Below are 115,343 nucleotides of genomic sequence, written 5' to 3'. Positions count from 1 at the left end.
TCGATCCGCAGGGCCGCGCTATCCGGCTGGTGGAAACCACCTACGGCAACATTGCCCGCAACCAGACCTACGGCGTGAACCTGTTCGGCTCGGTGAAGCCGGTGCCCAAGTGGGACATCAGCGGCAACGTGAACCTGTACTATGTGTACCTGCGCAGCGCCACGCTCAACACCTCCAACAGCGGCGTGGTGTACTCGGCCAACATCAACTCGGGCTACAAATTCGACAAGGGCTACAGCCTGCAGTTCTTCGGCATGCTCAACTCGCCCCGTATTCAGCTGCAAGGCAAGTCGTCGTCGTGGCAGATGTACTCCATTGGCCTGCGCAAAAACCTGTGGAAAGACAAAGGCGACCTGACGCTGAACGCCGACAACCTGTTCTCGCCCTACATCCGCCTCACCAACGACTTCCGCACCGCCACCTCCGACCAAACCAACTCGACCAAGGTCTACAACCGCGGCGTGCGCGTGGCCTTTAGCTACCGCTTCGGCAAGCTGGAGAATAAGCCCCAGCGCCCCAAGCGCAGCATCCGCAACGACGACCAAAAAGCCGGCGACGGCGGCAACGGCCAAGGCAACTAACTTATCCAACCGGCCCAGAGCGGCCTTGCCAGCACGCAAAACGGCCACGCTCCTTTCGGGGCGTGGCCGTTTTGCGTGCTGGCAAGGCCGCTCTGGGCTGGCGCGGTTGGGCTATTGGTCATGGCCCCGGCCGGGTGTTGTGTTCAGCGAGCATGGCCCTTCATTGGCATCGGAAAGCACCGTGTTGGTCTAAACTCCCAGCAAGGCAGCAGTGGGCCGCCGTTCCTTTGTAGTGTTAGCAGGGCATAACGCCCTCGGTTGCCCACCAACTCACGCCTCTTCCTATGAACGTTTCTGTACTCGCCCGCCTTGCCTCGCTCCTGCTCGTTGTTGCCCTGCTGCTGCCGGCCGCCGCTGCCGTGGCTTCGCCGTTTGGGCGCGTACAGAAAAGCCGCCTGCACCGCCCGGTGTACAAAAAATACCAGCCCGGCTGCCGCTGGATCTTCCAGAAATAATTCACGCCGCTGCAGCCTCGCGCTGCATTTTACCACACCTGCGTGTGAAGCCTCCGGCCATCGGCTGGGGGCTTCTTTGCGTTAGCAGGGCTGGTGTTGCGGTCCGAGTGCCGGATGCGCTACCCGCGGGCTACCCGTTCGTCAGGAATTCCAGATGCGCCAGGCGTCTTCGGCTTGGCGGCAGAGCATGTCGAAACCGTTTTGGGTGCTGGCGCCGGCTTCGCGGCCCCGGCGCAGGAATTCGGTTTCGCTGGGGTTGTAAATAAGGTCGAACAGGTGGTGCTGCGGGGTGAGGGCGTGGTAGGGCAACGGCGGGTACTCGTCGGTGCGCGGGTACATGCCCAGCGGCGTGGTGTTGATGACGAGCGGGTGTTCGTGCAGAAGCTGCGGGGTGAGGTCGGCGTAGGACAGGCCCCGGCCCAGCGCGTCGCGCGAGACGAGCCAGTGCCGGATGCCCAGCTCGCGCAGAGCGGCTTCCACGGCTTTGGCGCCGCCGCCGGTGCCCAGCACCAGCGCCGGCCCGGGCCCGCGGTACTGCCGCCGCAGCGAGTCGCGGAACCCGGTGTAGTCGGTGTTGTGGCCCACGAGGCGGCCGTTGGGGCCAATCTGGATAACGTTGACGGCCCCGACCCGCGCGGCCGAGGGGGCTATTTCATCGAGGTAGGGCAGCACCTGCTCCTTGTAGGGGATGGTCACGTTCAGCCCGGCCAGGTTGGGCCGGCGGGCCAGCAGCGCGGGCAGCTCGTCGATGGTGGCCAGCTCAAAGGCTTCGTAGGTGAAGTCGTCGAGGCCGAGGGTATCGAATTTCTGCTGGAAATACGTGGGCGAAAACGAGTGCGTGAGCACCCGGCCAATCAAACCAAATTCACAGGGCATAGGCAACGGGAAAGATGGTTGAAGAAACAAAAAAAGCCGCCCTGGCCAATGCACCGGGGCGGCTTTTAACCTTTCAGTAATACGGCGGTGGGTTAAGCCTCGGCCGGGCGGTTGCTGAGCTTGCCTTTCACGAACTGAAACAGCGGCGGCAGAATCGAGAGCAGAATGATGCCGTAGATGACCAGCGTGAAGTTGTCTTTCACAACCGGGATGTTGCCGAACAGGTAGCCGGCCATCGTGAGGGAAATAACCCAGAACAGAGCGCCGGCAATGCTGTAGCCGATGAAGTAACTGTACTTCATGGTGCCCACGCCGGCCACAAACGGCGCAAACGTGCGCACGATGGGCACGAAGCGCGCCATGATAATGGTTTTGCCGCCGTGCTTGGCGTAGAAGGCCTGCGTTTGCTCCAGGTACTTGCGCTTCAGAAAGCGGAAGTCTTCGCGGAACACCCGCGGCCCGAGGTAGTCGCCGATGAAGTAGTTCAGGTTGTCGCCGATGAAGGCGGCCACGAACAACAGCGGAATCAGGTACCAGATGTTGAGCAGCGTTTCGGGGGAACCGGGGTTGGCGGTTTGGGCGGCCAGCGTACCGGCCACAAACAGCAACGAGTCGCCGGGCAGGAAGGGCATAACCACCACGCCGGTTTCGGTGAAAATGATCAGAAACAGAATCAGGTAGGTCAGCGCCCCGTACTCGTGCACCACGTCGATAAGGGTTTTATCGAGGTGCATGACCAGGTGAAAAAACTGCTGAATGAGGTCCATGGAGTGCGCGGGGTATGGGATTGGCTTGCAAAGCTAACGCGTAGTGGCCAAAGGCCACCGCCCTGCGCGGTTTCTGCCCCCGGTACGCCTATCGATTCTGTGCCACCCGGCCGCCTGCGCTACTCTTGGCTTACTGCGCCGCCACCCGCCACAGAATGCCCGAGGCATCGTCGGCCACAAGCAGTGCACCGTCGGGCAGCGTGGTGACGCCCACGGGTCGGCCGTACACCTCCTTGCGGGCTTCATTACCAATGAATCCGGTCAGGAAATCCTCGGGCGGGCCACTGGGCTTGCCGTTGCGGAAGGGCACAAACACCACCTTGTAGCCCGAGAACTGGCTGCGGTTCCAGGAGCCATGCTGACCGATGAAGGCGCCGCCCTGGTATTTTTCGGGAAAGGCTTTCTGAGTATAGAAAGCCAGCCCGAGCGAGGCGGTGTGCGGCCCCAGCGGCACTTCCGGCACCAGGGTCTTCTGCACCAGGTCGGGCCGCTCGCCCTTGCGGCGCGGGTCTTCGTGCTGCCCGAAATACGCGTAGGGCCAGCCGTAGAAACCGCCGGGCTGCACGCTGGTGAGGTAGTCGGGCACGAGGTCGTCGCCCAGTTCGTCGCGCTCGTTCACGGCCGTCCACAGGGTTTGGGTACCGGGGGCCCAGCCCATGCCCACGGGGTTGCGTAGGCCGCTGGCATATACCCGCTCGCCCGAACCGTCGGGGTTGATTTCAAGGATGTTGGCCCGGCGCACCTCGTTGGCGGCGCCGTGTTCCATCACGTTTGAGCCCGAGCCCACGCTCACGTACACTTTCGAGCCATCGGGTGCGGCCAGCAGGTTGCGCGTCCAGTGGTTGTTGTAGCCTCCTTTGGGCAGCGCCAGCACGGACTGCCCCGCGCCGCTGATTTTCGTTTGGCCCGCCGTATAGGGGAAGCGCAGCACGCCGTCGGTGTTGGCCACGTAGAAGTATTTGTCGAGCACCAGCATTCCGAAAGGCTGGCTGAGGCCGGTCAGGAACGTGGTGCGCAGTTCGGGGCGACCGTCCTTGTCGGCGTCGCGCAGCAGGGTAATTCGGTTGGCGCTGGTTTCCTTGTTGGCCTGCGAGGGGCCGAGGTCGAGCTTGGCGGCTATTTTTTTGGTCGTCGTCGAAGGCACGGTGTTGGCCTCGGCTACCAGCACGTCGCCGTTGGGCAGTACGTAGGTCCAGCGTGGGCTGTCGAAATCCTTGGCGTAGGCCGTTACCACAAACCCGGCCGGTGCCGTCGGCGTTTTGCCCGCCGGCCAGCCAATGTGCTTGCTGAAGTTCTTGACTGATTTAGTAGCATAAGGCGCAGGCAACAGAATTTCTTCGCCTGTTTCTGCCTTCACGGTGCTGGGCAGTTCGTCTTGCGCGGCACGTTTCTCTTGCTTTTCCTGATTGCAAGCAACCAGCACTGCGGCCGAAACCAGCAGGCTTAGGGGGACATACTTCATGCGGCTAAACCAGTAAGGTGGGGCCTTATTTACTGCATTCAGCGCCACTGTGTTACTGCCAGCCTGCTCGGCGCCCAGCGGCGCGCACCATTTTACCGCGTCGGCGTGGCTGCCTCGCCCGCCCACGTCAGCTTAAAGCCGTAATCGGGCGCGTAGGGGGTTTTGCCCAGTTCGCGCGGCTGTAGCGTGGGAATGGCAATGGTGGCTTTGCCTTTGAGCACCGTTACCGACGCCTGAAACTCGGAGCCGGCAATGGGGCCGCCGTCTTCGGTGGTGGCGGGCACGCCGTCGGTATCGTAGTTGTAGTGGGTGCTGAACCACTGCAATCGGTACAGCCCGTCGCGCTCCAGCCCTTCCAAAGTCATGGTTTGCCCGCTTAGCGGACTTACGGCGGGCTGTCGGCCCTGCACCCGGGGGTTTTTCAGCCGTTCGTGCACTTCAGGGTGGGCATTGTGGGGCAGGTTGTACCAGTAATAGTCGGTGTCGTGCACCCAGCCAATCACCTTAGCCGCCGAACGCAGGGCAAACACCTCGATGCGCGGCGTAGATGGCACCACGTCGCGGGTCAGCACCCGGCGCCGTAGCCCCTCGCCACCAAAGAACCCGGCGGGCCCGAACCCGGCTTGGTCAAAATCGGGCACCTCGAGCAGGGTGCGGGGTTTCTCGAAGCCGCGGGCCCGGGTGGCGCGGTGCGCAGCCCGGGCGCTACCGATGGGCTGGTAGAGGTTGGTGGAATCGTTGAACGACTCGCCCCGCAGAAACACGGCCAACGGCAGGTAGAGCTTCACGCCTTCGCCGCCCCAGCACGCGTTGTTGTACTTGCCATCGGCCCCGTAGAAAAAAGCGGTGCTGAACGCCCCCGAAAAGGCCGACGCCCACGCCGCCTGCCGCACTTCCTCGTTGTTGTCCTCGGAAATCCAGTAGGGCGTGCCGAACTCGGTTTGCACGAACGGCTTGCCAAACCGCCGCACGTGGTGCCGGGCAATGTAGGCGCGCTGGTAGTTGCCCAGCTTGTCCCAGGTGTAGTGGTGGGTGTTGGTGAAGTCGATGGCCGGCGAGTCGTTGGCGCCGCCGCTGAACCCGAAACCGTAGTCGACGCTTACCAAGTGCGCGGGGTAACTGTCTTGCTTGAGAAACTGCGCCATGCGCACAAACCACGCGTCGATGTACTTGCCGTTGCGGTAGTAGGCGCCCTGGATTTCCTCGCCGGGCAGTTCAGGCTCGTTCATCAGCCCGTAGGAGGCAATGGCCGGCGAGTAGCCCCACCGGGCCTGGATGTAGCGCAGCCGGTGCTGGTAGGCCCGAATGGCGCGGCCGTCGATGTAGAATGCCCGCAACGAATCGAGCCCGAAGCGGCGGTTATAAGGGTTTTGCTGCCAGCCCGAGCCTTCGGTACGGGCGCCCTTACTTACAGCCAAGGCCCGCGAATTGTACAGCACCATGTGCAGGTATACCCCGCTGGCCCCGGCGGTAGCCACCAACGAGTCGAGGTCGGCCAAGCGGTTCTGGCGGGTGCCGTAGTCGCCGCCAATTTCCCACTCGGGCTCGTAGCTGAACGGCTCCAGCCACACCCGCGCCAGGTTGCCGCCGCTGCGGGCAAAGGATTTCACCCACCCCAGCTGCTGCAGCAAGGTGCTGAACAGGTAGCAGGCCGAGTCGCAGGCGGTGGGTTGGGCGTCGCAGTTTTTGCTGGTGTTAAACGAGGACCGAAGATCCTGCCCGATGCCAAAAAATGAGCTTCCGTTGCTGAATTGCAGGTACGAGCGGTCCGGCACCGCGCGCAGAAAGCCCGGTGCAGCCGAAGCCGCGCATTGAAAGCGGTAGGGCCCCGCTGTGCTGGTAGCTTGCCCTGTTCGTATCGTCACGGTGTACGTCCACTGTCCGGCTTCGTCAGGACTAAAGCGCACCCGCCACGGCTGGGCGGTGGGCCGCTGGCGCCAGGTACCGGTGGAGTCGTGGCGCTGGTAGGGCACCATGAAAAAGCCGTGCACGGTGCGGGCGCGCCGGCTCGGCGACGTAAAGACCACCGTTACATCCACCTCGTCGGGGTCGTAGGGGTTCGTAAACGAAGAGGTCAGGGCAAAGGCGGCCTCATACTTGGCGTACTGCGGCACGGCCGCCGGGGTAAGTGGCGTAAGGCTGGCTATGGTAGCAGTTCCCTGTTGGGCACGGACTATTGTTCCAACTGCGCTCAGCAGAATAAGCAGTGGGTATCGTAAGTAAGCAGGCATTGGGCGGCATTTAGTGGCGCTGGAACGCTCAACAGTCGCGTTTTAGCTTTCGAATGTCCGTGAGAATTACCAATTCACCGACTTTTCGATCCGAGAGTTACTCATCCAGCGTGTATTACTACCCGCACATTGTTGCGGGCCTTTTGCTTAAAAGCTTGTACCGCTGGCGACATGGCCAGGCAAAGCTTACACCCCTGTCTACACGGACTGTATTACCAAGTCATTCTATCTGCCAAGCATGGTGCTTAATTCTACCACTTCTACAAAGCCAAGCCAACGACCGGCAACTATCTGACAAGTATTTATACGTAAAGGGCATCGGTATAAATATCATATTATTCATTTTAGTAAAAATATAACCATCAAATTCCCAGACTGGGAAATCAGTTCAACTTTGGGAAAGTGGTTTTTACCGAGGGAAAAATACCGTTCAGCGAAATAGTCGCCTTTCCGGCCGCTCCTGGGCATCTTTTATGTGCCCAACTTTAGCACTATCAGCCCGTTTTACTGCTCCTACCGGCTTCTTGTCCTTTACCTCCACACCCCACCACAATCTTTTTTACATGAAACTAACCTCAACCCCTTTTCACCCCGCCACGGGTGAATTGCTTCCGGCCTACCGGGATGCATACCTGCGAGGCGACTTATCAAGTCGAAACACCGACTTGGTAGATGCATACCTGAAAAATAACAAAGAGCTGGCCGACGCTACTCTGCTGCGCTTCTACGAACTCAAAAACAACGGCCACGCCGTAAAGCCAGTGGGCTGGGTACAGCGTCAGTTCGACCTGATTCGCACCGAGCCGGAGCGGTTTCGTCGGCGCGCCGCCACGCTGGTTGTGGGCAGCGCACTGCTAGGCGGCGCCGTATTTGCCGGCACCAACACCCCTGTCGGCGGCGAAATCCCCGAAGGAGTTCCGGCCTTCGCGGAGTCGGCCGAGGCCAATGCCGAGTTGAACTCGGCCAGCCTCATGCGCACGGTTTCGGTACGCGGGCGCATTCTCGACGAAAACGGCCGGCCCCTGGTAGGTGCCACCGTTTGGCACAAAGGCACGCGCAACGGCGTGAGCACCGATGCCAACGGAGCCTACACCATGCGCATTCCGGCTAGCCAGAAAGCCACCCTGCAATACGGCTACGCCGGCTATGCCGAAGAAGAAGTTGAAGTAAAAGGCGGCCGGACGGAAAACATGACGCTGGTACCGCGCGACCAGCAGCAGAAGGCCAAAAAGCGCTGGATCCTCTTCTAGCGTAGTCACCGGAAGCAACTGCCACCTGCAAGAAGCCCGACAGTTGCTTCCGGTGCTTTGCAAAGCGCCCGGCCCCTGGCCTGCCTGTTTACCCACCCAGACCCACCCCCACTGGTGCGCCCCCCCGTTTACGGTACTGCGCCCGGCTTTCCTGCCCAAGACTTACTGCATGAGATTCCCTTTTCAGCACAAACCCGTGGTGAAAAAAATTGTGGGTGACGCTGTTGGCATGGACCGCTACAAAGCCGACTCTGTTATTAAAGGGCTGTTGGAAGAACTGCCCGAACTGATAGCGGCTTCCGTAGTGGATGTGAAATCCAACAAGACCCTGTCGGCTTATACCGCCCTTGTCAGCTTCGATCCATACAAACTGAGCACCCGCAACGCGGAGTTGATTCGCCGCACCCAGAAAAACCTGACCGCTCCGTGGTTGGCCGGGCAAGAGCTCGGCGACATGGTAGTGGTTCTTGACGAGCAACTGCACTGCCTGCGTACCACCGCCAACGGACGCTGGCTATGTTATGTGGCCGTACGCCTGGCCGATACCAACATGGCGTTGGTGCGTGACGTGATGCGTCGCTGCGCTAACTAACTCCCTTTTTTGCTTTCCACCTTCATTTTCCTTTTTCATGCCTACACTTACGCCCCAGCAAGTTGTTCAGAACGTCCTCAAAGAACTTCCTTCCCTCGTTGCAATTGCCGTGGTAGAAACGGAAACCGGCATGCCGCTGGCTCACCACTCCAACCTGGCCTCGTTCGACGCGGAAACTGCTGCTGCCTACAACACCGAGGTAATCAAGCAAAAACTGAAGGCCATTCAGGCCCTCAAGCTCAACCAGACGGTGCAGGATATTCTGCTGACGCTAACCGATCAGCTGCACCTACTGAAGTTGTCGCCCGACGGCGGCAAGTTCATTTACCTGGCCGTAAACTCTGCCGACACAAACCTGGCTATGGCCCGCCAGGTACTAAAAAGCCAGTCGGCAGTGCTGGACTAAGCCACCAAGCGCCCACAAAAAAGCCCGTTGGAGTATTTCCAACGGGCTTTTTTGTGGGCGCTTGGTTGAGGGCTTTACCCGCGGGGCATGGAGGTACCGGGCTTGCCGGGTGTCTTGGCTTCGGGCTTGAACATCTCGTGCACGTTGTCCATGTCGAGGAAGTGGGTGAACGTGTCGCCGCGCAGGCCCAGGCGAATGGTTTCGAGGCTGACGATTTCGTTGGGCGCGATGTTGCCCAGGTTCACGTTGGCACCCAGCAGCTTGATGAACCATACCTGCTGCGCTTTCTGCGGGGCCTCCCACAGAATCTTCTCGAACGGAATCTGGGTCAGGATTTCCTCCACCAGACCCGAGCGGACTTCGCCCGTACTACGGAACAAACCCACGTTGCCGGCTTCGCGGGCTTCGCCGATGACCTTCACGGCGCCAGCTTCCAGCTCGGTGCGCATCTGCTGAATCCACTTGTAGGGCGGTATGATTTTCTCCGCGTCCTTCGACCCCACTTCCGAAAGTACCTTCACCTGCTGCGAGAGTTGACGAATAAACTCCAGCTTCTCCTCGTGCACGAGGTCGATGGAGCCGTCCGATACCTCGGCGTATTCCATACCGAACTCGTCGAGCAGGCGGCGGTAGTCGTCGAACTGGTTGCGCACGATGAAGGCCTCGAACAGCGTGCCGCCGAAGTACACCGGCACCCCGGCCTCCTTGTACACCGCCAGTTTGCGCTTCAGGTTGCCCGTCACGTACGACGTGGCCCAGCCGAGCTTCACGATGTCGGTGTACGCGGCGCCAACTTCGAGGAAGTCTTCGGCTTCGCGCACGCTCAGGCCTTTGTCCATGACCATGGTAAAGCCTTGTTCACGGGGCTTGGCGGTGCGCTCGGGCAGTTGGGAGAGAGAGTAATTCATCAGAAAGGGTGGGCAAAGGGTGGGCTTGCCGAACCGTACGGACACAAAACAGCCGGACCCGAGGGCTCCGCGGAGGAAGCGCGCCGGTCCGGCTGATTCAATGCATTAACAGTGCAGCAAGGCAGTCAAATTATTTGCGGTATTGGTCGATCAGGCGGGTGAGGGCGCGCTGCTGCTCCAGCTCCGGGAAGTATTCGAAGAGCAGGCGGTGCTTGTCGAAGTCCAAAAGTAGGGCATTTTCCAATACGTCATAGGCCTGCTTGTAGCGGCCGGCGGCCAAAAGGTAGGCACACAGGCGGTACTGCAGGTCGGCATCGGCGGGCTGCAGGTCGGTGGCGGTGCGCATCAAATCAATGGCCGCGTCGAAATTCCCCTGCTCGTACAGAATGGCGCTCCAGTTGATCCACGCAGCGGGTTCGTCGGGCGCTACCTGGGTGGCGTGGTCGTAGGCATCCATGGCGCTGATGACGTTGCCCACTTGGTATTCGGCGCCGGCCAGGGCCAGCCAGTATTCCCCGCTTTCGTCGAACAACGTAACGGCCTTGCGGTAGAAATGCAGCGCCTCGAACCACTTTTCCTGCGCATCCAGAATCACGCCGATGCCAAACCACGCCTCGTCCATTTCGGGGTCGAGGTCGATGGCGCGCTGGTAGAACCGGCGGGCTTTGTCCCACTCGGCCAGCTTCTCGTGGCACTCGCCGATGTTGCACAGCGCCTCCGCCGTCGGCTCGCCCTCGGGGTAACTCAGTTCAAACTCCTCAATGGCGCGGCGGTACTGCTCGCGACTCACGTGGGTGCTGGCCAGGTACGAGTGCGCCTCGTAGAATTTTGCGTCGATGACAATGGCGTACTCAAAAGCATCGGCTGCGTCGTCGTAGCGGCCGGCTTTGTAGTAGGCTTGACCCAAGTTGTACCACGCAATGGCCGAATACGGGTCTTCGTCGGTAAAACGGCGGAAAAACTCCAGGTTCTTCTCCAGCCGCCCCGACACTTCGAGGCAGTAGAGCAGCTCCTGAATGGCCGCGTCGTTGTCGGGGTTGATGCGCAGGCTCTGCTTGTAGTTGCGGGCCGCGCTCTTGAACTTCTGCCACTGCTGGTAGGCCAGGCCGAGGTTGAAGTAAATGTCGTCGCGGTCGGGCGAGCGGGCCACGCCCTGCTCGAAGTAGCCCACGGCGGCGGCAATGTCGCCGCGCTGGGTAGCAATGATGCCGCGCGTCACGGCCACATCGGCGTTGTCGGGCTCCCGGGTGGCTACTTCGTCAATCTGCTCCAGGGCCGCGTCGTACTCGCCGCGCATGGCCAGCACCTGCGCCCGGTCGACGAGCAATTCGTTGGAGAACGGGTATTGCGCTACGGCCGCCTCGCACGCCTGCAGGGCACGGTCGTAGAGCGTATTGGTGGTGTAATGGTCAATGAGGGCTTCAAAATCACCCAAATCAAAAAAGACCGGTTCGCCCTCGTCCACCATGCGCTCAAACCGGCGCACGGTGGCCAGGATTTCGTCCCGTTCTTCGGAAGGTTCGTTCATTCTCATGCTGTCAGCGTCACTACGGGCAGCCGCGGGGCTGCTCGTTGATTCCCCATACAAGATATCGTACGGGGCTTAGGATACAACAACCGCGCCCGGCGCAACGGAGTTCGGTGCGGCTGCCAAACCGGCACAACACCAGCGGATGGTTTCGGCCACCGGGCGAAATTGCAGCCCGGTAGCAGCTTGCACCTTGGCGGCCCGGTACTCCACCGGGCGGCGGCTGGCGCGGGCGGTGTCTTTGGTAATGAGCGGCCTAGAGCCGGTAAGCATCCCACGCAGGTGCTCGACTCGCCAGATGATTTCCGCCGCCCAATCGGGCACGCCAACCGTGGGCGGCTTTTTGCCGAAGCACGCGGCGGCCTGGGCAAAAAAGTCGCGCAACGGCAAACTGTCGGCACTCAAGACGTACCGTTCGCCACTGGCCTGGCTGTCCAGCGTCAGGTGCAGCATCATGCTCACCACGTCGCGCACATCCACGAAGTTGACGCTGCCGGGCGTATAGAAGGCGTGCTCCTGGTGGGCGTAGCGAAACAGCCGGGTGCTGCTGCGCGTCCAGTCGGTAGCTCCCAGCACCACCGAGGGGTTTACGATGACGGCGTTCAGCCCTTCGGAAATGCCGCGCCACACTTCCAGCTCGCCTAGGTATTTCGAGGTGGCGTAGGCCGAATGCTCGGCGTTCAAATCCCACTTCGCGCTTTCGTCGAGCACACTGCTGGTGGCGTTTTCGGGTAAGCCGCCCAGCGCCGCCACCGACGAAACATGACACAACCGCACGCCCGGCTGGTTGAGGCAGGCATCGACCACGGCGGCCGTGCCTTCGATGTTGACTTGCTTGAGCAACTCACGGTCCTGCGGGGCATAAGACACCACGCCGGCGCAATGAAACACGTGGGTCACACCAGCCAGTGCCTCGCGCAGCAAACCGGAGTCGCGCACGTCGCCTTCCAGCCACGTTACGCGGTCGGCACCGGGCACGTAGGCAGGTATCTTTTCCCGGTACAGTGCCCGCACGGCTAGCCCACGCTCCAGCAGCGCCGGAATCAGGTACGAGCCAATCAGGCCACTGCCACCGGTAACGAAGATCATGGCTTGCTTGGTAAGTGCTGATTACGGCGTGTGGCTTGACCGAAAACAATGATCAAGCATCAACCCATTATTGGCTATAAACTGCTGTTCAACAATGGCAGGGCCAACAGTTTGGGCAAGTACTCGGAGTGCAACACGCGTTGCAGGGCATCGTGATGCTTGAGGTGGTGCATGTCGGTGCCCACCATATCCACCAGGCCCGCGTCGATAAGCTTTTCGGCCGTGCGCTTGGCGGCGGGTGAATAGTAGCCCACTAGCGAGTTGAGGTTGAGCTGTAGCAGCACGCCCTGCTCCCGAATGCGCGGCAGCTCGTCGAACTTGCCGTAGAGGTAGGTGTAGCGCTCGGGGTGGGCCAGCACCGGCTGGTAGCCCGCCGATTTTAGCGCAAACACAATGTCGGTGAGGTTGAAGGGCTCGTTGATGTACGAGGTTTCGAAGAGCACGTACCGGCTTGCGCCACCGAAGCTGAGCAATTCCTCGCCTTGCTCCAGCTTGCGCACCAAGCTCTCGTCGAGGTAATACTCGGCGGCGCAGTCGAGCTCGAGGTCAATGCCGTTTTCGGCGGCGGCCGTGCGTACCAAGGCCAGCTTTTCGCGGATGCCGACGGGCGTGTTGCGGTAGAAGTCGCCCATAATGTGGGGCGTCATCACCAGCTTGCGGTAGCCCAGCGCGTGCAGGTTGCGCATCAGCTCCACCGACTGCTCCACGGTTTCGGCGCCGTCGTCGAGGCCGGGCAGCAGGTGGGAATGCATGTCGGTACCCAGCGCACTCAACGACGTTACCGCCGGAGCGGCCGACGCGCCCCCGAACAGCTTTTGGAAAAAGGAAGCCATAGTGGCGGCAACTTACGAAAAGCGCCGCCGCAGTCGGTTCAGCAGGCCGGTGGGGGCTTTGGTTTCCTCGTAGTAGCCGTAGCCAGCGCCGTAGCCGTAGCCATAACCGTAGCCGTAGCCGTAGCCATAGCCGTACATGCCGCCGGCACGGGCATCGTTGAGGATGGTCGTGAGCTTGTTGAAGCCGCTGCCGCGCACCAGCTTGTTGATGTTCTTCAGGAACGACTTCTTCGAGTAATCGGCCCGTACGATGTAGATGGGAATATCCACCTTGCGCATAATCAGGATGCCGTCGGTAACCAAGCCCACGGGCGGGGTATCGATGATGACCACGTCATAGATTTCCTGCAAGTGCGCCAGCATCTGGTCGAATTCCGGGTGCAGGATCAACTCCGACGGGTTCGGGGGCGTCGGGCCCGCCGAAATGAAGTCGAGGGTCGGGATGCTGGTTTTCTGAATGCACTCCTCCACGCTGTGGCGGTTGATGAGGATGGTGCTGATGCCCTTGGTGTTTTCGGCTTCGAAGGCCAGATTCACCTTGGGCTTGCGCATGTCGAGGTCCAGAATGATGACGCGCAGATCGGACAAGGCAATGATGCCGCCCAGGTTTACCGCCACAAAAGTTTTGCCTTCGCCCGAAATGGTGGAAGTAATGGAAATCATGCGCTTCGTCTTCTTCGACGTGCTCATGAATTCCAGGTTGGTGCGGATGGAACGAATGGCTTCGGAAATGGCTGATTTGGGGTTCTTGTCCACAATCAGCTTCGACACGGCCAGCTTCTCTTTGTCGTAGGAAGGCACCACGCCCAGCACAGGCGCGGCGGTATTGCGCTCCAGCTCCCGAATGTTGGTAACGGTGTTGTGCATTAGGTAGCGGGTGGCTACCAATGCCAACCCCAGGAAGATACCCGCCGCTAGTCCAATGGCGTAGACGATAAGCTTCACCGGGAAAATCGGCGCCTGCGGCATCGAGGCCGGCGACAGAATCTGGAAGTCGGGCGTGGTTCCGGCCTTGGCAATGCTGAATTCGACCTTTTTGTCCATCAGCATCAGGTACGATTTCTCATACAGCTCGAAGGGACGGCGCAAGCGGGCCAACTCGGTTTCCTTTTCGGGCAGCAACTGCAGGCGGGCATCCATTTCGCGCTGCTTCCGGTCGATTTCGGCCATTTCGCGCTGCAATAGCTCCTTAGTACCTTGCAGTAGCCCCCGGATGTTGCGTCGGGTATACTCCAGTGCCTCTTGCTTGAGTTGCACGGCGGTGGTAGTGGGCCGGTACGACTCCAGCAAGCGGTTCAGGTCTCCTTGCTGTTCGTTAAGGATGCTTATCTGCTCGGCTATTTGTGGGTTTTCCAGTGCTCCAATTGCTGGAATGCTCTGCTCTAGCGACTGGCCTTCACGCACGAATACTCGGTTCTGGCCGATAAGACCGGTTAGGTCGGCCAGCGCATTGATCTTGAGGCGTAGTTCTTCGCGCTCTTTTTGCATCTCTGCCGTTTGCTCGACAATCGTGCCCATGTCGTTTTTGACATCGAAGGTCTTGTTGCGGCGCACAAAATCCTGCAACGCTACTTCGGCCTGCTGCAGCTTGCGGCTGTTTTCATCCAGCTGCCCTTCCAGGAAGGCGAGGGTTTGCTGCGACGCCAATGAGTTTTTTGCCAGCTTTTCCTGCAGGTACAACGTGTCAATTTTGTCAACAATGTCGTGGGCCTTCAGGGCGTTGTTATCCTTAAAGGAAATACCGATGGTATTGGCTTCCGGGTTGACAATTTCCACCACCAAGTTCTCATCGAAATAACGCGCCATGGCGCCATCGTCGTTGATAACGAAATAGTAATTGACTTTAAGCTCTTCCGCTCCAGTAGCCGGACTGGTGCGGTAAATCGTCAACTCCATCTGCGGGGTGCTGATGGGCTGCCCAAACCGGTATTCGCCGCCGGCTTCCTGCCCATTTAGCAGATACGTGAGCCGGAAACGATTGGCATCCAGAAAATTCAGGTTGAATTTCCGGTTATAGAAGCTATTGTCTTTTATGCGGTATTCGACGCGAAACGGCGAGGTTTTGTATACCTCGCTGGCCAGCACGGTGCCCTCGGCAAAGTAGTTGACGTCCAGATCCAGCGAATCGCGCAAGCGTTGGTAGATGACGCTGGACTTGATGAGTTCTACTTCACCCGCCAGGTTTTTGCTGCTCTGACGCGCGTCCACGGCTTTGCCCGCACTTTCCAACCCCAGCACGCCAGACTGGCTTTTCTGGTCGATCTTCAGCGTCGATGAAGACTGGTAAATCGGAGGCGTATAGCGCAGGTAAAGCCAAGCGGCCGTTACGCCCAACAGAATGAGGAAAACCATCCACGGCAAACTGCGCCGCGTCACCATCAACAGCGTGGCCAGGTCTAGCCCGGCACCTGCGTCATCCTCAGTTCCCTCTTCGCCCCCTGCGGTGCGGATAAGCTCTTCCAGTTCCGCGTCCTTGTCTACTGCCATATACTCTAGTAATCGTTGAAATCAGGGTGCATTTCCCCGCTTTCTTTCGATTGTAAGCTTACTACTTGAGAAGAATGAAGAGGGCCAGACTTGTTAAGCTGCTCACCAGACCCAGAACGGGGTTGATGTCTTGCAAGGCTTCGAAGAAGGGACGGCGCAACGGCTCGATATATACCACATCGTTGGGCTGCACGCGCAAGTTGGCGCGCCGCATGCCTTCTATTGTGGTCAGGTCAATGATCTGTACCTGTGCCGTTTTCAAGTCTCCGTTTGGCGCCGGCCGAATGAGGCGAATGTTGTAGGCTTTGCCACCGCGGGCTAGGCTCTGATTGCCGCCGGTAATCCCGCCGCCGTCGATGCCACCAACGGTAGCCAGAACCTCCAGCAGGTTCATGTTTTCGTTGGTCACCGGCACTACAGCTCCGCCTGGGGTGCCCAGCACAATCACGCGGTTGTTGGTTACTCTCGACTGCACAAACACGCCCTTATAGAACTGTTCATACCGCACCTGCAGCAAGCTATCCAGCTGAGGAACAGTATAACCTGCTACTTGCACCCGGTATACCACCGGCAGCACAACACTGCCATCTGGGTGTACCAAATAGTCTGTAGGAGCTGGTCCACTGGCAGCCCCTGTGTTGGACATACCCGGCCGGCTTACCAACCCGGTAGCAATGCGCGATGAAGCCCGGGTATTAGTTGTGCTGTTACCCGTCGATTGACTTCCAGGGGCACCAAAGCCCAATTCCCCGTTGGGGTCAATCAGCCGCTCTCCTTGGTTGGTGTACACCCGAACTTCCAGATAGTCGTTGGCCCGAATCCGATAGGTTCCCTCTACTCGCATCACAGCGCCCTTCAACCGCGACGTGTCAGGCTGAGCGCTGTCGTCGGTGCGAAACAGAATGTTTTGGCGGTAGGCCCGCGACGAGGCGCAGGAAGCAAGTAAAGCCAGCAACACGGCCAGCAAGGGCAGGTGCAAGGCGCGGAACGGGAAAGTTGGGCGCATGAATACCGGTGAACCGGCCAGATAGGTGGGAAGCTTGGGAACCAGGAACAACAACGTCTCTACGAGGCGGTTTGTCCCAAAAAACCTTCAAAGAAACCGAATTGCCAGCCTCTATCAAAATAAGCCACTTCTCCAAGGGCGGCGGGTCCTGGTATTCGGGCGGCATTTTATGTACCTTCGCCAACCCAAAATGGGCTTTGTCAAGCCCATCTGCCCCGATTCCTTTTCCCCATTTCTTTCCCCAACCGCATGGAACTGGTAGCTACCGAGAACCAGACAATGATTGCCCAAATGGTGCGCGACTTCGGCGCCACGCACATCAAACCCAAGATGCGCGAGTGGGACGACACGCAGGAATTCCCGGTGGAAGTGTTCCATAAGTTGGGCGAACTGGGCCTGATGGGTGTGTTGGTGCCCACCGAATACGGCGGCGCCGGCTTTGGCTACACCGAATACGTGACGGCCATTGCCGAGCTGTCGAAAATCGACCCCAGCATTGGCCTCTCGATGGCGGCTCACAACTCACTGTGCACCGGCCACATTTTGCAGCACGCTTCCGAAGAGCAAAAGCAGAAATACCTGCCCAAGCTGGCCTCCGGCGAGTGGATTGGGGCTTGGGGCCTGACCGAGCCCAACACCGGCTCCGACGCCGGCAACATGCGCACCACCGCCGTGCTCGATGGTGACCATTACGTACTCAACGGCGCCAAAAACTTCATTACCCACGGCAAGAGCGGCAACGTGGCCGTGGTTATTGCTCGCACCGGCGAAGTAGGCGACTCCCACGGCATGACGGCGTTCATCATCGAGCGCGGCACGCCGGGTTTTGCGGCTGGCCGCAAGGAAGACAAGCTGGGCATGCGCGCTTCGGAAACCACCGAGTTGATTTTTACCGACTGCCGCGTGCCAGTTGAAAACGTCATCGGCAAAGTGGGCGACGGATTTGTGCAGTCGTTGAAAGTGCTCGACGGCGGCCGCATCAGCATCGCAGCGCTCAGCTTGGGCATTGCCCAAGGCGCTTTTGAGGCCGCTTTGCAGTACTCCAAAGAGCGGCACCAGTTCAACCAGCCCATCAGCAACTTCCAGGGCATCGGCTTCAAGCTGGCCGACATGGCCACGGAAATCGAGGCGGCTTCGCTCCTCACCTACCGCGCCGCCGATATGAAGGACCAGGGCCTGAACGTGAACCGCGAATCGGCCATGGCCAAGCTGTATGCCTCGGAGGTGTGCGTGCGCACCGCCAACGAGGCCGTACAAATCTTCGGCGGTTACGGCTACACCAAGGATTACCCGGCCGAGAAGTACTACCGCGACTCCAAGCTGTGCACCATCGGCGAAGGCACCTCGGAAATCCAGAAGTTGGTTATTGCCCGCACCATTCTCAAGTAATCGGCGCAACAGAACGGGTGCAATGAAGCCCGACTTTGTTGAAAGCCTTGTGCCTTAGGCATTGTCATCATAGTCATCGGTTTGTATCATTCAAAATCTGTGGCTACCTTTGCAGCCCTCAAACTCTGAAACTCACGCTTTCTTTTTTTATGCTCATCGTCCAAATCAAGGAGAACGAGTCGGTTGACCGCGCCCTCAAGCGTTTCAAGAAAAAATTCGAGCGCACGGGTGTGCTGAAAGAACTGCGTCGTCGCACGTTCTTCCAGAAGCCGTCCATCACCAAGCGCAAGCAGCGCCAGAAGGCCGCCTACAAGCAGGCGACCTACGGTGAGCAAAACTAAGTAGCGCTTGGGCGGCCGTTAGCGGCTGCGCATTCCTACCCGATTTTTCCGGCTAGCCGGCCTTGCAGAAGCAGGGCCGGCTAGCCGTTTTTTTATGTTCGTTTTGTGGCGGCGGTTTCCTACATTGGCTATCCGCCCGCTGCCGTTGCTGCGGCACTTTCTATGGAGGCTTTTTTTGATTTCCTGCGCTTCGAGCGCCGCTACTCGCCGCACACCGTCATTTCCTACCGCACCGATCTGCGGCAGTTCGAGCAATACCTCAAAACCACCTACGACCTGGCCGAGCCTGCCGCAGCCGACCATACCCTCATTCGCTCCTGGATTGTGAGCCTGATGGAGCAGCAGCGCGATGCGCGTACCGTGAACCGGAAAATTGCCTGCCTGCGCTCCTACTACAAGTTTCTGCTGCGCACCGGTGCAGTGGTGCGTAACCCCATGCTGCGCATCACGCCGCCCAAGATGAGCAAGAAGCTGCCCGACTTCGTGCCCGAAGACCCGCTCAACGGGTTGCTAAACTCCTTTGAGTTTGCCGACGACTTTGAAGGTCGCCGCGACCAGCTGGTACTCGAAATGCTCTACGGCACGGGTATCCGTCTGGCCGAGCTCATCGGCATCCGGCACGAGGATATCAGCCTCTCGGCGCGCACTGTGCGCGTGACGGGCAAGGGCAACAAGCAACGCATTGTACCCTTAAACCCTTCGCTCATCACCGTCGTCGAACAGTATTGCGAGCAGAAAGCCAAGCAGTTCGGCACCGTGGGCAACGCCAGCGGACCGCTCCTCGTTACGGATAAAGGCCAGCCGGTCTATCCGCTGTTGGTATACCGCACCGTGAAGCACTACTTGGGACTTATCACTTCGGCGCCCGGCCAGCAGCACCCGCACGTGCTCCGGCACTCGTTTGCTACGCACCTGCTGGGCAAAGGCGCCGACCTGAATGCCATCAAGGAGCTGCTGGGGCACGCCAATCTGGCGGCCACCCAGGTGTATACCCACTTGAACATCGACAAGCTGAAAGCCGTCTTTGAAAAGGCCCACCCCAAGGCCTGATTTTCTCTTTTTTCTACCCCCAAACCATCCACACCCGATGAAAGTACAGATGCAATCGGTGCATTTCACCGCCGACCAGAAACTGCTCGACTTCATCCAGAAGCGCCTCGATAAACTGGAAACCTTTTATGACCGCGTCACGGAAGGGGAAGTAATCATGCGCCTCAACAACGAGGGCATTGCCAATAAACGAGTTGAAATAAAGCTGTACGTGCCGGGCAGTACGCTCTTCAGCCAAGAAGATGCCGGCACGTTTGAAGCCGCCGCCGACGCGGCCGCCGAGCAACTGAAAAAGCAACTGATTCGCCACAAGGAAAAACAGGTGGCCCATTGAATAGCTGTTAGCTAAAGGCCGTTGGCTACGAGCTTATCCACGAAACGAAAGAGCCCGGTTGGCATGGTGCCAACCGGGCTCTTTCGTTTCAGCAATGCCAGAAGATGTTAGCCAGTAGCTTCTTACAGGCCGAAAGCTTGCTTGATCTGGTCGACGTAGTCGAGCTTTTCCCACGTGAAGGTTTCTACCTCGCGGGATTCGCCGTTGGCCAGCTGCACCGTTTTCTTCTGCGACTCGCGGCCCATGTGCCCGTAGGCGGCCGTTTCGCCGAAGATGGGGTTCTGCAAACCGAAGCGCTGCACGATGGCGTAGGGGCGCAGGTCGAAGAGTTGGTCCACTTTTTCGCTGATCTGGCCGTCGGTGAGCTTTTCGCCGTTCGAGCCAGTGGCTTTGGTGGTACCGTAGGTGGTTACGTACAAGCCAACGGGCTTGGCCACGCCAATGGCGTAGGCAACCTGCACCAGTACCTGATCGGCCACGCCGGCCGCTACGAGGTTTTTAGCAATGTGACGAGCGGCGTAAGCTGCCGAGCGGTCAACCTTCGACGAGTCCTTGCCCGAGAAAGCGCCGCCGCCGTGGGCGCCTTTGCCGCCGTAGGTGTCCACAATAATTTTGCGGCCGGTAAGGCCGGAGTCGCCGTGGGGGCCGCCGATAACGAACTTGCCCGTGGGGTTGATGTGGTAGGTAATCTGGTCGGTGAAGAGCTGCTGCACCTCGCTGCTGAGGCCGGCTTTCACGCGCGGAATCAGAATGCCTTTCACATCCTCGGAAATGCGGCGCAACATGGTGTCTTCCGACGAGTCGAAGTCGTCGTGCTGGGTCGATACAACGATGGTGTCGATGGCCTCGGGCTTGTTGTCGTCGCTGTAGCGAATGGTCACCTGCGACTTGGCATCGGGGCGCAAGTAGGTCATCTGACGGCCTTCTTTGCGAATGGCGGCCAACTCGCGCAGCAGGCGGTGCGAGAGGTCGAGGGCCAGGGGCATGTAGTTGTCGGTTTCGCGCGAGGCGTAGCCGAACATCATGCCTTGGTCGCCAGCGCCCTGGTCTTCGGGGTTCTGGCGCTCCACGCCTTGGTTGATGTCGGGGGACTGCTCGTGCAGAGCCGACAGAATGCCGCAGGACTCGGCTTCGAACTTGTACTCGGCTTTGGTGTAACCGATGCGGCGAATCACGTCGCGGGCTACGGTTTGCACATCCACGTAGGCTTTGGACTTCACTTCGCCGGCAACCACTACCAAACCCGTCGTCACGAGGGTTTCGCAGGCTACTTTGGAAGCGGGGTCTTGCCGCAGAAACTCGTCGAGGATAGCGTCGGAAATCTGGTCGGCAACTTTGTCGGGGTGGCCTTCCGAAACGGATTCAGAGGTGAACAGGTAGGGCATTGAATGTACGTGCCGGCGTCGGTGAAACCAGAAACTCGGTGGCGTCGCCCCGGCAGAGCGGGCCACAGAGGGTGGCAAAGCTACCGAAATTCAACCAAGCGGCCCACCCCGATTTTGCTAGCGGTAATTGAGGTGGATGCCGTAACTCTCTTGCTCCAGCACGTCTTTCCAACTCTCAATCAGGGCCTTGTAGGCCACGCCTACCGGCCGAATCTTCCGATTCAGGTCGTACAAACCCAGCGGATTTACCCGATTATTGTCCTCGCGCAGGGCCGTATCCCAGTCAACCTGGTCGAGCAGCGAGTACCAGGTGAAGCCGATGAGGGGTACACCGTCCTGCTTGAGCCGGTGGGCGTTGGCCCATTGGCGCTTCAGCCAGTTGACGGCCTGCGGGTCGGCGAGGTTGGTTTCGGTGTGCATGACGGGGAGGCGGTACCGGTCGTAGTACTGCTTCGTGACGACGTAGTAGCCGAACATGTCGCCGGCGGGCTGCACCGAGCCATCGGAACAGAGCAGGTGCTCGTTGGTGCGGTAGTAGTCGTTGCCCATTACGCACTTGGCTTTGATGTCGGTCTGGCCAAACCAGTGGTACTCGTCGCGGGTCATGCCGTTGTCGAGCAGGAACTCGTACATGGTTACCGACACGGGGTAACCGTAGGTGAGGTCGAGCGACAGGAAGCGCTTTTCGTTCATGTGGTGCGCTTTTTCCAGCATCGACGGCGTTTCGGTATGGAAGTATTCCGACGACTCGCTTTGAATGAAGGTGGCTTCGGGCTGCACTTCCAGAATGGCCAGCATGCCCAGCACGTTGGCCTTGCAGATGGTTTTGAGGGCCGTTACGAAGTCCCGGTCGGAGGCCTTTCGGTCGTTCCACCAGCCGTTCTGGGCCGAGAACATGGCCGCGACGTAGATTTCGTTGATGGGCGTGTAGAGCTGGATGTAGGGGAAGCGCAACGTGAAGGCCCGGCAGTAACTGGCAAAAAGCCGCGGAAAATCGGGGTTCAGGAAGCCGCCCATCCAGTCGGGCACACCGAAGTGGCACAGGTCGACGATGGGCGTGATGTTCAACTCGCGCAGGCGGTTGAAGGTCAGGTCGGTGAATTCCCAGTCATACTGGTCGGGCCCCACGTGGGTGCGGTAGTACGGCGGGCCGTAGCGCAAAAACTCGATGCCCATTTCCTTGACCAGCTCAAAATCCTGCTGCCAATGCTGGTAGTGGCCGGTTTTTTCCAGTTCGTCGACCCGCTTGATGGTACCATTGGGCAATTGAATGGTGGGGTAACTGTTTTCGATGCCCGTGGCAAACATGAACTTGGAAGCGGCCATGCTGGAAGTGTGTAATGAAGAGGCGAACCGGGGAACTACGACAGAGGCAGAGGCATATCAGACACCAGCATCTGGGCAAGGCAAGCCGGTATTTGCCGGCAGGCTGCACGCAGCGCCCGAGGCCGTTGTACGGCGCACTGCCCAATTTGGCTAGGGCGTAGGCGCTGGCGTTGGTCTTGTGCACAAGGCCAGTACCTTTGGCTTTTGGGCCTTGCACGTGGCGGGCCAGCAAGTGGTTTTATGCGCTTTTCTTTACTCAGCTTTGCTTGCCTAACCCTGGTGTCGGTTGCACAGGCCCAGCAACTGCCCGCCGGCTATACCGAGGGCTACATCATCGACAACGCGGGCACGAAGGTGACGGGCCTAGTAGAAAACACGCGCTGGCAGCAAAACCCACGGCAAGTGTATTTCAAAACCGCCCCCGATGCGCAGCCGGTGGTGTACCGCGTAGGGCAGGTGGTGGAGTTTCGCACCGTGGAGGGCGAGTTTTACCGCCGACGCGGTGTGACGGTGGATGTAGCCGAAAACCGGCCCGGCTTTATGGACGTGAATGCGCCGCCCTCGCAGATTGAGCGCGACTCGGTGTGGCTCGATGTGTACGCCGAAGGCAAGCTGACGCTGTACTACCTGCGCGACGCCCGCAACAAAGACCACTTTTACCTGGAAAAAGCCGACCAGGGCCCCGCCGAAATGGTGGTAAACCGCAGCTTGCGCGAGATAAACGGCCGCCGGGTGCAGGCCGAAGACAACACCACCTATAAGCGCATTCTGCAGGAGTTTACCGCCGACTGCGCCCAGGCCTCGACCCGAGCAGCCCAAACGCCTTTCGAAGCCCGGGCCCTGCAGAAACTGGTGCAGTACTACAACGAATGGTGCGGTACCCAATCGGCTACTACCTACGTGCGCAGCGCCGACACCTACCGGACCCGCGTGAAAGTAGGCGCTACCGTGGGAGGGGGCCTCACGCGCCTGGGTTTCAGCACCAACCCGAACTTCAAAAACGCCTACGAAAACCTGGCCTCAATTCACCCCACCGGCCTCACCCCCGTGGGCGGGTTGGGCCTGTACGTGCAGCCCACCCGGCGCCGCAACCAAGTGTACCGGATTGAGCTGCAGTACCAACGCCTACGCGCCGATGCCGATGTTTCGTATTTCGTGGGCGTGGATGACCGGCTGTATGCCCGACACGAGCAGTTGAGCCTGAGCGTGGGGTACCGCCAATTGCTGGGCAGCAGCGTCACGCAGCCGTTCTGGGGCGTAGGGGCTGGCCTGGCGTCGCTGTTTCGCCGCAGCTACACCGTCGAGTACATCGACTCCCGGCAAAAACGGTCGGTTACGCTGCTGGGCGCCCCAGCCGTGCTGGCGCCGGCTGCTCAACTCGAAATTGGGGTGCAGCGTGGCAATTTTGCGCTCAGCCTGCGCGGCGAATACGTGTACCCTAAGCAGGACCTGCTGCCGCCGCCCACGTACCGGAGCACGGCTTTCACCACGGGGCTGCTGGTCACGGCGTTTTTCAAATAGCCCTCGGAGTTCCCTAGGTAACGCTGCTGGCTGGAGTTCCCTCGGCTTATCGGCCGAACCGGCCAATGAAATTTTACAGCCGTCGAAGCTTTCAGATCTTTAAGCAAACCTAGGGATTGAGACGAGCAGGCGTGTTGCCAAGTTAAAAGCTACCCCTGATATCTCTCACAGGGTATCGGCAGGCTCTCCGGTGTAGCTTTGCTCATTCTTTTCTCAACGCCTCTATTGGCCTCTTATGTTTATCCGTTTCGGTCTTCTTCTTTTTTTGCTGCTGGCCGGCATTTCCGTTGTTTCCGCGCAGGTATTTGAGCCGGGGTATCTGGTGTTGAGCAGCGGCGACACCTTGCGCGGCGAAGTAGAAAACAACTTCTGGAACGACCCACCCACTACCGTTCGGTTGCGCAGTGCTGCCGGAAGCCCGGCCGTTGCCTATCCGGCCCGTCGGCTCCGGGCGGTGCAGCTTACCAGCGGCCGGCTGTTGCGCCGCGAGTTGCTCCTCATTGATTTCGGAGCGTCGAACAACCTCAACAAATTGCCTGGCAGCCTAATCATTGCCCAGCGTTCCGATACGGTGCTGGCCGATGTCTTTGTAGAAGGCAGCGCCAGCTTGCTGGGTATTCGGCTCGGTGACGTCAAGCACTTCTTTGTGCGCCGGGAGCAGCGGGCGTATATAGAGCTGGCCGACCGTCAATACTTGGCCGAGCGCGATGGGCGCCAGCAAGTAGTGGACGGCAACAACTACCGCAACCAGCTGCTGGTGTATTTCGGCGACTGCCAGAGCGTGGTACAGGCGCTCGGCAAAACCGCTTTCATGGCCGAAGCACTCAGCAACCTCGTGCAACTCTACAACCAGGACTGTTCAGCCGCCAAGCAACCGGGTCGGGTAGTGGCGGCACGTGCGGTACGGCATTGGGCCAAGGTGCAGGTTGGCCCCACGCTAGGCATGCGTTTCAACGACTTCCGCTTGCATACCTCCGATGCGCCCGGGCAGGAACGCCAAACCTTGGAAAATACCCAGGTCGATGGGCGCTTGCACCCGCAATTCGGTATGTTTTTCGATATCGTGCTGGGGGGGCGCAAATGGGCACTGCACTCCGCTATCAACCGCTCGAACTACGGCGGCACCACACCGGTAGCCTCTCCCAACGGCGACAACGCGTGGAAGGGCACTTTGGAATGGCGCGGTTCGCTCACCACAGTAGATTTTGGCGTGCGCCATTTGCGGCCCCTGGGAGCTACTTATCAATTGGTGCTTGGCATGGGTGCTCAGCTACCGCCGTTCCAATCGGAGAAGGCCAATATGTTGTATTATGGCGACGGCGTCAGCAAACGAACAGTTAGTGGCTTTTCCCTACCTACGCGCAGCTACTATCCACTAAGCAGTTTTTTTTCGAGTTCTATGCTAAGTCTGCCATATCTGGAGGCGGGTATCAAGCGCGACCGACTCACCCTGATGCTCTACGCACGGCGCTATAACAGAGACGCCTACTCTGATCCGTTGGTTGTGGCCGGCGTGTTGGACTTATACCAATCCGGTACGCCCTTTCCGTATGGGTACAGCTACACCGGCCGGCTGCTCAGCTTTGCCTTGAGTCTGGGTTTTCAGCTCAACGCTAACTCCGACAAACAACCGCTGCGCTAGCCAGGTAGCATCAGGAAAATGGCCCGTACGACAGCACGTTGAAGAGGTGCCAGCCCAGCGCCGTCAGCGCCACGGGCAGCCACTGGTAGCGAAACGGCCAGCGCGCCAGCAGCACGGCGGCGTAGCAGAGCAGCAACGGCACCAGCGTGAACGTGAGACGTTCCTGGTAGTAGCCCAGCCCCAGCAGAAACCCGCCGAAAAGCAACAACAGAAACCCCAGCGGCTGTGGCAGCGCAGGTGCCTCCGCGGCACGCCGCAGGCGCATAAGCAGCCACACCCCGGGCACCGCCACCAGGAAAAACACGATGCCGTTGAGCGACCGGCCAAAGTCGCGCAGGCGAGCAGCTACGGTAGGCCACCAGTCGGCCGACGGCTGCTGGAGCAGGTCGAGCACCCAGACCAACTGCCGGTAGCGCGCTACTTCGTGGTTGTAGTACGTCACGCCCTGGCTTTTCAGCAGGACAATCCAGCCCAGGGTAGGCAGGGCAAATGCGCCGCTCACGAGCAGCATCTGCAGCCAGAAACGGCCAGGAGGCCCGTTAGTGCGTCGTTGCCAGCCGGCGTACCAGAGACAGGGCAGGCACAATACAAAGTTGCCGTACACCAGTGGCAACAGGCCCAGCACCAGTGCCAGCGTGACAAGCGGCGGGCTGGTTATTGGCCGCTTGTGCAGCCACAGGAGCAGCGCCAGGCAAAACAGCGGGGTAAAAAAGCAGAACATCTGCTGATGAGCCGTCCAGAAAAACGCCTTGGTTATCTGGCCCGATGCCATGAACACCATCAGGGTGTACATGACTCCCGCGGAACCCTGCCCCGCCGTGAGGCGCGGATACAGCCATGCAAACAGCCACAGACTGGCTATCAGCACGCCGAAATTCAGCAGCACAAATACCGGGTAGAGCCCAATCAATTCGGCCAGCGGAATGGGTACCGGCGTGGTGTTCCAAAAATAGGTTTGCACCGTTTGCTCCCCAACCAAGCGCGTAAAAAGCGGCGCCAGCGGATAGCCCACGGCTGCGGCCAGCAGCACAAACAACGGCCGCGACTGCCGCACTTCCCCGGCTTGCAGCAACGTGGCCGGGTGCGCCGCCGCCGCGATGTACCCGAACGAGTCGTAGTTGAGCACGAAGCCGGTGCGCCGGCTTAGCTGCACGTAGGTTCCGTAGTAGTCCTCGGCTCCGGCGGGCGGCGGCGCCAGCAGCAGTGAAAGCGCCGCCGCCAATACCAGGGCGACGATGATAAGCAGGTTTTTCACGCGGGCAGGACCGAATTCGGAGCAGTAGAATAAGAGAAAATGCGCCCTTGGATAAGAAGGTGTTACCCGTCTAACGAGTAGCTGGTAGGTGCGCAACGCGGCAAGGTAGGGCGAGGCCCCGGTTCGTGCAACGCCCGGTAGCCCAGTTCCTTCATCTGGCGGGTAAACGCTGGCGAGGCGGCGGCAACGCAAGCTCGACCAACCTTGCCTTTTACTTCCGCGTTTCAACCGCATCCACACCTTTCTCCCCATGAAATACGTCTCCTCCCTGTTGCTGGCCGGCACGCTGCTGGCGTCGGTTCCTGCGGCTACGGCCCAGCAAGCCAGCTCGCCTTACCGCACCCGCTTCGCCGTCGATGCGCCCATTACGGCTTTGTTCGGCATTGGGGCCGGTACGGGCCTGTACCTCATCCAGCAGAAGCACGGCCTTTCCGAAGCCGAGCAGGCCGCCCTCAACAAAAACGACGTGCCGAAAATCGACCGGTGGGTGGCGGGCAAATACAGCGACAACGCCCAGTTGGCCAGCGACCTGCTGTGCTACCCCACGCTCGTTATTGCGCCCGGTCTGCTGGCGCTGAACGACAACGTGCGCGGCCGCTACGGCCAGGTGCTGGGCCTCTACGTGCAAGCCCTGGCCTTTTCCGATGCTGCCTTCACGCTTTCGGCCGGCAACGTGTACCGCTACCGCCCCTACCTCTACGGCACCGAAGGCCCGGCCAACAAGCGCGGCAGCCGCATTGCCACCAACTCGTTTTTTGCCGGCCATACTGCCCACACCGCTACGGCCACGTTTTTCGCGGCCAAGGTTTTTCACGACTTCAACCCCGACTCGCCGGCCCAGCCCTACGTGTGGGGCGCCGCCGCGCTGGTGCCGGCCGGCGTAGCCTTGTTCCGCATGGAGGCCGGCAAACACTTCCTCACCGACAACCTGTTGGGCTACACGGTGGGCGCGGCCTCGGGCATTCTGGTGCCGCAGCTGCACAAAACGGCGGGGCGCGCGGGCATGTCGGTGGTGCCGCTGCGGGGTATAAACGCCAACGGTTTCGGCTACAGCGGCCTGCTCATCAGCAAACAATTGTAGCCGCAGCCGGCCGTAGCACGTGTTACGGCCGGCTTGTGCCGGTGGCTCCGGTAGTACCAGCGGCCGGTTGCCCGCGCAGGTTGGTTTCAAACAGCTTCAGAATGCGCTTGTACTCGTCGGTCCACGACGAAGGCTCCACGAAGCCGTGGTCTTCCATGGGGTACACGGCCAGTTCCCAGTTGTCTTTGCCCAGCTCAATGAGCCGCTGCGACAGGCGCACAATATCCTGGAAGTGCACGTTGGTGTCTACCATGCCGTGGCACATCAGCAGAGCGCCCTTCAGCCCTTCGGCGTAGTAAATGGGCGACGAGCGGGCGTAGGCCAGGCTGTCGGTATATGGCTCGTTGAGAATGTTGGCGGTGTAGGGGTGGTTGTAGTGCGCCCAATCGGTGACGGAGCGCAAGGCGCCACCGGCCCGAAACACGTCGGGCTGCGTGAACATGGCCATGAGCGTGATAAAGCCGCCGTAGCTGCCGCCGTAGATGCCGATGCGCTGCGGGTCTACGTTGTACTTGTCGACCAGCAGCTTGGCGCCGTCGAGGTGGTCGTCGAGGTCTTTGCCGCCCATGTGGCGGTAGATGCCGGTGCGCCAGTTGCGGCCGTAGCCGCTGGAGCCGCGGTAGTCGATGTCGAGCACCGTGTAGCCACGGTCGGCCAGCAAGTTGTTGAACATGTACTCGCGGAAGTACTGGCTCCACCACTTGTGGGCGTTCTGCAAGTAGCCCGCGCCGTGCACAAACACCACCGCCGGCCTAGTGGGGTCTTGCTGCGCCGGGCGGTAGAGGCGGGCGTATACCTGCGCTCCGTCGCGGGCCTGAATGGTCACGATTTCCGGCTCGCGCCATTTGTAGCTCTCGAACTCGGGCGTGGTGGAGTGGGTGAGCTGGCGCATTTTGGCGCCGGACTTGTTGTCCATCACGTATAGCTCCCAGGGCCGATTGGCAGCGCTGTGGCGCACCAGCAGCGTTTTTTCGTCGGGCGAGAGGCTGACTTCGTGGGCGCCGGTTTGGGAGGTGAGTTGGGTGAGGGCGCCACCGTCAAGCGGCATGCGGTAGAAGTGCTGCTCGCCCGGGTGCACTTTGTTGGCCGTCAGGTACCACTGCTTTTTATCCTTTGAGAGCTGCGCGGTCTGCACTTCAAAGTTGCCGCTAGTCAGGGCCTTTTTCTGCCCGGTGCGCACATCCACGGTGTAGAGGTGCGAGTAGCCGCTTTCCTCACTCTGAAACCACACGCGCTGGTTGTCGGGCATCCAGCCCACGTTGCCTTGCTCGTAGCCGATGCCCGGGCCGTTGATCCACGCATCGTCGTGCTGCCGGTCGAGCAACGTAATCTTCTGTGTGGCTGGGTCGAAACTCACAATCCAACGGTCCTTGTTGTCCATCGACCGCACGACCAAAAAGGCGCGTTGGCCGTTGTCGGACCACAACGGACCGTAGCCCACCACGCGGCGGGTTTCCGGCTTGGCCGCGGTGGCTGGTTTGCCATCGGCTGCGGCCGGCGCGGGCTTGGCTTTGGCCGGATAGTCCTTACGAAAAGCGGGCTGCTCGTCGAGGCCCGGCAGGTCTTTGTAGCTCAGCGTCACGGCTGTGTCGCGGCCAATGTCGTAAATGCCCAGCTCGTAGCTTCGTTGGGCGGCACCCACTTTGTTGCGGGTCGTGATGTCCTCGGTGAAACCCGAGGCCGTGACGTAATTGGGCACGTTGGCCAGCTTGTCGGCGGCCGGGTCCAGGGTAAGGGTGTAGGTCACGAAGCGCCCATCGGGGCTCAGGCGCAGGTTCTCCACGTTCTGGCTGCCGAGGTAAATGGCTTTGGGCCGCAACCGGGCCAGTGCCTTCTGCTGCCGCTCCCGGGCCTGGCGGTCCTGCTCGCGCTGGCGCACCACGCCCATCAGGGCCAGCTGCTGAGCCCGCAGGGCCTGTTCGGCCCGGTCGCCTTTGCTCACGGCTGGCCGGCTGCCGCGCCGTAACTCGGTCCGTTGCACAGTTTCGCCGGTGGCCGGGTTCCAGGTAAACAAGTTGCCGCCGCGCGTGTAACTGATGAGTTGCCCAAGCAAGGCGAAATCGGGGTCCGATTCGCGCTCGGCGGTGCTGGCTACCCGCCGCGTTTTGCCCGATTTCAGGTCCAGCAGCAGAATGTCGCCGTCTTTTTCGTACACCTTTCGGCTGCGCGTGGCGTCGTAAATGCCGCGTTGGGCGGGCAAGTCGCGCTGTTCGCGCAGGCTCACTTTACGCACGTTTTTGCCATCGGGGCTCATGCTGTAGAGCGAGTCGCGGCGGGCTTTGTCGGGGTTCCAGCTGAAGTAGATGCGCTTCCCGTCTTCGCTCCAGTAGGCATTGGAGGGCAAGCCCCCGAGCCACTGCGCCGGTTCGCGCATGATTTTTTCGACTGTGAGGGGCGCAAGGGGCGTGGTTTGGGCCTGCACCGATGCTACCGGAAGCAGCCACAGCAGCCGCAGGGCAATAGAAAAACGCATAAGGGAAACGGGGAAAAGCGAAAGGCAGGCGCAACATACGCAGCGCGAAAGACAGCGCGCCCAAAGGCGCGTTGCAAAGCACCGCGCCGCTGCGGATGGCTGCATCAAGGCGCCTGGTTCGGTGGTTAGGTTGCGCCCAACCGAGGCGCTGCAGCAACTGGCGACCTTAGAAGGTAAGCTTGGGGTGCTGCTCGTCAAAAGTGGTGGCGTCTTGGTAGGCCTTCACCAAGGCCAGCAGCTTGCCTTCCTCAAAGAGCTGCCCCATAAACGTAATGGTTTGCGGCAGGCCTTCTTTAGTGAAACCGTTGGGCACGGCCACGGCCGGGTGCCCGGTGAGGTTAGTCAGTACCAGATTGCGGCTGAACGAGGGCGCCAGGTAGCCGTCGAGGCCCTGCAGGCGCTTGGCCATATCGTCGATGAGCAAGGTGCGGTAGCGCTGCGCCTGGATGTATTCGACGGCCGGAATGAACCGCGAGGAGCGGAAGATATTGGGCCAGGCGTTGCGGTCCTGCTTCACCATCTGCTGGTCGCGGCCCGAGCGCGTGAGGTCGTCGAAGGCGGCGGCGCCTTCGGCCGTGAGCAGGTAGGTAATGTCGTTGGCCGGCAACGGCGGCAGCTCCAGCGGCACCAGCTCAATGCCCAGCCGGCGCAGCGCCGCCAGCGTAGCTTCGTCGTTGGCTTTGTTGGGATAGGCGCGTTCGAAATCGGCTTTCAGGTACCCGATGCGCAGCTTCTTCACGTCCACATCGAAAGCGTAGCGAAACTCGGCGGGCACAAGCAGTGTAGCGGCGTCGCGGCGGTCTTGCCCCACCAGCGCATCGAATACCACGGCGCAGTCTTCGGCCGAGCGGGCAATGGGGCCGACTTTGTCCATCGTCCAGCTCAGGGCCATGGCGCCAGCCCGACTTACGCGCCCAAACGACGGCCGCAGCCCCGTGACGCCGCAGGCCGTGCTGGGGCTCACAATCGAGCCCAGGGTTTCGGTGCCGATGGCAAAAGGCAGCAAGCCCGCCGCCACCGCCGCTGCCGACCCGGCCGACGAGCCGCTTGAGCCTTTTTCTACGTCCCAGGGCGTGCGCGTGCGGCCGCCGTACCACACGTCGCCCATGGCCAGCTCGCCCAGCGTGAGCTTGGCGCAGAGCACGGCGCCGGCCTCGCGCAGGCGCGTCACCACGGCCGCATCCTCGTCCAGCGTCTGGTCTTTGTAGGGCACCGAGCCCCAAGTGGTTTTGTAGCCTTTCGTGCTGAACAAATCCTTGGCTCCGTACGGAATGCCGTGCAAGGGGCCGCGGTAGCGGCCCTGCTTGATTTCCGCATCGGCGGCGCGCGCCTGCTGCAGGGCCAGCTCCTCGGTCAAGGACGTGACGCAGTGTAGCTTGGGGTCGAAACGCTTCAGCCGGTCGAGGCAGAAGCGCGTCAGCTCTTCCGACGAAATCTGCCTGGTACGAAGCAACTCGCCGAGCTGCCGCACCGAGTAAAAGGCAAGGTCGTCGCGGGTGGCAGGCAGCATTACCTTGCCCGGCTTGGGCAGCTTGTCGTTGCCGACGGGTGCGGCGGGCTGCCAGCTGCTCGGCACTGGGTTGAACACCGTGGCCGGTGCTACGCTGTTGGGCAGCGCCACTTTGCGGTTGGCCGCGTAGTTGTCGCGGTATTCGGCCAGGTCGCGGCGCACCGAATCGAGCTGGGCATCGGAGAATTGCAGGCCGAACAACTCCTGGGCGGCCCGTACCATGGGCACCGTAATGGCAGCGGGCGTGTCGGCGGCCGTGGTGAGGGCGCCGAGGGCAAAGCAGCCGGCTCCGGTGAATACCAGTGGCAGCAATCGGTAGAGGTGACGCATGGGTAGTAGCAAGGGAAAAATCACGTGGCCCGCAAAGTACAGTAATCCGAACCCGCTCAGAAAACGTTAACCTAACAAGCTCATATCACGACACTTTCACCCTACCCTTTTCGCTCATGACCCGACTTTCTACCCTGTTTGGTGGTGGCCTGTTGCTGCTGGCAGCAACGGCTACACCCGCCGCCGCGCAAGTTGTGGCCACCTACCCGGTGGGCACTACCACCCTCACTCTCTCGAATCTGGCCACTGGGCTGAACGTACCCTGGCACCTGGAATGGGGTCCCGACAATTTTATCTGGATGACCGAGCGTGTGGGCCGCGTGAGCCGCATCGACCCGGCCACGGGCCAGGTGCAACTGGTAGCCACCATTGCCGACGTCACCCAAACCGCCGAAAGCGGACTGCTGGGCATGGCGCTGGTGCCGAACAGTGTGGCCGGGCAGCCGCTGTGGGTGTATGTGGTGTACAACTACACCGACGGCGGCACCGTCAAGGAAAAGCTGGTGCGCTTCGACTACACGAACGGCGCGCTGACTAACCCTACCACCATTCTCAGCAACCTGGCGGGCGCCATGTACCACAACGGTTCCCGCGTTATTCTGCTGCCCGACCGCACGCTGCTGATGACTACCGGCGACGCTACCAACACCAGCTTCGCCCAGGACCCGCAGAACCTGAACGGCAAAATCCTGCGCCTGAACCTCGACGGCACCGTACCGGCCAACAACCCCACGCCCGGCAGCTTGGTGTACACCCGCGGGCACCGCAACCCGCAAGGGCTGGTGCAGGTTCCGGCCACGGGCTTCGTCTACAGCTCGGAGCACGGACCAAACAACGATGACGAAGTGAACAAGATTGAGGCGGGCCGCAACTACGGCTGGCCCAACGTGGAAGGCTTTTGCAACCTGCCCGCCGAGCAAACCTTCTGCGCGGCCAACAACGTGCGCGAGCCGCTGATGGCCTGGACCCCGACCCTGGCCGTGTCGGGGTTGGCTCACTACAACCACCCGGCCATTCCAGAATGGAGCAATTCGCTGCTGCTCAACAGCCTCAAGGCGGGGCGCTTCCAGCAGCTGCCGCTTTCGGCGGCGGGCACCACTATTAACGCGGCCAATCCGCTTTGGAACGGCACCTACGGCCGCCTGCGGGCCATTTGTGTTTCACCGCAGGGCAAAATCTACATCGGCACCAGCAACCGCGACGGCAGCGGCGCGCCCGGCGCCACCGATGACCGCATTCTGGTACTCGAAAACCGCGCGTATTCAACCACGGCCACGGCTACAGGCCAACTGAAAAAAACGTTTACGCTGTCCCCCAACCCGGCCTCGTCTACCGCCACGGTGCAGTTCTCGGCTCCGCTGCAGGCGGGGGCTGAGCTGCAAGTGCACGATGCCATGGGCCGGGCCGTGTATCGCGCCATTGTTCCCGCTGGCCAGCAGCAACTGACCCTGCCGGGCCAGCTTTGGCGGTCGGGCATGTACACCGTACGCCTTGCTTCAGGCACCCAGTCTTTCACTACCCAACGGCTGGTGCTTACGCGGTAGTCAATGCTGGTAGTCCTACAATAAAAAAAGCGGCGCCTCCTTTCGGAAGCGCCGCTTTTTTGCGGGTAAGCAGGCGTTGTTATTCGACTGCTACTTGGCGAGTAACCATCTCCTGGCCAACCTGCAGACGCAGGGTGTACAGGCCGCGGGCCAGGCCCGTGGTCGAGAGCTGCTGCTCACCGGCACCGTTGGTCAGCGAGAGTGCCTCAACCCGTACCACCTGGCCCAGCGTGTTGGTCAGGGTAGCCTGAGCTTTGCGCGCCGTGTTCACCGCACCGCTGATGCGGACAGTCAAGCGGCCCGTGCTGGTGGGGTTGGGGAACACGTCGACCGAGCCGACGGCCAGCTCGTGGCGGGCGGCCAGCACGGCCGAGCTGATGGTGAAGGCGCCCTGGGTGTCGGCGTTGCCGAAGCCCGAGACGGCCACGTAGTAGGTCGTGCCCGCCGTCAGGCCGGCGAAGGAGACCGTGCCCACCGACTGGTTGGTGGCCGCGGCGCGGCAGCCCACCTGCTGGAAGCCGGTCGAGCACGTGGCGGCCGTGTAGAGGCGCACCATGCCCGTGGCCGCGCCCGTCAGCGTCAGGCTCAGGCCCGTGGCGCCGGCCGGCACCGTCACCGTGTACCACACGTCGCGCGGCGCGTTGGCCGGCGAGCAGGCCGGCAGCTGCGCCGGGATGCCGCCCACCGTCGTGGCCGTGGCGCCCGTGTTGTTGCTCTGCACCACCGTACCCAAGGTCAGGGGGTTAGCAGCGCAAGGTTCGTCGTTCAGCGCCGGCGCCGCGTTCGTGCGGAAGCAAGCCTGTACCGAAGCCTGGCTGGTGCCAATGGTGGTACCGCAGTTTTTGTACACGAAGAAGCAGTAGTTGGTGTTCGACAGCAAGCCGGTCAGCGTGAGGCTAGAAGCCGTCAGGCCCGTTACCAGCGTGTTGCCCGTGCCACCGGCAGTAATGTTGCCTTGGCCGTATTCCACGTTGTAGGTTTCACCGGCTCCCAGCGTACCAGCCCACGTGAGCGTGGCACCGGTAGCGGTAATGGCATTAGCAGCTGGTGCCGTGGGCACGATGCAAGCACCGGCTCCTACTTTCACGCAGATGGTGAATCCACCTTGGGCCACCGGAATGGTAGCCGTCGTGTTGGGGTATACCCGCACGTAGTACGTGTCGCCAACCGTCAAGCCCGAAGCGTTGAGTCCGTTGGTGTTGCCGCTGGTGTACGTGTTGCAGGCAATGCTGGTGAGGGTAGCGCAAGCGCCGCTGAACACCTGAACCACTGCACTGCTGAACTGCGGCGTAACCACCACGTCGTGCGAGGTAGTCGTGGCCGTGAACTTGTACCATACGTCGTTGGCGGTGGTTACCGTACCGCAGCTGGTAGTCAGGGGCTGCGACGGGGTGGCAAACGTGATGTAGCCGCTTACCGGAGCCGTGCAGTTCTGGCTGGGCGTCACGCTCACGGCGTTGGCACAGTTGTCGTTGGCCGGGATGGGCGGCGGCGTTACCGAGCGCACGCAGATAGCCAGGTCACCCGCAGCGTCGTTGCCATACTCCCATACCCGCACGTAGATGGTCGAGCCGGGCGTCAGGCCGGTACGGTCGATGTACGAGAAGAGGCCGTTGGCGGAGTCGTCGTCGTCGCACTCGATGCTTACGAGGTTGCCGCAGGTGCCGGAGTAGATTTCCATGCCCGTATCGGTGATGGGGCTGCCAGTCACGCCGTCCGTTTCAAAGGTCAGAGCGCCGTTGGCCGGTACCGTTACCTGGAACCACACGTCGCCGCCTTGGTAGTTGGCACACGTTGGAGCAGGTGCACCAGCCGAGCCAGTGGCACCGGCCGTCGTGAAGACGGTGCGGGTGGTGCAAGCGCTGCCATTCGATACCTGCAGCACCTGAGCGGCCGAGCACTCGTCGAAGCCGGTAGATACCGGAGCTGGGTTCAGGCAGATGGTGAATGCACTCGTGCCGATGGAAGGAGCCGTAGCCGTGTTGGGGTAAACGCGGGCGTAGTACGTGTCGCCGGCAGTCAGGCCAGCCACGCGCAGGGTGCGGGCACCGCCGGTGGTAAAGGTTCCACAGAACACGCTCGTCGACGTGTTGCAGTTACCCGAACGCACGTCCAGGATGCCTGCGAACTGACCGTCGATTACCACGTTGTGAGCGGCAGCCGTAGCCGTGAAGCTGTACCACACATCCAAAGCCGAGGTAACCGTGGTCGAGCCGCAGTTAGCCGTGGGCGCAATCGACTGCGTGGCGCTGGCTACCGTGCCGTTGAGCGGCGTGGTGCAGGTCGTCGTCAGGGGCAGCGCAATGGCGCCGGCGCAGTTGTCGTTGGCCGGAGCCGGCGGCGCTGCGATAAAGCGTACGCAAATGGCGGCGGTACCCGTGGGGGCAGCGTCGTTGTACTTCCACACCCGCACGTACACAGTCGAGCCCGGCGTGAGGTTGTTGCGCTCTATATAAGAGAAGTTACCGTTGGCCGAGTCGTCGTCGTCGCACTCGATGCTGGTCAGGTTAGCACAAGCACCCGAGTAGATTTCCATGCCCGTGTCGGTAATGGCGCTGCCGGTTTCCGAATCGGTTTCAAAAATCATCGTACCGGGGGCCGTGGGTACCGTTACCTGGAACCAGATGTCGCCACCCTGGTAGTTGGCACACGTAGGTGCCGGAGCACCGGAAGAAGCCGTTGCGGCCGTCAGGTTGAATACCGTACGCGTGGAGCAGGTGGCGCTGTTCGATACCTGCAACACTTGGGCGGTGGCGCAATCGTCGTTGGCAGGTCCGTTCGGAGCTACGTTCACGCACACCGTAAAGGTGCCGGTGGTAGGAGCGGTGGTCGTGTTGGGGTATACGCGTACGTAGTACGTGCTGCCGATTGTCAAACCGGCTACGCGCTGGGTGCGGGCCGTGGTAGCCGTAAACGTATTGCAGGCGAGGCTGGTGGACGTGGTGCAGTTGCCCGAGCGGATATCAACTACGCCGGCAAACTGACCGCCTACCACAATGTTGTGCGCCGTCGACGTTGCAATAAAGCGGTACCATACATCGGCGGCCGACGTTAAGGTCGTAATGCCGCAGCTAGCCGTGGGCGCTACCGATTGCGTGGCGCTGGCAACGGTGCCAGCTACCGGCGAGGCGCAGTCGGCCGTAACCGGCACCACTACCGCAGCGCTGCAGTCGTCGTTAGAGGGCGGCAAGGCCATGGTGGTTACCGTCGTCGTGACGGCAGTCGAGGTTTGTCCGCCGGCACAGTTGGCCGTTACGCTGATGGTGTAAACCGTATTGGGCGTCAGGCCCGTCAGGTTTACCGGCGAGGTCGTGGGAGCAGGCGTTACCGTTTGGGCAGTGCCGCCGGCAGCCGTGTAAGTCACGGTGTAGCTGGTGGCCGAAGCGTTGGTTACAAACGCTGCCTGCGCAGTGGTGCTGGAAGCCGAAGTGGCGGCCAAGTTGCGCACCGGATTGCAGGTAGCCGCAGCCGACGGCGTGAAGGCGTAGATCTGACCGGCGGCGGGCTTAACGAAGATGTTGTTGTTTTCAACGGTGGAGCTAACCGTCGGAGCGGCTACGGCATCACTTACCGACAAAAACGACCCGCTGCCCGTGCCCAAGCCCGACAAACCAATGGAAGCGCCCGAGGTGGCGGTAGCATTGGTGGGGGCGCTTTCGGGACGGTAGATAAATTCTACGCGGTTGGTGCCTTCATAAAGTTTCACCTGAAAGGAGATGACCGGACCGGTAGCGTTGTAACGCCATTCCCAGTTCAGCCACTCAAAAGTGAACACGCGGTTGGGCGCAGTACCCGAGGTTAGGTACGAGCCTTGGGCGGTGGCACCCGTCGGGCGGCCATCCATGTCGTCCCACAACGGTGCTACCAACGGGCGGTTGGCGGCAGTGCCCGTTGCCAGGTTGTTCGTCAGTGACGACGACGTGGCCGTGGGGCTAAACGTCAGGTAGCCGTCAGAAGCGGCTTTTACCGACGTGTAAACCGTGCCGTCGAACACGAAATTGAATCCCAGCGGAATGCTGGGGGTCAGGTACGTGTCGGCCAGAATATCGGGCAACACGGTACCGCCGGTGAGCGGGGTGTACGTACCCTGCGAAGCCGCGAAGGTGTACGTGTCTACTTGTGCGTGCGCGGTGCTCAGCCCGGTAAGGCTTAAAACCAGCGCCACAACAGCATGGCGCCAGTTCGAGGCACGCCATCTACTGCGTAATTTTTGCATCATAAAAAAGGGTTGGGTGGTTAGGGTTGGGCAGGAAAGAAAGCAAGTTGACTCTACTCTTGGGCGAGAAAGATAAAGAAAGGACGTGACGCCTCAAGCGCAGCTCGTCTTTTATTCTATATACTACATAAACGATGAATGGTATGTATGCCTACTAGTAGGAGTACATCACCCGTGTTGCCCCCTGAAATTTCGGCTGGCCGGATCAACTTCGGTCCGAATCCGATATGGGCCTTACTACTCCAGCGGCCAACAAATTCGCGGGCCAGTCTGTAGCCGGTGTGGCTGTCAAAAGCCCTGACGCTTCGCTCTCGTCGGGTCTTTTGCGTTGCTTTATAGGTGTCTAGTATGGCTTTGCAAAGGCTGCTTCCGGGTGCCCCGTTCTTGTATTCTTGTAAAGTGTCGGTATATTGCTCCAACTAAAGAACTCGTCCGTTTCGCAAAGCAACCAACTTAGCAGCGGCATTCTTTGGTACCACCCTCGCTGCTTCACTTCTTTTCCACCCACACCCCATTGCCCAACCCTACTGGCCAATGAAAAAAACTCTACACCCATTTAGTCTGCTGCTGGCGTTGCTGATGCTGCTGTTTGCAGGCCAAGCCCACGCCACCCACTACCAGGGCGGGCAGCTCACCTACCGCTCGCTCGGCCCCGACCCGGCCACCCCGGCCAACACCCGCTACGAAGTCAACCTGCAGATCTTCCGCGACTGCGGCGGTGCCACGCTGGATTCGTCGTACCCGCTGGTGGTGCGCCAAGGCTGCCAGGGCACCACGCTCACCGGCTCGCCTTTCACCATGACGCGGGTGGGCAACTCTTCGTTCGGCAACCCCTATTGCCCTTCCCAAGCCGCTTCAGCACCTTGCAGCTCCACCGGCTCACAGCCCACGGGCTCCAAGACGAACTACGAGGTGGCGCTCTACCGCACCATTATCAGCGTACCCCCTGCTGCCGAATGGACGCTGAGCTCCGAGCCTAGCGCCCGTCCCAGTATTGCCAACATCGACGGCAACACCACCCTGCGCTTCGAAGCCACGCTGAACAACCGCTTGGCGTTGCCCGGCGGCCAGTTCCAGAACATCGAGAACAACTCGCCCCGCTACCTGCCCCAGGATGTGCCGATTCCGTTTGTGTGCTTTAAGCAGCAGACGACCATCACCTTCTCGGCTCTCGAGGCCGACGGCGACTCGCTGGCTTACTCGTTGAGCAACCCGCTCAAAAGCTGCGGTGGTTCTAACATTTACCAGCCTTTTTCGGCTAACGGCTTCATTGAGCTGCCCGACTCTGCTGGTCAACCATGTGCCGCTATCGTGCGCCCCAGCACTGGCACGTACAGCCCCACTTTCCCGCTGCCTTCTTATCAGGTTACGGGAAGATGCCCATTGAAAGTTGCCCGACCCTACTTTGAGTTCAACGCGGCAACCGGCAGCTTCACGTTCATTCCGTCGATTTACGACGCTACTTCCGACGAATCGGAAGGCAAAAACAAGTATGCAGTAGTTGGGAAAGTAACGGAATACCGCAAGATAAACGGCACTTGGTATAAGGTTGGCTCCGTACGCCGCGACATGCTGGTGGTAATCATCGACTGCGGCCAGAACACGGTTCCGAACCCGCCTGTAATTTCTGCGCCTACTGTTTTGGGCAACGTTTCCTTTGTTAACTCGCGCGATTCTACGTACATCGAGGTTCCCGCCTGTAACTACAACCGCATCCTGCTGACCTTCTCGGACCCCAACCCGGGCCAGCAACTGACCGTGTTCCGCCCGAACGTTGACTCCTTGCTGCAATACGGCAGCATCGGCACCTTCACGCTGGCCAACAACGGCGGTACGACTCCTCGTCTGGTGTTCCAGTTTCAGCCTTCGCCGTTCTACATCGGCCAGGTAATCCGCATGCCTTTCCGTGTGGAAGACAACGCCTGCCCCGCCAAAGCGTCGCAGAGCCGTATCGTGGTGGTGAAAATTGTAGCCGGTAACTACGCTCGGGCACTGGCCGGCGTAAGCTCGCCGGGCTTGCCCGGTGGCCTCAGCACCGATCCGCCTACTATCTGCCCCGGTGGCACCATCCAGTTGGAAGGTCGCGTAAGCCGTCCTGACTCCGTTCGTGGTGGCTTGCAAGTGTACCGCTACACGTGGTCGGGTGGCAACATCAACCCGGCCGACGTGAACAAGGCCCAGATTACGGTTAACCCCACGGTTACTACAACCTACTCCCTGCGCATCGAACCCACTATTGGTTTCCAGCAGGGCGCTTGCTCCGACGTCACGACCATTACGGTGCGCGTGGCTCCCGAGCCGACGGCCAGCATTGCGACCAACAAAACCGAGGTTTGCCCGGGCGAAGCGGTTTCCCTCACGGCATCTGCTCGTCGGGGCGACAACCTGCAGGATACCTATACCTACCAATGGCAACCGGCCAACGGCCTGGCAGCGGCCGACCTGAACAAGCCGAACCCCGTGGTTCGTCCCACGCAGACGACGACTTATCAAGTGCGCGTGAACGGCCAGTCGCCGTACGGCTGTGATGCTACCACGTCGGTTGAAATCAAGGTTACGCCTGCTGCGGTAGCCGCCTTCACCGTCGATTCGGCCGCCGCTCCCGGCAGCCGCTTCAACCGCCCGCCGCGTTTGTTCACGTTCACCAACCGTTCGACCATCGGCGGCATTATCAGCCCCAACAACGTCGATTCGCTGCGGTGGAGCTACCAGCGCGTGAAAGACGAAACGGGTGCGCCTATCTCGGGTGAGCCGGAAGTAATTTTCTACCGTCGTAAGGGTGCAAACGGCCCCACGCCTTCGGTTCCCCTCACGCTGACGACCCCCGGTACCTACATCATTCGCCTGCGCATCACCGAAGGTGCTCTGAGCGGTACGCAGTGTGCTGAATCGGTAGCGCTGCGTACGGTAACGGTTCCACGCCTCGATGTACCGAACGTGTTTACCCCGAACCAGGACGGCTTGAACGATACCTTCATTGTGCAGGCCGAACAGGTGGGCAACAAGATGGAAATCTACAACCGCTGGGGCCGCAAGGTGAAAGAGTACGCCAACTACAACAACGATTGGAACGGCGACGACCAACCTAGCGGCTTGTACTACTACGTGATTACCGACCGCAACGGTAAATCGTCGAAGGGCTGGGTGGAAATGATCCGCTAACCCTACCGACCCACAAACAAAAAGGGCGCTGCCAGCTGGCAGCGCCCTTTTTGTTTATCCGACGCAAACCTTTAAGCTGCTTTTCGAGTATTTAATGCAGTTTAAAAAATATTTTAGACTCGTCTAAAAATTACTGTTCTTTACGGCAGCTTACCGCAACGCATCCATGATTTCACTTCCTACCCCGCCCGTCATTCCACCGTCCGAGTCCCGCACCAGTTCGAGTGAGCCGGGCTGGCGGCAGGCGCGCAAGTCTCCTTCCCTATCGGATGTATACGCAAGCATCCGTGTGCCCGCTCAAAACGCCTCGTTCTGGCGTAAGCTGATGGCGTTCTGGGGACCGGGCCTGATGGTGGCCGTAGGCTACATGGACCCCGGCAACTGGGCTACGGATATTGCCGGCGGTGCCCGCTACGGCTACACGCTGCTGTCGGTCATTCTGATTTCGAACCTGTTTGCCATGCTTTTGCAGCACCTGGCCGCGAAGCTGGGCATTGTTACCGGGCGCGACCTCGCCCAGGCCTGCCGCGACCATTACAGCAAACCGGTAGCCATGATGCTGTGGGTGCTGTGCGAAATAGCCATTGCTGCCTGCGACTTGGCCGAAGTCATTGGCTCGGCCATTGCGCTCAACCTGCTATTCGGGCTGCCACTGACCGTGGGGGTAGTGCTTACCATCCTCGACGTGCTGGTGGTGCTGTTTTTCCAAAGCAAAGGCTTCCGCATCATCGAAAGCATTGTGGCCGGGCTTATCGTTGTCATCTTCGGTTGCTTTCTATACGAGGTGATAGTGTCGCGGCCCGATTGGGTGGCATTGGCCGGCGGCCTACTCCCCAAGACAGAAATCGTGACGAACCCGGCCATGCTCTATGTGGCCATTGGCATTTTGGGCGCCACCGTTATGCCGCACAATCTGTACCTGCACTCCAGTATCGTGCAAACGCGCGCTTTCGAGCAGAACCCGTCCGGCAAACGCATGGCCATCAAGTTTGCGACTATCGACTCGACAGTGGCGCTGTTTCTGGCCTTCTTCGTGAATGCAGCCATTCTGGTGTTGGCGGCAGCCACCTTCCACCGCAACGGCCTGTTTCAAGTAGCCGACATTCACGACGCCCACAAACTGCTGGCACCGGTGCTGGGAGCTGGGGCGGCCGGGGCGGTGTTTGCCGTTGCGCTGTTGGCTTCGGGCCAGAACTCGACGCTAACGGGCACGCTGGCCGGGCAAATTGTGATGGAAGGCTTCCTCGATTTGAAGCTGAAGCCTTGGCTGCGGCGCCTCATTACCCGGCTGATTGCGGTGGTACCGGCGTTCATCGTTACGCTGCTGTACGGCGAAAAAGGCACCGGCGAGTTGTTGGTACTCAGCCAGGTTATTTTGTCGCTGCAGCTCAGCTTCGCCGTGGTTCCGCTGGTCTTGTTCACCAGCGACCGGCGCAAGATGGGCCAGTTCGTCAATGCCAGCTGGGTGAAAGTGACGGCGTGGGTGGTGTCGGGCATCATCATTTCCCTGAACGCCTACTTGCTCTTCGAAACCTTCTTCGGATAAGCCCAGCCATGCCTGTTTCCCTCCCCTGCTTGCTGGCGTGTGCCGCCTGCTTGCTCGCCGCGCCAGCTGTGGCGCAAGTGGCCGAGTCTTCTCCCGAAGAGCTACCGGATTCCCTACGTCGGCTGAAAAAAGGGTATTCCTTACTGCGCCCCGTTCCCCAGCGCCTCATGCGCCCGCTGAGCACCGACCGGCCGGATGCCACCGAAAGCGCCTACTCGGTAGATGCGGGTCACTTTCAGCTGGAAACCGATTTGGTTCGGTTTGGGCAGCAGCGGTTTGGCACTGCCCGCAGCGAGGAAGTAGCCCTGAACCACATCAACCTCAAGATGGGCCTTACGCGCACCAGCGACGTGCAGGTGATAGTGGAAAGCTACACGCTGCAAACCGAGCGCAGCGAAACCCGCACCCAGCGCAGTGGCTTCGGCGACTTGACCGTGCGCTTCAAGCAAAACCTGTGGGGCAACGACGGCGGCACCACCGCGCTGGCGCTGCTCCCGTTTGTGAAGCTGCCCACGGCCAACAAGGTGGGCAACGGCGCGGTAGAGGGCGGGCTGGTGACGCCGTTTGCCTGGCAGCTGCCCGGCGACTGGAGCTTCGGCAGCCAGCTGCAGCTCAACGTGAGCCGCGACGCCGAAGCCCAGGAGCATTTTCTGGAGTTTGCGCCTACCATCACCGTGGGCCACGACTTGTACCAGACACTGGGCGGGTTTGTGGAGCTGGCCACCAACCGCGACCTGCGCCGCGGTGGCCTTTGGACGGCAACTTTCAACGGCGGACCCACGCTGCGCATCGGCGACAACCTGCAACTGGACGCCGGCTGGAACCTTGCGCTGACCCGCGACACCGAAACGAGCTATTTTTTGGGGCTGAGCTTCCGGCGCTAACCTCGGCCCTAAACACTTTTTGCGCAGGTGTTGCGTAACAGGCAAACCCTCCCCTTTTGTCTGTTTCTCATGTTTACACACCTGCGCCTTGCTGCGGCGGCCGTTGCGCTGCTCGCCAGCGTCCCTTCACTTGCGCAATCCAAATTCGACTCGCCCTACGACTCGGCCCATTTTTCGCTGCGCAACCCCGTGCCGCGTACCCAGTTGCGCAAGCTGCAGCCCGACCGCCCCGGCGTCACCGAAAGCCCGTTTACCGTAGATGCCGGCCATTTTCAGCTGGAGACCGATGCCTTCCGGATTATCAACAGCCGCGAAGACGACCAGCGGCGGCGCGAATGGCACGCGGCTTACGCTTTGGCCAAGCTGGGCCTGAGCCGCCGCACCGATGTGCAGGTGGAAGTGCCGCTGTATAGCGTGCAGAAACAGAAAATGGCCGGCGAAACCGACTGGGAGCGGCACAGCGGCTTCGGCGACGTGACCCTGCGCCTCAAGCACAACTTCGTGGGCGACGACCACCAAGACCCGTTGGCTTTTGCCGCTATCGGCTACGTACGCCTGCCCAGCGGCGGCCAGGCCGGCGAAGGCGGCGTAGAGGCGGGCCTGGTACTACCCGTAGATGTGGCCATCCACGACCATTGGAACCTGGAAGCGCAGCTGGAAACCGACCTCAACTACGACCGCGACGAGGACGAGCATTACGTGCGCCTGATGCCCTCGGTAGCCGTACAGCACGAATTCACCGACCGCCTCAGCCTGCTTCTGGAAGGCGTTACGCAGTGGAATACGCAACAGGCGCGGTGGCACAGCTCGGTTAACGTGGCGCCCGTCATCAGCGTCAACGACAACTTTCAGGTAGACTTCGGCGGCCATTTTGCCCTGAACCGCGAAACCGACCGTGAGTTCTTCGTTGGTTTCACCTTGCGCCGCTAACGAACCAGATAACTCTCACGGTCGCGGGGTTGAAGACGGCCTATTTACACCAAACCACTCAAAGGAGCCGGTCCGCCGCTCAGAATGGTCTTGTCATCGGCCTCCAGCCAGTCGCGCAGCACGCTGGCGTAGATGCTGCGAAAATCCACTTGGTAGCGCAGGTCGCCGTCGTCGAGGTTGGCTAGATCGGGGGCGTTGTTGACCACACCCGGCTGACGGAGCTTGCCACCGATGAGCAGCACGTTGTTGGCGGTGCCGTGGTCGGTGCCGTTGCTGGCGTTCTGGCTTACACGGCGCCCGAATTCGGAGAAGACCAGAATGAGCGTGCTGTCGAATTGCCCGCCGCGCTGCAAGTCGTCGACAAAAGCGCCCAGGCCATCGGACAGGTCTTGCAGCAGCTTGCCTTGCTGCTCGTGCTGGCGCACGTGGGTATCGAAACCGGCCAGAGAAGCATAATACACGCGGGTTTCGAGCCCGGCATTGATGAGCTCGGCGGCGGTTTTCAGGCTCTTGGCAAACTCCGAATCGGGGTACGTCACCGCCGAGCGGTACACTTTGGCCTTTTCGTAGAGGTAGTCGGCCGAGGAGGCGGTTTCGGTCAGCGTCTTGTAGAGGTAGTCCAGTTCGCTCACGCCGGTAGCCGCTGATTCGCGGCTGGCCTGGACCAGCAAGCGGTTTTGCGTGGCTTGGCGCAGCTTCTGCGGGTTTTTCAGCGCAAGGCCTTTGCGGGCCTCGCCCTTCATAGCCAGGCTCAGCGTGTCGTCGACTTCGATGCCGGTGTGCCCGGTGGAGCAGCCGGTGCAGGCGGCATCGAGGTAGCGCCCGAGCCAACCGGTGCTCAGGTACTCGTCGGCGGCCGAGCCGGTGTGCCAGATATCCATCGAGCGGAAATGCGAACGGTCGGGGTTGGGGTAGCCCACGGAGTTGAGCACGGCCAACTGGCCCTGGTCGTAAAGCTGCTTGAGGCGCGTCATGGCAGGGTGCAGCGCCAGGTCTTTGTCGAGCGTCAGCAGGCCGGCTTGTTCACGCAAGGCCAGCGTCGGCCGTGCGTTGTAGTACAGGTCGTTGCGGTAGGGAACAATGGTATTCAGGCCGTCGTTGCCGCCACCGAGCTGCACTACCACCAGCCGCCGGCCGCTGCTGTCGCGCAGGCCGGGCACGCCGCCACGGTCGAGGGCGTGCAGGAATTTGGGCACAAACAGCAGCGAGCTGGCCAGGATCGATGATTTCAGGAAGTCGCGACGGGTAGGCATGGATGGCAGGCGGTAAGGCAGCTGATAACTGTTGGCTGGCGTTTGGCGGCTCTTGGCTCGTATTATGCGACTGGCTTTGAAGCAGCGGCTGACAAGCTGGTTAACACAGTTGGTACTCGGGCAACGACAGCAGCGCGCCTAGTTGCGTGCGCAGGCGCTGGGCCTCGGCGGCGGAACCCGCGGGGTGTTGTACGAGCGTCAGGTTTTCGGGGCGCAGCGGAGTTTGCAGCAGGAAACCGGCCAACACCGGCACCTGCTTTTCGGCGGGCACGTTGCGCAGCAGTTCCGCCACGCGGGTTAGGCTCACGGGCGCGTCGTTGGGCTGTTTGTCGCGGGTGCGCAGCAGGCGTTCGAGGCGCGGTACCGAAGGCGCGAGGTCGTTTTCGTCTTCCTTCAGGGCCACGTTCACCTCGGCTTGCTTCAGCAGCACCTGCGGCAGTTGCAGCCGCAGCAGCAGCGACGACGAATCAATCCAGTTGCGGCCGCCGGGCCAGCCGGCCACGTTGGGGGGCTGAAACAGCGTTTGGCCGAGTGCCTTTTGCCAGAACACCAACAGCTTGCCATCGGCGGGTTGCAGACCGGTTTGGCGGCGCAGACCCACCAGCAACTCCACCGGCGACTTGATGCGCGTGCCCACGTTGGCGGGGCTGTAGAACCACTCGGCTGATAGCAGCCGCTCCATCAGGTCCTCGATGTCGTAGCCGCTCTTGAAAAAAGCATCGGCCAGCGGCTCGATGTGCTGCGGGTTGGGCGTGTCGTTGACGAAAAAGCGGTAGAGCTTGGTGGTCAGAAACGTGGCCGTTTCGCGGCGCTCCAAGAGCATGCGCAGAATGTCTTCGCCCCCAAAGTTGCCGGTGCGCCCCATAAACGTCTTGGGGCCGTCGTCGTGCTGGCGCGGCCGGAACACGAACTGGCCCTGCGCGTCGTAGCTCCAGCCGGTGAAAGCGCGGGCGGCTTCTTTCACGTCCTGCTCGGTGTAGTATCCGCGGCCGATGGTGAACAACTCCATTACTTCGCGGGCAAAGTTTTCGTTGGGGTGCTGTTTGCGGTTTTGCTGGTTGTTGAGAAACTGCAGCATGGCCGGCTCTTTCGACACGGCCAGCAGCAAATCCGAAAACTTGCCCAGCGCCAGCCGCCGCACCGTGTTGTTGAGTTGCAGGGCGGCATCGGGCCGGCGTACGCGGGCGGCAAAGTGCCCGTGCCAGAAGAACGTGAGCTTTTCGCGGATTTGGGCCGGCGAGGTAGCCATGCGCTCCAGCCAGCCGGTATTCATGGCGTAGAACGCGTCCCGGATCTGCCGGTTTTGCTCTTTGCGCTGCTCCGGTGTCAGCTGGCCGCGCTTCAGGGCGGGCGCCTGCGGGTCCTGGCGCAGGTCGGTGGTGGGCACGGGCGCCAGGGCCATTTGCTCGGCGTACTGCATCTGGGCGCCCCCCAGCGGGGCTACCGTTTTGGCGTCCTGCAAGAGCTGCTTCAGCGCCTTGCGCACCGATAGGCCCGATTCCACGTCCTGCGGCCGGGGGCCGAAGCCCGCCCGCCAGTACAGATGCTGCAGCTGTTGGTGCGTCGTCATGAGCGGTGTCGGGCTGAAGTGGATGCTTGCTTGGACGGTATTGCGCGGGCAGGGTTTAACTCCTGCTTGTCGGCTCACCCGAATACCTCGCCCCGAACCACCGGCAAAAACCCGGGTTCATGCCGCACTTCCCAACTATCCGACAGAACTTTAGGGCAAAGGCCCACTGTTGCAATAGAATCGTCTTACTTCAGCCAGTTACCGGCCGTTTTTTTGCTCGCATGAAACACCTCTTACCGCTTCTCTTGCTGCTTGTGGGCTTCACCAGTGCCCGCGCCGGGCAAGTCACGTTCCGCGTCGACATGAGCCAACAAACGGTGCCGGCCACTGGCGTGCACGTGGCGGGCAACTTTCAGGCGGCGGCCGGCTTTCCGGCCAACTGGAACCCGGCCACCACGGCCCTCACCGACGCCGACAACGACCACGTGTGGGAAGTAACCGTGACCGTGCCGGCGGGCGTGTACCTCTACAAGTTTGTGAACGGCAACGGCTGGCCCGGCGCCGAACTGCCTCCCGCGAGTTGCGGCGTCGACGACGGCGGCGGCAACATCAACCGGGAGGTGGTAGTGGGCGGTACCGACGTGCGTCTGCCCATCGTGGCCTTTGGCGACTGCGCCACCCAGCTGCGCTTCGCCGTGGACATGAACGGCCAGACCGTGACGACGGCCGGCGTCCACGTCATCGGCAACTTCCAGGCGCTGGCCGGCTACGGCACCAACAACGACGCCACGGCCGTTCCGCTGCGCGACGCCGACGGCGACGGCGTGTACGAAGTGCAGATTTCACTGCCCGCTCCCGGCCTGTTTCAGTACCGTTTCGTGAACGGCAGCACCCTGGCCGGGGCCGAAACCGTGCCCGCCGCCTGCGGCACCGCCGACGGCACCGGCACGCTCACCCGCGTGGTGGCGGCCACAGCGGCCGTCAACGCCCCGCCCGCGCTTTGCTTTGGCGGCTGTGCGTCGTGCAGCGGCGTGCCCACGGCGGCCTACCCCACCTATTGGTGGAACGACGCGGTGTTCTACGAAGTATTTGTGCGCAGCTTCTACGACAGCAACGGCGACGGCAGAGGCGACTTCGCCGGCCTCACCCAAAAGCTCGATTACCTCAACGACGGCAACCCGAACACTACCACCGACCTGGGCGTGACCGGCTTGTGGCTGATGCCCATGATGGAGTCGCCGAGCTACCACGGCTACGACGTGACCAACTACAAAGCCACCGAGCCTGACTACGGCACCATGGCCGAGTTTGAGGCGTTTCTGGCGGCGGCGCACCAACGCGGCATCAAAGTCATCATCGATTTGGTGCTCAACCACGCCTCGAGCCAGCACCCGTGGTTTACGCAGTCGGCCAGCAGCACCAGCAACCCCTACCGCGACTGGTTCCGCTGGTCGGCCGCCAACCCCGGCTACCTCGGGCCGCAAGGCCAGCAGGTGTGGTACCCCCGCAACGGCAGCTACTACTACGCCGTGTTCTGGGACGGCATGCCCGACCTAAACTGGCGCAACCCCCAGCTGAAGGCCGCCATGTGGGACGCCAGCCGGTTCTGGCTGCGCAAGGGCGTCGACGGCTACCGGCTCGATGCCGTGCGCTACCTGATGGAAGACGGCACAACCCTGGCCGAAGCGCCGTCCACCTTCTCGCTGCTCCAGGAGTTTCACGACTCGCTGAAAGCCGTGAACCCCGCCGCCGTGTCGGTGGGCGAAGCCTGGACCGCTACGCGCGCCGTGGTGCCCTACGTGCAGAACAACCGCCTCGACCTGTGCTTTGAGTTCGATCTGGCGGCGGCCCTCATCAACGGCCTGAACCAAGGCAACGCCACCGCGCTGCGCAGCCAGCTGAACCTGGTGAATACCCTCTACCCACGCCTGCAGTACGCCACGTTCCTCACCAACCACGACCAAAACCGGGTGCTCGACGCCTTGGGCAGCAACCTGGCCCGCATGAAACAGGCCGCCGCGCTCTACCTGACCATGCCCGGCGTGCCGTTTCTGTACTACGGCGAGGAAGTAGGCATGGCCGGCTCGGGCGCCGACGAAGACAAACGCCGCCCGATGCAGTGGACCGCCGGCAGCCGGGCGGGTTTCACCACCGGCACGCCTTGGCGCACCATCAACGCCAACTACCCGCAGTTCAACGTGGCCACCATGCAAGCCGATCCGGCTTCGCTGCTGAACCACTACAAGAAGCTCATCGGCCTGCGCAATGCCAACGAAGCGTTGCGCAAAGGATACTACCTCCCCGCCACGGCTTCGGCCGCACCGGTGCTGGCGTATGCCCGCGTCTACGGCCCCGAAGCGGTGCTGGTGGTTGCGAACCTGGGCAGCAGCCCCGCCAGCAATACTGCCCTGAGCGTGGCCGTATCGACGTTGGCAGCGGGCTCCTACCAAGCCACCGACCTCTACAGCGGGCAGGCGGCCGGCACGCTAACCGTCGATGCCCAAGGCGGATTCAGCAATTGGGCGCCTGGGCTGACGGCCTTGGGCGCCAACGAAACGTGGGTACTGCGGTTGCAGCCCCCAGGTCCGCTCAGCGCCACCCGCCCCGCCGCGCTGGCTCTTTCGCTTTACCCAAACCCCACAAAAGGCTCCGTCCGTCTGGGGCTGGCTACTTCCGGCCAGCACCAGCTGCAGGCATTCGACCTCACGGGCCGGTTGGTGCACACCACGCAGTTCAGCGGCAGCAGCTACGTGCTCGATACCACTGGCTGGGCGGCCGGCACCTACTTCGTGCGGGTGCAGTCGGACGCTGCGGCAGCGGTGCAACGGCTGGTGGTAGAGCCGTAGCACCAAGGCTACGGCAGGACGCTGTTCCTATCCCCTGTTTAAGCCAACGGCCCCTACGATTCTCCGGAATCGTAGGGGCCGTTGGCTTTGGCGCCTTGCCGAGCGTGGCCGTTACAGCCGGGCGCCGAGTACCACGGTCTTCTTGTATTCGCGCTTCTGGCCGCCGCCGGGGCGGAACAGCTCGATGTGCAGCAAATAGTGGCCGAGGCTGGCCTTGCGGCCCTGATCGGTGAGGCCGTCCCACTGAAAGAAGCCGCTGGTAGCCAGGCTTTCGTTGCGCACCAGCTGCCGCACCAAGCGGCCCTGCACGTCGTACACCCGCACGCTGGCGGCGTAGCCGGGCTGGTCGAGGCGGTAGGTGAGCGTGGTGAAATCTTTGTCGCCGTCCTCGTCGGGCGTGAAGATTTCGGGCTCCACCTGAAACTGCTGGTCACCAATGGCGGCGGCCAGAAACTGGGAATTGCGCCGGCCCGGAGTGGCGTAGCCCACGCTGCCCGCCGCCGAGTGGAAGTTGGCGCCGGTGCTCGGGCCATCGGGGCTGATGCGCTCCAGCGACACCCCGTCGCGGGTGTCGAGCAGGCCCAGGTGCATGTTTTCGTTGTAGGCAAATCGGTCGAGCACCACGCGCTGGGCGTTGCGCACGAGCACCGTGCCCGCGTCGTCGGCGTAGGTGGGCAGCGAAGCCACGGCCAGGAACGCGGCGGGGTCGTTGCTGGTGGGGTATTGGCTTTGCACCAGCGCGGGGTTTTCAGTCAACACTAGCAGCTGGCCCGGCGCCAGCACCAGCGGCTCGGTGCTGATGGCTTTGTACTCGGTGCCGCTGGCAATTTCATGGCCGATTTCGGCACCCTGCAGGTCCACGTACTTGGTGGAGCGGTTGAGCAGCTCCACAAAGTCGACACTGCCCGAACGCGGGTTGAACAGCACTTCGTTGATAACCACGTCGCCGGCGGCAGCGGCCACGGGCAAGGCAAACGTGGCCGACGTGAACGGCCCGCCGGCGTTGCCCACGCAGTCGGTGGTGCGCTGCACGGTTACGGTCAGCGCCTGGTTGGCAGGCAGTGCCGACGCCAACGTCAGGTTTACCGAGCGGAAATCATAAGCCACGGCCGCTGCCCGCTGAATGGCGTTGGCCGGGTTCAGCGCGTACAGCGCCACGTTGGACGCCAGCGTGCTGTCGATTTTCTCGCTGAAGTACAGGCGCACAGTAGTGGCATTCACCGCCACGGCGCGTAGCAGCGTGGGCAGCGTGCGGTCGGGGTTGGTGGCGCGCACCGAGTTGGCTTGGCCGGGCGTGCCACCGCGGGTGTCGGTGCTGGCAGTCCAGTTGTCCATGCCGCCGCAGGGGTTGCCGGTGTCCACCATTTCCAGCGTCCAGCCGCCGTTTTTCTTCACGTTGTCGCGGTACCAGGTGTCGGAGTAGGCTACTTCAAACAGCGTGCGGCCGTCGCGGCCGCGCAGCAGCAGCTGGTCGCCGCCGTTGCTCAGGCTGGGGAAATTGCTCAGGCCGAATACCTGCGGCGGCGTGGGAGTCGAGGCAAAAAACTGGTTGTAGAGCGTGGCGCCGCTCGTGCCGCTCACCACGGCGTATTCGCCGGGACGCAGCACGGCCCCGTTCGGAAATACCGCCGCCGAGGTGCTGCCGGGCTTCTGCAGGCGCACACCGCCCAAATCCAGCAGCGCGTTGCCAGGGTTGAAAATTTCCACGAACTCGGCCGCCGGCAGGCGCACGGCCGGGTCTTCGTCGGCCATCAATTCGGTGATGAGCACCTGTTGCGGCCCCGGCGCCACAGCCGCGCCAAAGTAGGTGAACGAAGCCGCTACGCTGGCCCCGGTGGCATTGCCCACGCAGTCGGTGGCGCGCTGCACGGCCACGCTCACGCTTTGGTTCACGGGCAGAGCAGCCGCCAGCGTCAGGTCGATGGTGCGGAAATCGGTGGGTACTACGGTAGCACGCTGCACGGCCACGGCGGGCGTGAGCGAATACAGCGCGGCATTGCTCATCAGCGTGCTATCCAGCTTTTCGCCGAAGGTGAGGCGCACGGTAGTAGCGTTCAAGGCCACGGCGCTTTGCAGAGCAGGCGCGGTCTGGTCGGGGTTGTTGGTGCGCACCGCGTTCTGGCGGGCGGGCGTGCCGCCGGTGGGGTCGGTGCTGGCGGTCCAGTTGTCGGCGCCCAGCAGGCAGGGGCGGCCGGTGTCAATCATTTCCAACGACCAGCCGCCGTCTTTCTTCACCGGGTCGTTGTACCAGGCATCGGAGTAGCTCACGGCAAACAGCGTGCGGCCGTCGCGGGCGCGCAGCAGCACTTGGTCGCCGGTGTTGTTGAGGCTGGGGAAGTTGGTGAGGCCGAACACCTTGCCGAAGCCGGTGAACTGCGCGGTGCGGGTGCTGCCGCACACCACGGCGTATTCGCCGGGCAAGAGCACGGCCCCGGCCGGAAACACGGCGGCCGCCGCGGTGCTGGTGGGTTTCAGCAGGCGCACGCCGGCCAGGTCGAGCGGCGCGGCCGTGGGGTTGTAGATTTCCAGGTACTCCGAGGCGTAAGTAGCCGCTGGCGCACCAGTAGCCGGGGTTTCGTCGGCGTAGATTTCGGTGATGAGCAGCTGGTTGGGCGCGGGCTGCGCGGCGGGCGGCGTGTAGGCAAACGAGGCCGTGAGCGGGCCGGCGGCCACGTTGCCGTAGAGGTCGGAGAGGTTGCGCACTTCCAGGGTGCTGGTGCCGGCCGGGAAGCTGCTGCCGAACGACACGTGCACCAGCGCGGGGTCGGTGGCGTCGCGGGTGGCGGCGGTAGCGGTGGCGCCGCTGGCAAGGCGGAACGAGCCGGCTACTACGGTGGCCGCTACAGGCTCGTTGAACTGCACGTCGAGTTGGGTGGTGCTGGCGGTGAGGGCCTGCACGAGCACGGGCGGCGTGCTGTCGGTGATGACAAAATCATCGAACGCGAAGCCGCGGTTGTTGGCCGAGGAGTACACCAGCGACACCCCGAAATACTCGCTGCGGGTGAGCGTGGCATCGGTTACGGTGCCTTCGCTCACGAAGGTGCGGCCGCCGGTCAGGTCGCGCTCCAGCGTCCAGACGTTGGCCGCGCTGCGCGTCACCCGCACCCGCACCAGGTTGTTGGTGGTCGACGAGAGCGTGCCGTCGGCGCCGTTGATGATGATGGTACTGGTGGCGGCCGCGTCTTTGCGGTAGAGGCTCACTTCGTCGGCGGTGTTGCCGAGGCGCACGAAGTAGCCGCGGTTGCCGGTAGCTTTCAGGTCGGCCTGCTCGCTCATCAGCCACACCTCGGCCTGGTTGGCCGAGGAGGTGGCAAACTTCAGGTTGGCCCAGAACTCCCACACGGTGTTGCCGGTGGCCGCCTGGCTGGGCGTTACCAGCTGAATTTGGGAACCCGTGACGGCCGGGCCGTTGCTCTGCAGCTGCTGCGCGGCCACCTGAAACGAGGCCACGTCGCCGGTCCAGGTAGGGTTTTGGGTGAAGTCGCCGTCGGTGAAAGCGTCGTTGAGCTGAGCCGCGGCCGGCAGCGCCGGAAGCAGCAAGCACAACCCGAAGAGTAGCCGTTGCAGCATACAGGGAAGGAAAGCGGGAAAGGGCAAAATCAAACGCCGATTCGGCCGCCGCCAAACCCGTTGGCGGTCAGCGCACAGCAGCGCAGGCTAAAGTTAAGCAACAATACCCGGGCTTTTCGCGAATTTTGCATCCCGCTTGTGTTCCGAGCGGCTAAACCAGACGTCTTCCATGAAAATAGCGGTTGTGGGTGCCACCGGCCTGGTGGGCACCGAGATGCTGAAAGTGCTTGCCGAGCGCAACTTCCCGGTTACCGAATTGCTGCCGGTGGCCTCCGAAAAGTCGGTGGGCCAGCTCATTACCTTCCGCGGCCAGCAATACCCGGTGGTGAGCATGGCCGACGCCATTGCGGCCCGCCCGGCCGTGGCCATCTTCTCGGCCGGGGGCTCCATTTCGAAAGAGCAGGCGCCGCACTTCGCCGCCGTGGGCACCGTGGTTATCGACAACTCCTCGGCCTGGCGCATGGACCCCACCAAGAAGCTGGTGGTGCCCGAGGTAAACGCCCACGTGCTGACTGCCGACGACAAGATCATTGCCAACCCCAACTGCTCGACCATTCAGATGGTGGTGGCCCTGAGCAAGCTGCACGAAGCCTACAAGGTGGAGCGCATTGTGGTGAGTACCTACCAGAGCGTGACCGGCACCGGCAAAAAAGCCGTCGACCAACTGATGCAGGAGCGCGCCGGCGACACGGTAACCTCCCCGGCCTACCCCCACCCCATCGACCTGAACGTGCTGCCCCACATCGACGTGTTCGAGGACAACGGCTACACCAAGGAGGAAATGAAGATGGTGAAGGAGACCAAGAAAATCATGGGCGACGACTCCATTCGGGTGACGGCCACGGCCGTGCGCGTGCCCACCGTGGGCGGCCACTCCGAGGCCGTGAACGTGGAGTTTGCCCGCGACTACGACCTGGCCGAGGTGCGCCGCCTGCTGAGCGAAACCGAAGGCGTGGAAGTAGTGGACGACCCGGCCAACAACCGCTACCCCATGCCCCGCGACGCCCACGGCAAGGATACCGTGCTCGTCGGCCGCCTGCGCCGCGACGAAACCCAGCCCAACACCCTCAACATGTGGGTGGTGGCCGACAACCTGCGCAAAGGCGCTGCTACCAACGCGGTGCAGATTGCCGAGTACCTGCTGAAAGCGGGCCTGATTAAGTAGCATCGTCTGACTTCTTGCTTAGACGCAAAAAAGCCCTGTCGCTTGTCGCGGCGGGGCTTTTTTATGCGTTTTCAAGGCCGCTACTCCCGCCCAAACACCGTTCCGGCAAAGTCCAGCACGGCTCGACGGGTTTCCTCGGGGCGCTCGAAGTAGCCGAGGTGGCCCACATCGGCCAGCACCAGCACGTGGCTTTCGCGGGGCATTACCAGCTGGGGCTGCATGCTTTCGAGGGTTACGGCCACGTCGTCTTTGCCCACGATGAACTGCACCGGGTAGCGGGCGTCGCGCAGCACGGCGGTGCGGTCGGGCCGGTCGCGCATGGCGCGCAGGGCACCGGTTACGGTATCGGCAGGCGTGGCTTTGCCAATGTCTTCGAGAAAGCAGCGCTGGTCAATCATTCGTTCGCGGTTGGCGGGAGCAAACAGCGGCCGAATGAACGACTCCATGAACTTGTCGACGCCGTTGCGCTGCACGAAATCGATGTTTTTGTCGCGGTTGGCCTTCTTCTCGTCCGAGTCGGGCCGGGCCGTGGAGTGAAACAAGCTCAGGCCGGCCACCATGTTGGGGTAGCGCTCGGCAAAAGCCAGGGCCGCGTAGCCGCCCATGGAGTGGCCCACCAGCAGGGCCTGCTCCACGTTGCGCTGGCGCAGGTAGTCGGCCAGGTAACGGGCCTGGGCCTCCATCGAATAGTCGCGGATGTCGCGGGTGTTGGTGCCGAAGCCCAGCAGGTTGGGCGTGAGCAGGCGGTAGGTTTCGGGAAACTCGCGGGTGAAGTCGGTCCACACCTCGCGGCTTTCGCCGAAGCCGTGCAGAAGAACGATAACCGGGAGTTGGGGCGCGGGAGCAGACATGGGTACGGGCGCCAGGGGGCGCGGAAAGCGAAGCTGAGGTGGTAAAACTACGTGAAAGGGCGCTGTTGCGCGTGCAGGCGTGCTTTTTAAAGGTATGTATGGGTTTGAAACGCTTCCTAGACGGGTTGCGACGTTCCCGACCCGTTTTGAAACGCTGCCGAGCTGCTTTGAAACGGTTCCGAGCACGTTTGAAACGTACCGGAGGCCGTTTGAAACGTTCCCGAGCTACTTTGCAACGCTCCCGAGGTGTTTTGAAACGCTGCCGAGGTGATTTAGCACTCTCCCGAGGTCTTTCACACGGTGTCGCGCCTGTTTGCGACGCTTCCGAGTAGCGTTGAAACGGTCCCGCGACACGTTGCAACGGTGCCAAGCTGGACTACCAGGCCCCCCCGCCCTGGCCCCATTTCGGCCCGCCGCCGTAGCTTCGCCCGGGCCGCTTGCGTATGCAGGCCGCTACCCCTCTCCTATGAACCGACTTCTGCTCCGGCTCGGCTTCGGCCTGCTATGCGCTACTGCCGCCTCGCCCCTGCTGGCCCAAACCACGCCTGCCGATACCACCATTCGCATCGTAACGCCCCCGGCTCCGGCCGCGCCGGTAGTTACGCCCGCCGCGCCCGTTTTCACCCCGCCGCGCATTGAGGCCACGGCCCAAAAAGCCCCGCTGCAAGCGCCCGTGTACGTGCCGCTCGACCACGAGGTGTACCGCCTGATTGACCGCTACGCTATCAAGTTCGGCGCCGATTCGCTGGGCGACATTCACACGTCCAACCGGCCCTACAACCGCGCCGCCGTGGCCCGCCTAGCCGAGCGCATTTACCCTACAAGCAGTGGCACACGCAATACTCCCAATGACACCTATCCTAAAGATGTAGGAACGTTGGAACTAGGCTCAAGAGGCGAAAGGAGAAGTGGACCTGACCGTTTCAACGCCCGCTACTTGTTGCGCGACAATTGGCAGTACGTCACCAATCCGGAGAACCGCGCCCAGAACGTGAGCCAGAAGCCGCTGCTGAAGCGCTTCTACCGCAACCCCGCCGACCTCTACAGCGTCGATACCGAGGACTTCACCCTGCGCGTGAACCCCGTGGCGCACTTCCAGCTCGGCTCCGACACCGAAACCTCCGACGGCCTGCGCTTCGTGAACACCCGCGGCGTGCAGCTCGAAGGCACCATCGACCAGCGCCTGGGTTTCTACACCTACCTGGCCGACAACCAGATGGCCGTGCCGCTCTACGTGCAGCGCCGCGTGCAGCGCGACACCATTGTGCCCCACGAAGGCTACTGGAAATACTACAAGCAGGACCTCACCAACCCCGCCGCGCCCAGCAAGTACGACTTCCTCACCGCCCGCGGCTACCTCACCTATGCCGCCACCAAGCACATCAACGTGCAGCTCGGCCACGACCGTAACTTCATCGGCAACGGCTACCGCTCCCTCATTCTGTCCGATTACGCGGCGCCGTATTTCTTCCTGAAGCTGAACACCCGCATCTGGAAGTTCAACTACCAGAACCTCTTCGCCGAGCTGAACGCCGACCGCGGCGGCAAGGACCGCGTCGACCCCAAGAAGTACCTCGCGCTGCACCACCTGAGCCTCGACATCACGCCTTCCCTGAACGTGGGCGTGTTTGAGTCGCTGATTTTCGCCCGCGGCAAGGGCCGCTTCGAGCTGCAGTACCTCAACCCCATCATCTTCTACCGCAGCGTGGAGCAGGGCCTCGGCTCCGACGACAACGCCCTGCTCGGCGCCGACTTCAAGTGGAACATTCGCCGCCGCGCCCAGCTCTACGGCCAACTCGTGCTCGACGAGTTTATCCTGAGCGACGTGCGCGCCGGGGCCGGCTCCATCAACAACAAGCAGGCCCTGCAGCTCGGCGCCAAGTACATCGACGTGGCCGGCATCCGCAACCTCGACGTGCAGGCCGAGTTCAACTACGTGCGCCCCTACACCTACCAGCACGTCGATTACTTCACCAGCTACACCCACTACCAGCAGCCGCTGGCCCACCCCATGGGCGCCAACCTGCGCGAGCTGCTGGGTATCATCAGCTACCAGCCGCTGCCGCGCCTGAGCCTGGTGGGCAAGGCGTTCTACGTGGTGCAGGGCCTCGACCTGGTTGAGCCGCTGACTGTGCCCGGCACGCCCACCACCGTCAACTACGGCGGCAACCCGCTGCTGGTGTACATCAACCGCCCGCTCGACGGCAGCGGCAACGTGCAGTACACCGGCTACCGCGTGGGCAACGGCATCCGCTACGAGCTGCTCCACGCCGATCTGACCGCGACCTACCAGGCCCGCCACAACCTCTTCTTCGACGCCAAACTCATCGTGCGCCACTCCAACCTGTACGGCAACGAGGCTATTCCCTCGGTGTCGCTGCGCTGGAACGCCGCCCAGCGCCTGCACGAATTCTAGACCCACGGACCACGGATTCGAGCGAATTTTCGAATGCCACGGATTTTGTGGACGATTTGAACGGACGTGGTGCCACGGCTTTTTCGGTCGTGGCACCACTGTTTTTAAGCTGCAAAGCTTGATGCGGTTCTGCGCAAAGTAAACGTCGAGGTGCCACGACTATGGAGTCGCGGCACCTCGCGTTTCCGGGCCGTCCACGAAATCCGTGGCATCCGAAAAATCCGTCAGAATCCGTGGTCTACCTTTGCAGCTTCCGATGAAGACCTACCTCCGCATTCTGCAGTTTGCCCGGCCCTACGCCGATTTTCTGCCGCTATACCTGCTCTACACCGTGCTGGGCATCTTTTTCGGCATTGCCAACTTCGGCATGCTGATTCCGCTGCTCAACATCCTGTTCGACACCACCGGCAAGATGCTGGCCGAGGCGCCCACCGCGCCGCCCGACTTCAACTTGTCGCTCTCGTTCATCACGGGCACGTTCAACTACTACTTCCGCTCGGTCATCGAAACCCAGGGGCGGCTCAGCGCACTGTCGTTTGTGTGCTTGCTGCTCATCGCGTCGGTGTTTCTGAGCAACCTGTTTCGGTACCTGAGCTTGCGCCTGCTGGCTAAGGTTCGGTCCCGCGTCATTCGCAACCTGCGCGCCACGCTTTACCACCGCGTGATGCAGCTGGAATTGGGCTACTTCTCGTCGACCAAAAAGGGCGACCTGATGTCGCGCTTCACCAACGACGTGCAGGAAGTGGAAACCTCGGTGGTCAACTCTCTCACGGCCGTCATTCGCGAGCCGCTGAGCATCATCAGCTTCTTCGCGGTGCTGTTCTTCATGTCGGTGAAGCTGACGCTGTTTACGCTGATTCTGCTGCCGCTCTCGGGCGGACTGATTGCGGGCATTTCCAAGCGGCTGCGCAACCAGGCCAAGCAAAGCCAAAGCACGCTGGGCACCATGCTGTCGGTAATTGACGAAACCCTGGGCGGCGTGCGCGTCATCAAAGCCTTCAACGCCGAGCCCTACATCACGGGCAAGTTTCACCAGCAAAACGAGCAGTACGCCCGCACCCAGCGCAACATCGACAACACCCGCGACCTGGCCTCGCCGTTTTCGGAGTTTGCTGGCGTGTCGTTGGTGGCGGCGCTGCTGTACTTCGGCGGCACGCTGGTGCTGGGCGGCCAGTCGGACCTCACGGCGGCCAATTTCATTACCTACATCGTGCTGTTTTCGCAGGTGCTGGTGCCGGCCAAAGCCTTGTCGGCCGCGTTCAGCAACATCCAGCGCGGGCTGGTGGCCGGCGAGCGGGTGCTCAGCGTCATCGACACCGAGCCGACCATCATCGACCGCGCCGACGCCCACTCACTGCCGCCGTTTCAGCAGCAGATTGAATTCCGCGACGTGGCCTTCAGCTACGGCGACAACACGGTGTTGCAGGGCATCAACCTGACCATTCCCAAGGGCAAAACCGTGGCCTTGGTAGGCCCCTCGGGCGGCGGCAAAAGCACCCTGGCCGACCTCGTGCCGCGTTTCTACGACCCCACCGCCGGCCAGATTCTCATCGACGGCCACGACCTGCGCGCCTGCACCCTGCATTCGGTGCGCGACCAGATGGGCATCGTCACCCAGGAAAGCATTCTGTTCAACGACACCATTTTCAACAACATCCGCTTCAACACCGAAGCTACTGAGGCCGAAGTCATCGAAGCCGCCAAAATTGCCAACGCCCACGAGTTCATCGTGGCCGCGCCGGATGGTTACCAGACGATGATTGGCGACCGGGGCGCGCGCCTGTCGGGCGGGCAGCGGCAGCGCCTTAGCATTGCCCGCGCCATTCTGCGCAACCCGCCCATCCTCATCCTCGACGAAGCCACCTCGGCCCTCGACACCGAAAGCGAAAAGCTGGTGCAGGAGGCTCTCACGCGCCTGATGGCCCACCGCACCTCGCTCGTTATTGCCCACCGCCTGAGCACCGTGCAGCACGCCGATGAAATCGTGGTTATCCAGCAAGGTCGCATTGTGGAGCGCGGCACCCACGACCAGCTCGTGGCCCGGCCCGACGGCCTTTACGCCCGCCTGAGCAAGCTGCAGAATAACCCCGCTCTGGCGTAGGGCCGGCGTGGCAGGCGTCCGGCGGCCCCAGCCTAATTCACCTAAAACCCGGTTGCATCCGTAAAGAGGCTATATTTCGTCGGCCCGATATCGTTCGGGCCCGCCGCCACCTTTCACCGACCGCTTTACCCCCATGTCAGCCCTCCGCCGTTTCCTCACCGTCGTTGTGATGGTGTTTCTGCTGCTTTCCCTGCTCTTCATTTCCCTGCCCGGCGCCCGCGACGCCATGATGAGCATGACCGGCGGCGACCGAGCCGATTTCTGGTTTACCATGACCGTTATCGGCACGCTGCTGCTGCTGCTGCAATTGCTGGTGGAAAACGTGCACGGCGTGTCGCTGCGCCGCGACATCACCCGCCACGAAATGAAAGTCAACGAGCTAAAAGCCAAGCTCTACGACCACCACCTCGACCGCGAAGGCCGTCCCGCCATGCCTGCTTCGGTACACACCGGTACTGGCCCCACGTTTACGCCGCCCGCCCCGGCACCCAACGCCATTCCGCGCACCGGCACGGCCGTGCCTCCGCCCTCGGCCGCCGATTTGCCGCCGAGTGCCGTGCCCCCTACCACCACCCCGTACCCGAACGACCCGCCGCGCGTGTAACTTTGCCGCGTGGCAGCTACCCTCCCCGACCTCTCGACAATCATCCGGGCCGAACTTACCGAAGCCCGCACCGTGCTCGACCGTTTTCTGGCCGAGCCGAAAAACATTGCGGACATCGAACACGCCGCCCGCCTGCTGGCTACTAGCCTGCGGGCGGGCGGCAAGGCGTTAAGCTGCGGCAACGGCGGCTCGCTCTGCGACGCCCAACACTTCGCCGAAGAACTGAGCGGCCGCTACCGCCACGACCGACCAGCCCTAGCCGGCATTGCCCTGACCGACGCCTCCCACATGAGCTGCGTGGCCAACGACTACGGCTACGAGTTCGTGTTCAGCCGCTACGTGCAGGCCCTCGGCCGCCCCGGCGACGTGCTGCTGGCCATCAGCACCAGCGGCCACTCGCCCAACATCCTGCGCGCCGCCGAAGCCGCCAAGGCCGCCGGTATGCAGGTCGTTGCCCTCACCGGCAAAGACGGCGGCCCCCTGGCAGCTGTGGCCGATGTGGAAATCCGCATCCCGCACCACGGCTACGCCGACCGCATTCAGGAAATCCACATCAAGGTGATTCACATCCTGATTATGCTCATCGAGCAGTTGGTGAAGTAGTCATGACTGAGCTTGATGCGCTTTATCAGAAAGCAATTGACGAACAAGCTCTGCTTATAATGGATCGAGGCAGTGCGGCCATTAAGGCTCTTCCCGATTACGGCGACTTCACTGTGCTAATTAAAGGCCAAGAAGTTCGCGGCTACTGGATGCGTAATGTTTTACATGAGAAGAAGCACGTCATATTTGAATTGTCGCGCAGCTTGTGGTTGGGCTTTTACCGCAAATACTTGAGCGGGGTCGGAATACATGCCGACGGCTCGACTTTCTTATTATCAGATGAAGAAGTAGGCGACTATGACTAGACGATGCTTCTTCGGTATCTGCGTTATGAAGCCACACCTTTTTAATCATTTATCTTAGCCCAGTCTTTTCCACTACTCAATCTATGCTTACCAAAACCTACGGCTCGGCCGTGCAGGGCGTTAATGCTTACACGATTACCATTGAAGTCGTCGTATCCCAGGGCACGTTGTTTTATGTTGTGGGGCTGCCCGACAACGCTATCAAGGAAAGCCAGCAGCGCATCGAGGCGGCCATGCGTTTTCGCGGCTACAACATGCCGCGCACCAAGGTGGTGGTGAACATGGCCCCGGCCGATATCCGCAAGGAAGGCTCGGCTTACGACCTGCCCATTGCGCTGGGCATTTTGCACGCCTCGCAGCAAATAACCACCGAACGGCTGGGCGAGTACATCATCATGGGCGAGTTGTCGCTCGACGGCGAACTGCGGCCCATTCGCGGGGTGCTGCCCATTGCCATTCAGGCCCGGAAGGAAGGTTTCAAAGGCTTCATTCTGCCGAGAGAAAACGCTAAAGAGGCTGCCATCGTCAATAATCTAGACGTTATTCCCGTCACGACCATGCAGGAGGCCGTCGACTTTCTGGAAGGCCGGCAGGACATTGAGCCGCTGCGCATCGACACACGCGACGTGTTCGAAACCGAAGCCAATCAGTACGCCGCCGACTTTGCCGACGTGCAGGGCCAGGAAAACATCAAACGGGCACTGGAAATTGCAGCGGCCGGTGGCCACAACGTGATTATGGTGGGGCCACCCGGCGCGGGCAAAACCATGCTGGCCAAACGTTTGCCGGGCATATTGCCGCCTCTGAACCTGCACGAGGCGTTGGAAACCACCAAGATTCACTCAGTAGCCGGTAAACTGGGCGCGGGCGGCTCGTTGCTGGGTACGCGGCCCTTCCGCTCGCCCCACCACACCATTTCCGACGTGGCTTTGGTGGGCGGCGGCGGCAATCCGCAGCCCGGTGAAATCTCGCTGGCCCACAACGGCGTGCTGTTTCTCGACGAGCTGCCGGAGTTCAAGCGCACGGTGCTGGAAGTCATGCGCCAGCCACTGGAAGAGCGCCGCGTGACCATTTCGCGGGCCAAGGTCAGCATCGACTTCCCGGCCAACTTCATGCTCATTGCCAGCATGAACCCCTGCCCCTGCGGCTACTACAACCACCCCGACAAAGACTGCGTGTGCAGCCCCGGCGTGGTGCAGCGCTACCTCAACAAAGTCTCGGGCCCGCTGCTCGACCGTATCGATTTGCACGTGGAAGTTACGCCCGTGTCGTTCGACGAGATGACCCAGCCGCGGCCCGCCGAGCGCAGCGGCACCATTCAGCAGCGGGTGAGCGAGGCGCGCAAACGGCAGGCCGAACGCTTCAAAGACATGCCCGAGGTGCACTCCAACGCCATGATGCCTTCGCAGATGGTGAAGGACGTGTGCCGCATCAGCGACGCCGGGCGCACCTTGCTGAAAACGGCCATGGAGCGCCTCGGCCTCTCGGCCCGCGCCTACGACCGCATCCTGAAAGTGTCGCGCACCATTGCCGACCTGGCTGGCACCGACGACATCCGCATCGAGCACCTGGCCGAGGCCATTCAGTACCGAAGCCTCGACCGGGAAGGCTGGGCTGGCTAAAGGCAATGAACCATGCAGAAGGAGCCATTATCAGTGAGTAATTATTACCAGCCTCGCCGCCCGCGTTACTCATTTCTCCTTGTTCCTTAATCATTGCAAAGCATGCTGTATCAGCACGTAGTAAAGCCGCTGCTCTTTCGCCTCGATGCCGAGCAGGCCCATCATTTGGTATTTGGCGGCCTTGGCATGGCAGGTGGCGTGCCGGGCGTGCAGGCGGCGCTACGCAGTCAGTTTAGCTACCGGCACCCGAGCCTGGAGCGCGAGGTATTCGGGCTGAAATTTCGGAACCCGATTGGGCTGGCGGCGGGCTTCGACAAAGACGCGCGGCTGGTGGACGAGCTGGCGGCGCTGGGCTTCGGCCATGTGGAAATTGGGACGGTGACGCCTCGCCCGCAACCGGGCAACCCTACCCCGCGCCTGTTCCGGCTGCCGACGGATAGGGCGCTGATTAACCGCATGGGCTTCAACAACGGCGGCGCGGCGGCGGCGGCCGAGCGGTTGCGCAAGCGTAGCGCCGACATCATCATCGGCGGCAACATCGGCAAGAACAAGGACACGCCCAACGACACTGCGGCGGCCGATTATGTAGCCTGCGTGGAGGCGCTGCACGACGTGGTCGACTATTTTGTGGTGAACGTGTCGTCGCCGAACACGCCGGGGCTGCGGCAGCTGCAGGAACGGGAGCCGCTGCTGGCCTTGCTGCGCACGGTGCAGCGCACCAACCAAGCACAGCGTACGGCTCGGCCGCTGCTGCTCAAGATTGCGCCCGACCTCAGCAACGAACAGCTCGACGACATCATCGGCATTGTGCAAGAAGCCGGGCTGAGCGGCGTGGTAGCCACCAACACCACCATCGACCGCACTGGGCTGCAAACTCCCGCCGGAATCGTGGAGCAGCTGGGCGCGGGCGGGCTCAGTGGTGCTCCGCTGCGCAACCGCGCTACCGAGGTCATTCGCTACCTGCACACGCAGTCGGGCGGGGCGTTTCCCATTATCGGGGTGGGCGGCATCTTTTCGCCGGCCGATGTGCAGGAGAAGCTGGCGGCCGGGGCCTCGTTGGTGCAGCTCTACACGGGCTTTATTTACGAAGGGCCGGGCGTGGTGCAGCGCATGTGCCGGGAACTAGTAGCCGCCGGGCGCGTAAAGCAAGGTTGACGCAAACGCCCGCTGCGCTTCGCTTGGGCGTACCTGTTTCGTTCACCTTCAAACCACTACACCGCCATGGGCAAAGGAGACATGAAGTCGCGCAAGGGGAAGCTCTCGGCCGGCACGTTCGGCAAGCGGCGCCCACACAAACCGCCGGTGAAATCGACCGGCACCAACACCAAACCGGCTGCCAAAGCCGACGCGCCCAAATAACGCGCCTCGGCAACCACCTCGACCGTTCACCCAAAGCACGCGCCCGCTCCGAAATAGGCTTCGGAGCGGGCGCGTGCTGTTATCGAGTTTGCGTATCAGGACACCCGCGCCAAGGGCTGCGCTTCGGGGCGCAATTGCGCCACATCGGCCATGCGGCGGCCGTTGGCAAACTGCTTCTTGTAGCGGTAAATCCACCAGGCCAGCAGCGGCGTGCCCACGGCCGTGGGCCACAGGAAGCGTACTTCCACGGGCAGAAACGTGAACGAAGTAGCCGAGAAGGCCGATACCGCCGCGATGTACGAAATAACGAAGCCGCGCATGTGGTCGAAAAACCAGCAGGTGGCGTCGGGTGCGGGCCGGTAGAGCTTGCGCAACTCGCCGTAGGCCAAGCGGGCCCCAATCAGGCCAAATACCACCGGCACCAGCTGGCGCGTAGCAGCCCCGTAGGCCACCGTACCGATGAACACCAGCAAGCCCAGCCCCGAACCAAGCCAATCGTACAGCGCCGGCTGCTGGCCGCGGCCGAGGCGCTTCTGGTAGAGGGCGCGGTAGCCGAGATACGACAGGTAGAGCGAAAAAACGCCCGTGAGCAGCAGAAACGTGAGGCCTTTGAACGCCGCCGCTGCAATGGCGGTAACGCCGGCCGTGAGCATGGCCCAGAAAAACACCTTGCCCCAGAAGCGGTGCGCGCCGCCGCCTTTGCGCGTGGCCAGGGCCACAGGAGCCACAAAAAAGCCAATCATGCCGCAGCCAATGTGCAGCCAGCGGTTGTAGGTGAGCAGCGTTTCGAGGTCCATGACGGGGTGGGTTGCAGGGTTGGTAGGGCCAAGTTGCAAAGCCAGGCTAGCCGCCGCAACCGTCCGCTACCAAAGCGCCGGATAACCCGCCCGAACCGTGGAAACAGGCTCCTGAACCGAAAACGCGTCTATAGCTTCACGCCTATTTTCCACTCCAGCGCGTCGGCGGCGCCGCGGTGCACTTTCAGGTCCATGGCCCCGAACAGGCGCTCGGTGAAGTGGTATTTCAGGCCGATGCGTTCGTAGTAGAACTTGTTCGACTTGTAGGGATTGTAAAGGTAAAAACCCAGGTGTGTGTCGAAGGCGAGGCGACCGAACAGCAGCTCGTGGCCGAAGATGATGCCGGCTTTTTTCACGTCCTGCAAAGAGCGGCCCGCCGGCACGGTGTCGCGCTGCTCGGCAATGAGCGACCGGTCGTAGAAGCCCTCCAGGCCCACCAGCAGGTTGCTTTTGCGGTTGACGCGCCGCCCGCCAATCACCGACACCGAGTTGACGGCGTAGAGCTTGGTATCGGACTCGTTGCGCTGCTTGAAGGCCACGCTGGTGCTGACGTTCAGGAAGTTCTTGCCCAGCTCGGCGGGCACGTCGGCGCCCGGCACCAGCGGCAGCGGGACGGCGTTGCGCTGCTGGTGGTAGTTCAGGCCCACGATGAGCGTGGGAATGTTGATGCCCAGGTTGGGCTTGGCCGTGGCGCCGTTGGAGTAGTGGTTGAAGGCCACGCCCAGCAGCATGGCCACCTTGGGCGTCAGGGCCACGTCGTATTCGGCGCGGGCCTGAATGGTGGCGTTAAGCGCCGACGAAACGAAGGTGTTTTTGTGGTTGGTTTCGAGGTCGAACCGATTGGGAAAGTAGCCGATACCGGGCCCCAGACGGAAGCTCAGCTGCTGCCGCTCGGTGCGCCAGAAGGTCTTGTTCAGGTAGATACTGGCGGCATACGACTTGCCCAGGATGCTGTTGTGGTAGTCGTAATACACCAGGGCCATGCCCACTTTGGGGTAGCGGTACCAGGCGTGCCACGGCGCGCTGCCGTTGAGCTGACGCTGCAGATTCAGCTCGAAGCCGGTGGGGTGGGCCGTAACCAGGTGCTTCACCCGCGGCGAGTGCGCAATGATGAAGCCGCCCTGCGCATACGCGCCCGCAATGAGCGGACCCGGTTTTACCGCTTCGGCGCTTTGGGCCGCGGCCGGCGCAATGCTGCCCACGCAGCCGCTGATGCAGAGCGAAAGAAAAAGAATTCGGGAAGACATGAGCAGCAACAAGCAGGGCCACAAAAGTAGCGAAACCGTGCGCTTGTCAGGCCTTTAGCTGCGCAGATGACCGTGACAGCCGGCAGGCCGTATAAGCATTACCATAGAGTGAATTTTCCACTCTGCTGCAACATCGGAACCGGCCTTGCAGTAAAGGGCACAGATTTACCGACCCGGTACGTGCTGTTGAACGGCCTTTGAGCCGACGTTTTCCACCCACATTTCGCATTCCCACCATGAAAAAATTATCTGCACTCGCGCTTACGCTGCTCGTTGGTTCTGCCGCCTACGCCCAAGACCCGGGCGGATTCCGCCTCGGCCTGAAAGCCGGCGCTACCTACTCCAACATTTCCGGCGACAACGTCGAGCAGATTGCCGGCTCGGGCTACGAAACCAGCCTCGGCAAGTACAAAATCGGCTACAACGTAGGCGTGGCCGCTACGCTGCCCATCAGCAGCGACGGATTCTTCGCCATCCAGCCGGAAATTCTCTACAACCGCAAGGGCTACCAGATCGAAACCGACTCCAAGAGCACCAACACCAACCTGGGCACCGGCGTTTCGAAGGTGGAGCAGGAGCAGGAGCGCGTACTCCACTATATCGATGTGCCGGTGCTGGCCCGCATCAACGCCGGCGGGCTGTTCTTTGAGTTGGGTCCGCAGTTCAGCTACCTGTTTGGCTCGAAAGTGAAGTCGCAAACCACCACCAAGTACTCCAACGGTACCAAAGACAAGGTGGAGGATAACGGCGGCTTCCTCGATTACACCGGCGTGAGCCGCGACGACGCCTACAAATCGGACCTCTCGCAGTTCGACCTGAGCGGCGTGGCCGGCCTGGGCTACCAAACCGATGCCGGCCTGAGCATCAACCTGCGCTACGCCCGCGGTTTCAACTCGCTGCTCGACACCAAAGATGCCGACAACGAGCCCAAAGCTTTCAACAACGCCTACACGTTGCAGATCGGCTACTTGCTGCCGGTGGGCAAATAGTTTCGCCTCGCTCCGTCTTCGCAGGCCGCTCCTACCGGGAGCGGCCTGTTTTTTTATGGCCCAGCCTCTGCGGGTTACATCATCGGAACCGGCGCCACAAGCTGCCAGCGGACCAGTTTGGCATGTTTCTGGTTTTGGCGGACGAAACGCAGTTGTTTCCTAACTCCACTTCAAACTGCTTTTCTCCCATGAAAAAAGTCGTTTTTGCTTTCGCCACGCTGCTTGCCGCTTCGGCGGCCGTGTCCTCGGCCCAGGCCCAGGGCGTACGCCTCGGGTTCCGCGCCGGCGGCAACTACTCCAACCTGGCCGGCAACATCCAGAACGAGGCCACCTACAACAACAAAATCGGGTTTTTGGGCGGGGTGATGCTCAACGCCGACCTTTCCGGCGACGGGTTTCTCTCGCTGCAGCCCGAGGTGCTGTTTTCGCAGAAAGGCTTCGAGAACAAGCCCACCGAATACAGCCGCACGCTACTGGGCATCGGCTACACCGAAAAGCGCGAGGGCAAGGTCAACTACAACTACCTCGACGTGCCGGTGCTGCTGAAAATCAATGCCGACGGGTTTGTGTTTGAGGCCGGGCCGCAGTTCTCGTATCTGCTTAACTCCAACAACGAAACCAAGACCATCCGCACCACGTCTGACGGCCGCACCACTACCCAGGAAGCCACCAACCAGAACGACGTGAGCGGCCTGAACCGCGCCGAGCTGGGCTACGCCGCCGGCGTGGGCTACCAGGCCGAGAACGGCCTGGGGCTGAGCCTGCGCTACACCGGCGCCTTCTCCGACTTCGTGAAGTCGGACAACGGCACGTACTTCAACGGCGACCTGCAGAACGCCCGCCAGTCGGCCTTCCAACTCTCGCTTGGCTACCTCATTCCGAGCAAATAACCGGCTCCGGCCGTAACCTGCGCAGCCCGGTCAACTTCTTGTTGGCCGGGCTGTTTGGTATTGCAAATCCGCGCCGACATGGGGCGCAGCACCCCGAAATCAACCCTTTTATAGGACTTGCTCGTATGTGGAGTGCTTTTTAGCCCCACGACGGCCGTGGTGCTTCTCTCACTCAACCTCTCTCTTGCCGTATGAAAAAGACCCTACTGGCAGCTGCCGCGCTTTGCGCCGCCTTTGCAGCTACTTCTTCCGCCCAGGCCCAGGGCATCCGCTTTGGCGTGAAAGCCGGCGTCAACTACTCCAACCTCGCCGGCGACCTGACCGACGAAGACCGTTACGAAAGCAAGATTGGGCCCCACGCGGGCGTGCTGGCCAACTTCGACGTGACCGGCGACGGGTTCTTCTCCATCCAGCCCGAGGTGCTGTACTCGCAGAAGGGCTTCCAGTACAACGACACCGAGTTTACCATCGGCAATACCAAGTACAAGTACTCGGGCAAGGTCAACTACAACTACATCGACGTGCCCATCATGCTCAAGATCAACGCCGACGGGCCGTTCTTTGAGATTGGGCCGCAAGTAGGCTACCTGCTCAGCGTGAGCGACAACGTGAAGTCGACGGTGAACGGTCAGACGACCACCAACACCAGCACCTACAACAACCTCGACAACGTGCAGCGCACCGAGCTGGGCTACGTGGCGGGTGTGGGGTACCAGGCTTCCTCGGGCCCCATGATTGGGCTGCGCTACAACGGCGGCCTGAGCAAGTACGGCAAAGACAACGCGCCGAACAACGACTTCAACAACGCCCGCAACTCGGCCTTCCAGCTGTACGTGGGCTATCTGTTCGGCGGCAAATAGCCGACGGGATACGTCCCACAACCGCTCTTTCCTACGTATGCTCTGATTCTGCCGCGGCGCGGTTGGAGGCTGCCCACCGGGGCCGCTTCCGACTGCGCCGCAGTACGTCTCATCCCACCTTTCTATGAAAAAAACGACTGTATTACTGCTTCTGGCCACGGCCGGCGGGAGCAGCGCGGTGCACGCGCAAACCAGCGTGGGCATCAAAGTCGGGGCCAACCTGGCCACCGCCGCCGGCACCAATGTTTCCGAGGTCGGCAATATCGTGACGCCCCACGGCGGCCTCACCTTCAACGTGCCCATCACCCAGGACGCCACGTTCTCGGTGCACCCCGAGTTACTCTACTCGCAGAAAGGCTACAAGCTCAAATACATCAACAACTCGTACCTGACCACGCGCCTGCACTACGTGGATGTGCCCGTGCTGGCGCGCATGGATGCCGATGGCCTCATTTTCGAAGCCGGGCCGCAGGTGGGCTTTCTGGCCGCCGCCAGCACCGAGCAGCCGTTGGGCCTCGGCGAAAAAACAAAAGTGACGGGCACCGACGGCCTGAAGCGCCTCGACGTGGGCTACGTGGCCGGCGTGGGCTTCCAGACCGGCCTGGGGCCCAACTTCGGCCTGCGCTACAACGGCGGCCTGACCAAGCCCAGCCTCGGGCGCAACTCCGTGTTTCAACTCTACGTGGGCTACCAGTTCCCCGGCCGGTAGCATGCCCCCAACGACAACGCCGCCCGGCTTTCTGCAGCAGAAAGCCGGGCGGCGTTGTCGTTGGAGTCGGTACAGGGACGTTAGGCGCCGGCCTGCATCAGCTTGGCGTAGTTCTGGTAAAACAGCGGAATGGTTTCGATGCCTTTCATGAAGTTGAAGACGCCGAAATGCTCGTTGGGCGAGTGAATGGCGTCGCTGTCGAGGCCGAAGCCGAGCAGCACGGAATCGATGCCCAGCTCCGTCTTGAACATGGCCACAATTGGAATAGAGCCCCCGCCGCGCGTGGGAATGGGCTTCTTGCCGAAGGTGGTTTCCATGGCCTGCGACGCCGCTTTGTAGGCCACCGAGTCGGTGGGCGTTACCACCGGTTCGCCACCGTGGTGGGGCTTCACGGTCACGGTCACGCCCTCGGGCGCAATGCTCTGGAAATGCTTCTGGAAGAGCTGGCTGATTTCCTCGGAAGTCTGGTGGGGCACCAGGCGCATCGAGATTTTGGCGTAGGCCTTGGAGGCAATAACGGTTTTGGCGCCCTCGCCGGTGTAGCCGCCCCAAATGCCGTTCACATCCAGCGTGGGCCGGATGCTCACGCGCTCCAGGGTGGTAAAGCCCTCTTCGCCGTACACGGCCGGCAGCCCGATGCTGTCCTTGAACTCCTGCTCGTCGTAGGGGGCCTTGTTCAGCTCGGCGCGCTCGTCGGCGCTCAGCTCGGCCACGTTGTCGTAGAAACCGGGGATGGTGATGTGGCGGTTTTCGTCGTGCAAGGAGGCAATCATCTTGCAGAGGGCGTTGATGGGGTTGTGCACCGCGCCGCCGTAGAGGCCGGAGTGCAGGTCGCGGCCGGGGCCGGTTACTTCCACCTCGTGGTAGCTCAGCCCGCGCAGGCCCACCTCAATGCTGGGTGTTTCGTTGTTGATGATGCCCGTGTCGGACAAGAGCACCACGTCGGCGCGCAGCTTTTCCTTGTTGGCGTTGACGAAGATGCCCAGGTTTTCGGAGCCCACTTCCTCTTCGCCCTCAATCATCACCTTCACGTTGCAGGGCACGCCGCCTTGCTGGTTGAGCACCTCAAAGGCCTTCACGTGCATGTACACCTGCCCTTTGTCGTCGCAGGCACCGCGGGCGTAAATCTTGCCGTCTTTGATAACGGGCTCAAACGGGCCCGAGGTCCACAGCTCGTAGGGGTCGGCGGGCTGCACATCGTAGTGGCCGTACACGAGCACGGTGGGCAGGCTGGGGTCGATGATTTTGTCGGCGTACACGATGGGGTTGCCGGCCGTCTGGCACAGCTCCACGTTTTCGAGGCCCACCTCTTCAAGGCGCATCTTGAGGTAATCGGCCGCCCGCAGCACGTCGCCGTGGAACTTGGGGTCGGCGGAAACCGACGGGATGCGCAGCCACTCCAGCAGCTCGCTCAGGAAACGTTCTTGGTTCTCGGTGAGGTACGTCGAGGTCATCGAAACAGGGGAATGATGGACGGTGAGGGAGGGTGTAAAGGTAACTGACGAGCCGATAGATGCTAAGCAAAACGGGTTGACACCGATAGTACTCCAAAGTACCACGAGTGAGCTAAGGAAAGTACAGCCATTTAATTACTTTTTCCCATATAATGCACCAATGTCCTTAACTAGAACCACAGCGCAGCTTACCAGGGCTTTGTTCTTCGCAATCATATTCCTGTTAATTGCCCAACGGGCTGTTTTCGATGAACGTAGTTCGTCATTATGGCAAGTGGCTTTTCTAGTAACGCTACTGGTGCTAGTCGTTTCGGTGCTGGCAAGCCTGTTTAGGTTAGGAAAAGGCTGGTTAAGGCGACGCTTGGAAGTTGCCCAGTTGTATCCGCTCGGCATTTACTTAGGCTCGTTTCTTCTTGTGTTTTTCAACCCATTCTCCTTGTTGTCGGACCGGCCGTTGGATGAGCCTGTGGTCCTACGCGCCTGCTACGAAGGCACGCAAAACCGCTGTGTAATGCGTTTTCGCCGTGACCATAGCTTCGACATACACGCGACGGGCGTTTTTTTCTTCGAACAATGGTACGACGGTAGCTGGCACCGGAGCGGGGATACGCTCCGGCTCGATTACCAGGGCGAACCACACCCAAGAATTGGCCGCCGATTGCTGCAAACCCAGGACCGACTTGTTCCGCTCGATAGCCTGGAAAATGGCTTGACGCGCCTATATATAGGGTATTGTCGGGGCGAAAACTGAACACATTCTGGTCTACTTCCGCCCAAACAGCGGCACGCAGCTTACTCCCCCAACGATTCCCATTCACCTTTGGTAAAGAATACGTTGCCGAATTTGGCCGAGTGAAATACCAGATAAAAGCCGCTGGGAATACGGTACACGGTAGGGTTGGTAGCAAGAATATGGTGCGTGGGCTGCTCCATACGCACCACTAGTCGCTCAGAACTGTAGGGTTTCGCAGTAGAAACATTGCCCGTGTAAGTCTTAACTACAGAATCTTGCCTCGTGACGTAGAAGGCCAATTTATCATCTGAGGTAATCGTGAAGCGGAAGGTGTTGTACTGCCAATCGGCCTGCCGGCCAGGAAATTTTGTGCGGTCGATAACATAAGACCCGTAGTAGTCTGCCTTGGTGAGCAGAGGCTTTTCGGTGAATGGGCGCATGATTTGACTCGTTGCGAATAGCAATGCTCCCAGCCCAATCAGACCAGCCCACACCCAGCCCAATACTTTTATATAAACCACTTTCCGGCTTACCAGAGTAAGCAGAAGCAGCCCCAAAGTAGCGGGTATTAGAATAAGACCGAGAACTATACCTGCAAACATCTGATAGAGTTAAGCGCCTACTTCCGCCCAAACAGCGGCACGCGGCTTTCCGTCCCAGCGCGCAGTCGGCCGATGTTGGCGCGGTGGGTATACACCAGCAGGGCCGCCAGAATGAACCCGACGTAGACCAGAAACGGCTGCGGTGGGCGGAACTGCGGCAGCAGCTGCAGGAAGGCGAAGGTGATGCCGGCCGTCATGGAGCTGAGCGAGACGTAGCGGGTGAGTAGCAGCACCGTGAGAAACACCACCAAGCACACGGCCACGGTAGCCGGGGCCACGCCCAGCATCATGCCCAGAATGGTGGCCACGCCCTTGCCGCCGCGGAACTGCGCGAAGACGGGGTAGATATGGCCGATAACGGCCAGCACGCCGCAGGCCAGACGGTAGTACACCTCGTGCTCGGGCGGAATGGCGCCTTGCGCGACCAGGAATTGCGGCAGAAAGTAGGCCGCCACAAAGCCCTTCAGCGCATCAACGACGAGCACGAACGAGCCGGGTTTTTTGCCGAGCACGCGGAAGGTGTTGGTGGCGCCCGCGTTGCCGGAACCGTGCTCCCGCACGTCGAGGCCGTAGAAGCGGCGGCCCACCCAGAGGGCGGTGGGAATGGAGCCGAGCAGGTAGGCCACCACGAGGGCGGCAAGAATCAGCGGCAGGTTCATGCAGAGTTACGGGTTGGGGAGGCGGTCAAAGATAGCCGATGCGGGCAGCCAGTGGTGTATACGCCGCTGCCGCGCGAGGCGCTACACAAACAAAGCCACGACCAAGGGCCGTGGCTTTGTGCAGTAGATCGGAAGCAAGCAGGTTACTCGTCGCCGAAGGGGTCGTCTTCCTTCTTCTTCTTTTTCTCTTTCTCCTTCTTGGTTTCCTTCGCGGGCTCCGCCGGCTTGGCGGTGTCTTCGGCGGGAGCGGCTTCCTCCTTTTTCTTTTTCTCTTTTTTGGCCGGCTCGGCAGCGGGTTCAGCTGGTTGTGCAGCGTCGTCGGCGGGCGGCGTGGCGGGCGCCTCCTCCTTCTTCTTTTTCTCCTTCTTGGCCGGTTCGGCGGCGGGTTCGGTAGCGCCAGCGTCCGGCGCAGGCGCCGCCTCCTCCTTTTTCTTCTTCTTTTCCTTCACCGGTTCGGCGGCCGGGTCGGTGCCGGCACCGGTGTCGTCGGTGGCGAAGGGGTCGTTGGGGTCGGCTTTCTTTTTCTTGGTCTTCTCCTTCTTGGCGGGCTCAGCCGCCGGGTCGGTACCGCCGGCGTTGGTGTCGCCGCCAAATTCGTCGTCGGCCTTGTCCTTCTTCTTTTTCTTGCCGGCGCCGGCCATGCCGTCTACGTTCACTTCCGGCTCTTTCGGGCGGCCCACAATCTGCTTGGCAGGCTTGGCCTGACCGAGGTAGTCTTTGCGGAAGTGGTTCACGAACATCACCTTCTCCGATTCGTCACCGAGGAAGAAGCCGTAGTCGGTGGCCACGTTGTAGTCGCCCTTGGCCGCGCGGCCCAGAATTTCGTCGAACTCGCCGTGCTGGGCCTTGGCCAGCAGCTTGTTCTCGGCATACTTGAAGTAGTACCACGTTTCGGGGTCGGCCTCTAGGTACAGCTCCACCACGTCGCCGGTGCTTTCCTTCTTGATTTCGATGTAGCCGTCGATGAGGGCGTTGATGTCCTTCTTGCCAATGCTGACGAGGCCGATTTTGCCGGTGCTGAACCAAGCCTTGCGCTTGTCGTCCCACTTCAGGGGCACCTGGCTCAGCATGATGTCGTGCAGGAATTTGCCCGACACTTTTTGCAGCGCCATGTAGCCGCCCTTGCGGTTGGCGTAGTCATTCACGGCTTTCGAGCCCGCAAACTCACCCATCTTGTAGTACTCGTTGGGCTGGCCAATCAGCGCCTCGGGCAAGCCTTTGGAGTACTTGGCCATGTCCTCGGCCATGGCCTCAATGGCCTTGTCGGGGAAGTTGATATCGAAGGCCATCATGGCGTCCAGCTGGTAGCGGTTCGAGTCGGGCTTGGCCTTGCCGATGGCGGACGTAATGAGGGTGTAGTCCTTGGTGGAGTTGATCAGGTTGAGCTTGCCGCGGAAGTCGAGCTGGGCCGTCGAGTCGTTCACGGTCAGCACGTTGCCCTCGTAAATTTCAGGATCGAGTGCGTCGTGGCGGCTGATGGTGTAGGTACGCTTCTTGGGGTCGTACACCAGCGTGCCGTCGACCTCAAACAGGTTGCCGTCGGTCACGTTGGGCTTGGTGGCCACAAACAGCGGGTAGGGCTTGCCGGTGCCGTCGTTCTGGTACAGGCCCGTGACCAGCGCGGTTCCGTCTTCGGCCTTGGGCTCTTTCAGGCTGATTTTCACCAGCTGCGGGTCGATACTGTCCTGCACCGGGAACCAGTCGGCGGCCGTGGGCACCTTGCTGAACTCCAGGCGGGCCTGGCCGTCGAAGGCAAAGCCCTTGCGCTGGGAGTTCATCGTCATACCACCGCGGTACTGAATGCGGGGCGCCAGGCGGAACTTCTCGGTGGCTTTGATGTCGGCCTTGGCCAGGGTGGGCGGCGAAGGCGGCAAATCGTCGTCGTTGCCTTTGCTGAGCAAGCCGCCCTTCTTCTTGCCGGACTTGGTGAGGCCCGCAATGGCCGTGGAGTCGACGGTGAAGTTGCTGAATTTGACGGCGAAGGAGTCGGTGGGCGTTTTGTAGCTGTAGAGCGCGTTGCCCATGAACGCGGCCCGGCTCAGCACCTTGATTTCGCCCTTGTAGAGCTTGTGGTACTTGGTGAGGGTGTCCATGGTGATGCCCGCGTTCTGGAACGCCTTCATTTCGGCGTTGGGCAGCACGTACACGCGGTTCGAGTCGGGCTCGATCCAAGCATCGGCGGCGGCAATGTGCGGCACGCCGTCGGCAATGAGGCGGTACTTGTTCAAATCGTACATGCCCGAGGCGGCCCGGAAACGCAGGCCTTTCTGCTCGGGCTTCACTGAGTAGAAGTAGGCGCGCGTGGAGTCCTGGCCGGGTGCTACGCGCAGTTGCACGGTTTTCTTCTTGAAGTCCCAGCGGCCGCCGCTCAAGGAGGTGCGGTACTGCGAGTACGGCAGGTCGATAGCCGACTTGTTCATGCCTTCTTCGCGGGTGAAGTCGGCGTAGCTGCGCTTGATGTTGTAGTTGAAGGCCACGTCGTTGGCCGTCAGGGCCGGCTTGTTCGGCTCGGCCGACTTGATGCTCACGGTAGCCTTGCCGCCCTTGTACTCGGTGGGCAGGAAGGTGAACGAGGGTGAGCGAATAACCGACTGCGTGCTTTCCATGCGGCCGGTACCAAACAGGCCCTTGGGCGTGAGGGCCGCGGTGCCCTTGTAGAGGTAGGTGGCGTCGTAGAAGCGCATGGCCTCGCCGCCGGGCGGCGTGCTCAGGTACATCGAGTCGGCCTTCACCACCCACTTCATCTGGTAACCGGGCAGCAGGGCCACTTTCGGGTACTCGGCCCCGTTCAGCGGACCTTCCTTGATGGTGGCCGACTTGCCGACCGTCACCACGGAGTCTTTGTAGAAAATGAACTGGTCGCTCTTGAGGTTGCCCGCGAGGTAGTCGATCTGCCCGTCGCCCTGAATGCCGCGGTTGCTCATGCGCACCTGGTTGTAGAGGCGCGCCTTGCCGCCGTAGAGCGGGAAGCCTTCCTTGGGCACGGCGTACACAAAGCCCAGGGAGCCGTCTTCCTGCAGCGTCAGCTTGGTCTTGAAATCGGGCATGATGCCGCTTGTCACGAACGTGCCCTTGAAGCCCACCGCGGCGCGGTTGGCGTTGTTGAGCGAGTCGAGCTTGAAGGGCGGAATATCGAAGTAGATGGTCGTGTCGTAGGCGCCGCCGAGCACTTCGGGCTTGTTGAAGAACACGTAGGCGCCGGTGGTGGCGTCGAACGACGGGTAGGCGCCCAGTTTCTTGCGGCCCGACTTGTTGTTGGGCGCGTTGATGTAGAGGCGGCCGGCCGAGTGGCGGCCCTTGTTGGTGAGGGCAAAGTCGGACTCCTTGCGGGTGCGCATCACCGAGCCTTTCGAGCCCTTGCCCTTCACGATGATGGAGTCAATTTTGAACATGTCAATGAAGAACCCATTGTAGTCAAACTTGAACTCCTTGCCCTTGAAAATGAAAGCCGAAGCCACCACCGTGCCGCTGAAGTCGATGTTGCGGTTTTTCTGAATGCGCACCAGGCTGGAGTCAGGCTTCACGTACACCGTCACGGAGTCGTCGGAGAAGGCGAATTTGTCGACGCCGCGCACCAGCAGCACGTTGTTGTTCAGGTTGAGCGTGGCGTTGTGGCCAGCCGGCGAAAGGGACTTGATGGCAATGTGGTCGTAGTCCTTCTTGCCGCGCGAGGAGTTGACGTAGTGCAGCGCCTTGGGCAGCAGCGACACTTCGCCGTTGATGGGGTTGATGCCCACGTACCCGTCGCGGGCCAGGCCCGAAATGGCCGAGCGCACGTTCGGCTCGCTCAGTTGCGTGGCCTCCACCACGTCCTGCACCGCAAACGTCTTGGGGTTGTCGTGCGAGGTGTAGTAGCCCACAATCATCTGCAGCGGGTGCATCCGGTTGATGGCCTTGATCTGCTGGTAGCGGGTGTTGGTGTAAAACTCCTTCGACTCGAAGTTGGCCGCCACCTGGTTTTTGGCCGTGAGCGTGCGGAAGTCAATATTGGGCGTGGCCACGTTCCACGTCAGCAGCTCAGCCGACAATTCCATCTGGTGGAAGGAGTCGTAGTAGGGCGTGGTTTTGTAGAGGCCTTCTTCGCGGGCCAGCATCAGCACCTTGCGCAGCTTCGAAAACTTGAGCTTCACGCCGGGGTGCGTCACCGAGTCGGCCACGCCCTGGAAGATGGTGATGGAGGCACGGTTCGACGAGATGAGCGTGTCGCCGAGCTGGTAGCTGCGCGAGGCAGCCTTGAAGCGCGGCTTGCCGTCCAAGGCCACCGTAATGCGCGACAACGAGCCATCCAGCGCTGAGCTGTACATGCGGGCGCCGTTGAGCGAGAAGCCGCCGTTGTAGGTAATGTTGTCGCCGATGTTCTTGACGCGCGCATCGTTGGTGAGCGACACGAAGCGTGGGTAGCCGGTGTCGGTACCGTTCTTCTTTTGCACGCTTTTGTAGGCCAGCGCGCCCCGAATGGGAGCTTCCAGCACGGCCGGGTACTCCAGCGTCACGGGCTCGGCCTTGAACTCGGGCTTGGTTACGTCGAAGTCGTAGTTGGTGAGCTTGGCCGTGAGCGGGTTGTTGTTGAGCGTCCAGCTGAATTCGCCGCCGGTGCCCACGAAGCGGTTGGTGCCGGGCAACATCGAGCCGCTGGTTTTCTTGATAACTACCGAGTCGTAGCCGGTGGCCAGCACCAGGTCCACGTCTTTGAGCACCAGCACCGGGCCCTGGGTGGGCGGCGGCGAGTAGGTATCCATGTAGGCAGGCACGGCCGGCTCGGTAATCACCGGCTTGCTCTCGAACAGCTTTTCCGCATCTTTCTGGGCCTGGGTTTTCTCGGCGGGTTTCGTCGCCTTCGAGGCCGTGGCCGCGGGCTTCTTGGCGGGCGTGGCTTTTTTCTTCACCGGAGCGCCCCAGCCGTCGTCTTTGCCCGAGTCCCAGCCGCTGCTGCCCCAGTCGCCGGAGTCCCAATCGTCCCAGCCGCTGCTTTTCTTCTTGGCTACGGGCTTGGGCGCGGCTTTCTTAGCCGGGGCTTTGGCTGCCGGCTTGGGTGCGGCCGGTTTCGGCGCCTCTACTTTCACCGGCTCGGGCTTGGGCGCATCCCAAGAGCCACCGGCCGACCCGCCCGCGGGCGTGGGGTAGTCGTTGTCGTTGTAGGCAAACGAGACGGTGCCGCCCACCATGCGCATGCGGCTGTAGCGCGAGCTATGGACCAGCCGCGTTTTCAGAAACTGCGTGGTGGTGCTGATAAAGGTTTGCAGGCCTTTCAGGTTGTCGGGGGCCAGGGCCTTGCCGGTTACGGTCAGCATCTCGTCGGTCTGCTGGTCGTTGAGGGCGTTGGGGCCTTGCTTGGCAGCCACCAGCATCCCAAAAAAAGCCTCCATCACGGGGCGCGGCTTGAGCTTGCGGGCCTGCATCTGCTGAGCCAGGGCAATTACCTTGGCTTGCTGCGAGGTGGTGAGCTTGTTGCTGGCCCACATCTGGCGCAGCTGCTCGGTGGTGGCAATGGCGGCCGCGTTCTTGGTCGAGGCCATCAGCAGCACCACTTCCCCAATGAATTTCTCGGGGTCGGAGCTGAACTTGGCGTTGAGGGCAGGACGGGGAGTGGCGGCGGGAGCAGCCGGCGGTTGCGTTTGGGCTTGGGCACCTACTACGGAGCCAAGTACCAGGAGCAAGCCGAGCCCCCAAGAGAAGAATTGCTTCATACAAAAAGCCTCAGGGCGGAATGAGACGCCTACAATTTCGGGAAAATTCGCCGCATTCCGGCGGCAACCTTGCTTAACGCACTGTAAATGGCGGTTTTGAGCAAATTCCAAGCCGTTCCCAGAACCGCACGCAGCGCCTCGTAACTAGCGTGTGGCGGTGCAAGTTCCGTCCGGCCGAGCTTGCAGCGGCTGGGTCTGCCTAGCCGATTCGAACCTGTTGCGCAAGCCTGATGTCGTTAACTAACCGAATGCGGCATGGGCTACGGAGCCAGCTTCATTCAGGCCGACAACGAGTAAGGCAAGGGCGAAAATGCCCTTGTTCAGGCGCAGGCGGTGGTCCTGCAATGGAGCCCGCACTGCCAGTTTGCCGGTCAAGCAGTTTGGCGAGTTGAAGCTGCCTCACCGTAGCCATGTGGGCCCTACCCCGATTAACGCCCGCGCTTTCTCGACCTACGAACAAAAACGCCACCGGCTTTCCGTGGAGGATAACCGGCGGCGTAAGGCCTGCGGCGGGTGGCCGTGAGCCGCTTTATGCTTTCGTGAAAATAGCCGACACCCAGTGGTTGCGCACGCGGTGCGACTCGTAGCGGAAGCCTGCTTTTTCAGCCGCTTCGCGAATCAGGTGGAGGTCTTCCTCGTAGAAGCCGGAGAAGATGATGGGGCCGCTGGGCTGCAGGTAGCGGTAGTAGGCGTCCATGTCGTCGAGCAGCACGTTGCGGTTGATGTTGGCCAGGATGAGGTCGAACGGCTCCTCCCCTTCCAGCGCCGTGATGTCGCCCAGGCGGGCCTCCACTTTGTCCTGCACGTGGTTTTCGAGGGCGTTGTCGGCGGCGTTTTCGGCCGTCCAGGGCTCCACATCCACGGCCAGCACGCGGCTGGCGCCCAGGTGCACGGCCATGATGGCCAAAATGCCGGTGCCGCAGCCCATGTCGAGCACGCGCTTGCCCTGGTGGTCCACCGTCAGCTGGTTCTCAATCATGAGGGCCGTGGTGTTGTGGTGGCCGGTGCCAAACGACATGCGCGGCATAATCACGATGTCGTAGGGCAAATCGGGCCGGGCTTCGTGGAAGGGCGCCCGCACCGACACCTGCTCGCCAATGACCAGCGGCTCGAAGTTCTTTTCCCACTCCGTGTTCCAGTTCTGGCGCGTAATCACGCGGCTTTCGGCCACGGGCATGCCGCCGGGCCAGTGCGCGTACTTGTCGATGATGGCCTGGGTGGCTTCCTTGTCGAAACCGTCTTCGGTGGCGTAGGCACAGAAGCCCTGCTCGTTTTCCTCGAAGGTGTCGAAGCTGAGCTGGCCGAGTTCGGCAATGAGAATATCGGCGAGGTCGGCCGGCGCCGTTACGCGCAGTTCGATGAAGTCCATGAGGGTAATGTGCAGAATGTGGGAAGTGTGCTAAATGTGCTGACGCAGCGCATCCGGCACTTTGGGGCTGCAAAGATGCGGCGGTTTTTGGGCCGGAGCACAAAAAAGCCGCCCCAACCAATGGCCGGGGCGGCTTCCGTATTGTTCAGTAGCGGGCTTGGGCGCTACCGCTCCTTGCAGCCCGCAAACGAGCGGGACTTGGTGTAGAAGATGTTGAAATCGGCCAGGGAACGGTTGTCTGTGACAAACACGGTGTAGTCGGCAAAGTCGCGGGCGTCGGTGATGTACCAGAGGCCGGCTTTGTCGGCAAACAGCTTGCTAGTTTCCTGGTATACCACGAGGCTGGCAAAAGCTTCCTGCTCCTCCAGAAACACCGTGGCCGAGCAATAGCCCCGGCGCCGGGCGTCGCGCTCCAGGTAGATGCTGCCGTAAATCTTGCACGGATCAGCGTAGCCGCCAGCCATAGGTACCGCGGCCACCGGAGCGGTGGGCGCAGCTACCGGCGCGGGCTGGTGCCACCACAGCAAAGCCGAAAAAAGCGAAGTCAGAAGCATAGAATGGGAGAAACCAGCGTGTGTTAGTCAGACGCCAAACCGTTTCGTTTGGTTCGTCTGCGCATGCCGTGTCTTTGCGCCTTTATGAAGCCAAATTATAAAGTAAGTTTATTTACTAGTTTAAAGTTTTTACAAACCAGTAAACGCATTTACTTCATGTCGACTTGCCTCACAGCGCGTTAGCAAAGAAAGCACAAGCGCCTGAGGTTTGGCTAAAGCCGACCGAAAATCATTCGACGCCCAAAGCAGCTTGCAGCAGCCCGCTTAGAACGACTTGATAATCTCCACGAAGTCGCGCGACTTGAGCGAGGCGCCACCGATAAGGCCGCCATCGACATCGGGCTGGCTGAATAGTTCGCGGGCGTTCTGGGCATTGGCCGAGCCGCCGTACAGAATGGTGGTGTTCTGGGCCGCTTCGGCGTCGTAGGCGCGGGCAATTTGCTCGCGGATGAAGGCGTGTACTTCCTGGGCCTGCTGGCTGGTGGCCGTTTTGCCGGTACCAATGGCCCAAATGGGTTCGTAAGCCACCACTACCTGCTCAAACTCCTCGTTGGAGAGGTGGAACAGGCCGTCCTTCAGCTGCCCTTCGATGTATTTGAACGTGTCGCCCGACTCGCGCGTGTCCAGCGACTCGCCCACGCAGAAGATGGGTTTTAGTCCGGCGCCCAAAGCGGCTTTCAGCTTCTGGCTCAGCAGCTCGTCGTCTTCGCCGAAGTACTGCCGGCGCTCCGAATGGCCCAGAATTACGTACTCGGTGCCCACCGACGCTAGCAGCTTGGCCGATACTTCGCCGGTAAAGGCGCCGCTTTCTTTCTGGTGGCAGTTCTGGGCACCCAGGTGCAGGCGGCCGCCTTCGGGCAGCAATCGGCCAATGATGGGCAGCAACGGGAACGGCGGCGCTACCACTACTTCCACCTGGGAGCTAATGGTTTCGTCCTGCACCATGTTCACGATTTCCGACACGAGGGCCTGGCCGTCCTGGAGGGTCATGTTCATCTTCCAGTTGCCGGCGACGATGTTCTTGCGCATAGCTGCGAGTTTGGGGAGTGAGGGGATTGGGCGCGCAAGGTACTACCCAAATCCGGCGTCCCGAGCCTTTCGCTTACCGCGACTTGGCCAGCCACACGCCGCCTATTGCCAGCATGGCCGCGCCGCCCGCCGCTACCCAGGCCAGGTCGGCGGCATCGTGGTGGCGGGCGACCCAAATGCCCACCAGCCCCCAGGCCAACACCAGCGGGTACAGCCAGTCGCCGAAATGCTGGCTGATGAACAAACCGAGGGCCACTACCACCACTATAAGGCCCAGGCATAGCAGCATCGTTACGTTATGCGGCGACTCCACGCCCCATTCGCGCAGCAGCAGGGTTACGTTTATGACCGTGGCCACCGAAATCCAGCCTAGAAACAGCGTCAGCGGCCAGACGGCGGCAACCGGGGCTTTGCCCTTCAGCACCAGCGGCCGGGCTCGACCGTAGGCCCAGATGAGCGCCCCGAGCGTCAGCAGCATCAGAATGGTACAAAGCCCGATCAGCTCGTAGCTGAACGCCACGACCCAGCCGCCGCTGGCCAGTGCAGCCACCACCAAGGGTTTCGCTACTACGTCAGGCAGGGGGTTGCGCCGTTGCGGCTCCAGCAGCTGCCACACGCTATAGGCCGCCAGCGAAAGAAAAATCAGCCCCCAGATGCTGAACGCGTAGCCCGCGGGCGTGAGCATGGTGGGGTATCGGGCCGACACCACGCCCATGGTCTGGCCGTTGGGCGGCGCCATGTTCCACCAGTAATTGACGACAATATCGGCCAGCACGGCAGCGGCAGCGGCGTAGCGCCATGGGCGCACTGAGGAGGAACGGGACCGGCGGCGGCGGGAGGGGAAAGCAGTGGTAGCGGGCATAACAGGGAGCTAGGCAAAGCGTACGTCGCCCGCTCTCTAGCTGGATTGTAAACCCAACGGTAGCGGCCACGGCAGCACTTTGCGAACCGTAGTTTACGGTTTTGTTGCGTATTGCCCGAAGTTCAGCCAAGGCTTGCTGCGCAAACTGCCCTACCCCAAAGGCCTGCTTCAGGCCAGGTTGGGTCTGTTCTATTCCGGCTGGGCCCCGCTCCCAGGGGGCTGATGGGCTACTTCGGCTTCCCACTCGGCCCACAGGGCGGCGCGGCTGGGCGCGTCTTCCAACAGCCACTCAAAGGCGGAAGAGTCGTCGGGGAAGAAGTGCAGCTCGAAGGACATGACCGACGGCGGATTGAACACCGGCGCGGTGGTGACCATGTGGTTGTGCAAGTCGGGCGGCAGCACCATAGCCAGGTGCTGCACGGCCGTTCCCGCCATGGCCGGAAACCAGCTTTCCATTATCCAGCCCTGTTCGCGGGCCCCCATGGGCGGCAGCTGGTCGATGTTCATGAGCCAGTGCCGCACGTGGTGCTGCCGGCTGAATACCACCAGCTGTTCCAGGGCCGGCACAAACTCCTCCAACGAGCGGCCCCGCCGCCATGACGCCCGCACCAGCGCTGCTGCCGCATCGTGCTGCATCAGAATGGCGGGAATGTCGTGAATAATCATGGCCGGCTGCTCGTCCCTCTGCTTAAGGTACGCTTTTCCGCCCACGAATTGACCTAGCACTTGCCTAAGGTTGTAGAAAGAAAAACGGCGCGGCACCTGGTAGGTACCGCGCCGTGGCGTTAGAGCTTTTCGGCCAGGAATCGGGCCGTGTCGTTGGTGCCTTTGAGCTTGGCAAAGGCTTCGGGTGTGCCTTCGAAGAGCAGGTGGCCGCCGTTGAGGCCGCCTTCGGGCCCCAGGTCGATAACCCAGTCGGCGGCTTTCACGATGTCCATGTTGTGCTCGATGATGAGCACCGAGTTGCCCTGCTCCACCAGCGCGTTCAGGGCCGTGAGCAGCTTGTTGATGTCGTGGAAGTGCAGGCCGGTGCTGGGCTCGTCGAACACGAACAGAATCTTGTCGGACTGCAGCGTAGCGCCTTTGGTGAGGAACGAGGCCAGCTTCACGCGCTGGGCCTCGCCGCCCGACAGCGTGTTGGCCGACTGCCCCAGGCGGATGTAGCCCAGGCCCACATCGTTGAGCGGCTTGAGGCGCTCGGCCACTTTGGGGTGCTCGGCAAAGAAGTCGAGCGAATCTTCCACCGTCAGCTCCAGCACCTCGTCGATGCCCTTGTCCTTGTACTTCACCTCCAGAATGTCCTGCTTGAACTTGCGCCCGTTGCAGGCCTCGCAGGTCAGGAAGATGTCGGCCATGAACTGCATCTCGATTTTCACCTGGCCTTCGCCCTGGCACACCTCGCAGCGGCCGCCCTCGATGTTGAAGCTGAAGTGCGAGGGTTTCAGCCCGCGGGCCTTGGCCAGCGGCTGGTCGGCGAAGAGCGTGCGGATGGCGTCGTAGGCCTTTACGTAGGTCACCGGGTTCGAGCGGCTGCTCTTGCCGATGGGGTTCTGGTCGACAAACTCCACGTGCGACACCTGCGACAGGTCGCCGGCGAGCTTGTCGAACTTGCCGATGCTTTCCGACGAGGTGCCGCCCAGGTGCCGCGCCAGGCCGGGGTACAGAATACGCTTCACCAGCGTTGACTTACCCGAGCCGGAAACGCCCGTCACCACCGTCATTACGCCCAACGGGAACTTCACGGTGAGGTTCTTAAGGTTGTTTTCGCGGGCGCCCACCACCTCAATGGTGTTGCGCCAGGGCCGGCGCACCTTGGGCACCGGCACTTCCATTTTGCCGCTCAGGTATTGCCCGGTGTAGGTGCTGGTGTCCTGCAGCAGCTCGTCGTAAGTGCCCTGGAACATCAGGTTGCCGCCGCCCGAGCCGGCCTCGGGGCCGATGTCGATGATCTGGTCGGCCACTTCCATCATCTTCTCCTCGTGCTCGACGACCACGACCGTGTTGCCGAGCTGCTGCAAGGAGCGCAGCACGCCGATGAGCTGCTCGGCATCCTTGGGGTGCAGCCCGATGCTGGGCTCGTCGAGCACGTACATGGAGCCCACCAGGGCCGAGCCGAGCGACGTGGCCAGCTGAATGCGCTGCGACTCGCCGCCCGACAGTGTGTTGGACAGGCGGTTCAGGGTCAGGTAGCCCAGGCCCACGCGCACCAGGTAGCTCAGGCGGTTGTGCACCTCCGTCACCAAGCGCTCCGACACGGCCATGTCGTGCTCGGAGAGGTCGAGGTTCTCGAAGAACTGCAGCGCGTCGCGGATGGGCAGCAGCACCAGGTCGGCAATGTTCTTGCCGGCCACGCGCACGTACTGGGCGTCTTTGCGCAGGCGGGTGCCGCGGCAGTCGGGGCACACGGTGCGGCCCCGGTAGCGGCTCTGCAGCACCCGGTACTGAATCTTGTGCGTCTGCGTCTGCACCCACTCGAAGTAGGCGTTCAGGCCGTCGAAGTGCTTATTACCTTCCCACAAGAGGCGCTGCTCGGCCTCAGTCAGCTCGTTGTAGGGCCGGTGAATGGGGAAATCGAAGCGGATGCCGTTTTTGAGCAGGGGTTTGAGCCATTCGCTCTGCTTTTCGGTGCGCCACGGGGCAATGGCGCCCTCGTACACCGTCAGGGTTTTGTCGGGAATAACGAGGTCGGGGTCGATGCCCAGCACCGAACCGTACCCCTCGCAGCGCTGGCAGGCGCCGTAAGGGTTGTTGAAGGAAAAGAAGTTGACCGTCGGCTCCTCGAAGCTGATGCCGTCCAGCTCGAAGCGGTCGGAGAAGGTGTGCGTCTCGTCGGTGAGCTTCACGAAGCAGGTGCCGTGGCCCTCGAAGAAGGCGGTCTGCACCGAGTCGGAGAGGCGGAACTGCAAATCCTCGTCGTCGGGCTGAATGACGGCGCGGTCAATCATGATCTGCACCTCCCCGGCCGGCTCGGGCTTGCCTTCGCCCAGCAAATCTTCGATGAAGGCCATTTCGCCGTTGATGAGCACGCGGGAGTAGCCTTTTTGGAGGAGCAGATCCAGCTCCTTGCGCAGCGGGCGGCCCGCCTCGGCCGGAATCAGCGGCGCGATGATCATCACGCGGGTGTCGGCGGGCAGCGAGAACAGGAAGTCCACTACGTCGCTCACCGTGTCTTTGCGCACCTCGCGGCCCGAGATGGGCGAGAACGTGCGGCCCACGCGGGCGAAGAACAGCTTGAGGTAGTCGTATATCTCGGTGCTGGTGCCCACCGTCGAGCGGTTGTTGCGCACCGTCACCTTTTGCTCGATGGCAATGGCCGGCGAAATACCGCGAATGTAGTCGACGTCGGGCTTGTCCATGCGCCCCAGAAACTGGCGGGCGTAGGAGCTTAGGCTTTCCACGTACATGCGCTGGCCCTCGGCGTAGAGCGTATCGAAAGCCAGGGACGATTTGCCCGAGCCCGAGAGGCCCGTGACGACGATGAACTTGTTGCGCGGAAAGGCCACGCTCAGGTTCTTGAGGTTGTGGACGCGCGCGTTTTTGATGATGATGAACTCGCGCGGGTCGAGCTGGTCAATCGGGTCGGCAGCCGGGGCGGCTACCTGCAGGTTATCCTGGGCCATAGAATCTGCTAACACCCAATCCGGCCGGGAAGGTTTCGGCTAACGCCGTTAGCCGGTTGGGACCAACGAAGGTACGACGGGAACGGGGCTGGTGGCTAGGGCGGAGCCGTATTGCTTTTATGGAAGCGTTACCGGACCTTCGGGAAGCTGACCTGCTTTACGAAGATTGACTTCGTACCAAGGAACGGTTTACGAAACTCGTAAGCCAAAGAAGCTTCGTAAACACAAATGTTGTGTGTAACTATAAAAATCGACTTTAGAAGCTAAGCAAATGGCTGAACGAAGTATTGATAGAGAAAAGATAATTGCTGAATTATCACATGAAATTCTGGACACAAGCCAGGTTTCTGATATTCTTGGCAATTCAAAAGATTTTCCAATGACATTGATTGAAAATTTATCAATTGAAACGGCTTTAAAATATTGGAATGAGCAATTAAGTTATGAAGCTGCCGATTATGTTATGAATAATCTTTATTCATTCTGGGTAAACAATGAATATTTTCTCCAGACATATCCATTCACAGATGTGGCATGGGAATGTTTTCAAGCATTTGATGCTGGTGAATATTACCGAGCCAATGAGGACAAGGGTGTCAGTCCTGACATAAAATACACAAGGCCACTTATTGAAGATTTTTTGAGAAAAAGAATGCTGATAGTATAAACTGTCCACAACATAGATTTTGCGCCAGGCGGGCTAAAGAACAATAGTCAACAGAAGATTTTTGATTAAGCATCAGAAATAATATCCGCTTTTGTGCTCCGAATTCCGCCCGAACGCAAAGTAATAGACCGTTGTGGCCCAACAAGAAACACTCAGCAGTAAACCATGACTAACGAAACCACCGCCCCTACAGCCGCTGACGTCCTAGACCCCGGCCCCTTCTACCACGGCACGAAAGCCGATTTGCAGGTGGGCGAGTTGCTGACCGCCGGGTTCCGGTCGAATTACCACCCCGACGTCATCATGAACCACATTTATTTCACTGCCTTACCCAACGGTGCTGGCCTCGCCGCCACCCTGGCCCCCGGCGAGGGGTGCGAACGGGTGTACCTCGTGGAGCCGACGGGGCCCTTTGAAAACGACCCGAACGTGACCGACAAGAAATTCCCCGGCAACCCCACCCGCTCCTACCGCAGCACGGCGCCGCTACGCATCGTGGGCGAAGTAACCGACTGGGTGCGCCTGACGCCCGACGAGCACCAGCAATGGCGCGAACGACTGGCGGCCATGCGCACCAACCCCGACGTGAAAATCATCAATTAGCCCACAGCAGCATGAAAGGCCAACCCAACGACGCTACGCCCAAAGTCACCGGCATCGGCGGCATCTTCTTTTTCTCCGACAACCCGCAGGCCACCCGCGACTGGTACCGCCAGAACCTGGGCATCGAGGCCGGCGAGTACGGCGCCAGCTTTGAGTCGCGCAGCCTCGACAACCCCGAGGAAATCAATACCCTGCAGTGGAGCCCGTTTAAGAAAGGCAGCGACTATTTCGCGCCGTCCACCAAGGAGTTCATGATCAACTACCGGGTGCAGAACCTCGACGGGCTGGTGGCCAAGCTGCGGGCCAACGGCGTGACCGTCCTCGACGACGTTGCCACCTACGACTACGGCAAGTTCGTGCACATCCTCGACCACGAGGGCAACAAGCTGGAGCTGTGGGAACCCAACTAATCGGGGCGTACTCCCGTCGGCAACGGGCAAGAGCAGCAACCTGCACCTGATGCAGCAGAATGGACTAAAAACACCCTCGGCGGGAGAAAAAAGTGGGTCCGACCCACTTTTTTCTCCCGCCGAGGGTGTTTAAATAGCCACGGAAGCACCTTTTACTGCTGGCGAAGTAGCTTTTTTCCTAACGAGGGAGCTTTTAGACCTTCGGCGGGCCTTTTTTCTACCTGGCCGGAAGCTTTTGGTGCCGCTGCGGCTGCAAAAGGTACCTCCGCCCCTATTTCACCAGGTACGGCTCCACAATTTTGGTCCAGAGTTCGTAGCCGGGGCGCGTCATGTGCAGGCTGTCGGCGCGAAAGAGCTCGGGGCGGGGCTTGCCGTTGGGGCCGAGCAGCGGGGTAGCCACATCCACGTACTGCTGGCGGCGGTGCCGGGCGCAGTAGCGCCGGATGCGGCGGTTGGTTTCCTGCATCTGGGGCCACTTCTGCCAGCGCGAGGGGCTGGGCTTGATGGCGAGGAAGAGCAGCCGCGTGTCGGGCAGCTCGCGGCGCAGGCGGCGGGCAAATTCCTGGAAGGCGGCGTACACCTGGTCGGGCGTTTGGCCATACACGAGGTCGTTGTCGCCTTCGTAGAGCACCACCTGGCGCGGGCGGTACTTCAGGATGAGCTGATCGAAGAAGAAATTGACGTCGGGGGTTTGGGAGCCGCCAAAGCCGCGGTTGAGCACCGGGCGGCCGGGAAAGTCGGTGGCCAGGGTACGCCAGGCCAGAATGGTGGAGCTGCCGGTGAAGACGATGCTGTTGGGCGGCGGCGGCGTGAGGCTGTCCTGCCGGGCAAAGGCGGCTACCGCCTTGGCCCATTGCTGCGGTTTGGTATCGGTGGGTTGGGCGTGCAGCGGCCCGCTTAGCAGCCCGAGCATGCAGCTCAACGCCCAACGTAGAGTAACGGGTAGCGACATCGAAATAAGTACGACGAAGAAAGGGCAAATCTACGGCCGGGAGGGCATTGGTTTAACCATTAATTGTACGCCGACGTATGCCGCCTCGGCTGGTTTGCGTAATTTTGGTATTCTTCGGGCCAATTATGCATCATCAGCGCCCAAACCCCACCTCTTTTGTAACTTTATGAAGATTTTTTTACGCGTTAAGTTGGTAGTGTGGGCGTGTCTTTTTTTGGCTGGACCGGCTTGGGCCGTTCCTTCGGCTACCAAGTCGCCGCTCGATGGCTACTGGAAAGGACTGTTTCGGGTCCCCAGCGGCACCTGGGATTTGGCCCTGACCATCGTACCCCTCAGCAACGGCAGCCTCTACGCCATGCTCGACGTGCCGGCGCAGCAAATCAGCCGCATGCCGGTGAAAGTGGAGGTGAAGGGCGACGCCGTGACGCTGCGCATTCCCGAAGCCGGCAGCAAGTTCGTGGGCAAGCTCTCGGCCGACAAAAAGCAGATGGTGGGCCAGTGGCTGCAGCCCGGCGTGAAGGCCGATGTGGTGCTGGAAAACCAGGTAAGCCGACTCACAGCGGCCAGCTTCAAAACCAAAGCGCCCTACCGCGAAGAGGAAGTGGTGGTGCCCAATAAGCTGACGCGCATCCGGCTGACGGGCACGCTCACGGTGCCGCCCGGCAAAGGTCCGTTTCCGGCCGTGGTGCTCGTGTCCGACTCGGGCCCGCAGGAGCGCGACGCGACAGTCGACAACTTCAAGATGTTCGGGATTCTGGCCGACTACCTCACCCGCCGCGGCGTGGTGGTGCTGCGCTACGACGACCGCGGCGTGGGCAAATCGACGGGCAGCTACCCCCTGGCTACCACCGCCGACCTGGTGAGCGACGCGCAGGCGGCCATGGGCTTTCTGCGGGCGCACTACAAGGTGAGCAAAACCCAGGTGGGCATGATTGGGCACGGCGAAGGTGCCAACGTGGCGCTGTTGGCCGCCGCCCAGAAAAATGCCCCCGATTTCATTGTGTCGTTGGCGGGCTACGGCCTGCCGGGCCAGGAAATTCTGAAGCGCCAGCAGGTGGAAATTCTGCGCATGATTGGGGCCAATCCCAACCAGGTGCTCAACGCGCTCAAGTTTCACCAGCAGATGCTCGACGTGATTCGGCACACGCCCAACAACGAAGTGGCCCGCGCCAAAGTGGCCGCCATGCTGCGCATCAGCAATGCCGACATCGACTTTACAATGGTGCAGGCCCGCGCCAACCAGCTCACTTCGCCCTGGTACCGCTACTTCATCGACTTCGACCCCAAGAACAAGCTGGCGGCCGTGAAATGCCCGGTGCTGGTGCTCAACGGCAACGCCGACCTGCTGGTAGCCGCCAACAAGAACATTCCGGCGCTGCAGAAAGGCCTGAAAGCAAGCGGCAACCGCGCCGTGGCTGTGCACAAGCTGCCCAGCGTAAACCACTGGTTCCAGTCCGACCCCGACCAGTGGCCCATCATCGACGGCCGCCAGCAGCCCACCTTCGCCCCCAAAGCGCTGTCGCTGATTCACGATTGGGTGGCGCGGAATAGCTACGCTGCTACGACCTCGGAGGCCGCGGTGCCACGTAAGTTTTCGGTGGGCAAAGGCGGCAAGGGCGTCGCCAGCATTGCGCACTAGCAGATAGCTTTTAAGTCAACTGTCCTCCTGAGCGCAGCGAAGGACCTCTTCACGCTTGAACAATCGTCTTAACAACGACATGTCAGCGGTGAGAAGGTCCTTCGCTGCGCTCAGGAGGACACCTAACAATTCTCGTTATAGCCGCAGGCCCACGCTGTAGCCCCACCAGCCCAACACGCGGGTCGGACCGTTGAGCTCGTTCAGCCACAGGCTGCGGCCCTGGCTCAGAGTGGTACCGACGCTGCCATCGGTAGCGGTGCGCTGGGTGACGAACACGCTGGCCACGGGGCCTGCCACGATGCGTAGCCGGCCGCCGGCCTTGAGCGGCGCAAAGCCCACCAGCAGGCGCAATTGGTTGTGCAGGTTGAGCTGGTCGGTCCAGCCGCTGCCTTCTTCGTTCACGTGCTGCGCCACGGCGTCGAGGCTCACGCTGAGGCGGTGCCGGGCCAGTAGCTCGGAGCCCGCGCCGTAGCCCAGTGCCCAGCGCCGCGGCCCGCTGCCGAATCCGTCGTAGGCGCCCGAGAAAAAGGTGTAGAACGCCGCCGAGCCCCCTAGTTTCAGGCTGGCGCTGACGGGCCAGCTCTCCGAATGGGTAACTTCGAAGCGGTGGTAGCCGTGCAGCACGAAGTTGAGCGGCGCGATGCTCACGCCGTCGACGGTATCGGCCACGTTGAGCAGGCCGGCTAGCTGCACGCCGTGCACGGTGCCGGCCACGTTAAAGAGGCCCGCAGCCTGCCCGCCGCGCACTTCGGCCAAGGCCACGTTGAACAACCCCGCTGCCTGAATGGTGGGCCGCCAGGTAGAGCGGTCGGTAGCGTCAGGGGCGGCCGTTTTTTTGGTGGGCCCCACGTAGTTGAACAACCCAGCCGTTTGGGCCCCGCCGATGGGCCGGGCGGCCACGTTCAGCAGCCCGGCCGCCTGCCAGCCGGTACCGCCGCCGCCCAGCACGTTCAGCAGGCCAGCGGCCTGAAAGCCTTGCAGGTTTTTCCCGACCACATTGGCCAGACCCGCCAGCTGCACGCCGCGGACCGAGTCGCGGTCCACGTTGAACAAGCCGCCCGCTTCTACCCCATCGACGCCCGCTGCGTAGCCGCCCAGTACGTTCAACGAGACTTTATTTACCGTCTGGCCGCTGCGCAAGCCGTTGGAGCCCAAGGGCCCGAGGAAAGACACCTGCGCCGTTTTGGTAAACGTAGGGCGCGCGGGCTCCGGCTCCGGGGCTTCCACCGGCGCTACTGCTGCTGCCCGACCAGCCGAATCCTGCGCGGCTTTTGCTGATGCTGGTTCGGCAGCAGTGGGTTGCGTGGAGGTGGTATTGGCCGGACCAGCAGCCGTATTCGTGGTGCCAGTAGCCGTTGAGGCCGTGGCGCTGGGGTCGGCGGCGGGGAGTCCTGTAGCCCCAGGTGCAGCGGGCGAAGCGTCGGGCTTCGCCGCACTGGCCGCCTGCGCTGGTTTCGTGGGTTTGCTGGCAGCCTTGGTTTGGGCAACCACTTTGCCCGGAACGCTACTGGCGCTACTGTTCGGTGCAGCGGCCCCCGGCTTGGCCGGTTTTACCGGCACTTTGCCGGCCGGCGCGGTGGTTTTGGTATTCGTCGGCTTGACCTGTGCAGCCTTATCCAGCGCCGGTTTGGCTGCGGCGCGTTGCGCGGCCGCTTGCGTAGTGCCGCCGCTGGCCGTCTTGGCAGCCTCGACAGCCGAGGCAGCGGGGCTGGCTGGTTTATCGGCGGCTGGCGCAGGGGCTTCGGCCGGAGCCGCGGTGCTTGCGCGGCTGACGGTTGTGGTAGTTGTCGAGGCCGTAGACACCGGGTCGGCGGGGCGGGCGGTGGTCGACTTGGGCTTGGGCGGCGCGGGATGCAGCACCACCTGGTCGCCCACCAGTTCGTAGCCGATGTTCTTGTCGCGCAACAGCTCGTCGAGCACGGCGCGTAGCGGCTTGTTCTGGGCGTCGAGCGTGATGGGCTGGCGCAGGTTCAGGGCGGTGTTGCTGTAAGAAATGCGCACGCCGTATTGCTTGTGCAGCGTGCGCAGCACCGACTCGAGCGGCGCCTGGTTGAACGTCACCGAGACTTTGCGCTCCATTACGGAGCCGGTGCGCACTTGCGCCGTGGCGGGCGGGCCAGCCAGCGCGCAAAGCACGGCAGCGGCCAGGCATATGCGGTTGCGCATAGCAAAATGGGGTTCAGAAAGACGAAGGAAGGAAAAAGCGGACTACTGGCAGCCCGGTCCGTCGAGGGTATAGCCGTCGGTGGTCTGGCTGACCGAGAGGTTGGCCGAAAGGCTCACGACGCGGAGCACCTGCGGCAGCTCGGCGTGGGCGAAGGTGCCGGTGAAGCGGCAGTTCTGCAGCGCCGGCTTGCTGAGGACTACTGGCGTGCCGTAGGTGCGGCTCAGCGTCTGGGCGACCTGAGCCAGGGTCTGGTTCTCAAACACCAGCTCATCGCGCTGCCAGGCGCGGAAGTTGGGGTCGGTAATGGGTTTCTGCACGGCCACAGCAGGGTCGTTGCGGCGGATGACGCCGCGCAGGCCGGGCGTGAGCAGCACCGAATCCTGCACCGTCAGCTTGCGGCGGTCGGGACTGAAGGCGACGCGGCCGGTAACTACGGCCACTTCCACGGAGTCTTCGGCGGCGTAGGCGCGCACGTTGAACGAGGTGCCCAATACCCGGGTGCGGGTGTCGCCGGCCAGCACCGTGAAGGGGCGGCCGTGGTCTTTCTGCACCTCGAAGAAGGCCTCCCCTTTCAGCTGCACCACGCGGTCGGTCTGGTTGAAATCGGCGGCGTAAGTCAGCGTGGAGTTGCGGTTAACCCACACGCGGCTGCCATCGGGCAAGGTGGTGAGCTGGCGCTGCCCAGTGGCGGCAATGGTTACGGGTTGGGCGCCGAGGCGGCTTTGCAGGAACGTACGAGCTATGGCCCACACCCCCAGCAGCAGCAGAACGGCAGCGGCCACGCGCAACCACGGTTGGGCCGGGCGCCACATGGGTATGAGGCGGGCTTCGGGTGCGGCGGCGGGCGCCATGTCGGCAGCGGGTTGCAGGCCCGCCGAGGCGCGGAAGCGCTGCCAGGCCGGCGCTACGTCGGCTTCGGTGAAGACCTCGGCCACGTGGCCGCCCCGCTCCCAGGCGCGGGTGGCATCGGTGAGAATACGCAGGCGGCTGGGCTGGGCCGTGAGCCAGCGGTGTAGCTCGGCTTGCTCCGACGCGGAGGCCTCCCCGGCCAGGTGTTTGGCCAGTAATTCCCAGGGGGCATCCGTATCGGAGTAGAAATCGAGCATGGTGGTGGTTGGGGGACGGAAATTGGTGAATTTTCCGGAGGTACGGTGTGCGAGGTGTCCGGCCGCTTCGGGCAACGATAGTGGTACTACGACTCCAAGTCGCAGTACCACTGCCACGCTACGGCTGGATGGTGAGGCGGGCGGAGCGCACGGCGGTGCCGGCGAAGTAGCCCACGGCCTTGGGGCCGGTGGCACTTAGGTTCAGCACGTTGGTGCGCACGTTGGCCGGTGGCGACGAGAACAGCCCGACGTTGTTGATCTGGGTGTACATCTCGTTGAGAAAGTAGTAGTAGTCGCGGGGCAGGGAAAGCAGCTGCACGCGCACACTGTCGCCCACTTGCAGCGGTTTGCCGTTCAGCTCGATGTCGCCGATGTAGTTGCCGTCGACAAGGGCATCGTCGCGCACCACCAGATCGTCGGGGTCGTTCTGCAGCTCGCCGTTCAGCCAGATCTTAAAGCGGTAGTAGTCGCCGACGCCGGGCAGCTCGGGGCCGTTGTAGAGGGCGTAGTAGCCGTCGTCCCAGCCGGGTTCGTTGGTTTTGATTTGCTGCTCCAGCCGGTCGATGCCGGGCGTGCGCTTGATTTCGGTGAGGGCGCGGTATTGCTGGTCGCCGTCCTGGATGGTGAGGGTGTAGTGGTTGCCGATTTTGCCCCGAATCTGGCTGGTCTGGTACACGCCGGGGGCGGTTTCGCGCAGGGTTTCGGTGGTGCCTTCGTTGTCGGCCAGCGTCAGCTGGGCACCGCGCACGGCGGGCAGCTCATCCTTGGTGAAGTAGGCGCCGGTGCGCGTCAGGCGGATGGTGTAGGGGCCGGGCTGGTCGGTGATGTTGCCTTCGACGGCCAGCTGCGGCTCGGGCTCGGGCAGGTCCACGTCGACCACGTCGGTGCAGCTGGTCAGCAGACCAGCCATGAGCAGCGCGAAGAAGAAAGAAAAGCGTTTCATAAGCTCAGAAAACGAAGCAGGCAGATTGGGAATGTGCTATTTCGACCACACGGCGGGAAGCAGACAAAGGGTGCTTTTGGATATACCCACTATTAACCCAGCCTTTAGGCAGCCCGAACCCGGTGCAGCGGAAAAATTCCAATTGCAGCATCGCGTTTAGAAGTTGAAGTTGTAGGACACCGAGGGAATCACCGAGCCAAATACCGAGAGGCGCACGGCCTCGGTCTGGCGGGGGTTGTCCTCGTTCTGGCGGAAGTAGATGCCGTAGGGGTTGCGGCGGTTGTAGACGTTGTAGACCGAAAACACCCACTCGCTCTGCCAGCGGCTGTCGGGCCGGGGGCGGTTTTTGAGCGTGGCGCCGAGGTCGAGGCGGTGATAGGCCGGCACGCGGTAGTTGTTGCGGGCGTCGCCGCCCACCACGGGCACCACCAGGCCGTCGTACACGAAGCGGGCGTTGGGGAAGGTGGTGGCCACGCCGGTACCGTAGGCAAAGTTGCTTGACACCGTCAGGCGCGGGCTGAGCTGGTACATGCCCACCACCGAGAGGTTGTGCGTCTTGTCGTACTTGTTGGGGTACCACCGGTCGGCGTTGATGCCGCGAATCTGCCGCTCGGAGCGGCTCAGTGTGTAGCTCACCCAGCCGGTGAGTTTGCCCTGGCTGCGCTTGACGAAGAACTCGGCGCCGTAGGCGCGGCCGTCGCCGTAGAGCAGTTCGCCTTCCAGGTTTTTGTTGAGCAGGGTGTTGGCCCCGTTCACGTAGTCAATCTGGTTGCTCATGGTCTTGCCAAACACCTCCGCCGAGGCCTCGTAGACGCCGCCCCGGAAGTTGCGGAAGTAGCCCACGGCCACTTGGTCGCCGCGCTCGGGGCGGATGTTGTTGGTGCTTGGCGTCCACACGTCGAGCGGCGAGGCGGCGGTGGTGTTCGATATCAGGTGAATGTACTGGGTCGTGCGGTTGTAGCTGGCTTTCAGGGAGCTGGTTTCCGAGAGGGTGTAGCGCAGCGAGGCGCGGGGCTCCAGGTTGGCGTAGCGTTTCACCACGCTGCCGTTCTTGGCCGTGCGGGTGTTGGCGGGGTCTTTGCGCTGGCCAGCAGCACCCACGTAGTCGGAAATGGCGGTGCCCGAACCCAGGAAATCGAAGACCGAAAGGCGCAGGCCGTACTGTACCTGCAGGCGCGGCGAGAGGGTCTGCTCGTTGTCGAGGTAAGCGGCGTACTCGCCGGCCTGCTGGTCGTCCACTTTCAGCGAGACGAAGATGGACTCGGCGTTGAGCGGCTTCACGGTAGCCGGCTCGAAGCGGTAGCGCGTGCCGCTGACGCCGGCCGACAGGGTATTGGCGGCGTTCAGCTGGTAGCTGAAATCGGCCTTGCCGGTGTAGTTGCGCAGGCGCGAGGTCCATTCAAAGGCCTGCGTGCCTTTGGGCACGCCCAGGCCATAGTCGTACTGGCCAATGACACCGGAGAAAGTAGCGAACAGGCGCGGCGAGAATTGGTGCGTCCAGCGGGCCGAAGCGCCGGTGTTGCCCCAGTCGTTCTTGAACACGTCGGCGAAGTTGAACACGTCGCGGCCGCGGTAGCCGGTCACGGTCAGCTGGTCGCGGGCGCTCAGCCGGTGGCTCAGCTTCAGGTTGAGGTCGTAGAAATAAGCTTGGTTTTTCCGCTGCTCGGGAATGAGCTTCAGGGCCAGGTCGCCGTAGGAGCGGCGCGCCGACAAGGCCACCGAGGTGCGGTCTTTGATGAGCGGGGCTTCCACCGCCAGCCGGCTCGAAATCAGCCCGATGCCGCCGTTGATGGCCAGGCGCTCGGCCTGGTGCCCGTCGCGCATCTTCACGTCGAGCAACGACGAGAGGCGGCCCCCGTAGCGGGCCGGAATGCCACCTTTGTAGAGCGTCATGTCCTGCACGGCGTCGGGGTTGAAGGCCGAGAAGAAGCCGAACAGGTGCGACACGTTGTAGACCGGAATTTCGTCCATCAGAATCAGGTTCTGATCGACGCCACCGCCGCGCACGTTGAAGCCCGAGGCCCCCTCGCCCACCGTCGTCACGCCCGGCAGCAGCTGAATGCTGCGCACCACGTCCACCTCGCCCAGCAGCGCGGGCATCAGCTTCACCGTCTTCATGTCGAGGCGGTTGACGCTCATTTCGGTTTTTTTCACGTTGTCTTCGGCCCGGCGGCCGGCCACCACCACTTCCTGGGTTTGCACCCGCGCGGCACTCAGGCGAATCGAGCGGGTCAGGTCGCCGGTCAGGTTCAGGGGTTGGTTCACCGGCTCGTAGCCGATGATCTGGAAGGTGACGGTGTGCGGCCCGGTGGGCAAATCGAGGGCGTAGAAACCCTTTTCGTCGGTGTTGACGCCGATGCCGAGGGCTTTGACGAACACGCTAGCTCCCACCAGCGGCTCGCCTGTGGCGGCGTCGCGCAGGTAGCCGCTGAGCGTGGCTTTGCCGGCCACGGCGCGCGGTTCGGGCCGGGCTTGCTGCTGACTTCGGGCGGGCGCGGCCGCCAGCAGCAGGCCCGCCGCCAGGCCCAGGTTACGTATGATTTTCATGCTTGAAATAGCGCGGTGAGCCGTTCGGCCGACGAGCAGAAACCGGCCGAAACGTCACGTGAGAAGAGAAGGAACGGAAGGGGGGTTATTTGTCGGCCAGCACTTTGCCCGAGCCGGAAATGCGCGAGTTGACGCTGGGCGTGCCGCGGTAGTGCACCGTGCCCGAGCCGCTGATGTCGGCGTCGAGGGTGCGGGAGGCGCGCACGTAGCCCTTGCCCGAGCCCGAGATATTGATGTAGGTATCCTGGGTGCTCAGGTCGTAGGCGTAGACCTTGCCCGAGCCTGAGATGTTGACGGTATTGACTTGCGCGGTGCCGTTGAGGCGCAGCTCGCCCGAGCCGGAAATGCTGGTGCGCAGCGACTCTACCTGGGCAAAGTTGAGGTCGGCTTCGCCCGAGCCCGACACGCGGGCAGCAAAGCTGGGGGCCGACCAGGCCGAGCCGCTGTGGATTTTGCCCGAGCCCGACACTTCCACTTCCGTGAGCTTGGGCGTGGTGATGTAGATTTTGATGGGGTCGTGGCCGCGCACGTCGTAGCGGCCGAATTCGATTTGCAGTTGGTCGCCGCTCATTTCGGTTTCCAGCACGTCGAGGATGTTGCGCTGGGCCTCGATGCGCACTTCCTGCTGCGGCCCTTGGGTGATGATGACGTCGGCGTTGATCTTGAGTTCGACGCGGCTGATGGCCGGCAGCGTCCGGGTTTGCGACTCAGTGGGTCCGGCACCGCGGATGCGCGGGCCCCAATGGTCGTCGGAGCAGGCCGAAAAGAGGAGGACGGAAAAGAGGAGCAGGAAAAGCCAGTTCGTTTTCATAGCGGGTTTGTGAGGGGTTGTCGGGACAGGCGGAAGGCACCATTGGAGAGGAGCCTACCTGATTGTTGAGCAGCCGGCGGCTTAGTTGGCGCTGCTGACGCGGCCCGAGCCGGTGGTGCGGGCCGACACGCTGGGCGTGCCTTTGTAGTAGACCGAGCCGCTGCCAGTCAGCTTCACATCGAGCGACGAGGAAACCCGCACGAAGCTGCGGCCCGAGCCGGTGGCGGTGAGGTTGGTGGTGCGGGTGCTCAGGTCGTAGCTCTGGAGCTGGCCCGAGCCGGTGAGGTGGGCCGCATGAGCATCGGCGGCGCCGCGCAGGGTCACGTCGCCCGAGCCGGTGATGTTGGTCGAGAGGTCGTGCACCTGGCCCAGCATCAGGTCCACGCTGCCCGAGCCGGTGTCTTCCACGCTGAAGCTGCCGGCCTCCCAGGCACTGGCGCTGCCAATGTGCCCGTTCGACGAGAGCCGCACGCTCGTCAGCGCGGGCACTGTGATGAACACCTTGATGGGATTGTGGCTGCGCAGGTTGTAGCGCCCGGTTTCGATGCGCAGCTTGCCGCCGCTGGCGTCGGTTTCCAGTATGCCGAGGATGTTGGGCTGGGCTTCCACGCGCACTTCCTGCTGCGGCCCTTGGGTGATGGTCACGTCGGCGTCGGTAGCCACTTCCACGCGGCTGAAGCTGCCGGCCGAGCGGGTTTCCGTCACGCTGGCGCCTTCGCCGCGGATGCTGGGGTTGAGGCCGTCGTTGTCGCAGCCGGTGAGCAGGAGTGCCGCGGGCAGCGCCAGCAACAGAGCAGGGTTTTTCGTTTTCATAGCGGGTTGTTAGGTCGGGTTCTGTAGCTATGACCCGCAACCCCGCCGCTACCCCTACGCGGCACCCAAAAATATTTTCACCGCCTTATAACAGCCACGAGCTCAGGCCCGAAAAAAAGCCACTGAGCTGCTGGCGCATCAGCCGCAGGGCCTTTCCCATCTGGTTTTCCACGGTTTTGGGGGCCACGTCCAGCGCCTCGGCAATCTGCTGGTAGCTCAGGCCTTCCTGGCGGCTCATCAGAAACACGGCCCGGCACTGCGGCGGCAGCGTGTCGAGGGCTTCGGCTACCAGCTGCTCCGCCTCCAGCCCGTCGAGACGTTCGGCGGTGGTGTCGGCGCCGGGTTCGGGCACGCTGGCCTCGTCCCAGGCCACTTGCCGCTTGCTGCGCTCGGCGTGGCGCAGGGCGGCGTTCATGGCGGCGCGGTAGAGGTAGGCCTTGTAGGTGGTACCGATGGTGAGCGTGTCGCGGTTGTTCCACACCCGCAGAAACACGTCCTGCATCAGGTCCTCGGCCACGGCCCGGTCGCGTACCACCCGAAAAATCACGTTGCCCAGCGGCCGGTAGTAGCCTTTGAACAAGGCTTCCATAAAGGCCTCCCCGTTGGTGCGCTGCAGCTCGGCCAACCGAATTTCAAGCGCATCAAGGGTATCGACTTCGGGCATAACGGCGGCAGTAACCACGGCAACGGACGGGCGGACAGCCCCATGCGCTGCAAAGCTACAGAAGATACCGTTTCGGCTATACTTTATCGAAGGCCGGATTGCATGAATCCGCCGGCGCCTTAGCGGGCTAGTTCTTCTTTCACGTCGTGCAGGCGGCGCAGGCGCGGAGCCAGCAGGGCCGTTATGCCCACCACCAGAATGGTCATGCTGCCGCCGAACACGACCGAGCGCACGGTGCCCAACAGCCGCGCCATAGCCCCCGATTCGAACGCCCCCAACTCGTTTGACGAACCAATGAAGATGTTGTTCACCGCCGATACGCGCCCTTTCATGTGCTCGGGCGTGAAGGTGTGAATGAGCGTGGAGCGCACAATAACCGACACCGAATCGAACACGCCGGTGAGAAACAGCAGGAACAACGACAGCACAAAATTGGTAGACACCGCAAACAGGATGGTGGCCAGACCGAACCCGGCCACGGCCCAGAGCAGCTTCTGGCCGGCGTTGTGCCGCAGCGGGAAATACGTCAGCGCCACGGCCATCAGCACCGAGCCCACGGCGGGGGCCGCCTCCAAATGGCCGAGCCCGGCCGCTCCTACTTTCAGGATGTCCACCGCGTAAATGGGCAACAGCGCCACTGCCCCGCCGAAGAGGACGGCAAACATATCCAGCGCCAGCGCCGACAGCACCAGCTGGTTGCTGAAGATGAACTTCAGCCCGCTCAGGATACTCTCGCCCAGGTTCAGCGCCTCGCCCACCCGCTCGGGCAGCGGCCGCCCTTTGATGCTCACAAACTGCAGCAAGGCCAGCACCAGCAGCCCCGTTACCACCGCGTAGGAGTTGGTGACGCCGATAAACTTGATCAGGTAGCCGCCCAGCGCCGGCCCTATCACCGACGACGCCTGCCAGGTGGTGCTGTTCCAGGTAATGGCGTTGGGCAGCACGCTACGGTCGGGCAGCAGCTGCGGCATAAAGGAAAACAGCGCCGGCCCCAGGAAGCCCCGGGCTATGCCGCTCAAAAAGATAACGCCGTACAGCGGCAGGGTGTAAAACGACTCCTTGCTCAGCAACCGTAACCCCACCGGAGAGGCCAGCACCCACAGGGCCGCCGCGCACAGCAACAGCACGGCTACTGCCAACACCACAATGTTCTTGCGCCGCACCGAGTCGGCCACGTGCCCGGCGTAGAGCGACACCCCGATGCTGGGCACGGCCTCGGCCAGCCCAATGAAGCCCAGCGCCAGCGGGTCGTTGGTCAGGTGCAGAATCTGCCAGCTCACCACTAGGCCCTGAATGCGGGTGGCCACCACAAAACAAACGCGGGCCGAAATCAGGCGGCGAAACTCGGGCAGACGGAGCGCGGCGTACGGGTCGTGGCGGGATTGGGCAGATGTATTCATAGGGCAGAGGCGCAAAAGTAGCCCAGCGCTGAGGCTCCGCCGCTATACCCGCTTCGCCTCATTTGGTTATTCGCTCCTCCCCTGGCACTGCCGCTGTCGATTAAGCGCTAGGAATTGGCCCAGCAAACGTGTATTATTGACTAAGAGCCGCTGCCCTTGTGCAACGGCCCCGGCCTGCTACCACCCCGGCCCCCTCCGGCAGCCAGGTCGACTAGTGAACCGCGCCACACCGCCCCGCTTGCCCGTTCCCCATAGCCGCCGGCTTTGGGCGAGGTGCCCCTTGGCACCCAGCGTTTCTACACTAGTCCGGCCTTAATTCCCAAACGTCATGGTTGCTGATTCCGAAGTGCTGGAGCTGTCGTTTCGCACCGATTTGGGCTTGCTGTTTGGGCGCTGGCAACGTCCGGCTACCGACGACGAAGTGCGCCTCGGCTACGAGGCTACGCTGGCCGAAGCGGCTCCGCACGGGGCGCGGTACTGGCTGCTCGACCTGCGCCGCCGCGGCACCTTTAGCACCGAGGTAGTGGCTTGGTTGGTCCATACGTTTGCCCCGCGCCTCAAAGCCGGCCTGAGCGGCCCGGTATACATTGCCTTTCTGGCGGCGCCCGATCATCTGCAGGCACTTCCGTTGCAGCAGCACCTGCCCCTAACCGGTACGCCCGACTGGCAAGCCAGCACGTTCACCGATGAGGGCCAGGCCCTGCGGTGGCTCAACACCTGCCGCGCGCAAAACGGCGACGCCTAGCCATCCGTAAGCATTGCGGAAGCCGGCGTCTACATTCCGCCGCTTTTCGCCGCCATGCTCCTGCGTCTCCTGCTTTCCACTGTTCTGCTGATTTCAGCTGCTGGAATTGCGCCAGCACTTGCCCAAAATACGCCCGCCGCTGCCACTTCCTACAGCCTGAAAGATGGTGCTTTCCGGCTCAACGGCGTAACCATGCGGCTGCAAGCCGGCCAAGCCATGCGCCTCGAAGGCCCGCTTACCCTCAACGACGGCTCCGTTATCAACCCCACCGGTATCCTGGTGAAGAAAGACGGCACCCGCCAGTTGTTGCCCGAAGGGCGCGCCGTAAATATGCAGGGCGAAGTAGTCAACCTGCGCGACGACATGCAGTCGGCGCAGGCCATTGAGCAGCACGACCGGCAAGTAACCGGCGCCACCGAAACCCGCGTGGTGATACCCGGCACCAGTGGAACCGCGGCCACGCCCGCACAAGCGCAGCAGCTGCAACGGCTGGAGCAGCGGTTGGCTTTGCTGCAGCAACTTTCCGAAAAACTCTCGGCGCGGGCTACGCAGGCATTGAGTGCCACGCCCAATGCCACTTCCTTCGATGAGCAGTTGCGGGCCGTGGATGCCCAGCTTCGGCCCTAAAGGCGGTAAATGGCTACCATATACAGTAGCAGTGCCAATAGCCAGTCTGTTATCAGCGGGAGCTTCGGTATTTTTCCGAAGCTCCCGCTTTGCGTATGCAACTATTCTAATTTTTAATAAACCAATGTATTACAGATACTTGACTGCCTTATTTCATATTTATCCTACCTATCTATTTAAGCTCGGCGGTACGGAATGAAAAAAATTATAGCTAAATCCTCATACTGTATTGCGCAGGTGCTACCAGAATTCTACATTTGGTACCTACACTTCTTCACGCGACGTTCACGTCCCGAAAACTTTCACCGGCAACTGCACAATATGGCATAAAGCTCTACGTTCCCTTAACCGTACAGCCTTTATGGAACCCATGCAGCCGAGCGACTCCGCGTTGATTTCGCTCTACATTGCCGGCAAAGAAGAAGCCTTCGCCTTGTTGCTCGAACGGCATAAGCGCCGCGTGTTCACCACAATCATGCTGATTGTGAAAGACACCGTTGTTGCCGAAGATTTGCTGCAGGACACCTTCATCAAGGCGGTGCACACCATGAAAAGCGGTCGGTACAACGAGGAAGGGAAGTTTTCGTCGTATATCTGCCGCATTGCTCACAACTTGGCCATCGATAATTTCCGTCGCCAGAAACGCAATCCGCAGCTCAATCTCGACGCCACCGGCCACGCGTTCAACTCGTTGACGTACGCCGAAGAGGGAATCGACGCAACTTTGACCCGCGACGAAACCCACGCCCGGCTTCGGGAGTTAATACAAGAGTTGCCGGCCGCGCAAAAGGAGGTGCTCATCATGCGTCATTACGGCGACATGAGCTTTCAGGAAATTGCCGACGCGACGGGGGTGAGCATCAATACGGCCCTGGGCCGTATGCGTTATGCGCTCATCAACCTGCGGAAGAAAATGACCGCGCAACCTGACATCTATGATCAAAACCTTTACCCACGAGACGCTGCTCCAGTATGTGTACAACGAATTGCCAGCTGAGCAGCAGGTAGAAGTAGAGCAAGCCTTGGTGCACGACGCCGATCTGGCCGCCCGGTGCGCCGACCTGCTCCTGGCCCAACGTTGCCTCGACGCGCTGCAAAGCACGCCCAGCGACCGGGCCACGCAGAACATTCTGAATTACTCGCGCACGTTCCTGCGTGCAAGCTAAACCGCTCGTGCCCGTAGCTTCTATGCCCCGGGCCGAGCGGTTTCGCCGCTTTTTGGCCTACTTCACCACGCACTTCCCCGAGCCCGAAACCGAGCTGCACTACGGCAGCCCTTACGAGTTGCTAGTGGCCGTGGTGCTCAGCGCGCAGTGCACCGACAAGCGCGTGAACATGATTACACCCGCCCTGTTCGAGCAATTTCCCACGCCCGAACGGCTTGCAGCAGCCTCGGCCGAAGACGTATTTCCGCTGATTCGTAGCGTGTCGTACCCCAACAACAAAGCCAAGCACTTGGCCGGGTTGGGTAAGATGCTTGTGGAGGAGTTTGGCGGCGAGGTGCCCAGCACGCTGGAAGAGCTGCAACGCCTGCCGGGCGTGGGGCGCAAAACGGCCAACGTCATCGTGTCGGTGGTGTACAACCAGCCGGCTATGGCTGTAGATACCCACGTGTTTCGGGTGTCGCACCGCCTCGGGCTGGTGCCGCGCACGGCTACCACGCCGCTGGCCGTAGAAAAGGTCTTGGTGAAATACATCCCCGAAGCGCTGGTTCCCAAGGCCCACCACTGGCTGATACTGCACGGCCGCTACATCTGCGTGGCGCGTACCCCCAAGTGCATGCAGTGCCCGCTCACCGATTTCTGCAAGTACTTCGCCGACAACGTAGCCCCGCGCCTAGAGCCGGTGGTGGCACCTGTTTAGCCGGCCGCCTGCTCCAGAATCTGCTGTACGGTGGCCGCCAACTGCTGCCGGTCGAATTGCGCCTGAGCCACCTGCCTGCCGCGCTGCCCAGCAGCTTGCGTGCCCACTGGGTCACGCAGCACGGAGGCTAGCGTAGCGGCCAGCTCAGCAGCGTTTTCGGCGGGTGCAAACCAGCCGCAGCGGTACTGCCCCACCCATTGCTTGGTCCAGCCGCGGTTGGTTACTACCACGGGCGTGCCCACAGCGAGGCTGTCGTAGAACTTCGCAGGCGAATTGGCATCAAGCACTGGCAGGTTGATGAACGAGGCCACCGATACATCGGCCGCGGCCAACCACGTAAATACGGCGTGGCGCGGCTGCGGCGGCACCAGCCGAATGGCAGGACAGCGGCCAGCGGCTTCCCGAAGCAGCGGCTCGTAGTAGCCATGCCCCATAAACAGCCACACCGCTTCGGGCACCAGCCGGTGAAGCTGCTCGGCAGCTTGCACGAGCGTCGGAATGTCGTTGGCCCGCCCGAAGGTGCCAGCGTAGAGCACTACCGGCCGGCCCTGCAGGCCTTGTTGCTCTCGAAGCGCAGCCGCCGCTTCCGGGGTTGCGTACGCCGCTAGGTCTAAATCCGTACCGTTGAGCACGGTGGAGACCTTGTCAGCAGGGATGCCTAGTCCGGTTACGTAGCGGCTCATATCCGGTGAAAGCGTGACAACGTGCTGGGCTTGCTCGTAAAGACGCCGCTCGGCAGCGTAGAGTTGGCGTTGGGCCAAGGCGTTGCGCACAGCCCCCATTTCAATCGGAAACGTAGGCCACAAATCCTGGACCTCGAACACCCACGGCACACGGCGGCGCTTGGCCACTTGCGCCGCCACCCAGGCAGCCGTTAGCGGTGTCGAAATTCCCCAAATCACGTCGGGTTTGTCGATGCGCAGGCCTTGCTGGTAGGCGTAGGCCGCGTACCGCACAAAAGAAAAGCCGCGGGCGGCAATGCCCATGTCGTTGCGGTAGCCGATGTCGGCCGCCCGCAGTTCCACACCCTCCGGCAACCACGGAAACTGCTGCGTCAGGCGCTGCGCCTCCCAGGTGTTGGTGCTGATGAGCGTGACGCGGTGGTGCTGCGCAATGTGCCGCAACAGCGCGTAGTGCCGGCTCGTCGCAGGACAGTCGGGGTTGGTGTGGTACTGGCTGAAAACTGCAATGTGCATCCGCAGAAGGGCCTAGCGGCGCGGCTTGGGCCGGTAGCGCGACTCGGTAAGAATCCGTTGCGCGTCTTTCGCTGCCATGAGCTGCGCCAGCGTCACGTTGGGGTGCTCGGCCATGTACTTGCGCACAATCTGCCACCCCACCCACTGCCCAATACGGCCGGGGCAGGTTTTGTCGATTTCGGGCACGTCGGGTCGCTCCCCCACGTACTTCTGAATCTGAAACGGCGAGGTGTTGTAGAGCAGGTTTTTCTCCAGGAAATGCCCCCAGATTTTGGCCTCGTTGAAGTTCACGTTTTTCAGGTCTTTGCCCGAGAAACCAACCAGCAACGAATCGTCGGTGCAGGGCAGCACTTTCTCGGCGAAGTAGAGCGCCTTGCCGTGCTGAATCATCTCGGCCAGCATTGAGGTGCCGGTGAGTTCCTTCTTGTTGTACTTGCTCGACACGGCCAGCGCGGCGGTGGGTAGCACGTACTCGGGCCGGTAGCGCAGCAGAATGTAGTTGGGCACGTTGGGCCGATACAGCGCCTTCGGCCCCACAAAAAAGTCGGTGCTGACGACCATCAGGCTGTCGTTGGCAAACAAGTCCTGGCTGAGGCCGCTGACGAACGTTTTCACCTGCGGCACCTTGAAGTCGGGGAAGTAATAACGCACGTGCTGGAACATGCGCTGAAAATCACCCTGCCACTTCTGCGTGTCGCCGAAGGTGCTGTCGGCTTGACTGCCCAGTTTTTGCAGGCCGGGGTTCGAGGCCAGCTTGGCCAAGGTTTGCTCTAATATTGGCTCGGGCACTTGGCCGCGCTGCAGGAAATAGCGCGCAAACAAGCGGTTCTGATCCAGGAAACGGCGCGCGTCGTCGGGCGTGCGAATCTGAAAAAACGGCTTTTCCAGCCGTTCCAGCCGCACCGGCGCTTCCACGCGGGCCACTTCGGGGTTCAGTTCACAGCGGGGTGAGTCGGAGCTGCAGCTCCCCAGCAGCATGGCGGCGGGCAGCATCGCGCCCAGCCAGTGGCGCAAACGTAAGGGCATGTGTCGGAGGGGCTTCTATATTTGAGGCGAAATTAGCCAAAACGCCGACCTCAGCGGGTCGGTTGGCCGTAAGAACGCCCGACGACACTCAAGCGTGTCATTCCGCCCATGAAAAAAGCTTTACTCGCGCTGCCGCTGCTGCTAGCCGGCGCTATTACCTCGGCCTCGGCCCAGGTCGAAATCGGTCTGAAAGTGTCGCCCAGCATCAGCACCCTGCGCGTCGATTCGCCCGCCAGCCTCGGCTTTACCTCCGACGGCAGCAAGCTCGGCATTGGCGGCGGCCTGGTGGTCGATTACTTCTTCGGCCAGAACTACGCCTTCAGCACCGGCCTGCAGCTCACTAGCAAAGGCGGCAAGATTGCCTACATCGACCAAACCGCGCCCGGAAATGCCAATTTGGTCACCCGCACGCAGAAAATCAGCCTGCAGTACGTGGAAATTCCTGTTACGGTGAAGCTCTTCACCAACGACATTGCCACCGACACCAAGCTGTATTTTCAGGTGGGCGGCAGCGTGAATGCCGCCGTGGCCGGCCGCATCAACGGCAGCAAGTTCTACACTGACCCCGCCACCGGCTCCGAAATGAAGGCCTCGAAGCACTTCATCATTCCCGATGCGGCCTTGCTTGGCGGTTTGGGCGTGGAGTATCAGCTGGGCCAGAGCACCAAGGTGTTTGGCGGCCTCTCCTACCACCGCGGCCTGTTCAACATCGAGCGGTACTTTGATAAGGAGCGCACCAACATGCAAGGCGTCACGCTGAAAAACAACGAGGTAGCCCTCGACCTCGGCCTGAAATTCTAGCCGTCAACCTTGTGAAAACCAACAGCGCCCGCGGCTCTAGCTGAGCCACGGGCGCTGTTGGTTTTAGGCAGAACGGATGCGGTGCTTAATCGTCCGATTCGTCGTCGCGGTCCTGCAGGCTGTTCAGCTCGGCGGCGCGGCTGTGCAGCTCAATGTCCTCGCCCCGCTCGTCCTGAATGCGGTAGTCGGTGAGGCCCAGGCTGGTGTCTTTCACCACCTTTACCCACTTGTAATACTTCAGGTACCACTTCATCTGCTTGCTTACCAAGCCTTTGGTGTAGTAAGCGTGTAGGAAGGGATGCACGTGCAAGGTCAGCCCCGAATGGTTCTGATTGACGAGCAAGTCGGCAATGCTGGTATCGATTTCGTCGGTAACGAGAATCGAAGCCGTGATTTTGCCGGTGCCGCCACAGGTCGGGCACACCTCGGTGGTAATGATATTCTGCTCGGGCCGCACGCGCTGCCGCGTGATTTGGAGCAGGCCAAACTTGGTGATGGGCAGGATGGTAAACTTGGCGCGGTCCTGCGCCATGATGTTGTACACCGTATCCTCCACCTTCTTGCGGCTCTCCCCGGAGCGCATGTCAATGAAGTCGACCACCACAATGCCGCCCATGTCGCGCAGCCGCAGCTGGCGCGCCACTTCCTTGGCCGCGGCCAGGTTCACCATCAGGGCGGTGGCTTCCTGGTCGCTTTGCTGGTTGCTCTTGTTGCCCGAGTTGACATCAATGACGTGCAGGGCCTCGGTGTGCTCGATGACGAGGTAGCCGCCGCCGGGCACGGTCACGGTTTTGCCGAAGAGCGTTTTAAGCTGCTTTTCGATGTCGAACTGCTCGAACACCTTCGTCTTGCCGGAGTAAAACTTCAGCAAATCGGGTTTGTCGGGTGCAATCTGCGCCAGGTACGTCTTCAGCTCCTCGTACATGGGTTGCGAGTCGACGTGGATGGCGTCGAACGACTCGTTGAGCATGTCGCGGATCATCGACGAGGTGCGGCCCAGCTCGCCCAGCACCTTGTCGTTGGGCTTGGCCGTGCGCAGGTTCTGGTAGAGCCGCTCCCACATGCTCACCATGTTCTGCATGTCGCGGTCGAGTTCGGCCACGTCGCGGCCCTCGGCCACGGTGCGGATAATTACGCCGAAGCCGTCGGGCTTGATGGACGCAATCAGGCGCTTGAGTCGGTCGCGCTCCGTACGGCTCACAATTTTCTTCGACACCGAAATGGTATCGGAAAACGGCATGAGCACGAGGTAGCGGCCGGCCATCGACAGGTCGGAGGAAAGGCGCGGGCCCTTGGTCGAAATCGGTTCTTTCACGATTTGCACCAGGAGCTGCTGGCCCTTCTTGAGCGTGTCGGCCATCTTGCCGACTTTCTCGATAGGAGCCTCGCGCGGGAAGCCCTTCAGGTGCGCTACCGGCGCTTTGCCGGTGTGCACGAGGCGCGTCCACTTGGCCAGCGTCTGGAATTGTTCGCCCAGGTCGCCGTAATGCAGAAAGGCGTCTTTCTGATAACCGATATCAATAAAGGCGGCGTTCAGGCCGGGCATCACCTTCTTGACGGTGCCCAGAAAAATGTCGCCTACCGCATAGTTGGTGTCGTTGCGGTCGAAATGATATTCGATCAGCCGCTTGTCCTGCAACAGGGCAATCCGCTCGCCTTCCTGAGTCGAATTAATGATTAACTCGTTACTCAATGGAGTTCGGGGTTAGCCGGCTGGCCGGACGTCGTAATTGGGCCGTATTTCGCAGAAAAGCCAAGAAGGGAAGCCAGCATTTGCAAGAAATGCCAGCTTCCCCCTCTGATGGTCCACGGGGAAAACGTAACCGAAAGCCACGCCCGGGAGCCGGCGGGGTGAAACATAGAGCATCGACAACCGGCTTACAGCCAAACCGATACCCAGCAAACCCCCGCGGGCTTACTTCTTCTTGTGACGGTTCTTGCGCAGACGCTTCTTCCGCTTGTGCGTGGCAATCTTATGACGCTTTCTCTTTTTACCGCAGGGCATGAGCTGTGAGGTTTGGGTTGATGAATTGGGTTTCAAAAACACCCGTCACGCCCGAGCCGGAAGCCCTTGCGTGACGAGCGGGGTTACTGCAACTTTTGGAGTTCTTCGTTCACCGAGGTGAGCAAACCGGGGTCGGCACTCAAGCTTTTCGTTTTCAGAAAAGCCGCCTTGGCTTCTTCTTTCTGGCCCGCTTGGGCCAAGGCCACGCCCAGGTAAAACTGGCCGTTGACGTTTTTCGGATTCACCTTCACCAGCTCCTGAAACCGCTCCACTGCCTTGTCGGCCTGGTTGCTTTGCAGCGACAGAATACCGAGGTTGTAGAGGGCCTTCTCGTTTTTGGGGTCGGTGGCCAGCACCTCGCGCAGCATGGTGATGCCGGCTACGGGGTTTGCGCTGGCCATCAGCGCCATGCCGAGGTTGGTTTTGGCGTCGAGGTTTTCCGGGTTTTCCTTCAGCACCTTTTCGTAAAGGGCCTGGGTTTTGGCGCTCAGCATTTTGGCGCGCTCCTCGGTAGCCGCGAAACTGTAGGCTTCGAAGTACTGATCGGCAGCGCGCTTCCACGCTTGCTCACCCGGCCGGGCCTGGGCCACCTGCTCGTAGTAGTAACCGGCGCTGTCGAAGCGCTGCACCTTCTGGTACTGCTTCGCTAGGTCGGTTGCCAAGCTGAGACGGGTGGCGGCATCGGCCGTGGTGCGGTAGCGGGCAACCAGCGTGCTGAGTTCCTTGCGCTGCGTGGGCGACGCTTGGGTGTGCGGCTGCTCGGCTACGGCGGTAGCACCACCAGAAGCCGGTACCGGGCCCGAAGAAGCTTCGGTTTTGGAGCCGGACGTAGCCGGTCCGCCGCCGTCGCGGTTGGCGGTGCGGGCGGCATCCTGGGCCAGCTCGCCTTTGCCTTCCTTGGGCTTCACCACGCCCTTCGGCAGCAAAAACAGGTATGCTACCAAGCCAGCGGCCAGTAGCAATACAATAAGTTTTGGCGCAAAAGAAGTGCGGCGCTGGGCCATGCGGGAGAGAAAAAGGCGGCCGCCGGGCTGCTGCTTGAAGGCAGACCAGCTCCGGCGGCGGCCGGCAATGTTACGAAGAACGAAGCGTTTTTAGGGTCTAGCGGCTAGACTAGGCCTGCACCAGCTCCTTTACCTTCTTGCTGTTCTTGATTTTGCTGATGAAGGTTTTCGACGGCTTGAAGCTCGGGATGAAATGCTCGTCGATGATGATGGACGTGTTTTTCGAGATGTTGCGGGCTACTTTCCGGGCGCGCTTCTTGTTAACGAAGCTACCGAAGCCACGAACGTAGATGTTGTTGCCGCCGGCCATCGAATCCTTCACCACTTTGAAGAAAGCCTCTACGGTTGCTGACACGTCGGTTTTCTCAATGCCGGTCTTCTCGGCAATTTCGGCAATTACTTCTGCTTTGGTCACTGTGCTAGGAACCTGAAAGTGTGAAAAAGAAAGGCAAAAATGCGTTTAAAATCCCGTAAGCCCTTGCCCGGTAGGCATTTCGGGCCACAAAGGTAGTCCCGTTTTTTGGTTTTACAAACGGTATTGTCAAATACCGTGAACGAGAAATAGCCTCGTCAATATATTCACAATCAGCCAGTTGAACAACCCCAACTCCGCTCCGTCCCATCCATTCTTTGCCCAGGCCCTTTTGGACTGGTACCCACGCCACCGCCGCGACCTGCCCTGGCGCCACACTCACGACCCGTATGCCATTTGGTTGTCGGAAATTATTCTGCAGCAAACCCGTGTGCAGCAGGGCCTGCCCTACTACGAGAAGTTTCTGGCGGCCTACCCTACCGTGCAGGACTTGGCGGCCGCGCCCGAGCAGGAAGTGTTGCGCCTCTGGCAGGGCCTGGGCTACTACTCGCGCGCCCGCAACCTGCGTCACACCGCGCAGCAGGTAGTGAACGAGTACGGCGGGCAGTTCCCCGGCTCCTATGCTGAGTTGCTGAAGCTGCGCGGTATTGGGCCCTACACGGCAGCGGCCATTGCTTCGTTTGCTTACAACGAACGCGTGGGCGTGCTCGACGGCAACGTGTACCGGGTGCTGTCCCGGGTGTTCGGCATCACCACTGATATAGCGGCGCCCTCTACCCGCAAAGAGTTTCAGCAGCTGGCCGACCAACTCATTTCGGTGGAGGAGCCGGGCGAGTACAACCAAGCCATTATGGAGTTTGGCGCTATTCAGTGCACACCCGTAAACCCCGACTGCCTGTTTTGCCCGGTGCGTGAGCAATGCTTTGCGTTTCAGCACGGCATGGTTCGGCAGCTGCCGGTGAAAACCAAGGCCAAGGCGTCCCGCACGCGGTATTTTCAATACCTGGTGCTCCGCCACGGCGAGACGGTGTACTTGCGCAAGCGTACCGGCAAAGACATCTGGCACAGCCTTTACGACTTCCATCTGACGGAAACGCCCACAGCGGACCTTCCGGCCGTGAATTTGCTCGGCGAAGCTGAGCGTCTTGGCGGCCGCGTGGCCACTAACCGGGTAGCGGAGCCGGCGGCCATGATGAAACACGCACTAAGCCACCAGAAAGTGGAGGCGCGGTTTCATGAGCTATGGCTGGAAGCACCGCTATCCGCCTCGGCGCTGAAAGAATCTGGTTTAGAGCCCTTTACAGCGACACAGATTGAAGAATTGCCGAAGCCCGTTATCATTACCAATTACTTGTCGAAGCAAGGAATTTTATAGACTAATTTACTTGGAATTGTGCGTATATTTTTAGTAATTGTATAGCAATTCAGCACCATCTAGTGCATTCACTCTCAACTCAACATACTATGTCAAGCGTCAACAAAGTCATTTTGGTCGGCAACTTGGGCGGCGACCCGGAAGTGCGGCATTTGGAAAGCGGCAGCGCCGTGGCCCAATTCCGCCTGGCCACCAACGAGACGTACAAGGATAAAAGCGGCAACCGCGTGGAGCGCACCGAATGGCACAACATTGTGGCGTGGCGCGGGCTGGCCGAAGTGGCCGAGAAGTACATGCGCAAGGGACAGTCCGTGTACGTGGAGGGCAAGATTCGCACCCGCCAGTACCAAGACAAGGACAACCAGACGCGCTACGTGACGGAAATCGTGGCCGACGAAATCACGATGCTCGGCGGCGGACGCGGAGCCGAGGGCGCAGCCAACGGTCAGGCCCAAGCCGCGCCAGCGGCAGCACAGCCCGCGGCGACTCCGGAACAGAAAACCTTCCGGCAGCAGCCCGAAATGGACGAACTTCCCTTTTAAGCGCGGCGTTTGCCGTTGGTAGCCACCGCCCCGGTCACGAGTTGGCCGGGGCGGTTTTGCTTGTGCCCAGCCCTGTGGCCGGGCGCTGCGGTTTGGCTATTTTTGCGACTCATTCTCCCGCCGATGCGTTTTTTCCTTCGTTGCTTTTCGGTACTGCTCGCCGGTCTGGCCCTTGGTAGCTGTTCCAGCGGCCCTTCCGACGATTACACGCCCAAGCCGAAAGGCTTCAACCGCATCGACCTGCCGCCGCACGCCTACCAGCAGCTAGCGCCGGGACATCCGTACACGTTCCAGTATTCGAAGTACGCCCGCATACTACGCGACTCGTCGTACCTGGCCCAGCCGCACTGGATCAACGTGTATTACCCGAAGCTGCAGGCCAACGTGCAGATAACCTACTCCGACCTGCACAACGACCCGAAGCTGTTCAATAAGATGCTGGAGGACGCGCGCAAGCTCACCGGCAAGCACCAGATCAAGGCCACGGCCATTGAAGAATCGATGATGCAGACGCCCAGCGGCAAGAAAGTGGCGGTGTTTGAGCTGAGCGGCGACGTGCCGAGCCAGTTTCAGTTTTATACGTCCGACTCGACCAAGCACTTTTTCCGCGGCGCGCTGTACTTCCGCACGGCCGTGGCCAACGACTCGCTGGCGCCGGTGATTGACTACGTGAAGCAGGACATCGTTAAGCTCGTCAACACGCTTCAATACCGATAGGGCCAATGGTCAAATGGCTAAACTGTTAAATAACTGATTGTTTTTCCTGCTCCGCAATCAACCGTTTGACCATTTAACGATTTACCCTTGAGTAGCTTTTTCAACACCAAAGTCGAGAGCTTGCGGGGCATGGACACGCGCCGCGCCGACGTGCTGCGCAAGGAGCTGAACATCGTCACCTACGGCGACTTAATTCAGCACTACCCCTTCCGCTACCTCGACCGCACCCAGATTTACCACGCCGTGGACCTGCACGACGACCTCCCGATGGTGCAGGTGAAGGGTACAGTGCGCACCAAGGAACTGCTCGGCGAAGGCCACAAGCAGCGCCTCATTGCCCAGCTGCACGACGAAAGCGGCACCGTGGAGCTGGTGTGGTTCAAGGGCGTGAAGTGGTTCGAGAAAATGGTGAAGAACCACCAGGAGTACGTGGCCTTTGGCAAGCCGGCTTCGTTTAACGGCAAGCCGCAGATGGTGCACCCCGAGCTGGAAGAGGTGTCGGAGCAGAAGCCGGGCGCCTCGTTTCTGCAGCCGGTGTACTCCAGCACCGACAAGCTGCGCAACTTCCACCTCGACAGCAAAGGCCTGAGCCGGCTGCTGAGCGCGGTGCTGAAGCTAGCCGCGCCCCACTTTCACGAAACTCTTTCGCCGGAGCTGCTGCAGCGCTACGCCCTGATGCCCAAGGCCGAGGCCATGCAGCAGATTCATTTTCCGCAGAGCACCGAGCTGCTGCAGGCAGCGCGCTTCCGGCTGAAGTTTGAGGAGCTGTTCTACATTCAGCTGAAGCTGCTGCGGCAGCGCACGCAGCGTAAAATCGAACTGGCCGGCCAGATTTTCGACAAAGTGCCTTCGCTCGTGCACTTCTACAAAAACATCCTGCCCTTCGACCTCACCGGGGCGCAGAAGCGCGTTATCCACGACATCTACAAGGATTTTTGCGCCGGCAAGCAGATGAACCGGCTGCTGCAGGGCGACGTGGGCTCGGGCAAAACCATCGTGGCCTTTATTGCCATGCTCATTGCCGCCGACAACGGCGCGCAAAGCTGCATGATGGCCCCAACGGAAATTCTGGCCGACCAGCACTACGAGGGCCTGAAGAAGTTTGCCGACATGCTGGGCCTGAAAATTGGGCTGCTGACGGGTTCGACGCGTACGGCTGCCCGCCGGGTGCTGCACGAGCAGCTGCGCTCGGGCGAGTTGCACATGCTGGTGGGCACACATGCCTTGCTCGAAGACGTGGTGCAGTTCAAAAACCTGGGCCTCACCATCATGGACGAGCAGCACCGCTTCGGCGTGGCGCAACGCTCGAAGCTGTGGCAGAAGAACCCAAACGTGATTCCGCACGTGCTGGTGATGACAGCCACGCCCATTCCGCGCACCTTGGCCATGACGCTCTACGGCGACCTGGATGTGTCGGTGATTGACGAGCTGCCGGCCGGGCGCAAGCCCATCGTGACGGTGCACCGCTTCGACTCCAACCGCCTGAAAGTGTTCGAGTTCATGCGCCAGCAGATTCGGGAAGGCCGGCAGGTGTACGTGGTTTATCCGCTCATTGAGGAGAGCGAGGCCATGGCCGACTACAAGGACCTGATGGACGGCTACGAGAGCGTGACGCGGGCGTTTCCGGAGTACCAGGTGAGCATTGTGCACGGCCGCATGACGGCCGGCGAGAAAGATGCCGAAATGCAGCGCTTCATTCAGCGCCAGACGCAGATTATGGTAGCCACTACCGTTATCGAGGTGGGCGTGAA

91 protein-coding genes (2 of these 91 cut by a window edge) are annotated in these 115,343 nt (G+C 61.4%); 45 read left to right on the top strand and 46 right to left on the bottom strand.

The window, feature by feature from the left end; genetic code table 11:
* Both F0P96_RS15605 and F0P96_RS21045 read left to right on the top strand, forming a co-directional pair.
* On the top strand, window positions 1-581 hold the end of the coding sequence (locus F0P96_RS15605; protein ID WP_151079837.1) for a TonB-dependent receptor. It extends 2,032 nt beyond the left edge of the window; 581 of the gene's 2,613 nt are visible here — the last part of the coding sequence; its start codon lies beyond the left edge, outside the window; its stop codon occupies window positions 579-581.
* Window positions 582-865: 284 nt separating this feature from the next.
* Window positions 866-1,036: a hypothetical protein gene (locus F0P96_RS21045; protein WP_160620348.1), complete on the top strand. Its 171-nt coding sequence runs from the start codon at window positions 866-868 to the stop codon at window positions 1,034-1,036.
* Between the two features lie 141 nt (window positions 1,037-1,177).
* Here the strand turns inward: F0P96_RS21045 and F0P96_RS15600 are convergent, their stop codons facing one another.
* The 4 genes from F0P96_RS15600 to F0P96_RS15585 all read right to left on the bottom strand — a co-directional run bounded on the left by F0P96_RS15600 (window position 1,178) and on the right by F0P96_RS15585 (window position 6,255).
* The gene (locus F0P96_RS15600; protein ID WP_151079836.1) at window positions 1,178-1,912 is read right to left on the bottom strand and encodes a shikimate dehydrogenase family protein; all 735 of its coding nucleotides are present in this window, start codon (window positions 1,910-1,912) and stop codon (window positions 1,178-1,180) included.
* A 92-nt stretch (window positions 1,913-2,004) separates the two neighbouring features.
* Window positions 2,005-2,679 (bottom strand): DedA family protein, encoded by a 675-nt coding sequence (locus F0P96_RS15595; RefSeq protein ID WP_151079835.1) that lies wholly within the window; start codon window positions 2,677-2,679, stop codon window positions 2,005-2,007.
* A gap of 130 nt (window positions 2,680-2,809) precedes the next feature.
* The gene (locus F0P96_RS15590; RefSeq protein ID WP_151079834.1) at window positions 2,810-4,141 is read right to left on the bottom strand and encodes a PQQ-dependent sugar dehydrogenase; all 1,332 of its coding nucleotides are present in this window, start codon (window positions 4,139-4,141) and stop codon (window positions 2,810-2,812) included.
* A 92-nt stretch (window positions 4,142-4,233) separates the two neighbouring features.
* The gene (locus F0P96_RS15585; RefSeq protein WP_160620346.1) at window positions 4,234-6,255 is read right to left on the bottom strand and encodes a DUF5060 domain-containing protein; all 2,022 of its coding nucleotides are present in this window, start codon (window positions 6,253-6,255) and stop codon (window positions 4,234-4,236) included.
* A 680-nt stretch (window positions 6,256-6,935) separates the two neighbouring features.
* Here F0P96_RS15585 and F0P96_RS15580 point away from each other — a divergent pair.
* From F0P96_RS15580 to F0P96_RS15570, 3 genes are all read left to right on the top strand, one after another.
* Window positions 6,936-7,622, top strand: coding sequence for a carboxypeptidase-like regulatory domain-containing protein (locus F0P96_RS15580; protein WP_160620344.1), 687 nt, complete (start codon window positions 6,936-6,938; stop codon window positions 7,620-7,622).
* Between the two features lie 169 nt (window positions 7,623-7,791).
* Window positions 7,792-8,214 (top strand): hypothetical protein, encoded by a 423-nt coding sequence (locus F0P96_RS15575; protein ID WP_151079831.1) that lies wholly within the window; start codon window positions 7,792-7,794, stop codon window positions 8,212-8,214.
* A gap of 37 nt (window positions 8,215-8,251) precedes the next feature.
* Window positions 8,252-8,620 (top strand): hypothetical protein, encoded by a 369-nt coding sequence (locus tag F0P96_RS15570; protein WP_151079830.1) that lies wholly within the window; start codon window positions 8,252-8,254, stop codon window positions 8,618-8,620.
* 74 nt (window positions 8,621-8,694) lie between these two features.
* Here F0P96_RS15570 and F0P96_RS15565 read toward each other — a convergent pair whose 3' ends face one another.
* The 6 genes from F0P96_RS15565 to F0P96_RS15540 form a co-directional block, all read right to left on the bottom strand.
* Window positions 8,695-9,528: a phosphosulfolactate synthase gene (locus F0P96_RS15565; protein ID WP_151079829.1), complete on the bottom strand. Its 834-nt coding sequence runs from the start codon at window positions 9,526-9,528 to the stop codon at window positions 8,695-8,697.
* Between the two features lie 130 nt (window positions 9,529-9,658).
* Entirely contained in the window at window positions 9,659-11,056 is a 1,398-nt protein-coding gene (locus tag F0P96_RS15560) for a tetratricopeptide repeat protein (RefSeq protein WP_151079828.1), read from the bottom strand.
* A 75-nt stretch (window positions 11,057-11,131) separates the two neighbouring features.
* A complete protein-coding gene (locus tag F0P96_RS15555; RefSeq protein ID WP_151079827.1) occupies window positions 11,132-12,145 on the bottom strand; it encodes an NAD-dependent epimerase/dehydratase family protein in 1,014 nt (337 codons plus the stop codon).
* A 74-nt stretch (window positions 12,146-12,219) separates the two neighbouring features.
* On the bottom strand, window positions 12,220-12,978 hold the full coding sequence (locus F0P96_RS15550; protein WP_151079826.1) for a tyrosine-protein phosphatase: 759 nt from the start codon (window positions 12,976-12,978) through the stop codon (window positions 12,220-12,222).
* A gap of 12 nt (window positions 12,979-12,990) precedes the next feature.
* A complete protein-coding gene (locus F0P96_RS15545) occupies window positions 12,991-15,465 on the bottom strand; it encodes a GumC family protein (protein ID WP_151079825.1) in 2,475 nt (824 codons plus the stop codon).
* A gap of 61 nt (window positions 15,466-15,526) precedes the next feature.
* Window positions 15,527-16,471 carry a polysaccharide biosynthesis/export family protein gene (locus F0P96_RS15540; protein ID WP_151079824.1) on the bottom strand — a complete coding sequence of 315 codons (945 nt, stop codon included), beginning with the start codon at window positions 16,469-16,471 and terminating at the stop codon, window positions 15,527-15,529.
* A gap of 249 nt (window positions 16,472-16,720) precedes the next feature.
* Here F0P96_RS15540 and F0P96_RS15535 point away from each other — a divergent pair, with 249 nt between their 5' ends.
* From F0P96_RS15535 to hpf, 4 genes are all read left to right on the top strand, one after another.
* The gene (locus F0P96_RS15535) at window positions 16,721-17,860 is read left to right on the top strand and encodes an acyl-CoA dehydrogenase (RefSeq protein ID WP_151079823.1); all 1,140 of its coding nucleotides are present in this window, start codon (window positions 16,721-16,723) and stop codon (window positions 17,858-17,860) included.
* Between the two features lie 149 nt (window positions 17,861-18,009).
* On the top strand, window positions 18,010-18,201 hold the full coding sequence (rpsU, locus tag F0P96_RS15530) for a 30S ribosomal protein S21 (protein ID WP_151079822.1): 192 nt from the start codon (window positions 18,010-18,012) through the stop codon (window positions 18,199-18,201).
* Between the two features lie 162 nt (window positions 18,202-18,363).
* Window positions 18,364-19,251: a tyrosine-type recombinase/integrase gene (locus tag F0P96_RS15525; RefSeq protein ID WP_151079821.1), complete on the top strand. Its 888-nt coding sequence runs from the start codon at window positions 18,364-18,366 to the stop codon at window positions 19,249-19,251.
* Window positions 19,252-19,288: 37 nt separating this feature from the next.
* The gene (gene hpf, locus F0P96_RS15520) at window positions 19,289-19,585 is read left to right on the top strand and encodes a ribosome hibernation-promoting factor, HPF/YfiA family (protein WP_151079820.1); all 297 of its coding nucleotides are present in this window, start codon (window positions 19,289-19,291) and stop codon (window positions 19,583-19,585) included.
* A 122-nt stretch (window positions 19,586-19,707) separates the two neighbouring features.
* On the opposite strand, the gene metK is transcribed toward hpf, so the two are convergent.
* Together metK and F0P96_RS15510 are read right to left on the bottom strand one after the other, a co-directional pair.
* Window positions 19,708-20,970 (bottom strand): methionine adenosyltransferase, encoded by a 1,263-nt coding sequence (gene metK / locus F0P96_RS15515; protein ID WP_151079819.1) that lies wholly within the window; start codon window positions 20,968-20,970, stop codon window positions 19,708-19,710.
* A gap of 117 nt (window positions 20,971-21,087) precedes the next feature.
* Window positions 21,088-22,296, bottom strand: coding sequence for a family 1 glycosylhydrolase (locus tag F0P96_RS15510; protein ID WP_151079818.1), 1,209 nt, complete (start codon window positions 22,294-22,296; stop codon window positions 21,088-21,090).
* A 240-nt stretch (window positions 22,297-22,536) separates the two neighbouring features.
* On the opposite strand from F0P96_RS15510, the gene F0P96_RS15505 reads away from it, so the two are divergent.
* A complete protein-coding gene (locus tag F0P96_RS15505) occupies window positions 22,537-23,817 on the top strand; it encodes a hypothetical protein (protein ID WP_151079817.1) in 1,281 nt (426 codons plus the stop codon).
* A gap of 235 nt (window positions 23,818-24,052) precedes the next feature.
* Window positions 24,053-25,459, top strand: a complete 1,407-nt coding sequence (locus F0P96_RS15500; protein WP_151079816.1) for a hypothetical protein — start codon at window positions 24,053-24,055, stop codon at window positions 25,457-25,459.
* Window positions 25,460-25,469: 10 nt separating this feature from the next.
* Here the strand turns inward: F0P96_RS15500 and F0P96_RS15495 are convergent, their stop codons facing one another.
* On the bottom strand, window positions 25,470-26,714 hold the full coding sequence (locus tag F0P96_RS15495) for a hypothetical protein (protein WP_151079815.1): 1,245 nt from the start codon (window positions 26,712-26,714) through the stop codon (window positions 25,470-25,472).
* Window positions 26,715-26,964: 250 nt separating this feature from the next.
* Here F0P96_RS15495 and F0P96_RS15490 point away from each other — a divergent pair, with 250 nt between their 5' ends.
* Window positions 26,965-27,795, top strand: coding sequence for a phosphatase PAP2 family protein (locus tag F0P96_RS15490; protein WP_151079814.1), 831 nt, complete (start codon window positions 26,965-26,967; stop codon window positions 27,793-27,795).
* A gap of 22 nt (window positions 27,796-27,817) precedes the next feature.
* Here F0P96_RS15490 and F0P96_RS15485 read toward each other — a convergent pair whose 3' ends face one another.
* Window positions 27,818-30,268 (bottom strand): S9 family peptidase, encoded by a 2,451-nt coding sequence (locus F0P96_RS15485; RefSeq protein ID WP_151079813.1) that lies wholly within the window; start codon window positions 30,266-30,268, stop codon window positions 27,818-27,820.
* Between the two features lie 166 nt (window positions 30,269-30,434).
* Entirely contained in the window at window positions 30,435-32,108 is a 1,674-nt protein-coding gene (locus F0P96_RS15480; RefSeq protein WP_151079812.1) for an amidase, read from the bottom strand.
* A 116-nt stretch (window positions 32,109-32,224) separates the two neighbouring features.
* Between F0P96_RS15480 and F0P96_RS15475 the strand changes: the two genes are divergently transcribed.
* Window positions 32,225-33,652, top strand: coding sequence for a PQQ-dependent sugar dehydrogenase (locus F0P96_RS15475; RefSeq protein ID WP_151079811.1), 1,428 nt, complete (start codon window positions 32,225-32,227; stop codon window positions 33,650-33,652).
* Window positions 33,653-33,731: 79 nt separating this feature from the next.
* Here the strand turns inward: F0P96_RS15475 and F0P96_RS15470 are convergent, their stop codons facing one another.
* Complete coding sequence (locus F0P96_RS15470) at window positions 33,732-37,871, bottom strand: fibronectin type III domain-containing protein (protein ID WP_151079810.1); 4,140 nt, start codon at window positions 37,869-37,871, stop codon at window positions 33,732-33,734.
* A gap of 531 nt (window positions 37,872-38,402) precedes the next feature.
* Between F0P96_RS15470 and F0P96_RS15465 the strand changes: the two genes are divergently transcribed.
* From F0P96_RS15465 to F0P96_RS15450, 4 genes are all read left to right on the top strand, one after another.
* Window positions 38,403-41,030, top strand: coding sequence for a T9SS type B sorting domain-containing protein (locus F0P96_RS15465; protein ID WP_151079809.1), 2,628 nt, complete (start codon window positions 38,403-38,405; stop codon window positions 41,028-41,030).
* A 166-nt stretch (window positions 41,031-41,196) separates the two neighbouring features.
* On the top strand, window positions 41,197-42,576 hold the full coding sequence (locus F0P96_RS15460) for an Nramp family divalent metal transporter (RefSeq protein WP_151079808.1): 1,380 nt from the start codon (window positions 41,197-41,199) through the stop codon (window positions 42,574-42,576).
* Window positions 42,577-42,584: 8 nt separating this feature from the next.
* Window positions 42,585-43,460, top strand: coding sequence for a transporter (locus F0P96_RS15455; protein ID WP_151079807.1), 876 nt, complete (start codon window positions 42,585-42,587; stop codon window positions 43,458-43,460).
* Between the two features lie 69 nt (window positions 43,461-43,529).
* On the top strand, window positions 43,530-44,390 hold the full coding sequence (locus tag F0P96_RS15450; protein ID WP_151079806.1) for a transporter: 861 nt from the start codon (window positions 43,530-43,532) through the stop codon (window positions 44,388-44,390).
* Window positions 44,391-44,434: 44 nt separating this feature from the next.
* Here F0P96_RS15450 and F0P96_RS15445 read toward each other — a convergent pair whose 3' ends face one another.
* Together F0P96_RS15445 and F0P96_RS15440 are read right to left on the bottom strand one after the other, a co-directional pair.
* A complete protein-coding gene (locus tag F0P96_RS15445) occupies window positions 44,435-45,643 on the bottom strand; it encodes a DUF1501 domain-containing protein (RefSeq protein WP_151079805.1) in 1,209 nt (402 codons plus the stop codon).
* A 100-nt stretch (window positions 45,644-45,743) separates the two neighbouring features.
* Window positions 45,744-47,213 carry a DUF1800 domain-containing protein gene (locus F0P96_RS15440; RefSeq protein ID WP_151079804.1) on the bottom strand — a complete coding sequence of 490 codons (1,470 nt, stop codon included), beginning with the start codon at window positions 47,211-47,213 and terminating at the stop codon, window positions 45,744-45,746.
* Between the two features lie 221 nt (window positions 47,214-47,434).
* On the opposite strand from F0P96_RS15440, the gene F0P96_RS15435 reads away from it, so the two are divergent.
* On the top strand, window positions 47,435-49,999 hold the full coding sequence (locus tag F0P96_RS15435) for an alpha-amylase family glycosyl hydrolase (protein ID WP_160620342.1): 2,565 nt from the start codon (window positions 47,435-47,437) through the stop codon (window positions 49,997-49,999).
* A gap of 111 nt (window positions 50,000-50,110) precedes the next feature.
* Here F0P96_RS15435 and F0P96_RS15430 read toward each other — a convergent pair whose 3' ends face one another.
* Window positions 50,111-53,569, bottom strand: a complete 3,459-nt coding sequence (locus F0P96_RS15430) for a lamin tail domain-containing protein (RefSeq protein WP_151079802.1) — start codon at window positions 53,567-53,569, stop codon at window positions 50,111-50,113.
* Between the two features lie 169 nt (window positions 53,570-53,738).
* Between F0P96_RS15430 and F0P96_RS15425 the strand changes: the two genes are divergently transcribed.
* On the top strand, window positions 53,739-54,734 hold the full coding sequence (locus tag F0P96_RS15425; RefSeq protein ID WP_151079801.1) for an aspartate-semialdehyde dehydrogenase: 996 nt from the start codon (window positions 53,739-53,741) through the stop codon (window positions 54,732-54,734).
* An 80-nt stretch (window positions 54,735-54,814) separates the two neighbouring features.
* Here F0P96_RS15425 and F0P96_RS15420 read toward each other — a convergent pair whose 3' ends face one another.
* Window positions 54,815-55,585, bottom strand: a complete 771-nt coding sequence (locus F0P96_RS15420) for an alpha/beta fold hydrolase (protein WP_151079800.1) — start codon at window positions 55,583-55,585, stop codon at window positions 54,815-54,817.
* A gap of 466 nt (window positions 55,586-56,051) precedes the next feature.
* On the opposite strand from F0P96_RS15420, the gene F0P96_RS15415 reads away from it, so the two are divergent.
* From F0P96_RS15415 to F0P96_RS15380, 8 genes are all read left to right on the top strand, one after another.
* Window positions 56,052-58,001: a capsule assembly Wzi family protein gene (locus tag F0P96_RS15415; protein WP_151079799.1), complete on the top strand. Its 1,950-nt coding sequence runs from the start codon at window positions 56,052-56,054 to the stop codon at window positions 57,999-58,001.
* Window positions 58,002-58,257: 256 nt separating this feature from the next.
* Window positions 58,258-60,102: an ABC transporter ATP-binding protein gene (locus tag F0P96_RS15410; RefSeq protein WP_151079798.1), complete on the top strand. Its 1,845-nt coding sequence runs from the start codon at window positions 58,258-58,260 to the stop codon at window positions 60,100-60,102.
* A 133-nt stretch (window positions 60,103-60,235) separates the two neighbouring features.
* Window positions 60,236-60,706 carry a hypothetical protein gene (locus F0P96_RS15405; RefSeq protein ID WP_151079797.1) on the top strand — a complete coding sequence of 157 codons (471 nt, stop codon included), beginning with the start codon at window positions 60,236-60,238 and terminating at the stop codon, window positions 60,704-60,706.
* Window positions 60,707-60,715: 9 nt separating this feature from the next.
* Window positions 60,716-61,309 carry a D-sedoheptulose 7-phosphate isomerase gene (lpcA, locus tag F0P96_RS15400; RefSeq protein ID WP_151079796.1) on the top strand — a complete coding sequence of 198 codons (594 nt, stop codon included), beginning with the start codon at window positions 60,716-60,718 and terminating at the stop codon, window positions 61,307-61,309.
* A 2-nt stretch (window positions 61,310-61,311) separates the two neighbouring features.
* A complete protein-coding gene (locus F0P96_RS15395) occupies window positions 61,312-61,614 on the top strand; it encodes a hypothetical protein (RefSeq protein WP_151079795.1) in 303 nt (100 codons plus the stop codon).
* Window positions 61,615-61,697: 83 nt separating this feature from the next.
* Complete coding sequence (locus F0P96_RS15390) at window positions 61,698-63,236, top strand: YifB family Mg chelatase-like AAA ATPase (protein ID WP_151079794.1); 1,539 nt, start codon at window positions 61,698-61,700, stop codon at window positions 63,234-63,236.
* Window positions 63,237-63,341: 105 nt separating this feature from the next.
* Complete coding sequence (locus F0P96_RS15385; RefSeq protein WP_151079883.1) at window positions 63,342-64,391, top strand: quinone-dependent dihydroorotate dehydrogenase; 1,050 nt, start codon at window positions 63,342-63,344, stop codon at window positions 64,389-64,391.
* A 66-nt stretch (window positions 64,392-64,457) separates the two neighbouring features.
* The gene (locus F0P96_RS15380; RefSeq protein ID WP_151079793.1) at window positions 64,458-64,595 is read left to right on the top strand and encodes a 30S ribosomal protein THX; all 138 of its coding nucleotides are present in this window, start codon (window positions 64,458-64,460) and stop codon (window positions 64,593-64,595) included.
* 95 nt (window positions 64,596-64,690) lie between these two features.
* On the opposite strand, the gene F0P96_RS15375 is transcribed toward F0P96_RS15380, so the two are convergent.
* Both F0P96_RS15375 and F0P96_RS15370 read right to left on the bottom strand, forming a co-directional pair.
* Window positions 64,691-65,392 (bottom strand): DUF2306 domain-containing protein, encoded by a 702-nt coding sequence (locus F0P96_RS15375; protein ID WP_151079792.1) that lies wholly within the window; start codon window positions 65,390-65,392, stop codon window positions 64,691-64,693.
* Between the two features lie 128 nt (window positions 65,393-65,520).
* The gene (locus F0P96_RS15370) at window positions 65,521-66,639 is read right to left on the bottom strand and encodes an acyloxyacyl hydrolase (protein ID WP_151079791.1); all 1,119 of its coding nucleotides are present in this window, start codon (window positions 66,637-66,639) and stop codon (window positions 65,521-65,523) included.
* Window positions 66,640-66,875: 236 nt separating this feature from the next.
* Here F0P96_RS15370 and F0P96_RS15365 point away from each other — a divergent pair, with 236 nt between their 5' ends.
* The 4 genes from F0P96_RS15365 (at window position 66,876) to F0P96_RS15350 (ending at window position 70,087) form a co-directional block, all read left to right on the top strand.
* On the top strand, window positions 66,876-67,628 hold the full coding sequence (locus F0P96_RS15365; protein ID WP_151079790.1) for a porin family protein: 753 nt from the start codon (window positions 66,876-66,878) through the stop codon (window positions 67,626-67,628).
* 188 nt (window positions 67,629-67,816) lie between these two features.
* A complete protein-coding gene (locus F0P96_RS15360; protein ID WP_151079789.1) occupies window positions 67,817-68,518 on the top strand; it encodes a porin family protein in 702 nt (233 codons plus the stop codon).
* A 191-nt stretch (window positions 68,519-68,709) separates the two neighbouring features.
* Window positions 68,710-69,378 (top strand): porin family protein, encoded by a 669-nt coding sequence (locus F0P96_RS15355; RefSeq protein ID WP_151079788.1) that lies wholly within the window; start codon window positions 68,710-68,712, stop codon window positions 69,376-69,378.
* Window positions 69,379-69,502: 124 nt separating this feature from the next.
* Window positions 69,503-70,087 (top strand): porin family protein, encoded by a 585-nt coding sequence (locus F0P96_RS15350; RefSeq protein WP_151079787.1) that lies wholly within the window; start codon window positions 69,503-69,505, stop codon window positions 70,085-70,087.
* Window positions 70,088-70,167: 80 nt separating this feature from the next.
* On the opposite strand, the gene F0P96_RS15345 is transcribed toward F0P96_RS15350, so the two are convergent.
* From F0P96_RS15345 to uvrA, 10 genes are all read right to left on the bottom strand, one after another.
* Window positions 70,168-71,541 (bottom strand): dipeptidase, encoded by a 1,374-nt coding sequence (locus F0P96_RS15345; protein ID WP_151079786.1) that lies wholly within the window; start codon window positions 71,539-71,541, stop codon window positions 70,168-70,170.
* Between the two features lie 792 nt (window positions 71,542-72,333).
* Complete coding sequence (locus tag F0P96_RS15340) at window positions 72,334-72,831, bottom strand: hypothetical protein (protein WP_201743856.1); 498 nt, start codon at window positions 72,829-72,831, stop codon at window positions 72,334-72,336.
* A 62-nt stretch (window positions 72,832-72,893) separates the two neighbouring features.
* Window positions 72,894-73,535 (bottom strand): glycerol-3-phosphate 1-O-acyltransferase PlsY, encoded by a 642-nt coding sequence (gene plsY, locus F0P96_RS15335; RefSeq protein ID WP_151079784.1) that lies wholly within the window; start codon window positions 73,533-73,535, stop codon window positions 72,894-72,896.
* 143 nt (window positions 73,536-73,678) lie between these two features.
* On the bottom strand, window positions 73,679-79,222 hold the full coding sequence (locus tag F0P96_RS15330) for a hypothetical protein (RefSeq protein ID WP_151079783.1): 5,544 nt from the start codon (window positions 79,220-79,222) through the stop codon (window positions 73,679-73,681).
* Window positions 79,223-79,751: 529 nt separating this feature from the next.
* A complete protein-coding gene (gene prmA, locus F0P96_RS15325) occupies window positions 79,752-80,591 on the bottom strand; it encodes a 50S ribosomal protein L11 methyltransferase (RefSeq protein WP_151079782.1) in 840 nt (279 codons plus the stop codon).
* Between the two features lie 164 nt (window positions 80,592-80,755).
* Entirely contained in the window at window positions 80,756-81,145 is a 390-nt protein-coding gene (locus F0P96_RS15320) for a 7(1) septoil knot domain-containing protein (protein ID WP_235917490.1), read from the bottom strand.
* 264 nt (window positions 81,146-81,409) lie between these two features.
* Window positions 81,410-82,174, bottom strand: a complete 765-nt coding sequence (gene tpiA / locus F0P96_RS15315) for a triose-phosphate isomerase (RefSeq protein WP_151079781.1) — start codon at window positions 82,172-82,174, stop codon at window positions 81,410-81,412.
* A gap of 73 nt (window positions 82,175-82,247) precedes the next feature.
* Window positions 82,248-83,036 carry a hypothetical protein gene (locus F0P96_RS15310; protein ID WP_151079780.1) on the bottom strand — a complete coding sequence of 263 codons (789 nt, stop codon included), beginning with the start codon at window positions 83,034-83,036 and terminating at the stop codon, window positions 82,248-82,250.
* 189 nt (window positions 83,037-83,225) lie between these two features.
* Window positions 83,226-83,702, bottom strand: coding sequence for a hypothetical protein (locus F0P96_RS15305; RefSeq protein ID WP_151079779.1), 477 nt, complete (start codon window positions 83,700-83,702; stop codon window positions 83,226-83,228).
* Window positions 83,703-83,821: 119 nt separating this feature from the next.
* Window positions 83,822-86,656 (bottom strand): excinuclease ABC subunit UvrA, encoded by a 2,835-nt coding sequence (gene uvrA, locus F0P96_RS15300; RefSeq protein ID WP_151079778.1) that lies wholly within the window; start codon window positions 86,654-86,656, stop codon window positions 83,822-83,824.
* A gap of 271 nt (window positions 86,657-86,927) precedes the next feature.
* On the opposite strand from uvrA, the gene F0P96_RS15295 reads away from it, so the two are divergent.
* The 3 genes from F0P96_RS15295 (at window position 86,928) to F0P96_RS15285 (ending at window position 88,336) form a co-directional block, all read left to right on the top strand.
* Window positions 86,928-87,323: a hypothetical protein gene (locus tag F0P96_RS15295; RefSeq protein ID WP_151079777.1), complete on the top strand. Its 396-nt coding sequence runs from the start codon at window positions 86,928-86,930 to the stop codon at window positions 87,321-87,323.
* Between the two features lie 165 nt (window positions 87,324-87,488).
* Window positions 87,489-87,926 (top strand): NAD(+)--rifampin ADP-ribosyltransferase, encoded by a 438-nt coding sequence (arr, locus tag F0P96_RS15290; RefSeq protein ID WP_151079776.1) that lies wholly within the window; start codon window positions 87,489-87,491, stop codon window positions 87,924-87,926.
* Window positions 87,927-87,937: 11 nt separating this feature from the next.
* A complete protein-coding gene (locus tag F0P96_RS15285) occupies window positions 87,938-88,336 on the top strand; it encodes a VOC family protein (protein ID WP_151079775.1) in 399 nt (132 codons plus the stop codon).
* A gap of 271 nt (window positions 88,337-88,607) precedes the next feature.
* Here the strand turns inward: F0P96_RS15285 and F0P96_RS15280 are convergent, their stop codons facing one another.
* Window positions 88,608-89,288, bottom strand: a complete 681-nt coding sequence (locus F0P96_RS15280; RefSeq protein WP_151079774.1) for an SGNH/GDSL hydrolase family protein — start codon at window positions 89,286-89,288, stop codon at window positions 88,608-88,610.
* A 166-nt stretch (window positions 89,289-89,454) separates the two neighbouring features.
* On the opposite strand from F0P96_RS15280, the gene F0P96_RS15275 reads away from it, so the two are divergent.
* Window positions 89,455-90,927: an alpha/beta hydrolase family protein gene (locus F0P96_RS15275; protein ID WP_167291219.1), complete on the top strand. Its 1,473-nt coding sequence runs from the start codon at window positions 89,455-89,457 to the stop codon at window positions 90,925-90,927.
* A gap of 135 nt (window positions 90,928-91,062) precedes the next feature.
* On the opposite strand, the gene F0P96_RS15270 is transcribed toward F0P96_RS15275, so the two are convergent.
* The 8 genes from F0P96_RS15270 to F0P96_RS15235 form a co-directional block, all read right to left on the bottom strand.
* Window positions 91,063-93,093 (bottom strand): DUF4974 domain-containing protein, encoded by a 2,031-nt coding sequence (locus tag F0P96_RS15270; RefSeq protein ID WP_151079772.1) that lies wholly within the window; start codon window positions 93,091-93,093, stop codon window positions 91,063-91,065.
* A gap of 42 nt (window positions 93,094-93,135) precedes the next feature.
* A complete protein-coding gene (locus F0P96_RS15265; protein ID WP_151079771.1) occupies window positions 93,136-94,200 on the bottom strand; it encodes a FecR family protein in 1,065 nt (354 codons plus the stop codon).
* Between the two features lie 118 nt (window positions 94,201-94,318).
* Window positions 94,319-95,143: a DUF4249 domain-containing protein gene (locus tag F0P96_RS15260; RefSeq protein WP_151079770.1), complete on the bottom strand. Its 825-nt coding sequence runs from the start codon at window positions 95,141-95,143 to the stop codon at window positions 94,319-94,321.
* A gap of 156 nt (window positions 95,144-95,299) precedes the next feature.
* Window positions 95,300-97,690, bottom strand: a complete 2,391-nt coding sequence (locus tag F0P96_RS15255) for a TonB-dependent receptor (RefSeq protein WP_151079768.1) — start codon at window positions 97,688-97,690, stop codon at window positions 95,300-95,302.
* A gap of 85 nt (window positions 97,691-97,775) precedes the next feature.
* Window positions 97,776-98,501: a head GIN domain-containing protein gene (locus F0P96_RS15250; protein ID WP_151079767.1), complete on the bottom strand. Its 726-nt coding sequence runs from the start codon at window positions 98,499-98,501 to the stop codon at window positions 97,776-97,778.
* Window positions 98,502-98,582: 81 nt separating this feature from the next.
* Window positions 98,583-99,314: a head GIN domain-containing protein gene (locus tag F0P96_RS15245; protein WP_151079766.1), complete on the bottom strand. Its 732-nt coding sequence runs from the start codon at window positions 99,312-99,314 to the stop codon at window positions 98,583-98,585.
* 85 nt (window positions 99,315-99,399) lie between these two features.
* On the bottom strand, window positions 99,400-99,978 hold the full coding sequence (locus F0P96_RS15240) for an RNA polymerase sigma-70 factor (protein WP_151079765.1): 579 nt from the start codon (window positions 99,976-99,978) through the stop codon (window positions 99,400-99,402).
* A gap of 119 nt (window positions 99,979-100,097) precedes the next feature.
* A complete protein-coding gene (locus F0P96_RS15235) occupies window positions 100,098-101,378 on the bottom strand; it encodes an MFS transporter (RefSeq protein WP_151079764.1) in 1,281 nt (426 codons plus the stop codon).
* Between the two features lie 328 nt (window positions 101,379-101,706).
* Between F0P96_RS15235 and F0P96_RS15230 the strand changes: the two genes are divergently transcribed.
* The 5 genes from F0P96_RS15230 to nth all read left to right on the top strand — a co-directional run bounded on the left by F0P96_RS15230 (window position 101,707) and on the right by nth (window position 104,613).
* Window positions 101,707-102,123: a hypothetical protein gene (locus tag F0P96_RS15230; RefSeq protein ID WP_151079763.1), complete on the top strand. Its 417-nt coding sequence runs from the start codon at window positions 101,707-101,709 to the stop codon at window positions 102,121-102,123.
* 54 nt (window positions 102,124-102,177) lie between these two features.
* The gene (locus F0P96_RS15225) at window positions 102,178-102,750 is read left to right on the top strand and encodes a DUF6799 domain-containing protein (protein WP_151079762.1); all 573 of its coding nucleotides are present in this window, start codon (window positions 102,178-102,180) and stop codon (window positions 102,748-102,750) included.
* 361 nt (window positions 102,751-103,111) lie between these two features.
* On the top strand, window positions 103,112-103,747 hold the full coding sequence (locus F0P96_RS15220) for an RNA polymerase sigma factor (protein WP_151079761.1): 636 nt from the start codon (window positions 103,112-103,114) through the stop codon (window positions 103,745-103,747).
* Window positions 103,686-103,916, top strand: coding sequence for an anti-sigma factor (locus F0P96_RS15215; protein WP_151079760.1), 231 nt, complete (start codon window positions 103,686-103,688; stop codon window positions 103,914-103,916). Before F0P96_RS15220 ends, F0P96_RS15215 begins: the two co-directional genes overlap by 62 nt.
* A gap of 22 nt (window positions 103,917-103,938) precedes the next feature.
* A complete protein-coding gene (gene nth / locus F0P96_RS15210) occupies window positions 103,939-104,613 on the top strand; it encodes an endonuclease III (protein WP_151079881.1) in 675 nt (224 codons plus the stop codon).
* Here nth and F0P96_RS15205 read toward each other — a convergent pair.
* Together F0P96_RS15205 and gldB are read right to left on the bottom strand one after the other, a co-directional pair.
* Window positions 104,610-105,809, bottom strand: coding sequence for a glycosyltransferase family 4 protein (locus F0P96_RS15205; RefSeq protein ID WP_151079759.1), 1,200 nt, complete (start codon window positions 105,807-105,809; stop codon window positions 104,610-104,612). The two genes, nth and F0P96_RS15205, sit on opposite strands and share 4 nt — an antisense overlap.
* A gap of 12 nt (window positions 105,810-105,821) precedes the next feature.
* The gene (gene gldB, locus F0P96_RS15200) at window positions 105,822-106,835 is read right to left on the bottom strand and encodes a gliding motility lipoprotein GldB (RefSeq protein WP_235917489.1); all 1,014 of its coding nucleotides are present in this window, start codon (window positions 106,833-106,835) and stop codon (window positions 105,822-105,824) included.
* Window positions 106,836-106,943: 108 nt separating this feature from the next.
* Between gldB and F0P96_RS15195 the strand changes: the two genes are divergently transcribed.
* On the top strand, window positions 106,944-107,636 hold the full coding sequence (locus tag F0P96_RS15195) for a porin family protein (RefSeq protein WP_151079758.1): 693 nt from the start codon (window positions 106,944-106,946) through the stop codon (window positions 107,634-107,636).
* Window positions 107,637-107,721: 85 nt separating this feature from the next.
* Here F0P96_RS15195 and F0P96_RS15190 read toward each other — a convergent pair whose 3' ends face one another.
* The 3 genes from F0P96_RS15190 to F0P96_RS15180 form a co-directional block, all read right to left on the bottom strand.
* Window positions 107,722-109,329 (bottom strand): Rne/Rng family ribonuclease, encoded by a 1,608-nt coding sequence (locus F0P96_RS15190; RefSeq protein ID WP_151079757.1) that lies wholly within the window; start codon window positions 109,327-109,329, stop codon window positions 107,722-107,724.
* 395 nt (window positions 109,330-109,724) lie between these two features.
* Window positions 109,725-110,645 (bottom strand): tetratricopeptide repeat protein, encoded by a 921-nt coding sequence (locus F0P96_RS15185; protein WP_235917488.1) that lies wholly within the window; start codon window positions 110,643-110,645, stop codon window positions 109,725-109,727.
* A 109-nt stretch (window positions 110,646-110,754) separates the two neighbouring features.
* The gene (locus tag F0P96_RS15180; protein ID WP_151079756.1) at window positions 110,755-111,060 is read right to left on the bottom strand and encodes an HU family DNA-binding protein; all 306 of its coding nucleotides are present in this window, start codon (window positions 111,058-111,060) and stop codon (window positions 110,755-110,757) included.
* Window positions 111,061-111,238: 178 nt separating this feature from the next.
* On the opposite strand from F0P96_RS15180, the gene mutY reads away from it, so the two are divergent.
* The 4 genes from mutY to recG form a co-directional block, all read left to right on the top strand.
* A complete protein-coding gene (gene mutY / locus F0P96_RS15175; RefSeq protein ID WP_338074399.1) occupies window positions 111,239-112,333 on the top strand; it encodes an A/G-specific adenine glycosylase in 1,095 nt (364 codons plus the stop codon).
* An 89-nt stretch (window positions 112,334-112,422) separates the two neighbouring features.
* Window positions 112,423-112,875: a single-stranded DNA-binding protein gene (locus tag F0P96_RS15170; RefSeq protein WP_151079754.1), complete on the top strand. Its 453-nt coding sequence runs from the start codon at window positions 112,423-112,425 to the stop codon at window positions 112,873-112,875.
* Window positions 112,876-112,998: 123 nt separating this feature from the next.
* Window positions 112,999-113,592: a gliding motility lipoprotein GldD gene (gene gldD, locus F0P96_RS15165; protein WP_151079753.1), complete on the top strand. Its 594-nt coding sequence runs from the start codon at window positions 112,999-113,001 to the stop codon at window positions 113,590-113,592.
* Between the two features lie 87 nt (window positions 113,593-113,679).
* Window positions 113,680-115,343 carry the 5' portion of an ATP-dependent DNA helicase RecG gene (gene recG / locus F0P96_RS15160; protein ID WP_151079752.1) on the top strand. 433 nt of this gene lie beyond the right edge of the window, so the window shows 1,664 of its 2,097 coding nt (coding positions 1-1,664); the start codon lies at window positions 113,680-113,682; its stop codon lies off the right edge, out of view.

The organism is Hymenobacter busanensis, assembly GCF_008727865.1.
GTDB classification, from domain to species: Bacteria; Bacteroidota; Bacteroidia; order Cytophagales; family Hymenobacteraceae; genus Solirubrum; species Solirubrum busanense.
Note: the sequence above shows the minus strand (reverse complement) of the source record. Positions and strands in the feature narration are given on the sequence as shown.

Bases quoted from the DNA above. Each gene is read 5' to 3' on its own strand.
- F0P96_RS15215 (WP_151079760.1), top strand. From the start codon at position 103,686: ATGATCAAAACCTTTACCCACGAGACGCTGCTCCAGTATGTGTACAAC.
- F0P96_RS15595 (WP_151079835.1), bottom strand. From the start codon at position 2,679: ATGGACCTCATTCAGCAGTTTTTTCACCTGGTCATGCACCTCGATAAA.
- F0P96_RS15380 (WP_151079793.1), top strand. From the start codon at position 64,458: ATGGGCAAAGGAGACATGAAGTCGCGCAAGGGGAAGCTCTCGGCCGGC.
- F0P96_RS15390 (WP_151079794.1), top strand. From the start codon at position 61,698: ATGCTTACCAAAACCTACGGCTCGGCCGTGCAGGGCGTTAATGCTTAC.
- F0P96_RS15535 (WP_151079823.1), top strand. From the start codon at position 16,721: ATGGAACTGGTAGCTACCGAGAACCAGACAATGATTGCCCAAATGGTG.
- F0P96_RS15305 (WP_151079779.1), bottom strand. From the start codon at position 83,702: ATGATTATTCACGACATTCCCGCCATTCTGATGCAGCACGATGCGGCA.
- F0P96_RS15500 (WP_151079816.1), top strand. From the start codon at position 24,053: ATGTTTATCCGTTTCGGTCTTCTTCTTTTTTTGCTGCTGGCCGGCATT.
- uvrA (WP_151079778.1), bottom strand. From the start codon at position 86,656: ATGGCCCAGGATAACCTGCAGGTAGCCGCCCCGGCTGCCGACCCGATT.
- F0P96_RS15260 (WP_151079770.1), bottom strand. From the start codon at position 95,143: ATGAAACGCTTTTCTTTCTTCTTCGCGCTGCTCATGGCTGGTCTGCTG.
- F0P96_RS15360 (WP_151079789.1), top strand. From the start codon at position 67,817: ATGAAAAAAGTCGTTTTTGCTTTCGCCACGCTGCTTGCCGCTTCGGCG.
- F0P96_RS15345 (WP_151079786.1), bottom strand. From the start codon at position 71,541: ATGACCTCGACGTACCTCACCGAGAACCAAGAACGTTTCCTGAGCGAG.
- F0P96_RS15575 (WP_151079831.1), top strand. From the start codon at position 7,792: ATGAGATTCCCTTTTCAGCACAAACCCGTGGTGAAAAAAATTGTGGGT.
- F0P96_RS15265 (WP_151079771.1), bottom strand. From the start codon at position 94,200: ATGCTCGATTTCTACTCCGATACGGATGCCCCCTGGGAATTACTGGCC.
- hpf (WP_151079820.1), top strand. From the start codon at position 19,289: ATGAAAGTACAGATGCAATCGGTGCATTTCACCGCCGACCAGAAACTG.
- F0P96_RS15230 (WP_151079763.1), top strand. From the start codon at position 101,707: ATGGTTGCTGATTCCGAAGTGCTGGAGCTGTCGTTTCGCACCGATTTG.
- F0P96_RS15250 (WP_151079767.1), bottom strand. From the start codon at position 98,501: ATGAAAACGAACTGGCTTTTCCTGCTCCTCTTTTCCGTCCTCCTCTTT.
- F0P96_RS15255 (WP_151079768.1), bottom strand. From the start codon at position 97,690: ATGAAAATCATACGTAACCTGGGCCTGGCGGCGGGCCTGCTGCTGGCG.
- F0P96_RS15285 (WP_151079775.1), top strand. From the start codon at position 87,938: ATGAAAGGCCAACCCAACGACGCTACGCCCAAAGTCACCGGCATCGGC.
- F0P96_RS15485 (WP_151079813.1), bottom strand. From the start codon at position 30,268: ATGCGTTTTTCTATTGCCCTGCGGCTGCTGTGGCTGCTTCCGGTAGCA.
- F0P96_RS15455 (WP_151079807.1), top strand. From the start codon at position 42,585: ATGCCTGTTTCCCTCCCCTGCTTGCTGGCGTGTGCCGCCTGCTTGCTC.
- gldD (WP_151079753.1), top strand. From the start codon at position 112,999: ATGCGTTTTTTCCTTCGTTGCTTTTCGGTACTGCTCGCCGGTCTGGCC.
- F0P96_RS15365 (WP_151079790.1), top strand. From the start codon at position 66,876: ATGAAAAAATTATCTGCACTCGCGCTTACGCTGCTCGTTGGTTCTGCC.
- F0P96_RS15560 (WP_151079828.1), bottom strand. From the start codon at position 11,056: ATGAACGAACCTTCCGAAGAACGGGACGAAATCCTGGCCACCGTGCGC.
- F0P96_RS15370 (WP_151079791.1), bottom strand. From the start codon at position 66,639: ATGTCTTCCCGAATTCTTTTTCTTTCGCTCTGCATCAGCGGCTGCGTG.
- metK (WP_151079819.1), bottom strand. From the start codon at position 20,970: ATGCCCTACCTGTTCACCTCTGAATCCGTTTCGGAAGGCCACCCCGAC.
- F0P96_RS15405 (WP_151079797.1), top strand. From the start codon at position 60,236: ATGTCAGCCCTCCGCCGTTTCCTCACCGTCGTTGTGATGGTGTTTCTG.
- F0P96_RS15395 (WP_151079795.1), top strand. From the start codon at position 61,312: ATGACTGAGCTTGATGCGCTTTATCAGAAAGCAATTGACGAACAAGCT.
- prmA (WP_151079782.1), bottom strand. From the start codon at position 80,591: ATGGACTTCATCGAACTGCGCGTAACGGCGCCGGCCGACCTCGCCGAT.
- F0P96_RS15480 (WP_151079812.1), bottom strand. From the start codon at position 32,108: ATGCGTCACCTCTACCGATTGCTGCCACTGGTATTCACCGGAGCCGGC.
- nth (WP_151079881.1), top strand. From the start codon at position 103,939: ATGCCCCGGGCCGAGCGGTTTCGCCGCTTTTTGGCCTACTTCACCACG.
- F0P96_RS15465 (WP_151079809.1), top strand. From the start codon at position 38,403: ATGAAAAAAACTCTACACCCATTTAGTCTGCTGCTGGCGTTGCTGATG.
- F0P96_RS15425 (WP_151079801.1), top strand. From the start codon at position 53,739: ATGAAAATAGCGGTTGTGGGTGCCACCGGCCTGGTGGGCACCGAGATG.
- F0P96_RS15570 (WP_151079830.1), top strand. From the start codon at position 8,252: ATGCCTACACTTACGCCCCAGCAAGTTGTTCAGAACGTCCTCAAAGAA.
- F0P96_RS15550 (WP_151079826.1), bottom strand. From the start codon at position 12,978: ATGGCTTCCTTTTTCCAAAAGCTGTTCGGGGGCGCGTCGGCCGCTCCG.
- F0P96_RS15320 (WP_235917490.1), bottom strand. From the start codon at position 81,145: ATGCTTCTGACTTCGCTTTTTTCGGCTTTGCTGTGGTGGCACCAGCCC.
- F0P96_RS15460 (WP_151079808.1), top strand. From the start codon at position 41,197: ATGATTTCACTTCCTACCCCGCCCGTCATTCCACCGTCCGAGTCCCGC.
- F0P96_RS15600 (WP_151079836.1), bottom strand. From the start codon at position 1,912: ATGCCCTGTGAATTTGGTTTGATTGGCCGGGTGCTCACGCACTCGTTT.
- F0P96_RS15330 (WP_151079783.1), bottom strand. From the start codon at position 79,222: ATGAAGCAATTCTTCTCTTGGGGGCTCGGCTTGCTCCTGGTACTTGGC.
- F0P96_RS15450 (WP_151079806.1), top strand. From the start codon at position 43,530: ATGTTTACACACCTGCGCCTTGCTGCGGCGGCCGTTGCGCTGCTCGCC.
- F0P96_RS15170 (WP_151079754.1), top strand. From the start codon at position 112,423: ATGTCAAGCGTCAACAAAGTCATTTTGGTCGGCAACTTGGGCGGCGAC.
- F0P96_RS15310 (WP_151079780.1), bottom strand. From the start codon at position 83,036: ATGCCCGCTACCACTGCTTTCCCCTCCCGCCGCCGCCGGTCCCGTTCC.
- F0P96_RS15510 (WP_151079818.1), bottom strand. From the start codon at position 22,296: ATGGCCGCTTCCAAGTTCATGTTTGCCACGGGCATCGAAAACAGTTAC.
- F0P96_RS15245 (WP_151079766.1), bottom strand. From the start codon at position 99,314: ATGAAAACGAAAAACCCTGCTCTGTTGCTGGCGCTGCCCGCGGCACTC.
- F0P96_RS15195 (WP_151079758.1), top strand. From the start codon at position 106,944: ATGAAAAAAGCTTTACTCGCGCTGCCGCTGCTGCTAGCCGGCGCTATT.
- F0P96_RS15430 (WP_151079802.1), bottom strand. From the start codon at position 53,569: ATGCTGCAACGGCTACTCTTCGGGTTGTGCTTGCTGCTTCCGGCGCTG.
- F0P96_RS15270 (WP_151079772.1), bottom strand. From the start codon at position 93,093: ATGCGCAACCGCATATGCCTGGCCGCTGCCGTGCTTTGCGCGCTGGCT.
- F0P96_RS15225 (WP_151079762.1), top strand. From the start codon at position 102,178: ATGCTCCTGCGTCTCCTGCTTTCCACTGTTCTGCTGATTTCAGCTGCT.
- F0P96_RS15470 (WP_151079810.1), bottom strand. From the start codon at position 37,871: ATGATGCAAAAATTACGCAGTAGATGGCGTGCCTCGAACTGGCGCCAT.
- tpiA (WP_151079781.1), bottom strand. From the start codon at position 82,174: ATGCGCAAGAACATCGTCGCCGGCAACTGGAAGATGAACATGACCCTC.
- F0P96_RS15280 (WP_151079774.1), bottom strand. From the start codon at position 89,288: ATGTCGCTACCCGTTACTCTACGTTGGGCGTTGAGCTGCATGCTCGGG.
- F0P96_RS15420 (WP_151079800.1), bottom strand. From the start codon at position 55,585: ATGTCTGCTCCCGCGCCCCAACTCCCGGTTATCGTTCTTCTGCACGGC.
- F0P96_RS15540 (WP_151079824.1), bottom strand. From the start codon at position 16,471: ATGCGCCCAACTTTCCCGTTCCGCGCCTTGCACCTGCCCTTGCTGGCC.
- F0P96_RS15275 (WP_167291219.1), top strand. From the start codon at position 89,455: ATGAAGATTTTTTTACGCGTTAAGTTGGTAGTGTGGGCGTGTCTTTTT.
- F0P96_RS15490 (WP_151079814.1), top strand. From the start codon at position 26,965: ATGAAATACGTCTCCTCCCTGTTGCTGGCCGGCACGCTGCTGGCGTCG.
- F0P96_RS15505 (WP_151079817.1), top strand. From the start codon at position 22,537: ATGCGCTTTTCTTTACTCAGCTTTGCTTGCCTAACCCTGGTGTCGGTT.
- F0P96_RS15410 (WP_151079798.1), top strand. From the start codon at position 58,258: ATGAAGACCTACCTCCGCATTCTGCAGTTTGCCCGGCCCTACGCCGAT.
- F0P96_RS15240 (WP_151079765.1), bottom strand. From the start codon at position 99,978: ATGCCCGAAGTCGATACCCTTGATGCGCTTGAAATTCGGTTGGCCGAG.
- F0P96_RS15580 (WP_160620344.1), top strand. From the start codon at position 6,936: ATGAAACTAACCTCAACCCCTTTTCACCCCGCCACGGGTGAATTGCTT.
- F0P96_RS15440 (WP_151079804.1), bottom strand. From the start codon at position 47,213: ATGACGACGCACCAACAGCTGCAGCATCTGTACTGGCGGGCGGGCTTC.
- gldB (WP_235917489.1), bottom strand. From the start codon at position 106,835: ATGCCCTTACGTTTGCGCCACTGGCTGGGCGCGATGCTGCCCGCCGCC.
- F0P96_RS15295 (WP_151079777.1), top strand. From the start codon at position 86,928: ATGGCTGAACGAAGTATTGATAGAGAAAAGATAATTGCTGAATTATCA.
- F0P96_RS15525 (WP_151079821.1), top strand. From the start codon at position 18,364: ATGGAGGCTTTTTTTGATTTCCTGCGCTTCGAGCGCCGCTACTCGCCG.
- F0P96_RS15555 (WP_151079827.1), bottom strand. From the start codon at position 12,145: ATGATCTTCGTTACCGGTGGCAGTGGCCTGATTGGCTCGTACCTGATT.
- F0P96_RS15375 (WP_151079792.1), bottom strand. From the start codon at position 65,392: ATGGACCTCGAAACGCTGCTCACCTACAACCGCTGGCTGCACATTGGC.
- plsY (WP_151079784.1), bottom strand. From the start codon at position 73,535: ATGAACCTGCCGCTGATTCTTGCCGCCCTCGTGGTGGCCTACCTGCTC.
- F0P96_RS15565 (WP_151079829.1), bottom strand. From the start codon at position 9,528: ATGAATTACTCTCTCTCCCAACTGCCCGAGCGCACCGCCAAGCCCCGT.
- F0P96_RS15220 (WP_151079761.1), top strand. From the start codon at position 103,112: ATGGAACCCATGCAGCCGAGCGACTCCGCGTTGATTTCGCTCTACATT.
- rpsU (WP_151079822.1), top strand. From the start codon at position 18,010: ATGCTCATCGTCCAAATCAAGGAGAACGAGTCGGTTGACCGCGCCCTC.
- F0P96_RS15435 (WP_160620342.1), top strand. From the start codon at position 47,435: ATGAAACACCTCTTACCGCTTCTCTTGCTGCTTGTGGGCTTCACCAGT.
- F0P96_RS15475 (WP_151079811.1), top strand. From the start codon at position 32,225: ATGACCCGACTTTCTACCCTGTTTGGTGGTGGCCTGTTGCTGCTGGCA.
- arr (WP_151079776.1), top strand. From the start codon at position 87,489: ATGACTAACGAAACCACCGCCCCTACAGCCGCTGACGTCCTAGACCCC.
- F0P96_RS15185 (WP_235917488.1), bottom strand. From the start codon at position 110,645: ATGGCCCAGCGCCGCACTTCTTTTGCGCCAAAACTTATTGTATTGCTA.
- F0P96_RS15235 (WP_151079764.1), bottom strand. From the start codon at position 101,378: ATGAATACATCTGCCCAATCCCGCCACGACCCGTACGCCGCGCTCCGT.
- F0P96_RS15445 (WP_151079805.1), bottom strand. From the start codon at position 45,643: ATGCCTACCCGTCGCGACTTCCTGAAATCATCGATCCTGGCCAGCTCG.
- F0P96_RS15415 (WP_151079799.1), top strand. From the start codon at position 56,052: ATGAACCGACTTCTGCTCCGGCTCGGCTTCGGCCTGCTATGCGCTACT.
- F0P96_RS15350 (WP_151079787.1), top strand. From the start codon at position 69,503: ATGAAAAAAACGACTGTATTACTGCTTCTGGCCACGGCCGGCGGGAGC.
- F0P96_RS15545 (WP_151079825.1), bottom strand. From the start codon at position 15,465: ATGGCAGTAGACAAGGACGCGGAACTGGAAGAGCTTATCCGCACCGCA.
- F0P96_RS21045 (WP_160620348.1), top strand. From the start codon at position 866: ATGAACGTTTCTGTACTCGCCCGCCTTGCCTCGCTCCTGCTCGTTGTT.
- F0P96_RS15355 (WP_151079788.1), top strand. From the start codon at position 68,710: ATGAAAAAGACCCTACTGGCAGCTGCCGCGCTTTGCGCCGCCTTTGCA.
- F0P96_RS15205 (WP_151079759.1), bottom strand. From the start codon at position 105,809: ATGCACATTGCAGTTTTCAGCCAGTACCACACCAACCCCGACTGTCCT.
- F0P96_RS15590 (WP_151079834.1), bottom strand. From the start codon at position 4,141: ATGAAGTATGTCCCCCTAAGCCTGCTGGTTTCGGCCGCAGTGCTGGTT.